The sequence below is a fragment of the Arthrobacter sp. TmtSoilC48 genome, assembly GCF_059739425.1.
The window spans coordinates 846,119-961,037 of sequence record NZ_AP046049.1 but is presented as its reverse complement, the minus strand read 5'-3'; the positions used below and the strand labels follow the sequence as shown (position 1 = coordinate 961,037).

The 114,919-nt window shown below is 62.2% G+C and carries 104 protein-coding genes and 3 pseudogenes (2 of these 107 cut by a window edge); 57 read left to right on the top strand and 50 right to left on the bottom strand.

The window, feature by feature from the left end:
- The 3 genes in view from AC6I97_RS04610 to AC6I97_RS04600 are tightly spaced (at most 5 nt apart) and all read right to left on the bottom strand, a layout consistent with a single transcriptional unit that may run on beyond the window.
- Positions 1–904 carry the 5' portion of a FecCD family ABC transporter permease gene (locus AC6I97_RS04610; protein WP_497944199.1) on the bottom strand. It extends 209 nt beyond the left edge of the window, so 904 of the gene's 1,113 nt are visible here — the first part of the coding sequence; it begins with the start codon at positions 902–904; the stop codon falls past the left edge of the window.
- Positions 901–2,016: a FecCD family ABC transporter permease gene (locus AC6I97_RS04605; RefSeq protein ID WP_497944198.1), complete on the bottom strand. Its 1,116-nt coding sequence runs from the start codon at positions 2,014–2,016 to the stop codon at positions 901–903. Before AC6I97_RS04605 ends, AC6I97_RS04610 begins: the two co-directional genes overlap by 4 nt.
- 5 nt (positions 2,017–2,021) lie before the next feature.
- The gene (locus tag AC6I97_RS04600; RefSeq protein WP_224093518.1) at positions 2,022–3,104 is read right to left on the bottom strand and encodes an iron-siderophore ABC transporter substrate-binding protein; all 1,083 of its coding nucleotides are present in this window, start codon (positions 3,102–3,104) and stop codon (positions 2,022–2,024) included.
- 370 nt (positions 3,105–3,474) lie between these two features.
- Between AC6I97_RS04600 and AC6I97_RS04595 the strand changes: the two genes are divergently transcribed.
- Positions 3,475–3,978, top strand: coding sequence for an FBP domain-containing protein (locus tag AC6I97_RS04595; protein ID WP_497946927.1), 504 nt, complete (start codon positions 3,475–3,477; stop codon positions 3,976–3,978).
- A gap of 65 nt (positions 3,979–4,043) precedes the next feature.
- Here AC6I97_RS04595 and AC6I97_RS04590 read toward each other — a convergent pair whose 3' ends face one another.
- The 3 genes and pseudogenes from AC6I97_RS04590 to AC6I97_RS04580 form a co-directional block, all read right to left on the bottom strand.
- The gene (locus tag AC6I97_RS04590; RefSeq protein WP_497944197.1) at positions 4,044–7,514 is read right to left on the bottom strand and encodes an ATP-binding protein; all 3,471 of its coding nucleotides are present in this window, start codon (positions 7,512–7,514) and stop codon (positions 4,044–4,046) included.
- Between the two features lie 320 nt (positions 7,515–7,834).
- Positions 7,835–8,674 (bottom strand): annotated as a pseudogene (locus AC6I97_RS04585) (DUF4194 domain-containing protein); the annotation flags it as partial.
- Positions 8,667–10,124, bottom strand: coding sequence for a DUF3375 family protein (locus tag AC6I97_RS04580; protein ID WP_497944196.1), 1,458 nt, complete (start codon positions 10,122–10,124; stop codon positions 8,667–8,669). The pseudogene AC6I97_RS04585 and the gene AC6I97_RS04580, both read right to left, overlap by 8 nt.
- 342 nt (positions 10,125–10,466) lie before the next feature.
- On the opposite strand from AC6I97_RS04580, the gene AC6I97_RS04575 reads away from it, so the two are divergent.
- Positions 10,467–10,769, top strand: a complete 303-nt coding sequence (locus AC6I97_RS04575) for a hypothetical protein (protein ID WP_224093514.1) — start codon at positions 10,467–10,469, stop codon at positions 10,767–10,769.
- 62 nt (positions 10,770–10,831) lie between these two features.
- On the top strand, positions 10,832–12,796 hold the full coding sequence (locus AC6I97_RS04570) for an acyl-CoA dehydrogenase family protein (RefSeq protein WP_497944195.1): 1,965 nt from the start codon (positions 10,832–10,834) through the stop codon (positions 12,794–12,796).
- A gap of 111 nt (positions 12,797–12,907) precedes the next feature.
- On the opposite strand, the gene AC6I97_RS04565 is transcribed toward AC6I97_RS04570, so the two are convergent.
- Positions 12,908–13,312, bottom strand: coding sequence for a YchJ family protein (locus tag AC6I97_RS04565; RefSeq protein WP_497944194.1), 405 nt, complete (start codon positions 13,310–13,312; stop codon positions 12,908–12,910).
- Positions 13,313–13,498: 186 nt separating this feature from the next.
- On the opposite strand from AC6I97_RS04565, the gene AC6I97_RS04560 reads away from it, so the two are divergent.
- Complete coding sequence (locus tag AC6I97_RS04560; RefSeq protein WP_497944193.1) at positions 13,499–14,368, top strand: hypothetical protein; 870 nt, start codon at positions 13,499–13,501, stop codon at positions 14,366–14,368.
- Here the strand turns inward: AC6I97_RS04560 and AC6I97_RS04555 are convergent.
- Positions 14,365–14,856 carry a flavin reductase family protein gene (locus tag AC6I97_RS04555; protein ID WP_431116957.1) on the bottom strand — a complete coding sequence of 164 codons (492 nt, stop codon included), beginning with the start codon at positions 14,854–14,856 and terminating at the stop codon, positions 14,365–14,367. The genes AC6I97_RS04560 and AC6I97_RS04555 overlap by 4 nt on opposite strands.
- 289 nt (positions 14,857–15,145) lie before the next feature.
- Between AC6I97_RS04555 and AC6I97_RS04550 the strand changes: the two genes are divergently transcribed.
- From AC6I97_RS04550 to AC6I97_RS04525, 6 genes are all read left to right on the top strand, one after another.
- Complete coding sequence (locus AC6I97_RS04550) at positions 15,146–16,180, top strand: aldo/keto reductase (RefSeq protein ID WP_309928059.1); 1,035 nt, start codon at positions 15,146–15,148, stop codon at positions 16,178–16,180.
- Between the two features lie 161 nt (positions 16,181–16,341).
- Positions 16,342–17,445, top strand: coding sequence for a sulfite oxidase (locus tag AC6I97_RS04545; protein WP_224093502.1), 1,104 nt, complete (start codon positions 16,342–16,344; stop codon positions 17,443–17,445).
- A 59-nt stretch (positions 17,446–17,504) separates the two neighbouring features.
- Positions 17,505–17,882, top strand: coding sequence for an RNA-binding S4 domain-containing protein (locus AC6I97_RS04540; RefSeq protein WP_055975330.1), 378 nt, complete (start codon positions 17,505–17,507; stop codon positions 17,880–17,882).
- 60 nt (positions 17,883–17,942) lie between these two features.
- The gene (locus AC6I97_RS04535; protein WP_309928064.1) at positions 17,943–18,356 is read left to right on the top strand and encodes a hypothetical protein; all 414 of its coding nucleotides are present in this window, start codon (positions 17,943–17,945) and stop codon (positions 18,354–18,356) included.
- A gap of 127 nt (positions 18,357–18,483) precedes the next feature.
- On the top strand, positions 18,484–19,167 hold the full coding sequence (locus tag AC6I97_RS04530) for a DUF6318 family protein (protein WP_309928065.1): 684 nt from the start codon (positions 18,484–18,486) through the stop codon (positions 19,165–19,167).
- 4 nt (positions 19,168–19,171) lie between these two features.
- Positions 19,172–20,119 (top strand): hypothetical protein, encoded by a 948-nt coding sequence (locus AC6I97_RS04525; RefSeq protein ID WP_309928066.1) that lies wholly within the window; start codon positions 19,172–19,174, stop codon positions 20,117–20,119.
- A gap of 125 nt (positions 20,120–20,244) precedes the next feature.
- Here AC6I97_RS04525 and AC6I97_RS04520 read toward each other — a convergent pair whose 3' ends face one another.
- The 3 genes from AC6I97_RS04520 to AC6I97_RS04510 all read right to left on the bottom strand — a co-directional run bounded on the left by AC6I97_RS04520 (position 20,245) and on the right by AC6I97_RS04510 (position 21,960).
- A complete protein-coding gene (locus AC6I97_RS04520; RefSeq protein WP_309928067.1) occupies positions 20,245–20,706 on the bottom strand; it encodes a DUF3817 domain-containing protein in 462 nt (153 codons plus the stop codon).
- Between the two features lie 60 nt (positions 20,707–20,766).
- Positions 20,767–21,375 carry a hypothetical protein gene (locus tag AC6I97_RS04515; RefSeq protein WP_309928068.1) on the bottom strand — a complete coding sequence of 203 codons (609 nt, stop codon included), beginning with the start codon at positions 21,373–21,375 and terminating at the stop codon, positions 20,767–20,769.
- Between the two features lie 78 nt (positions 21,376–21,453).
- On the bottom strand, positions 21,454–21,960 hold the full coding sequence (locus AC6I97_RS04510; protein ID WP_309928367.1) for a hypothetical protein: 507 nt from the start codon (positions 21,958–21,960) through the stop codon (positions 21,454–21,456).
- Between the two features lie 114 nt (positions 21,961–22,074).
- Here AC6I97_RS04510 and AC6I97_RS04505 point away from each other — a divergent pair, with 114 nt between their 5' ends.
- The 10 genes from AC6I97_RS04505 (at position 22,075) to AC6I97_RS04460 (ending at position 35,631) form a co-directional block, all read left to right on the top strand.
- Positions 22,075–23,571 (top strand): type I restriction-modification system subunit M, encoded by a 1,497-nt coding sequence (locus AC6I97_RS04505; RefSeq protein ID WP_497944192.1) that lies wholly within the window; start codon positions 22,075–22,077, stop codon positions 23,569–23,571.
- Complete coding sequence (locus AC6I97_RS04500; RefSeq protein WP_497944191.1) at positions 23,568–24,710, top strand: restriction endonuclease subunit S; 1,143 nt, start codon at positions 23,568–23,570, stop codon at positions 24,708–24,710. The genes AC6I97_RS04505 and AC6I97_RS04500 overlap by 4 nt, the downstream gene beginning before the upstream one ends.
- A 120-nt stretch (positions 24,711–24,830) precedes the next feature.
- Positions 24,831–25,055, top strand: a complete 225-nt coding sequence (locus AC6I97_RS04495) for a helix-turn-helix domain-containing protein (protein WP_309928072.1) — start codon at positions 24,831–24,833, stop codon at positions 25,053–25,055.
- Positions 25,049–26,344 (top strand): HipA domain-containing protein, encoded by a 1,296-nt coding sequence (locus tag AC6I97_RS04490; RefSeq protein WP_497944190.1) that lies wholly within the window; start codon positions 25,049–25,051, stop codon positions 26,342–26,344. The genes AC6I97_RS04495 and AC6I97_RS04490 overlap by 7 nt, the downstream gene beginning before the upstream one ends.
- A gap of 70 nt (positions 26,345–26,414) precedes the next feature.
- The gene (locus AC6I97_RS04485) at positions 26,415–29,813 is read left to right on the top strand and encodes a DEAD/DEAH box helicase family protein (protein WP_497944189.1); all 3,399 of its coding nucleotides are present in this window, start codon (positions 26,415–26,417) and stop codon (positions 29,811–29,813) included.
- A gap of 99 nt (positions 29,814–29,912) precedes the next feature.
- Positions 29,913–30,641, top strand: coding sequence for a FadR/GntR family transcriptional regulator (locus tag AC6I97_RS04480; RefSeq protein WP_497944188.1), 729 nt, complete (start codon positions 29,913–29,915; stop codon positions 30,639–30,641).
- Positions 30,642–30,658: 17 nt separating this feature from the next.
- Positions 30,659–31,663 (top strand): asparaginase, encoded by a 1,005-nt coding sequence (locus AC6I97_RS04475; protein WP_497944187.1) that lies wholly within the window; start codon positions 30,659–30,661, stop codon positions 31,661–31,663.
- A 13-nt stretch (positions 31,664–31,676) separates the two neighbouring features.
- Positions 31,677–33,092, top strand: coding sequence for an aspartate ammonia-lyase (locus AC6I97_RS04470; RefSeq protein WP_224165619.1), 1,416 nt, complete (start codon positions 31,677–31,679; stop codon positions 33,090–33,092).
- Positions 33,093–33,234: 142 nt separating this feature from the next.
- Positions 33,235–34,746, top strand: coding sequence for an amino acid permease (locus AC6I97_RS04465; RefSeq protein ID WP_224093486.1), 1,512 nt, complete (start codon positions 33,235–33,237; stop codon positions 34,744–34,746).
- Positions 34,747–34,959: 213 nt separating this feature from the next.
- Positions 34,960–35,631, top strand: coding sequence for a FadR/GntR family transcriptional regulator (locus AC6I97_RS04460; protein WP_224093485.1), 672 nt, complete (start codon positions 34,960–34,962; stop codon positions 35,629–35,631).
- Positions 35,632–35,657: 26 nt separating this feature from the next.
- On the opposite strand, the gene AC6I97_RS04455 is transcribed toward AC6I97_RS04460, so the two are convergent.
- The 8 genes from AC6I97_RS04455 to AC6I97_RS04420 form a co-directional block, all read right to left on the bottom strand.
- Positions 35,658–36,527, bottom strand: coding sequence for an amidohydrolase family protein (locus tag AC6I97_RS04455; RefSeq protein WP_224093484.1), 870 nt, complete (start codon positions 36,525–36,527; stop codon positions 35,658–35,660).
- Positions 36,520–37,500 carry an aldo/keto reductase gene (locus AC6I97_RS04450; protein ID WP_497944186.1) on the bottom strand — a complete coding sequence of 327 codons (981 nt, stop codon included), beginning with the start codon at positions 37,498–37,500 and terminating at the stop codon, positions 36,520–36,522. The genes AC6I97_RS04455 and AC6I97_RS04450 overlap by 8 nt, the downstream gene beginning before the upstream one ends.
- Positions 37,497–37,811, bottom strand: a complete 315-nt coding sequence (locus tag AC6I97_RS04445) for an L-rhamnose mutarotase (RefSeq protein ID WP_224093482.1) — start codon at positions 37,809–37,811, stop codon at positions 37,497–37,499. The genes AC6I97_RS04450 and AC6I97_RS04445 overlap by 4 nt, the downstream gene beginning before the upstream one ends.
- The gene (locus AC6I97_RS04440; protein ID WP_497944185.1) at positions 37,804–39,096 is read right to left on the bottom strand and encodes an alpha-L-fucosidase; all 1,293 of its coding nucleotides are present in this window, start codon (positions 39,094–39,096) and stop codon (positions 37,804–37,806) included. Before AC6I97_RS04440 ends, AC6I97_RS04445 begins: the two co-directional genes overlap by 8 nt.
- A gap of 94 nt (positions 39,097–39,190) precedes the next feature.
- On the bottom strand, positions 39,191–40,192 hold the full coding sequence (locus AC6I97_RS04435) for an ABC transporter substrate-binding protein (protein ID WP_497944184.1): 1,002 nt from the start codon (positions 40,190–40,192) through the stop codon (positions 39,191–39,193).
- Positions 40,193–40,317: 125 nt separating this feature from the next.
- Complete coding sequence (locus tag AC6I97_RS04430) at positions 40,318–41,355, bottom strand: ABC transporter permease (protein WP_224165624.1); 1,038 nt, start codon at positions 41,353–41,355, stop codon at positions 40,318–40,320.
- Complete coding sequence (locus tag AC6I97_RS04425) at positions 41,352–42,884, bottom strand: sugar ABC transporter ATP-binding protein (protein WP_224165625.1); 1,533 nt, start codon at positions 42,882–42,884, stop codon at positions 41,352–41,354. Before AC6I97_RS04425 ends, AC6I97_RS04430 begins: the two co-directional genes overlap by 4 nt.
- A 42-nt stretch (positions 42,885–42,926) precedes the next feature.
- A complete protein-coding gene (locus AC6I97_RS04420; RefSeq protein WP_497944183.1) occupies positions 42,927–44,225 on the bottom strand; it encodes an L-fuconate dehydratase in 1,299 nt (432 codons plus the stop codon).
- Between the two features lie 145 nt (positions 44,226–44,370).
- Here AC6I97_RS04420 and AC6I97_RS04415 point away from each other — a divergent pair, with 145 nt between their 5' ends.
- The 5 genes from AC6I97_RS04415 to AC6I97_RS04395 all read left to right on the top strand — a co-directional run bounded on the left by AC6I97_RS04415 (position 44,371) and on the right by AC6I97_RS04395 (position 49,796).
- Positions 44,371–45,279 carry a fumarylacetoacetate hydrolase family protein gene (locus AC6I97_RS04415; protein ID WP_224165627.1) on the top strand — a complete coding sequence of 303 codons (909 nt, stop codon included), beginning with the start codon at positions 44,371–44,373 and terminating at the stop codon, positions 45,277–45,279.
- A gap of 11 nt (positions 45,280–45,290) precedes the next feature.
- Positions 45,291–46,040, top strand: a complete 750-nt coding sequence (locus tag AC6I97_RS04410) for an SDR family NAD(P)-dependent oxidoreductase (protein WP_497944182.1) — start codon at positions 45,291–45,293, stop codon at positions 46,038–46,040.
- A 732-nt stretch (positions 46,041–46,772) separates the two neighbouring features.
- Positions 46,773–47,369 carry an RNA polymerase sigma factor gene (locus AC6I97_RS04405; protein ID WP_224093477.1) on the top strand — a complete coding sequence of 199 codons (597 nt, stop codon included), beginning with the start codon at positions 46,773–46,775 and terminating at the stop codon, positions 47,367–47,369.
- Positions 47,335–48,384 (top strand): CU044_5270 family protein, encoded by a 1,050-nt coding sequence (locus tag AC6I97_RS04400; protein WP_497944181.1) that lies wholly within the window; start codon positions 47,335–47,337, stop codon positions 48,382–48,384. The genes AC6I97_RS04405 and AC6I97_RS04400 overlap by 35 nt, the downstream gene beginning before the upstream one ends.
- Positions 48,385–48,989: 605 nt before the next feature.
- Positions 48,990–49,796, top strand: coding sequence for a trypsin-like serine protease (locus AC6I97_RS04395; RefSeq protein WP_224093473.1), 807 nt, complete (start codon positions 48,990–48,992; stop codon positions 49,794–49,796).
- Between the two features lie 127 nt (positions 49,797–49,923).
- On the opposite strand, the gene AC6I97_RS04390 is transcribed toward AC6I97_RS04395, so the two are convergent.
- Positions 49,924–50,106 carry a hypothetical protein gene (locus AC6I97_RS04390; protein WP_224093471.1) on the bottom strand — a complete coding sequence of 61 codons (183 nt, stop codon included), beginning with the start codon at positions 50,104–50,106 and terminating at the stop codon, positions 49,924–49,926.
- Between the two features lie 261 nt (positions 50,107–50,367).
- Between AC6I97_RS04390 and AC6I97_RS04385 the strand changes: the two are divergent.
- Positions 50,368–50,502 (top strand): annotated as a pseudogene (locus tag AC6I97_RS04385) (SDR family oxidoreductase); the annotation flags it as partial.
- 35 nt (positions 50,503–50,537) lie between these two features.
- Here the strand turns inward: AC6I97_RS04385 and AC6I97_RS04380 are convergent.
- Both AC6I97_RS04380 and AC6I97_RS04375 read right to left on the bottom strand, forming a co-directional pair.
- Positions 50,538–51,689 carry an FG-GAP repeat domain-containing protein gene (locus tag AC6I97_RS04380; RefSeq protein WP_224093470.1) on the bottom strand — a complete coding sequence of 384 codons (1,152 nt, stop codon included), beginning with the start codon at positions 51,687–51,689 and terminating at the stop codon, positions 50,538–50,540.
- Positions 51,690–51,718: 29 nt separating this feature from the next.
- Entirely contained in the window at positions 51,719–51,868 is a 150-nt protein-coding gene (locus tag AC6I97_RS04375) for a hypothetical protein (RefSeq protein ID WP_497944180.1), read from the bottom strand.
- Between the two features lie 212 nt (positions 51,869–52,080).
- Here AC6I97_RS04375 and AC6I97_RS04370 point away from each other — a divergent pair, with 212 nt between their 5' ends.
- The 4 genes from AC6I97_RS04370 (at position 52,081) to AC6I97_RS04355 (ending at position 56,248) form a co-directional block, all read left to right on the top strand.
- Positions 52,081–53,394: an ATP-binding protein gene (locus tag AC6I97_RS04370; RefSeq protein ID WP_224093469.1), complete on the top strand. Its 1,314-nt coding sequence runs from the start codon at positions 52,081–52,083 to the stop codon at positions 53,392–53,394.
- 26 nt (positions 53,395–53,420) lie between these two features.
- Positions 53,421–54,665 (top strand): low temperature requirement protein A, encoded by a 1,245-nt coding sequence (locus AC6I97_RS04365; RefSeq protein ID WP_497944179.1) that lies wholly within the window; start codon positions 53,421–53,423, stop codon positions 54,663–54,665.
- 126 nt (positions 54,666–54,791) lie between these two features.
- The gene (locus tag AC6I97_RS04360; protein WP_497944178.1) at positions 54,792–55,046 is read left to right on the top strand and encodes a helix-turn-helix transcriptional regulator; all 255 of its coding nucleotides are present in this window, start codon (positions 54,792–54,794) and stop codon (positions 55,044–55,046) included.
- Positions 55,043–56,248 (top strand): type II toxin-antitoxin system HipA family toxin, encoded by a 1,206-nt coding sequence (locus AC6I97_RS04355; protein WP_497944177.1) that lies wholly within the window; start codon positions 55,043–55,045, stop codon positions 56,246–56,248. The genes AC6I97_RS04360 and AC6I97_RS04355 overlap by 4 nt, the downstream gene beginning before the upstream one ends.
- A gap of 7 nt (positions 56,249–56,255) precedes the next feature.
- Here the strand turns inward: AC6I97_RS04355 and AC6I97_RS04350 are convergent, their stop codons facing one another.
- Positions 56,256–56,792 carry an HD domain-containing protein gene (locus AC6I97_RS04350; RefSeq protein ID WP_497944176.1) on the bottom strand — a complete coding sequence of 179 codons (537 nt, stop codon included), beginning with the start codon at positions 56,790–56,792 and terminating at the stop codon, positions 56,256–56,258.
- Between the two features lie 113 nt (positions 56,793–56,905).
- The gene (locus tag AC6I97_RS04345) at positions 56,906–57,694 is read right to left on the bottom strand and encodes an SDR family NAD(P)-dependent oxidoreductase (protein ID WP_497944175.1); all 789 of its coding nucleotides are present in this window, start codon (positions 57,692–57,694) and stop codon (positions 56,906–56,908) included.
- Between the two features lie 122 nt (positions 57,695–57,816).
- Between AC6I97_RS04345 and AC6I97_RS04340 the strand changes: the two genes are divergently transcribed.
- Positions 57,817–58,443 (top strand): TetR/AcrR family transcriptional regulator, encoded by a 627-nt coding sequence (locus AC6I97_RS04340; protein WP_497944174.1) that lies wholly within the window; start codon positions 57,817–57,819, stop codon positions 58,441–58,443.
- 59 nt (positions 58,444–58,502) lie between these two features.
- Here the strand turns inward: AC6I97_RS04340 and AC6I97_RS04335 are convergent, their stop codons facing one another.
- Both AC6I97_RS04335 and gluQRS read right to left on the bottom strand, forming a co-directional pair.
- Positions 58,503–59,624 carry a serine hydrolase domain-containing protein gene (locus AC6I97_RS04335; RefSeq protein ID WP_497944173.1) on the bottom strand — a complete coding sequence of 374 codons (1,122 nt, stop codon included), beginning with the start codon at positions 59,622–59,624 and terminating at the stop codon, positions 58,503–58,505.
- A gap of 24 nt (positions 59,625–59,648) precedes the next feature.
- Positions 59,649–60,536, bottom strand: coding sequence for a tRNA glutamyl-Q(34) synthetase GluQRS (gluQRS, locus tag AC6I97_RS04330; protein WP_497944172.1), 888 nt, complete (start codon positions 60,534–60,536; stop codon positions 59,649–59,651).
- 338 nt (positions 60,537–60,874) lie between these two features.
- Between gluQRS and AC6I97_RS04325 the strand changes: the two genes are divergently transcribed.
- Positions 60,875–61,333, top strand: a complete 459-nt coding sequence (locus tag AC6I97_RS04325; protein ID WP_497946921.1) for an Lrp/AsnC family transcriptional regulator — start codon at positions 60,875–60,877, stop codon at positions 61,331–61,333.
- A gap of 3 nt (positions 61,334–61,336) precedes the next feature.
- Here AC6I97_RS04325 and AC6I97_RS04320 read toward each other — a convergent pair whose 3' ends face one another.
- The gene (locus tag AC6I97_RS04320) at positions 61,337–61,792 is read right to left on the bottom strand and encodes an Lrp/AsnC family transcriptional regulator (protein WP_224165640.1); all 456 of its coding nucleotides are present in this window, start codon (positions 61,790–61,792) and stop codon (positions 61,337–61,339) included.
- A gap of 102 nt (positions 61,793–61,894) precedes the next feature.
- On the opposite strand from AC6I97_RS04320, the gene AC6I97_RS04315 reads away from it, so the two are divergent.
- Positions 61,895–62,539 carry a LysE family translocator gene (locus AC6I97_RS04315; protein WP_497944171.1) on the top strand — a complete coding sequence of 215 codons (645 nt, stop codon included), beginning with the start codon at positions 61,895–61,897 and terminating at the stop codon, positions 62,537–62,539.
- A gap of 29 nt (positions 62,540–62,568) precedes the next feature.
- On the opposite strand, the gene AC6I97_RS04310 is transcribed toward AC6I97_RS04315, so the two are convergent.
- From AC6I97_RS04310 to AC6I97_RS04300, 3 genes are all read right to left on the bottom strand, one after another.
- A complete protein-coding gene (locus AC6I97_RS04310) occupies positions 62,569–63,036 on the bottom strand; it encodes an SRPBCC family protein (protein WP_497944170.1) in 468 nt (155 codons plus the stop codon).
- Complete coding sequence (locus tag AC6I97_RS04305; protein ID WP_497944169.1) at positions 63,033–63,401, bottom strand: ArsR/SmtB family transcription factor; 369 nt, start codon at positions 63,399–63,401, stop codon at positions 63,033–63,035. Before AC6I97_RS04305 ends, AC6I97_RS04310 begins: the two co-directional genes overlap by 4 nt.
- Before the next feature lie 92 nt (positions 63,402–63,493).
- The gene (locus AC6I97_RS04300) at positions 63,494–64,465 is read right to left on the bottom strand and encodes a hypothetical protein (RefSeq protein WP_224093453.1); all 972 of its coding nucleotides are present in this window, start codon (positions 64,463–64,465) and stop codon (positions 63,494–63,496) included.
- 154 nt (positions 64,466–64,619) lie between these two features.
- On the opposite strand from AC6I97_RS04300, the gene AC6I97_RS04295 reads away from it, so the two are divergent.
- Positions 64,620–65,099 (top strand): DUF4383 domain-containing protein, encoded by a 480-nt coding sequence (locus AC6I97_RS04295; RefSeq protein WP_224093452.1) that lies wholly within the window; start codon positions 64,620–64,622, stop codon positions 65,097–65,099.
- 141 nt (positions 65,100–65,240) lie between these two features.
- Here the strand turns inward: AC6I97_RS04295 and AC6I97_RS04290 are convergent, their stop codons facing one another.
- From AC6I97_RS04290 to AC6I97_RS04280, 3 genes are all read right to left on the bottom strand, one after another.
- The gene (locus AC6I97_RS04290) at positions 65,241–66,044 is read right to left on the bottom strand and encodes an IclR family transcriptional regulator (protein WP_497944168.1); all 804 of its coding nucleotides are present in this window, start codon (positions 66,042–66,044) and stop codon (positions 65,241–65,243) included.
- A gap of 86 nt (positions 66,045–66,130) precedes the next feature.
- Positions 66,131–67,387 carry an aminopeptidase P family protein gene (locus AC6I97_RS04285; protein WP_309928104.1) on the bottom strand — a complete coding sequence of 419 codons (1,257 nt, stop codon included), beginning with the start codon at positions 67,385–67,387 and terminating at the stop codon, positions 66,131–66,133.
- A gap of 28 nt (positions 67,388–67,415) precedes the next feature.
- Entirely contained in the window at positions 67,416–68,783 is a 1,368-nt protein-coding gene (locus tag AC6I97_RS04280) for an MFS transporter (RefSeq protein ID WP_224165645.1), read from the bottom strand.
- A 445-nt stretch (positions 68,784–69,228) separates the two neighbouring features.
- Here AC6I97_RS04280 and AC6I97_RS04275 point away from each other — a divergent pair.
- A pseudogene (locus AC6I97_RS04275) lies at positions 69,229–69,764 on the top strand (transposase); the annotation flags it as partial.
- A gap of 453 nt (positions 69,765–70,217) precedes the next feature.
- Here the strand turns inward: AC6I97_RS04275 and AC6I97_RS04270 are convergent.
- Positions 70,218–70,889 carry a GntR family transcriptional regulator gene (locus AC6I97_RS04270; protein WP_497944167.1) on the bottom strand — a complete coding sequence of 224 codons (672 nt, stop codon included), beginning with the start codon at positions 70,887–70,889 and terminating at the stop codon, positions 70,218–70,220.
- A gap of 148 nt (positions 70,890–71,037) precedes the next feature.
- Between AC6I97_RS04270 and glyA the strand changes: the two genes are divergently transcribed.
- The 7 genes from glyA to purU are packed head-to-tail and all read left to right on the top strand — an operon-like array spanning position 71,038 to position 79,907.
- Positions 71,038–72,423 (top strand): serine hydroxymethyltransferase, encoded by a 1,386-nt coding sequence (glyA, locus tag AC6I97_RS04265; protein ID WP_497944166.1) that lies wholly within the window; start codon positions 71,038–71,040, stop codon positions 72,421–72,423.
- Positions 72,420–73,640: a sarcosine oxidase subunit beta family protein gene (locus AC6I97_RS04260; protein WP_224093436.1), complete on the top strand. Its 1,221-nt coding sequence runs from the start codon at positions 72,420–72,422 to the stop codon at positions 73,638–73,640. Before glyA ends, AC6I97_RS04260 begins: the two co-directional genes overlap by 4 nt.
- Positions 73,641–73,657: 17 nt before the next feature.
- Positions 73,658–74,029 carry a sarcosine oxidase subunit delta gene (locus AC6I97_RS04255; protein WP_497944165.1) on the top strand — a complete coding sequence of 124 codons (372 nt, stop codon included), beginning with the start codon at positions 73,658–73,660 and terminating at the stop codon, positions 74,027–74,029.
- Between the two features lie 2 nt (positions 74,030–74,031).
- Entirely contained in the window at positions 74,032–76,977 is a 2,946-nt protein-coding gene (locus tag AC6I97_RS04250; protein ID WP_497944164.1) for a 2Fe-2S iron-sulfur cluster-binding protein, read from the top strand.
- Positions 76,970–77,614: a sarcosine oxidase subunit gamma gene (locus tag AC6I97_RS04245; protein ID WP_497944163.1), complete on the top strand. Its 645-nt coding sequence runs from the start codon at positions 76,970–76,972 to the stop codon at positions 77,612–77,614. Before AC6I97_RS04250 ends, AC6I97_RS04245 begins: the two co-directional genes overlap by 8 nt.
- Complete coding sequence (locus tag AC6I97_RS04240; RefSeq protein ID WP_224093426.1) at positions 77,614–79,005, top strand: L-serine ammonia-lyase; 1,392 nt, start codon at positions 77,614–77,616, stop codon at positions 79,003–79,005. Before AC6I97_RS04245 ends, AC6I97_RS04240 begins: the two co-directional genes overlap by 1 nt.
- A gap of 2 nt (positions 79,006–79,007) precedes the next feature.
- Positions 79,008–79,907 carry a formyltetrahydrofolate deformylase gene (purU, locus tag AC6I97_RS04235; protein ID WP_224165651.1) on the top strand — a complete coding sequence of 300 codons (900 nt, stop codon included), beginning with the start codon at positions 79,008–79,010 and terminating at the stop codon, positions 79,905–79,907.
- Positions 79,908–79,991: 84 nt separating this feature from the next.
- Here purU and AC6I97_RS04230 read toward each other — a convergent pair whose 3' ends face one another.
- On the bottom strand, positions 79,992–81,506 hold the full coding sequence (locus AC6I97_RS04230) for a PucR family transcriptional regulator (protein WP_497944162.1): 1,515 nt from the start codon (positions 81,504–81,506) through the stop codon (positions 79,992–79,994).
- A 109-nt stretch (positions 81,507–81,615) separates the two neighbouring features.
- On the opposite strand from AC6I97_RS04230, the gene AC6I97_RS04225 reads away from it, so the two are divergent.
- Together AC6I97_RS04225 and AC6I97_RS04220 are read left to right on the top strand one after the other, a co-directional pair.
- Positions 81,616–83,160, top strand: coding sequence for a purine-cytosine permease family protein (locus tag AC6I97_RS04225; RefSeq protein WP_497944161.1), 1,545 nt, complete (start codon positions 81,616–81,618; stop codon positions 83,158–83,160).
- Positions 83,157–84,104: a polysaccharide deacetylase family protein gene (locus tag AC6I97_RS04220; RefSeq protein WP_497944160.1), complete on the top strand. Its 948-nt coding sequence runs from the start codon at positions 83,157–83,159 to the stop codon at positions 84,102–84,104. The genes AC6I97_RS04225 and AC6I97_RS04220 overlap by 4 nt, the downstream gene beginning before the upstream one ends.
- Before the next feature lie 69 nt (positions 84,105–84,173).
- Here the strand turns inward: AC6I97_RS04220 and AC6I97_RS04215 are convergent, their stop codons facing one another.
- The 3 genes from AC6I97_RS04215 to AC6I97_RS04205 form a co-directional block, all read right to left on the bottom strand.
- Positions 84,174–84,665, bottom strand: coding sequence for a DUF456 domain-containing protein (locus AC6I97_RS04215; RefSeq protein WP_224093416.1), 492 nt, complete (start codon positions 84,663–84,665; stop codon positions 84,174–84,176).
- Positions 84,666–84,840: 175 nt separating this feature from the next.
- Complete coding sequence (locus AC6I97_RS04210) at positions 84,841–86,031, bottom strand: NAD(P)-dependent malic enzyme (RefSeq protein ID WP_224165655.1); 1,191 nt, start codon at positions 86,029–86,031, stop codon at positions 84,841–84,843.
- A 279-nt stretch (positions 86,032–86,310) separates the two neighbouring features.
- Positions 86,311–86,919: a TetR/AcrR family transcriptional regulator gene (locus AC6I97_RS04205; protein WP_224165656.1), complete on the bottom strand. Its 609-nt coding sequence runs from the start codon at positions 86,917–86,919 to the stop codon at positions 86,311–86,313.
- A gap of 278 nt (positions 86,920–87,197) precedes the next feature.
- Here AC6I97_RS04205 and AC6I97_RS04200 point away from each other — a divergent pair, with 278 nt between their 5' ends.
- The 5 genes from AC6I97_RS04200 to AC6I97_RS04180 all read left to right on the top strand — a co-directional run bounded on the left by AC6I97_RS04200 (position 87,198) and on the right by AC6I97_RS04180 (position 94,187).
- Positions 87,198–88,322: an FG-GAP repeat domain-containing protein gene (locus tag AC6I97_RS04200; RefSeq protein WP_497944159.1), complete on the top strand. Its 1,125-nt coding sequence runs from the start codon at positions 87,198–87,200 to the stop codon at positions 88,320–88,322.
- A 50-nt stretch (positions 88,323–88,372) separates the two neighbouring features.
- Complete coding sequence (locus AC6I97_RS04195; RefSeq protein ID WP_497944158.1) at positions 88,373–89,521, top strand: FG-GAP repeat domain-containing protein; 1,149 nt, start codon at positions 88,373–88,375, stop codon at positions 89,519–89,521.
- A gap of 16 nt (positions 89,522–89,537) precedes the next feature.
- A complete protein-coding gene (locus AC6I97_RS04190; RefSeq protein WP_497944157.1) occupies positions 89,538–91,400 on the top strand; it encodes an FG-GAP-like repeat-containing protein in 1,863 nt (620 codons plus the stop codon).
- Positions 91,401–91,542: 142 nt separating this feature from the next.
- Entirely contained in the window at positions 91,543–92,826 is a 1,284-nt protein-coding gene (locus tag AC6I97_RS04185) for an FG-GAP repeat domain-containing protein (RefSeq protein WP_497944156.1), read from the top strand.
- Positions 92,827–92,948: 122 nt separating this feature from the next.
- Entirely contained in the window at positions 92,949–94,187 is a 1,239-nt protein-coding gene (locus AC6I97_RS04180; RefSeq protein ID WP_497944155.1) for an FG-GAP repeat domain-containing protein, read from the top strand.
- Between the two features lie 10 nt (positions 94,188–94,197).
- Here the strand turns inward: AC6I97_RS04180 and AC6I97_RS04175 are convergent, their stop codons facing one another.
- Positions 94,198–95,502 (bottom strand): MFS transporter, encoded by a 1,305-nt coding sequence (locus AC6I97_RS04175; protein WP_497944154.1) that lies wholly within the window; start codon positions 95,500–95,502, stop codon positions 94,198–94,200.
- A gap of 158 nt (positions 95,503–95,660) precedes the next feature.
- Between AC6I97_RS04175 and rraA the strand changes: the two genes are divergently transcribed.
- On the top strand, positions 95,661–96,134 hold the full coding sequence (gene rraA / locus AC6I97_RS04170; protein WP_497944153.1) for a ribonuclease E activity regulator RraA: 474 nt from the start codon (positions 95,661–95,663) through the stop codon (positions 96,132–96,134).
- 133 nt (positions 96,135–96,267) lie between these two features.
- Positions 96,268–97,920 (top strand): MDR family MFS transporter, encoded by a 1,653-nt coding sequence (locus tag AC6I97_RS04165; protein ID WP_224165667.1) that lies wholly within the window; start codon positions 96,268–96,270, stop codon positions 97,918–97,920.
- Positions 97,921–98,028: 108 nt separating this feature from the next.
- Here the strand turns inward: AC6I97_RS04165 and AC6I97_RS04160 are convergent, their stop codons facing one another.
- The 7 genes from AC6I97_RS04160 to AC6I97_RS04130 form a co-directional block, all read right to left on the bottom strand.
- Positions 98,029–99,483, bottom strand: a complete 1,455-nt coding sequence (locus AC6I97_RS04160) for an aromatic amino acid ammonia-lyase (RefSeq protein ID WP_497944152.1) — start codon at positions 99,481–99,483, stop codon at positions 98,029–98,031.
- 183 nt (positions 99,484–99,666) lie between these two features.
- Complete coding sequence (gene hutU / locus AC6I97_RS04155; RefSeq protein ID WP_497944151.1) at positions 99,667–101,391, bottom strand: urocanate hydratase; 1,725 nt, start codon at positions 101,389–101,391, stop codon at positions 99,667–99,669.
- Positions 101,392–101,440: 49 nt separating this feature from the next.
- A complete protein-coding gene (locus AC6I97_RS04150) occupies positions 101,441–102,355 on the bottom strand; it encodes an ABC transporter substrate-binding protein (protein ID WP_497944150.1) in 915 nt (304 codons plus the stop codon).
- A 100-nt stretch (positions 102,356–102,455) separates the two neighbouring features.
- Complete coding sequence (locus tag AC6I97_RS04145; protein WP_497944149.1) at positions 102,456–103,208, bottom strand: ABC transporter permease; 753 nt, start codon at positions 103,206–103,208, stop codon at positions 102,456–102,458.
- Complete coding sequence (locus AC6I97_RS04140) at positions 103,169–103,819, bottom strand: ABC transporter permease (protein WP_224093363.1); 651 nt, start codon at positions 103,817–103,819, stop codon at positions 103,169–103,171. The genes AC6I97_RS04145 and AC6I97_RS04140 overlap by 40 nt, the downstream gene beginning before the upstream one ends.
- A complete protein-coding gene (locus AC6I97_RS04135) occupies positions 103,816–104,919 on the bottom strand; it encodes an ATP-binding cassette domain-containing protein (protein WP_224093361.1) in 1,104 nt (367 codons plus the stop codon). The genes AC6I97_RS04140 and AC6I97_RS04135 overlap by 4 nt, the downstream gene beginning before the upstream one ends.
- A complete protein-coding gene (locus AC6I97_RS04130) occupies positions 104,916–105,647 on the bottom strand; it encodes an IclR family transcriptional regulator (protein ID WP_396133513.1) in 732 nt (243 codons plus the stop codon). The genes AC6I97_RS04135 and AC6I97_RS04130 overlap by 4 nt, the downstream gene beginning before the upstream one ends.
- Before the next feature lie 190 nt (positions 105,648–105,837).
- Between AC6I97_RS04130 and AC6I97_RS04125 the strand changes: the two genes are divergently transcribed.
- The 3 genes from AC6I97_RS04125 (at position 105,838) to AC6I97_RS04115 (ending at position 110,217) form a co-directional block, all read left to right on the top strand.
- Complete coding sequence (locus AC6I97_RS04125) at positions 105,838–107,037, top strand: allantoate amidohydrolase (protein ID WP_497944148.1); 1,200 nt, start codon at positions 105,838–105,840, stop codon at positions 107,035–107,037.
- Positions 107,034–108,416, top strand: coding sequence for a formimidoylglutamate deiminase (locus tag AC6I97_RS04120; protein WP_497944147.1), 1,383 nt, complete (start codon positions 107,034–107,036; stop codon positions 108,414–108,416). The genes AC6I97_RS04125 and AC6I97_RS04120 overlap by 4 nt, the downstream gene beginning before the upstream one ends.
- 334 nt (positions 108,417–108,750) lie before the next feature.
- Positions 108,751–110,217: a sugar porter family MFS transporter gene (locus tag AC6I97_RS04115; protein WP_497944146.1), complete on the top strand. Its 1,467-nt coding sequence runs from the start codon at positions 108,751–108,753 to the stop codon at positions 110,215–110,217.
- 9 nt (positions 110,218–110,226) lie between these two features.
- On the opposite strand, the gene AC6I97_RS04110 is transcribed toward AC6I97_RS04115, so the two are convergent.
- From AC6I97_RS04110 to AC6I97_RS04095, 4 genes are all read right to left on the bottom strand, one after another.
- A complete protein-coding gene (locus AC6I97_RS04110; RefSeq protein WP_497944145.1) occupies positions 110,227–111,465 on the bottom strand; it encodes an MFS transporter in 1,239 nt (412 codons plus the stop codon).
- A 33-nt stretch (positions 111,466–111,498) separates the two neighbouring features.
- Positions 111,499–111,948 carry a MarR family winged helix-turn-helix transcriptional regulator gene (locus tag AC6I97_RS04105; RefSeq protein WP_497944144.1) on the bottom strand — a complete coding sequence of 150 codons (450 nt, stop codon included), beginning with the start codon at positions 111,946–111,948 and terminating at the stop codon, positions 111,499–111,501.
- Between the two features lie 34 nt (positions 111,949–111,982).
- Positions 111,983–113,461, bottom strand: coding sequence for an HNH endonuclease (locus tag AC6I97_RS04100; RefSeq protein WP_497944143.1), 1,479 nt, complete (start codon positions 113,459–113,461; stop codon positions 111,983–111,985).
- 76 nt (positions 113,462–113,537) lie between these two features.
- On the bottom strand, positions 113,538–114,008 hold the full coding sequence (locus AC6I97_RS04095; RefSeq protein WP_497946916.1) for a GNAT family N-acetyltransferase: 471 nt from the start codon (positions 114,006–114,008) through the stop codon (positions 113,538–113,540).
- Positions 114,009–114,147: 139 nt separating this feature from the next.
- Here AC6I97_RS04095 and AC6I97_RS04090 point away from each other — a divergent pair, with 139 nt between their 5' ends.
- The 3 genes in view from AC6I97_RS04090 to AC6I97_RS04080 are tightly spaced (at most 1 nt apart) and all read left to right on the top strand, a layout consistent with a single transcriptional unit that may run on beyond the window.
- Positions 114,148–114,477 (top strand): PadR family transcriptional regulator, encoded by a 330-nt coding sequence (locus AC6I97_RS04090; RefSeq protein ID WP_224093327.1) that lies wholly within the window; start codon positions 114,148–114,150, stop codon positions 114,475–114,477.
- Between the two features lies 1 nt (position 114,478).
- The gene (locus AC6I97_RS04085) at positions 114,479–114,844 is read left to right on the top strand and encodes a DUF1048 domain-containing protein (protein ID WP_223934876.1); all 366 of its coding nucleotides are present in this window, start codon (positions 114,479–114,481) and stop codon (positions 114,842–114,844) included.
- On the top strand, positions 114,841–114,919 hold the 5' end (the start) of the coding sequence (locus AC6I97_RS04080) for an ABC transporter ATP-binding protein (RefSeq protein ID WP_224093325.1). 707 nt of this gene lie beyond the right edge of the window; only the first 79 of its 786 coding nucleotides appear in the window; the start codon lies at positions 114,841–114,843; the stop codon falls past the right edge of the window. Before AC6I97_RS04085 ends, AC6I97_RS04080 begins: the two co-directional genes overlap by 4 nt.

The following is a 114,919-nucleotide window of genomic DNA, read 5'->3' as shown; positions in this document are numbered from 1 at the left end:
GTCCGGCCAGGAAAGCGACGAAAGCAACGGGACCGGCAGCCGCCGTCGCGGAGGCGGCAAGCCCGACGGCGGTCAAGACCAGTCCCAGCCTGGTGGCGTTGACCCTGATGCCCAAGCCGGCGGCTGCATCGTCACCGAGTTCGAGGATGCGCAGCGGGCCGGCCAGGATGATGACCGCCGGAACCAGGACCAGCAAGGAGGCCATGAGGATCCCGGTGCGCTCCCAATTCGCAGAATTCAGCGAACCGTTAAGCCAGACGAGGACGTCAGCCGCGGTACGGATGTCAGCACGGGTCATGAGAAAGTTGACCACTGCGTGCAGTGCCGCGGCGATGCCCACACCTGCGAGTATGAGGCGGTTGCCGGCAGCATTGCCACGGCTGCCTCCGCCTGCCCCGGACCCGGTGCCACGCGAAATCGCGTAGATAATGGCAGCAACACCCAGCGCACCGCCAAGGGCTGCCCAGGAAACGACGGCTCCGGAAGCACCAAAGATGACAATCGCCGTCACGGCCGCTGCACTGGCTCCGTAGCTGATGCCGATAATGTCAGGGCTGGCCAGGGGGTTGCGCAGCATGGTTTGGAAAAGCGCGCCGGCCAGGCCAAAGGCCACGCCGATCAGTGTTCCGATGGCAGCGCGGGGCAGTTTGTGCTCCATGACAATGAAGCTGGCGCCGGGGATCTTCTCGCCGCCGGTCAAGTGTGCGATGACGATCTTGAAGAAATCAGGGATGGTCACCGTGTAGCTGCCCAGCAGCACGTACACGGCGAACATGACAACGAGGGCCAAGCCGAGGAAGAACGTTGGGCTGGGCACGCGCCGAAATGACAATTGATGCGAATGTTTCCGGGGAACATTGCCATTAAGTGCCAACTCGGCGGGGAGTTTGCGAAGAGTGGTCACAGTCCGGCCCCCTTTCCGCGGCGGATGAGCCACACGAACACCGGCGCACCCACGAGCGCGGTCATGATGCCGGCCGGAACTTCGCCGGGAAGCAGCACCACTCGGCCGATCACATCGGCGATGATCAGCAGGATGGGCGCCGAGATCATGGAGAACGGCAGGACCCAGCGGTAGTCCGGACCGGTGAGCGAACGGACAGCGTGCGGAATCACCAGGCCGAGGAACGCGATGGGTCCAGCCAACGCGGTGGCGGATCCGCACAGCAGGACGATCCCAAGGCCGATGATTCCACGGGAAAGGCCAACATTCTGACCGAGTCCACGTGCGATGTCGTCACCCAGGGCGAGGCTGTTCAAGATGCGGCCACTGCCAAGGACGATTACGGCGCCGACGGCCAGGAAGGGAAGAGCAGGTAGCAGAACGGACCAGTCGCGTCCGCCAATACTTCCCACCTGCCAGAACCGGAACCGGTCCAGGGTGTCCTGGCTTGAGACCAGGATGACATTCATCAGCGAGAACAGGCCGGCACTCAGCGCCGCGCCCGCGAGGGCGAGCTTGACCGGCGTCGCACCGTCACGTCCCCTGGAAGCGATGGCGTAAACGACGACGGCGGCAGCTGCGGCGCCGATGAAGGCGAACCAAATGTAGCCGGTGAGCGAACCGACGCCAAAAACATAGATGCCCACGACAACCGCAAGGGCCGCACCCGCATTGAGTCCCAGAATCCCGGGATCAGCCAGGGGGTTGCGGGCCACTCCTTGCATTGCGGCTCCAGCCAAGCCCAGGGCGGCGCCTGCCAGGAGACCCAATACTGTTCGGGGAATCCGTGCGATGACCACTGCGTGGTCGCCGCTTTCAGGATTGAAGTTGGTGATGGCTTCCCAAATGGTGGACAGGGGAAGCCCGCGCGCGCCGATCGCCAAGGATGCTGCGCACGCGGCGACGAGTACGACGACGGCGACCAGCAGCCAGGCACTCCGCCCGCTTGTTGCCCTGGAACCGGTTCCCCCTCCGACCACATTGCTCCGGGGTGCGCCATCGCGCTGGTTACCAGGCACAGATGTGCCGCCAACCTGCCCCACGGAAGCCGCCGTCGTCGTACTCAATTTCATTGCAGTTACTTGCCTGCCGCGTCCGTTGCCTTGTCCGCTGCACTGCCCAGCTGCGGCAGGAACGTGTCCAGGGCCCACGGCAGGCTCAGCGGCGAGGAGGCGGAAATGGACAGCGTCAGGGTCTGATCGGCGTCGGCGACGAGTGCGCCGGACTTGACCGCGGGTATCTGGCCCAGCAGGGGGTCGGCCTTGATGGCGTCGGCCGTGGCGGCTTCGGGCACCCACGTCACGAAGACATCCGACTCGAGCTCGTTGGCCTTTTCAGCGGACCACGCAATGAAGAAGTCCTTGTTGGTCTTCGTGTTCTGCTCCACTACCGGAGCGAGCTTCATGCCGATTTCGGAGAGGAAGCGCGGGCGGTTATCGATGGCCGTGTAGACGTTCACGCCGTCACCCTTGGCCGGTTCCAGGTTGCCGTAGATAAAGGTCTTGTCCTTGATCTGCGGGTACTTGGAAACCTTGTCCTTGACGGTGGCTTCAGTGTCTTCAATCAGTTTCTTGGCTTCGGCTTCCTTGCCGAGGGCCTTACCGATGATGGTGGTGCTTTCCTGCCAGGGCGTACCGTAGGCGAGCTCCGGGTAGGCAACCACGGGAGCGATTTCGGAAAGCTTCTTGTAATCGGCTTCCTCCAGGCCGGAGTAGGCGCCGAGGATGACGTCCGGGTTCAGCTTGGCGATCTCAGTGAAGTTGATCCCGTCCGCCTCGGAGAACTGCACGGGAGCCTTGTCCGAACCGAATCCGGCGCCAAGCTTCTCCAGCGCGGCATCCTTCCACGGGGTGGAGCCCTTGTCGTTGTTGCCCCACTCGTTCTTGGGAACGCCAACCGGGACAACGCCCAGGGCTATTGCGACGTCGTCATTCACCCAGGAGATGGTGACTACGCGCTTGGGCTGTTCCTTGATGGTGGTCTCACCGAAAGCGTGCTTGATGGTCACCGGGAAAGCAGCGGTTTCTGCCTGCTCCGTTGCCGGAGTGGAGGTGGCGGGCCCGGTGGAGCAGCCAGTGAGGGAAAGGGCGACGGCGGCCAAAGCGGCTGTCGCGGTGCCTGCGGTCTTCAGCAGGGCGCGGCGTGGAAGAAGGGAAGCCACGGGACTCCTTAGGTAAGGGATGCGAACCTAAGTAAGGCTAGCCTACCCTTTGGATAATTACGAAACGTTTGCGTCACGTAATGTCCACCGTGCACATTGCTAAGATATCGGCAGCGGACTACCGCTTCCAAGGAGAACGACGAGGAGATGAGCGTGCGCACGATTTCAGTTGCTGCAGCCATGGATGGCGAGGTGGCCATTTTGGCCTGCTTGGCACTCCCCCACCCGTCGGCATCACTCTAGGTACACGCACTCCGAACTCCTGATTCGGCCTCTTTGCTGTGCCTCGCTTTCACGGATGACCGACGCTCCTTTCCAGCTGGCGCTCCTGTTCAGCGCGCCGTCGATCAACTCCGAAAGAAGCTTTGCCATGCAGAAAATTACTGCCCAACAAATCCGTTCGTCATTCATCAATGCCAGCCGGTCCGAAGCCGCCAAGCTCAACCTTCCGCGCGACTTTGAAACCATCGACTGGGAAAACCTTGAATTCCTCGGCTGGCGCGACGAAAAAATGCCCCAGCGCGGCTACCTGGTGGTCCCGCACCAGGGCAAGCTCACCGGAATCATGCTCCGGGCGCCTGAAGGAGGCTCCGGAAAGAAGCGCGTGGTCCTCTGCGAATTGTGCCGCGACGTCTTCTCCAAAGACGACGTCTATCTGTGGGTCGCCAAGAAGGCCGGACAGTCAGGCAAGGACGGCAACACCGTGGGGACCCTGATCTGCGCCGAGTTCGGCTGCAGCGCCAATGTGCGCAAGGAACCGCCCGCCAACGAAATCAACCCGGACCCGGCCGTCGTCGTGGTTCGGCAAATCGCCGGGCTTGAGGAGCGCACAGCCCAGTTCCTGGACCGGGTCTGGGGCACCTCCACCCGCTAGCAACGCGAGGTCACTTACGGCCCATAAATGGCCTCAGCATGGGCCGTAGGTGACCCCGCGTTGCTTTAGCGGAGGACGATATCCACGGGATTCGCCTCGGACCGCCATGCGCCGGGCTCTCCCGTGCCCGCAATGACGGGAGACGTGAGCACGCCGGACCGGTTGGTCCGCTTGTCGCGGAGGATTTCCGTGACCGAGCCAAGGTGACGCGACAGGTCGATCACGTTTTCCGGCGCGGCCAGCAACAACTGGAAGCCGAACTCGTGAAGCGCCTTGATTCCGGCTCCTGCAAATTCCTCGGATGCCAGCACGAACGCTTCGTCCATCATCACGGTGCCGTAGGTAGTGAAGCCCTGCTCGGCAATACCCAGCTGGTAGCTCAGGGCCGCGGCCATGATGAACGCCGTGAAGCGCTGACGTTCACCGCCGGACATGGAGCCCGTATCGGCATGCATGAAGACCTCGGTCTTCTTCTTGCCGGCCTTGCCGGTTTTCGCCGACTTCCCGGCCACCTCCTTGTGCTCCTTGCACTGGATAAACAGGTGGCCGCGGACGTCCAGCACTTCGGCGCGCCACCGGCGGTCCTCAGGGGTTTGGGAACCGAGACGCTTCACCAGGGTCTCCAGCGACTTATAGCGGGCGGTGAGCTCGGCGTCGTCGTCGACCTCCGTTCCAGCTGCGACAGATGCGCTGCGGGAGGGCCGCGCGTGCTTGGCCTTCAGCGCGTTCTGGATCGCATCCTTGAACTGCTTGGCCGTAGCCGGAAGCGTCTGCTTGATGTCCAGCTCCAGATAGCTGCCCTCATGGAAATTGACCTCTGACAAGATGCCGTTGAGGGGCAGGATCCGGCTGGTGATACTCCGGCGCTCCTCATCCAGCAGGTGCAGCAGCGTACTGAACGATTCGTGCGTGCGCTGGTTGAAGAACAGCCGGAATTCGGCCTCCTGCGCGGGTAGGCCATCGCTCACGATCGCGTGATAGCGCGATTCGAAATCCCCGGCAGCCCCGATGGACGTGCCATGGTCAGCACTGATGGCGCTGCCCCAATCACGCACGAAGGCCTCGAAAATTCGCGTCAAACGCTCGGCCGTCGCCTGGCTGCGCGATTCGGCGGCGTGCAGCTCGTCGAGCAGTTTGTTGCGGACGCTGTTGGCCAGGTTGTCGAGTTCGTACAGCTCGGATACATCGCCGACGCCGGCAAAGTACGGTTCCAGCGCGGCCACGGTGGAGCTCGACGGCGGTGCTTGCTCAAGTTTCAACCTGGCGGCATCGAGCAGGCCGTCAGCCGTGATCATCTTTTGGTCGAGCGCTTTGTATTCGCTCTGCAGCACGGCCGCCGCACCTGTGGAGGACTGGTGCTTTTCCCGCACTGCCTCGATGTTGGCGCGTAACGGTTCAAGGTCGGCCTGGGCAGCCAACGCATCGGAAAGCCGCTGCTCAATCCGGGCAAGCTCGTCCGCGGCAACAGCTGCGGAGACCTGTTCCCATGGACGCTCATCCTCGGCCACCCTGCGAAGGGCTTCCAATTGCCGGGCCATCCCTTGGTGGGAATCCTCACGGCTTTGCGCCAATTCGGCAGCCTTGGCCAGCTCGTTTTCCAGCTCGCCCACGCGGGCCGCCACCAGTTCGAGCTTGGATGCGTTGTCGAAGCCGAGGACGTAATCCTGCCGGCTCGTGAAACGGTCGTCCTTTTCCACGGTGTGCCGGTTGCGTTTGACCACGCCACCCAGGCTGAGGCCCTTGTCCATCGCCGCAAGCTCGTCCGGGTCCTCCACGCACGGGTACGCGAAGTCCAAGGCGATCCGCTCGCGGATCCATGCCCCGGCGTCGGCGTTGGCGCCCGAGGTGAGGATGCTCAACTTAGTCAAGAGGTCGCCGTCGGACACGTCCTCCACAGCCAGCGCGCCACCGGCAACGGGCTTGGACACATCAACTGCGCGCAGTGCACCCCGGACCGTGTTGTCGTTCAAGTACCGCGTAACCGCAGCGAAGTGCTCTCCCGGGACCAACAGCGTGGTGGCGAGGTTGCGGAGCGCACGTTCCGCGGCCGGACGCCACTGATCCTGGCCCTCGGCGAGGTCGATCAGCTCACCGCCAAACGGCATCCGTTCCTCGGGGATGCCGGTCGCGACGGCGATCGCGGCCCGGTTTTCTATGCTCGACGGCGGCAAGAGGGACTTGCGCGACCGAAGCGATAGCAGCTCCTGCTCAGCCGCAGCCAGCTCGCGTTTCTTGGTCGCGTGGCCGTCGAAGGCCTCGAAACGGAGCTCCTTCAAAGCCTCCGAATCGTCCTTCAACTCCGCCGAACGGGCAGCCGCCTGCTCATGGGCCTGGTCCCAGCCCTCGGCTGACCACTCAAGGTTCAGCCCAGCATCGGCCAGCGCTTTCCGGGCAGATTCCTCCACCTGTTGGCGCAACTTCAGACTGACGCGGGCGTTCTCCAACGACTGCTCGATAGCCGAAATCGCGTTACCGCCGCGGTTGTTGTAGTCCAGCTCCAGCTCACGGAGCTCCTTGGCCAAAGCATCCCGGACCGTGCGCTCGGCAGCGAGTTCTTGTGCCTTGGACTGTGCCAGTTCCTTGAAACGCGCCAAGGTCTTGGCGTGGACGGTGACCGCAAGTTGCTGCTTGTACGCCTCAAATTCCTCGCCAGCCAACTCGCGAAGCCTGTTCGCGTCCAACAACGCCTGCGCATAATCCTTGTTCAGCCCAGGTACCGGCGCCAGCTGATCGCGCTGCTGCCGGACATCCTCCAACCGCTGCCGGATAGACATCAGGTTGCTGAATTCCTCCACCACATCATCAGCCGCAGCCAACGTAGCCGGAGCATCGAGTACCTGGTCGCGGAAAAACGTATTAACGCTGCCGCCAAGGCCTTTCCCGGCCTGGATGACGCGCAGCAGGGGAAGCGCCTGGTCAGAGTTGATGCCCAGGAGCCTGCGGAACCGCTCCGCGAACGCCTTATGGACGTCGAAGACCTGCCCGTCCGGGAAGATCGATTCCAGCGCACCCTTGGTGAACCTCTTCCGGGCGATCCCCTCGATCGCTTCCAGGTCCAGCGGCTTGTTGTCGATCACGTAAAAACGCCCGACGCTGGACTCCGTGCCATTTTTCGGCAAATCAAACAGCGCAGAGACCGTCACCTTCGTGCCTGCCGCATTATCAAACGTCAGAGCGACAGCAGACCAAGTGGCACCAGGGCGCTGGAAGGCACTGGCCGAACCATCCCCAACAGCCTTATCACCGACCTTGCCGCGCATATAAGTGAACGTGGTCCTCTTGTCCTCCACAGCGCCACCGGAACGCTGCGCAGCGGCCTCATTTGAGCGCGGTCGGGCATCAAAGACACGGAGCATGGCATCGAACAGCGTCGACTTGCCGACGCCGGAATTGCCCGTCAGGAGGGTCCCGTTGCGATCCACGTGCATCGTATGGGCCCCATGGAAGGTGCCCCAGTTGACCACCTGCACGAGTGCCAAACGCATCTGGCCCGGGTTGGTGAGCTCGCCGAGCGGGAGCATGGTTGCGATGGTCACTGGGCTGGCTCCTCTGTTGCTTCGTCCCCTATCGCGGCGGTACCGGACACATGCTCTGCATGCTCGCTCGTGCCTCCCCAACCGCCCCCTGACCTCGCAAGCTCGGTTAGGGAACCCTGCGGTTGTGGGCCCACCTTGGACGCATGCTGCCGCATGTCTCCGGGATCGCCGCTCCGTTCGGTGACGTGCCCACGCAAGGTAGACGACGCCGATGCCGCCTCGGGATTGGCATCGGGCCTTCCGGAGCCGGGCGGCTCGCTGCTTGCAGCAGAGTCGTCCGGCGAAGGGGCGGGGGCGGCATCGGCGTCGTCGTCGTCGTCCCCAGCCCCGGGCGCGGCGTCGTCGTCCAGGTCGTCATCTGAGGTTGTGGATTGATTTGAGTCTGGGTCGATGTCCAGGAGGGGCTCCGTGCCCGACTCGTCTGCTGCCACTGCCACGAGAGCTTCGATTTGGGCCGGGATGTCGCCGATGTTTTCGAACGGGAGTGCCAGGGGGAGGGCGTTGCTGATGGTGTAGGTGTCGTCCAAGGGGGTGGGGAGGAGGAGTTGGCGGGCCAGGAGTTTGGTGATGGTGCGGGTGACGACGTCGGAGTCGCGGAGTGCATCCTGCTGGCCGGGGGGAGTGTAATTGGCCACGAGGTCCGAGATCTCTTCGCGGGTGATGGTGGGGTCCGTCTGGGCTGTGACGTGGCGGTCCAGGAGCAGGCGCAGGCGCAGCAGGACGATGGTTTCCACACGGCTCAGTGCACGCTGCTGCCGCAGGATGCTTGATCGTGAACTGGCGCCGATGATCTCAGGGTCAACGGGGCGGAGGACTGCGATCTTACGGTCGTGATCGAGCTGGAGGGTGAGGAACAGTTCCGAAAGGCGGCTGCGGAGGATGAGTTGGTTGTCCAGGAGGGTGGTCCAGAGCTTCTCGTCCCGGCCGCCGTCGATGTAGGGGCCTTTCAGCAGTTTGACCAGCGCGTGACGGACCTTCATCGGCAGCACGCCTGTGTCACCGGGGAAAAGCGCAGCGCCGTCAACGAACGTGTCCCGCGGGGTAACGCGGAATGGGTCGCCTTGGCTGGCGTGGGGCGCCGTTTCAGCCGGGACTTCAGCATCCTCAAGGGTGACTTGTTCCTCCTCGGTGACGTCCGTCGTCGTGATTTCCTCAGTCATCAGAATCCTCATTCAGCGTGACGACAGGCAGGTACGCAGTGCGGATACTGCCGTCGATTTGTTCGAAGTCGATGTGTTCCCAGGCGGCCCGGTCGAACCCCGCGCCGCTGTGCAGCGCCATGGACAGCAGGGATCGGACGGTGTTGATGTGTCGTTCCTCGGCGGGCAGGTTTTCCCATGCCTCGCCCAGGGTGGCTGCGCCGGCCATCGCGGCCCGCACAACAGCCGGCTTGGCCTTGCCGGTGCGTGCCGAGCGCACCCGGTCCGAATCGCTGAAGGCGATGGGGTCCGCCAGCCGGGGCGGGGTCGCGAACTCGTCCGGGTCAAAGAGCTTGACCATGGCCAACGACTCGAATCCGGCGTTATACAGGACGGGGCCTCGTACCAGGCCGGGCCGGTCACGTTCGTAGGGCATGGACCGGATGGCTTGCTCTGCCTCAGCCAGAACCTTGCGCAGGCTGACCGACTGACGGACGTCGTCGCTCTGGATGTAGGTGTTCAGGCTTTCGGAGAGCTTGCCGTAGATTCTCTGGATCTGGCTGTGCTGGGTTCGCAGTTCAGCCACGAGGTTCTTCAGCGTTTCGCGGTCTTCGTGCGAAAGATCGTCTGCGAACTGCCGGCTGAGGACCTCGCCGATCGCGGATCGGAAACGCAATTGCTGCTGCGGGTCTTCCAGGAAGGCTGTGAAGGAGCGGAACGTCCTGCCCTCGGGACTTTGGCGCAGGCGCTTGTCGGCCTCCAGGACCTGGGCCATGGTTGCGCCCTTGCTCAGCGACTCCTCGATGATTTGGTTGCGGAGCTCGCCCACCAACTCCTCTATGCGGTCGCGCATTTTCTTGTAATCAGCAGGAAGGCTGGCGGCGAGGTCAAGGATGTTGCCTGCGGCCTCAACAGCTTCTTCGTCGTCCAGGAGGCCGTCGAATTCGCCGGAGCTAATGTCCTGGACGAGTTGCTGACGCTCCTGGATTTCTTCCTCCAGCGCCTCCAAACGTGCGCTTTGGTCCGGGTTGGTCTCATTGGCGAGCTTCTCCACATCGCCAAGCAGCGTGCCCAGGCGGGAACCGTTGAGCGTGGAGCGCTCGCTGGAAAGGCTGTCCAGGAATGCGAGCACACGCGCCGCTGCTTCGGTGACCTCGTAGACGATCTGGCCGGATTGGTTGCGGCGTGTCAGGAACTGCCTGCGCGTCCATTCGTCGCCGAAGGCTTTGCCGTTTTGCTGGCCGCCCAGCCCTGGTTCCTGGCGGCGGAGCTGCTCAAGGAAGGCGTCGACGTCGGCATGGAACTCTTCCAGCGGAAGCTGCGGCCGGGTGCGGGTGAAGGAAGCCTGCAGCACCGCGATCACCCAAGGTGCCGAACGCGTCAGGGCCCAGGCGGGACCTTTGGTCAGTTGCTCAAGGTCGCGAAGCCGGGCACTAATGGCGTCGGCGGAGGACATCGCTGAACGGGACAACTACTCTCCTTCAGCTGCTGCGAAACCTGGCTGGCAGCGGAAACTGCCCCGTACAAGGTTAACGCAGAGCGTCCCTACCCATCTAAGTAGCAGCAGAGCACGTTTACGGGCCCCTAAACGCGCTCTACTGCGACCTAGACTCACAGTTGGGCGGGGCAGGTGCCGAAGCCGCACGCCGCCGTCGTACTCATTCCGTTACATACCGCCCGGTTCGGTTTCGATCCCATATCGACACGGCCGCGGCGCGATTCTGTGCTGGCCGAAAACCACGCCCACCCCTAATGTCGGATCATCGACGCGGCCACGCCGCGTCTACCCACGCACTGTCGCATAGGGGGAACCATGGATTTCGACTTCACTGCTCTGGAAACAGCCACCTACGTATTCATTGGAACGCTGGTCTTCGCCGCCATTTTGGTGGCGTTTATCGCAGCAGCGGCCATAGCAACAATCGTTCTGATCGGTGCCATGGGAATGGCCTGGTACACCGTCAAGGCAGTCCTGGGCGGCTTGGTGCATGGCATCAATTTTGCGTGGGACAGCCTGGTCCATCACGCAGGACAAGTGGAAATCCCGGCCGAATTCCAGCCCCAGGTTTCCTCTGGCACGGGTAGCTACCCGCGGGTAGCATTGAGGGACAGCTGAAGGGTTCCCACCCGAGGCGGACCCTGGCTCCATCCGGCACAACCGGCTAGAGGAGTTATTCCATGACGTCCGCTACTGACAACAGTCTCACCGCCGCAAGCGTCAACGCCACAGCAGAAGAAGCCCGCGCCGTCGCCGAGGCCGCCCGCGAAACTGAATGGAACCGGCCCAGCTTTGCCAAGGGCCTGTACCTGGGCAGCTTCGACCTCAGCCTGATCCATCCGTGGCCGCAAGCCAAAACGGAGGACGTGGAGCGCGGCGAAGAGTTCATGGCCAAGCTCGAGGCGTTCTGCAGGTCCATGTCCGGACGGGTGATCGAACGCGACGCGAAGATCCCGGATGAGTACCTTGCAGGCCTCGCGGACCTTGGCGTTTTCGGCATGAAAATCCCCCGCGAATACGGTGGCCTGGGATTGTCCCTGGTCTACTATGGCCGCGCGCTGGCTTTGGTGGGCTCCGTCCATCCGAGCCTGGGCGCACTGATTTCGGCGCATCAGTCCATTGGCGTTCCGGAGCCCGTCAAAGAATTCGGCACGCCCGAGCAGAAGCAGGAATACCTTCCGCGCTGCGCCGCCGGCGCCATCACGGCTTTCCTCCTGACCGAGCCCGACGTCGGCAGCGACCCCGCCCGGATGGGCGCCACTGCCGTTCTGTCGGACGACGGCCGGTCTTACCTTTTGGACGGCGTGAAACTCTGGACCACCAACGGGGTGATCGCCGAACTCGTGGTGGTCATGGCAAGAGTTCCAGCCCACACCGACGCCGACGGCACCACGCACAAAGGCGGCATCTCGGCGTTCGTCGTGGAGATGGACTCCCCCGGCATTACGGTGGAAAACCGGAATAGCTTCATGGGCCTACGCGGTATCGAGAATGGCGTGACCCGTTTCCACCAAGTGCGCGTGCCGGTGGAGAACCGCCTGGGTCGTGAGGGCCAAGGCCTCAAAATCGCCCTCACCACGCTCAATACGGGACGTCTTTCCATCCCCGGGCTCTGCGTTGCCGCTGGGAAGTGGAGCCTGAAGATTGCCCGCGAATGGTCAAACGCCCGTACACAATGGGGCCGTCCGGTAGGCAAGCATGAGGCCGTGGGAAAGAAGATTGCGTTCATCGCCGCCACGACGTTCGCGTTGGAAGCCGTGTTTGAATTGTCGGCCGAGATGGCCGACGCCGGCCAAAAGGACGTGCGCATCGAAGCCGCGCTGGCCAAGCTCTGGTCCACCGAACTCAGCTGCCGGATCGCCGATGAACTGGTTCAGATCCGCGGCGGCCGTGGCTTTGAAACCGCCGAGTCCCTTGAAGCCAGGGGCGAGCGCGCCGTGGCGGCCGAGCAACTCCTCCGGGACCTCCGCATCAACCGGATCTTCGAGGGTTCCAGCGAGATCATGAAACTCCTCATCGCCCGTGAAGCCGTGGACGCGCACCTTGCCGCCGCGGGTGACCTCGCCTCAGCGGACGCGAGCTTGCAGGACAAGGCGAGGGCCGCCGTCGGCGCTTCAGGTTTCTACGCCCGCTGGCTGCCGAAACTCGTTGCCGGAGCAGGCATGGATCCGCGGTCCTATGGCGAGTTCGGGCGCCTGGGCAAGCACCTGCGGTTTGTTGAAAGGTCCTCGCGACGGCTCGCCAGGCAGACTTTCTATGGCATGGGGCGCTGGCAGGCGAAGCTGGAACACAAGCAAGCGTTCCTGGGCAGGATCGTGGACATCGGCGCCGAACTGTTCGCCATGGCAGCATGCTGCTCACGTGCCGAAATGCTGCTTCGTACCCATCCGGAACACGGCGCCACCGCCTTTGAACTCGCCGAGGCCTACTGTGAGCAGGCACGGGTGCGGGTGGACGAATACTTCGACCAGCTGTGGCGGAACACCGACGACGGCGACCACCACCTTTCGCGCAAAGTCCTCGCCGGGGATTACGCCTGGCTTGAGGCCGGAGTCCTGGACCAGTCCGAAGGAACCGGGCCGTGGATCGCCGATGCGTCCCCTGGCGCCTCAAGCAAGGAGAACCTGCACCGCAAGTATCGGTAATCCGGCGCGTTCCTTCCCATTTGGTCCCAGGCGCACCTCGCCGCGTCCGCAAGGCTACGCGGGCTGAAGCTCCGGTTCGGCCGTCTTTGCCGAGGCAACCGGGAAGGAGCGTTAGCGCACGTCGCCGTCCACGTAGTACCAGACCTTGTCCTCGCGTACGAAACGACTGAGTTCCCGCTGGACGCCCCGTTCCCCGTCGGACCGATAGTGCGCAGCGAACTCAACAGTCCCGGTGCTGTCCAGGGGCCCGCCCTTGGACGTGCCCAGGATGTCGAGCCTGCGCCATTGCATGTCAGCGTCCAGTTCCAAGGAAGCCGGGCGGGTTGAGGCGTGCCACGTTCGCAGGAGGTACTCCGGGTCCAGAATGACGAATGCCGAATACCGGGAGCGCATCAGCTGCTCGGCTGTGGGTGCGTCGGCCTCACCCCGGTGGAAGCGCCCACAACAATCGTCGTACTGCTCTCCGGAGAGGCAGAGGCATGCACCGTCGCGGAGCCGGCTGAAATCAGGGGTCACTGGGTCCCAATCTGAGGCTGAAAATGAGAGCTGGGCAACATATTTTCCCACGCCGTATAACAGCTTCGAAACAACCCTGCCCGAGGGTGGTGCGGGGCGTGATTCCGTCGGTGCTGGACCGTAGGCTAGATGTGCAAGCTGGGTGGGCAATGCGCGCATCGCAAAACGACAGCCAGGGGAGGCTACGTGGAGGATCCGACAACACTCGCCATCAACCTGACATATTTGGGCACAGTGGGGATGGCTATCCTCATGTTCCTGGGCCTGTGTGTGGTCGTCATCATCACTCTGGTAGTTGCCGGAGTGGGACGGCTTGTGTCGGTGATTCTTTTGGCGATGGTCGGCATCTTCCCCAAGAAGGAAACAGTCACCATCGTCCACTTGCCCCCGGCTCCGGAACGCGTACCCGCACCGGCGGGTGACGACGTCGATTTCTCCAGTCACGCTGTTGAATCGCCGCTTGAAGATCTTGCGTACGTTCCTGCCGGATCCGCTGCCGAGCCAGCCCACAATCCTGCCGCCGCGGAACCCAAGAAGGACCTCTTTGGCGATGTTCGACGCCGGGTCTCGGATGCCACTTCTGCCGTCAAGGACGGTGCGTGGAAGGTTCGCCCTAAAAAGGTGCCCAAGCCGGTCCACGTTAAGGAAGTGGTGGAAACGCAAACCGCCCACCACCCCTTGCTTGTGGCCGCCAGCAAGGAACCCCCTGTACTTGCAAAGGACTGGGCCGACGCCGTCGCGGAAGCTGACCGGAGGGCGGCCGAACGCGCAAAGGCAGAGGAACCGCCCGCCATCAAGGTGACGGTCCGGGAGCTGGACGAGCCAACACCGCCGTCCAGCAAAGACGAACCGTCCGCCCCGAAGACCCCGGACGCGCAGCAGTCTCCTGGCAGCGGTCCTGAAAAGTCCGGGCCTCAATCCAACAGGTCCGGCCAAGCGAACGGCCCCACCCAAGGGAACGGCCCCAAGAAATCGGGCCCGAACACTTCCAAGAATGGAAAGTCTTCGAGCCCCATCCGTAAAGGATCGCTCAGCGGGGCAAGCCGCAACTCCTAGGCTGCGAGCTGCCGGAACGCTGCTCCGTGGTAGATCAGTGGTTTGGATTCGTGGTTGATGGTGGTCGCCTTGACCTCAAGGACAACGATCGCGTGATCCCCCGCTGGCGTCTCGGAGACAACCTCGCATTCGAAGCCCAGCACCGCGCCGTCGATCAGAACGGCCCCCGAGTCGCTGACGCTGGTGGACAATCCGGCGAAGCGGTCCCGGGTCTTGGAGGACAGCTGAAGGCAGGCAGCTTCCTGGCCCTCGGCCAGCACGGACACACCCAACCTGCTGGCCTGCCGAAGCTTGGGCCACGTTGTGGAGGAGTTCTGCACCGCGAACATCACCAACGGCGGTTCCAATGACACGCCCACAGTGAAGGACGACGCCACCAGGGCCTCCGGCGTGAAATCCACCATGGCACTGAAGGCAGCCACTCCGGACGGGAACTGCGCAAATGCAGCCTTGATGGCCGCCGTTTCTTCCACGGTCGTCTGTGTCATTGTGCTGTCCCCTATCGTGCGTTGCTTGAGTTCCTTTCCCATAATTCACCCGCTTCCGGGAACGGCAATATTTGTTGATTCGAAAGACATTTGTGTTGCCGCGTGTCAAGAAATGTCGCGAAGTAAGGCCCCTTCCATTACCTCGCAAGACGAAAAACGAAGAAGTTCTACCGTTTGCATTTCGGGGTCCCACGGCCCTGTGTAGCCTCGATTGGACATCCCTTGATGACGGTTGAGCCATCCACTGGCCCGCAGCTGTCAAACCACTGACCCACCACAGGAAGCCGACATGAGCCTCAACGAGCTACGAACGCTTGGACGCACTGGCGCCCTGATCAGCCCTCTCACGCTGGGTACTTTGAACTTTGGCACCGGGACCGCTCCCACCGGCCCTGCGGAGAGCATCCGCATCATCCAGGCGGCATTGGACGGCGGCATCACAAGCATCGACACGGCCGATATCTACTCGCAGGGTGAGGCCGAAGTCGTGGTGGGCCAGGCAATCCACGGACGGCGCGACGACGTTTTTCTCGCCACCAAATTCCACGGCCAGATGGGGTCCAATCCAGCGCATGCCGGGAACTCACGCAGGTGGATCGTCCGGGCTGTGGAGGACAGCTTGAGGCGGCTGAACACGGACAGGATCGACCTCTACCAAGCGCACCGTCCCGACTACAACACTGATCTTCTTGAGACGATCACCACCCTGAACGATCTCATCCGGCAGGGCAAGATCCTCTACTACGGCACCTCAGTGTTCAGCCCGGCGCAGCTCGTCGAGGCACAGTGGATCGCGAACACCAACCACCTGACGCCCCCGGTGGTGGACCAGGTTCCCTACTCCCTTCTGGTTCGCGCCAACGAACGCGACGTCTTCCCCATCACCCAGCAATACGGCGTCGGGGTTTTGAGTTATGGACCACTCGACGGCGGTTGGCTGGCTGGCGGTTACCGCGTTGGCGCGGGCCAGCCCGAAAGCTCACGTGCGGCTGCGGTTCCCGGCCGCTTCGACGTGGCCGCTCCCTTCAACCAGGGCAAGCTGCACGCGGCGGACGCACTCGCACAGCTGGCGGCCAGGTACGGACTGACCCTCATCCAGCTTGCCGTCGCCTTTGCCCTGAACCACCCCGCCGTGACCAGTGTGATCATTGGACCGCGGACCGAGGACCATCTCACCGACTACCTGAAGGCCGCCGACGTGGTGCTCAGCGAAGCGGTGTTGGATGAAATCGATGACATCGTGGCCCCCGCCGTCAACTTCCTTGAGCGGGACGCCGGCACGGTCGCTCCCCATCTGGAGTACCCGGAACTTCGACGCCGGTAGGTTCCTTGCGCTGTGAGGCCCGCTCCGTGGCCTTCAGTCCTAGTGAAGCACGTCGGGCAGGGCGCACAATCACCTATTGACGGCATTGGACCATGGCGTGATCCTTGTCCTAAGTGCTGCGGCACGCCCGCAGCGTCAGGTCCAGTAGAACGCCGCCTCCCATGTCCAAACCCCATGTCAAGCAAGAAGCGGCGAAAGCCGTCATCCCGGGACAGCCGACCGAAGGTCCCCTGACCCACGAAGAGTTGCAGCTCTCCGGCCGCAACCATTCAATGCCGCTCGAAGCCCTCCACGACGACATCACGCCGGCGGGCCTGCACTATCTGCTCATACACTTCGATATCCCGCACGTTTCCGCCGAGGCATGGCGCCTGCGGCTCGGTGGCGCGGTTGATCACAGCTTGGAACTGAGCCTCGACGACATCAAGGCGCGGCCCTCCGTGACCATGCCAGTCACCATGGAATGCGCCGGAAATGGACGCTCGCTCCTGCAGCCACGTCCGCTCAGCCAGCCCTGGGTGCTGGGAGCAGTAGGCACTGCAGAGTGGACAGGAACCCCTTTGGCACCACTGCTGGAGGAGGCAGGTTTGGCGGATGACGCCGTCGAGCTTGTCTTTACGGGCGCCGACAGCGGTATCCAAGGCGGAGTTGAGGAACCATACGCCCGCAGTCTTTCGATCGCCGAGGCGATGCACCCCGAAGTCATGCTGGTCTACGCCATGAACGGCAACCCGCTCCCGATCCAGCACGGTTTCCCGCTGCGGCTGCTGGTGCCGGGCTGGTATGGCATGGCAAGCGTGAAGTGGTTGACGTCCATTGAGGCAGTGACTTCACGGTTCATGGGATTCCAACAGGCCGTGGCCTACCACTACCTCCAGGGACCCGATGGGCCAGGTTTGCCCGTGACGCACATTCGCGTCCGTTCCCTGATGGTGCCGCCCGGGATTCCTGACTTCTTCACCCGACGCCGGGTAGTGGATGCCGGCCCAGTCATGCTGCACGGCAGGGCGTGGTCCGGGCACGGTGAAGTGGAACGCGTGGAGGTAGGAATCGACGGCGAGTGGATGCCGGCCCACCTGGAACCTGCTGTCGGTGACTTTGCTTGGCGTTCGTGGACCATGGTGTGGGTCGCGAGCCCGGGAGAGCACGAGTTGCGGTGCCGTGCGATGGACTCCTCGGGTGCGCTGCAGCCCAGCGATCAAGTGTGGAACTACCAGGGCATAGGGAACAACATGGCCCAGCGGGTTGAGGTAACAGTTCGGTAGGGCTTGTCCGTCCGGCTTCTCGAGATCGCTGTCAACGCCGGACTAGACTCGTTCAAATCATGAGTATCCCGTCTTCATCTCCAGCGAATGTCCGGGTGGATGCCTGGTTGTGGGCGATCCGCGCTTACAAGACCCGATCCGCGGCTACCGCTGCCTGCCGCGCCGGCCACATCCGCATCAACGGAAACCCCGCGAAAGCCTCGCAAAGCGTGATTATTGGCGACACCATCAGGGTCCGCGAATCCGGCTGGGAACGGATCCTCGAAGTGAGGCGACTGATCGCCAAACGCGTCGGAGCCGAGGCTGCGTCGCACTGTTTCACCGACCACACTCCCCCACGGCCCGTCGCCCCCAAGCTCGGCCTTCCCCAGCGCGACCGCGGCGCCGGCCGACCCACCAAGAAGGACCGGCGGGACATGGAGAAATTGCGGGGTTAGTTGTCCACATACGGTCACCCGCTGACCCGCTGCTGGTTTGCGGCCGTTTAGCTTGGTTGAGTGATCCCTCTGCCCCCTGCTCCTATCGACGTGAACATCCATACTGGGCCGGTCGAGTGGTGGCAAACTGTTGCAGGGCTGGCGCCCTTGGCTGCGCTGGCCGCAGCCGTCATTGCTGCTTGGATAGCGTGGAAGTCGCTGCGGCAGAAAACGGCGTCCGATAACAGGGCAGAATGGTGGCAAGCGATACCAGATAAGAGGTCGACGATGACGGAGCCAATGAGAACACCGGCACACCACGGCGAACGCAACGGGGCAACCGACAGGATCGACCGCGGCGCTGCTGCGCGTGACCGCGGTGTGCAAATCGCAGCCGCCCAGCTACGTCTGGTCACAGACCGCCGGCTGGGAAAAGAAACTCCCGACTGGGTCAGGCAGCTCGCGGCCGAGAAGCCTCGGCGCGACGTCTCGTAGGCTGCGGGCAAACATCTCCACAAACAACAATAGTTATCCACAAGCGGCCCCCTTCGACGTGAAACCCTGCCTCTGCCCCGCCTAGACTGGCCGACACATCGCCAAACAGCTGCTGGGGGAGCCTGTCATGTCACGCCTTTCTGCCAATTCTTCACGTGCCCTTGTTCGAGGAGCGGTCTTCGGACTCGGACTAACAGCCGCGTTGCTGCTCACTGGCTGCCAGGGCGGCCAGCCCGGCGGTCCTCCTTCCGAAACAAGCTCGACGACGGCGTCACCCACCTCAGGGGTTTTGTCACCACGTCCTTCGGCTACTGAACCTTCGGGGAGTGCTACTCCCGCCGCTGTCTACAAGCCAGCCGACGCGAAGGGCAAGGCAGAGAATGTGCCGGTTCCTGTGATGCCCGAGTTGGCGAAGGAGAACTCGAAGGAGGGGCTGGAGGCGTTTATCAGGTATTGGTACGCGCAACTGAACTACAGCTATGAGTCTGGTGAGACAGGAACGCTTCGGTCCCTCAGTGCCGCGAACTGCTCTTGGTGCACCTCACTTCGCGAAAGTGTTGAGGCTGCATGGAAGGACGGTCGGTGGGTCGCTGGGGCGGGAATACTTACCGCTTCACTGGAAATGGATTTCGATCCTGCAAGATCCTCGCAAGTGGCCATTGTTCAAGTAATACAAGAAGCTGTTGAAATCAGAAACGGCGACGGATCCCTGTATCAAGACCCCACGCCAGCGACGAATTCAGCCAGTCGGGCTGAATTCGAGTTCAAAGATGAATGTTGGATCATGGTCGATCTCGGCCTGATTCGTTGAGCCAATGGTGATCAAACTTTGGCTCCCCGCATCAACTTTTGTCATTGCTGCGGGCGTTATCCTCCTACTGCAGGGCCCCGGGGCCACCGCCAAGGAGCCCAAGATCGACATCGGGTACGTAGACAATGGACTTAACCTGACAGCCACGCACTGGAGGAAGGACCCTGCCACCGGAAGCTTCGTGCCGAAGCTGGACGGCCCGTCCGCTGCGGAAGACCCCAACCAGTACATGCCGGATGTTCACTGCCGCTCGGGAGGGTCAGACACTCCGGACAGGGGGTGCCTAACGATGGAATGCCCCGCTAAAACACCTGGCGGTGAAGAAGGAACACCCGTGATCTGGAAACAAGCTCCAAAGTCAATCGCGAACCCGCAGTGGACTGACTACCCGGCGATCAGCGGACCCACCTGCCTGTACGACGCCCAGCCCGAAAACGTTCTCGCGAACATTGCAGCCCGGATCCTGAACGACTTCCGCCAACTCCCCGTCAACCCGGGAACCCTCCAAGCCCAACCCTTCCCCCACACCCTCAAAGGCGGACCAACAAACTTCTACACCACCGCCACCGAACAAGCCTTCAACATCACCATCCTCGGCCAAACCGTCCAACTGAGAGCAACCCCGGCAAGCTTCACCTACACCTTCGGCGACGGCACCAGCCTCGGCCCCACCCCGGCAGCTGGCTATTCGATCCCCGAAGCCGACTGGCTCCTCAACGACACCCGCACCAGCCACAGCTACACGGCAACAGGGAACTACCCCGCCACCATCACCACCAGCTTCACCGGCACCTACTCCGTAAACAACGGCCCGCCACTGCCCATCAACGGAATCCTGGACCTGACCACCCCACCAAAAACCATCCAGGTCTGGAGAACAGAAAAAGCACTCGTCGCCGACACCTGCCAGGAAAACCCCACATCCTGGGGCTGCCCCAACGCCAAAAAATGACGGGGCCCGTCGCTTCCCGACCCTCATTGAGAGAAAAAGGGAGCCAGATCGCCGGAAAACAGCAGCGTCGACCCGCAAAGAAGGTCAGGAAACCACAGCACCCAAAAGGACCACAGGCAAGGAGATCAGGAGAACCACGTGTCCGGCGGACCCATGAAGAGCAGGAAGCTGAACACGCCCGCGACGCCCACCAGAACAATCGCAACGGCCCGGATGGGGTATCTGAGAATCCAAGCTTGCAGCTTCTCCAGCCCGCCGTGAGGTTCCTCTCCTCCGGCAGCCAAGCGCCAATCGCCGGCAAGGAGGCCTCGACGGTCGAGCGACTTTTCCACGGGAATCGTGGCATACGGGACCACGGCAGAGACGATTGCAAGCAGTCCTGTGCGGGCATTCCATTTCTGGTTGATCCATGTGAAGGCTGCTGTGGCTCCATAGCAAAGGAAGACAAAGCCATGGATGCCTCCGGCTACACTGACGCCCACTTCCGTGGTGTGCGTGACGTACTTAAGGAACAGCCCAATCAGCAACAGCGTCCACGTCACAGCTTCGGCAAAAGCAACGGTACGAAACAGGGTGCGGGGCAGCATGGAAGTCCTCAGCTGGGAAACGGGAGTCACGTCCAATTTACCGTGACAGGACAAACACGTTCACCCCAGGAGAGGAAGCGAGCCGCGATTCCGGATCTGCGAGTCCCCGAATTCGACAGGCACGGGGGCAATTTCCATCGGCGGCTCACGGCGGGTCCGGGCCTTGCCAACAGCAATGTGGGGCAACCACCGGGGTGACCAGTAACCAAGGGCAGGTGAACTCAGGATGAAGTCGTCGATGTTGTTCAGGCCCAGGTCGTCCAGAAGCACATGGAGCCCCTGGACCAGAAGGGCCTGATAGTCGTGCACCTCTTGGGGAACGTCCACTTCCAGGCCCATGAGGCGGCCACCGCCCAGGGGGATCAGCTTGTCCGACTTTCCCAGAAATCCTTGCAATACAGGCAACCCTGTCAGCCAACCCGCAATCTCCGGAAGTACCTTCTCTGACCGCGACATTCCTTTGGTCCAGGCTTCAATGTCCTGGACCAAATCATCGAGGATACCCACGTGCAGCAACGTCATGTGCAGCCCTTGCGGCTTCCGAAGGAAGTCGACGTAATGGCTTAGTCCCTCGTAATCGGTTTGCCCGGCGCCTATGCGGAGGACAGGCACCTCGACAGTGATCCGAGGTCCATGCGGTTTGCCTCCAGCGGGGTTACTGGCCGTCATGCATGACATTATGCGCCGCCCGCCGCTCCCATGGCAGGCCCCGAACAGAAGCCCAGTGCCGCCGTCGTGCTTGACGCCCTACTTCCTGGAGCGGGCTTGAACCAGATTCGCAAACGGCAGGCGGCCATAGGTCGCAACGAAATCAGCGTGGTAGGCAGCCTCGGCTGCGTTCACTTCCGAAGGAGGTAGTTCTTTCCACGCGATGATCAGGTCCAAGGCGTCCCGAAGCTGCCAGATGAGGCGGGCATCCCAGACGACGGTGGGTCGCCCGCGGCCGTAATCCATGAACTCCTGGATCTGCTTCCGAAGCCCCCGGTTTCCCTGGCTTCCGGCGCTGGCTTTGCCCAGGTACAACAGGGAAGCATCGGGAACCCACTCCGCTTCCAAAGCGTCACGCTTGAGGGATGGGTCTTTCTTCTTGAAGGTTCCGGCGGTGCCCTTGTTGAGGAAAACGGGCTCGAAGCCGGCAGGGCAAAGCAGGGCAAAGACCCCGGGACCTTGGGGGACGCGCATGACGTCGAGGTCGTCCAAGGCTCGGAAGCCCGTGAAACCTTGGGCGGTGAGGGACTTTTTGGTGAAGAGCATGGTCCATTGTGTCAAGCCGCAACCAGCGTAGCGCTGCTGGGCCCAGCCGCCCGATGGCACAGTGAGTAGCCACCGAGTCCTCGAGCGTCTGCCCCTGCCACTAAACTCGCAGGGGTGATCACAGGTGAAATTAAGTCCCAAGTAGACAAAGTCTGGAATACGTTCTGGAGCGGCGGTATCTCCAACCCCTTGGAAGTCATCGAACAGATCACCTATCTGCTGTTCCTCAAACGCCTTGACGAGAAGCACACTCTCGAAGAGAAGAAGGCCAACATGCTGGGCCTACCACTTCAAAATGCCGTATTCCCCGAGGGCTTGGATCCCCAGGGTCGCCCTTACGGAGACCTTCGTTGGTCCAAGTTCAGAGACTTTGGCCAAACCGAGCTGTTCACGGTCTTTTCGCAGAGCATCTTCCCGTTCTTGCGTAACGAACTGCCTAAGCTGGCCAACGGCGAAGACTCCACACACAGCCACCACATGAAGGATGCTCAATTTAAGATACCCAACGCGGGCGTCCTGAAGCAGGTAGTTGATGTCATCGATTCCATCAATATGGAAGGCAAGGACACCAAGGGCGATCTGTACGAGTACATGCTGTCCAAGCTTGCTTCGGCGGGTACGAACGGTCAGTTCAGGACGCCCCGGCACATCATCGATCTCATGGTTGCGATGACCGCGCCGAAGCCGCTGGAGGCAATCTGCGATCCGGCGTCCGGCACGTGCGGATTCTTGGTCCAAGCAGGTGAATTCCTCAGGGACAAGAATCCCAACCTGCTCACCAATGATGAGAGCAGGAAGTTCTTCCACAATGACCAGTTCCATGGATTCGACTTCGACTCCACCATGCTTCGTATTGGCTCCATGAACATGCTGCTGCATGGTGTTGAGAATCCGGACGTCTCGTACCGCGATTCGTTGGCCGATCTCCATGCCGAGGAGGAGGAAAAGTACAACGTAATTCTGGCTAACCCTCCGTTTGCCGGCAGCCTGGACTACGACAACGTGGCCAAGGATCTCCTAAAAGTCGTGAAGACAAAGAAGACGGAGCTGCTTTTCCTGGCACTCTTCATCAAGCTGCTCAAGCCTGGTGGACGAGCTGCGGTCATTGTTCCCGACGGCGTGCTCTTCGGTTCCACAGGGGCCCATAAATCGCTCCGCAAAACACTCGTCGAAGGTCACAAGCTCGACGCCGTTGTGAAGCTTCCGTCGGGCGTATTCAAGCCGTACGCCGGTGTCTCCACGGCCATCCTCTTCTTCACGAAGACCAACTCCGGGGGCACGGACAACGTTTGGTTCTATGACGTAAAGTCCGACGGCTTCAGCCTCGACGACAAACGGACCCCGCTTGGCTCATCAGACCTCCCAGATGTGCTCTCGCGCTGGAATGAACGCACGACGGCGGAGCTTGAGCGGGTGCGCACGGACCAGTCGTTCTGTGTGCCGCTTTCAGAGATAGCAGCCAACGACTATGACTTGTCCCTGAACCGATACAAGGAGATTGAGTACGAAGAAGTCGAGCACGCTACACCCGAGGAGATCCTGGCCGCGTTGGACGAAATCGAGACGGAGATTGCTCAGGGGATGGATGAGCTGCGGGAGTTGCTGAAGTGAAGCTAGGCGACCTTGTTAAGCCCGCGAAGGTGGAGCGTGCCGGCAGCACCGAATACCCGTTGCTTTCCATGACGATGCGCAACGGGCTTGTTCCTCAGGGCGAGAAGTTCAAGAAGCGCGTCGCGGGAGCCGACCTGTCCCAGTACAAAGTGGTTCAAAACGGGCAGCTTGTGGTTGGATTTCCGATTGACGAAGCTGTCTTGGCCTTCCAACGGACCCTTCCAGCCGGAATAGTCAGCCCCGCATATGCTATATGGGATATCAAAGACAGCACCGTCACCGAGGCCTTATATCTTGAACGATTCCTCCGGTCACCCGTGGCAATCGCGTATTACTTAGCCAAACTTCAGGGTTCAACAGCAAGGCGTCGTTCGCTACCCAATCGAGTCTTCTTGGACATGGAAGTTCCGCATCCGCGCATTCAGGAGCAGCGGCGGATCGCCGCTATTTTGGATGAGGCCGACGAGCTTCGCACGAAGCGTCGCCAAGCCATCGCCCACCTCGACGCCCTCACACAGTCGATCTTCCATTCTATGTTTGGCAATATCCCCAGATCCAACGTACTTTCTGATGCCGTATCGGCGTTGGTAGGCGGCAAGAACCTTGTCGGGTCGGACGACAGCTCCAATCCCTGCAGGGTGCTCAAAATCAGCGCAATCACCTCTGGCCAGTACCGCGAATCTCAGTCCAAACCCCTTCCGCCGGGCTACGAACCCGCAGCGGAGCACATTGTCCGCAAAGGCGATGTCATCATCAGTCGGGCAAATACGACGGAACTCGTCGGCGCCAGCGCTCTTGTCGAATCGACTAATGGAACGACTGTCCTGCCGGACAAACTGTGGAGGGCAGTACCGTCGCATCGAGTGGAGGCCCGATACTTACTGGCGGCGCTCCAGTCAAAGGAGACTCGTGACGAAATCAGCCGACGCTCATCCGGCAGCGGCGGTTCCATGAAGAACATAGCTAAGCCAAAATTGCTCTCCATACCCATTCCGCTTCCTCCTCTCGAACTTCAGCAGACCTTCGCAACCCGCATCGCCGCCGTCGAGCGTCTGAAGGTGACCCAGCGCAAGCACCTGTCCGGACTGGATACCTTGTTCGCTTCGCTCCAGCACCGCGCGTTCCGAGGAGAGCTGTAACCGAACTTCCTAGGCACTGAGCGGCACTCGGTCAAGCCACTGTCGCCGTACGGCAACAAATGCTAAAGTCGGCGTACGGCGACATTTGTGAAAGTTGCCGTACGACGACAGGAGGCTGGAATGCGAACCGTCCGTGAGGCTGGTCCACTCATACGTGAGCTCCGTGAAGAGCGGGGCTGGGCCCAAGCAGAACTGGCCCGCAGGGCAAACGTTTCGCGAACCTTCGTCATCGACCTTGAGTCCGGCAAGGCCACAGTGGAGACGTCGAAATTCATGGACGTCTTTCAAGCCTTGGGGTTCGAAGTTGCCATACGCAACACTGAAACTGGCCAGGTCCGATGGTAAACGCCCGGGCACTCGACGTCTTTATGGATGGGACCCATTGCGGCCGAGTCGAGCAGACAAGCTCAGGCAATCTGACGTTCCGCTACTCATCCGAGTATCGAGCGATGACGAACGCAACTCCGTTGTCGCTGTCCATGCCGCTGGCCGCCGCTTCGCATAAGAAACGGGCAGTCCTGCCCTTTCTACAAGGCTTGCTGCCGGACAGTGAGGGTGCCCTGCGGACAATAGCCAGGCGCTTTGGGGTATCCTCCTCAAACCCTTTCGCCATACTGGAGCACATCGGAGCAGATGTGGCAGGCGCTCTCCAGTTCATGCCACCGGACACGGAATCTTCCGATAGAGCACTCACGCGCAATGTGGTCACCCCTGTCACCGAATCTGAGGTTGCCGACATGCTGGATCATGTCGTGGCCGAATACGAGGATGGCACGCCCTATGACGACGCTGCGGGACGCTTCAGTCTTGCAGGAGCGCAACCAAAAATTGCCCTACACCAGTTCGCCGACGGCACATGGGGAGTCCCCTCAGATGCAACGCCAACGACACACATTTTGAAGCCTTCCGCCGGCACCTTCAGCCGGCTCGACGTCGTCGAGCAGCTGACCATGAGGGCAGCGGCTTTTCTGGGACTTGATGTAGCAGCATCTGAACTCGCCCGCATCGGCTCTTGGGACGTGTTCGTTACGCGGCGATATGACCGTCAAGTCACAGACGGAACTTGGCGCCGCATTCACCAAGAAGACCTCTGCCAGTCTCTAAGCGTTTCACCTGCAAAGAAGTACCAGCATCGCGACGGCGGCCCAGGAGCCAGCGATATGGCATCCCTCGCGCGGTCGCTTCCTCTCGAGGCCGATCGCCGGACAGCAGGAGAGGTGCTTTATCGTGCCTTCGTCTTCAACACTGTGGCCGGCTGCACTGACGCACATGCCAAGAACTACTCCTTGCTGCTCAACGGCAGCGCAGTGAAAGTGGCCCCGCTCTATGACCTCGCCACCTATGCGCCGTATTGGGACGGAGAATCAAGCATCGACCTCGCAATGAGCGTGAAAGGCGAATATCGCCTTCAGCGAATCAGCAGGCAGATGCTGGTCTCCACGGGTACGCAGTTCGGCGTCGCGGTAGATGTAGCAGAAGACGTCGTCGATCACTACTGTCGGCACATGGTGGAAGCATTCGACTACGCCAGGGACGATTTGCAGAAGTGGATGGGCCCCCATCCGAAAGTTGCCGATGACGCAGCGGCCAACGTGCGTAAACTCCCGCTGGTTCAGTCTCCAGACACGAAATAAGACATGAACTGTCACTCCCCCATGGTTGACTGATCCCAGGACATCGGTGCGTGTGAACGGAGACGACTGCATGGGGGCAGTAAACAGCAATTTCGGATTCATGCTGGCCGAATGGCCGGACTTGGCACAGCAGGCCAGACGCGCCGAGCAGTTTGCCCGCATCGATCCCCGAGCATCCGTGTTCTACGCCCGCTACACAGTCGAACGCCTTGTTGAATGGCTTTACAAGGTGGAAGCGGCACTAGAGCTTCCTTACAAAGACGATCTCAATGCGCTTCTCAATGAGCCGGCCTTCAAGCGGCTCGTGGGCGGCGCCATCGGCAACAAGTTCACCATTATTCGCAAAGCCGGAAACAATGCGGTCCACAACCCTGTGGGACCCACGGTTCAAGGTGCAGAACTCGTCCTACGCGAGCTCCACCACGTTTGCTACTGGCTCGCCCGAAACTACGCCAAGAACGGAAGCCAGCTGCCGCCGTCGTTAGTATTCGACGCCGCGGTTCTCGCTCCGGTTCCCAAGTCGCCTGTCCCGCAGCAGTCACCCGAGCAACTCCAGAAGCTTCAAGAAGAACTCAAGGCCAAAGACGAAGCCCTTGCTGAGGCGACAGCGGAATCTGCAGATCTCAACGCACAGCTGATACAGCTTCAGGCGGAGATTGCACAGGTCAAGAAGCAGAACCAATCCGTTCCTGACCAGCACGACTATGACGAAGCCCTTACTCGCCGACACCTTATTGACCTTGATCTCAACGAAGCCGGGTGGCCACTCTCCAACCCGGAAGATCGTGAATTCAAGGTAGACACCATGCCCACTTCAAGCGGCACGCTGAGCGGCATCGGGTATGTCGACTACGTCCTGTGGGGTGCAGATGGGCTGCCTCTAGCGGTGGTCGAAGCGAAACGTACGACGAAGGACCCTCACGTCGGGAAGCAACAGGCAAAGCTCTACGCTGACTGTCTCGAACGACGTTTCGGCCGGCGACCTATCATCTACTACACGTCCGGCTATGAAACATGGATCTGGGACGACTCCATGTACCCCGAACGGACTGTCCAAGGGTTCCACACGCGGGATCAACTCCAGCTGTTCGTGAATCGGCGGGAAATCCGTAAACCCCTGGCCGAGCAGCAAATCGACAACTCGATTGTCGAACGGCCGTACCAGCACAATGCCATCCGAGCCGTAACAGAGGCTTATGAGAATGACTGTGAACGCAAGGCTCTTGTGGTCATGGCAACCGGCACCGGCAAGACGCGCACCGTCGTCGCACTCGCCAAGCTGCTGCAGGAAGCCAACTGGGCTAAGCGTGTTCTGTTCCTGGCCGACCGCGTCACTTTGGTAAGGCAGGCAGCAAACGCATTCAAGACCCACCTGCCCGGTTCCGGGCCAGTGATACTTGGCTCCGGTGACGAAGCTGACAGCCGCATCCACGTCGCCACGTATCCCACAATGATGAACCTCATCAATCAGACCGAGGGAAACCTGGGTCAACGCAGGTTTGGAGTGGGCCACTACGATCTCATCATCATTGACGAGGCTCACCGCTCCATCTATCAGAAGTACCGAGCGATCTTCCAGTACTTTGATTCCCTGCTCATTGGCCTTACAGCCACTCCCCAGTCAGAAGTGGACCGGAATACTTACAGTCTTTTCGGCATCGAAGACAACGTCCCTACTTTTGCTTACGAACTCAATGAAGCAATCGAGGCTGGCTACCTCGTGCCCCCTCGCGTAATTCCCGTGCCGCTTAAATTCCCCTATGAAGGCATCTCCTATGACGACCTTCCCGACGGCGAAAAGGAACAGTGGGACGAGCTCGAATGGAACGAAGACGGTGAGATCCCGGAGTTCGTCGATCCAGCCGTAGTCAATTCCTGGCTGTTCAACACCGACACCGTCGACAAGGCCCTGGAAGTGCTCATGACCCGCGGCCATAAGGTTGCCGGCGGGGACCGTCTTGGGAAGACCATTATCTTCGCGAAGAACAACCAACATGCAGACTTCATCGCAGCCCGCTTCGATAAGAATTACCCAAACTACAAGGGACACTTCGCCCGGGTAATTACCTACCAGGTGAACTATGCCCAGGCACTCATCGAAGAGTTTTCCACCCGAGACGGAAACCCGCACATCGCGATCTCTGTGGATATGCTGGACACCGGAGTGGACGTGCCGGAAGCCGTCAACCTTGTCTTCTTCAAAATGGTTAGATCCAAAACGAAGTTCTGGCAGATGGTGGGACGTGGAACACGGCTCTGCCCGGATCTATTCGGCCCTGGGGAAGACAAAAAAGACTTCTTCATCTTCGACATCTGCCGCAATGCGGAGTATTTCAACGCCGGAATGCCAGGCAACGAAGGGTCCCTGGGCAAGTCCCTAGCAGAGAGCACGTTCGCTACCCGCGTCCAACTCTTGCGTCTTGCCGCCGACCTTTCGTGGGATGCCGATGCTCCATACGTTGCGGACTTGAGGAAAACCCTGAAGCACACCGTCGACCGGCTGCCGCACGACAACTTCCTGGTGAAGCCTGTACGCAAGTGGGTCGAAAGGTTCACTCATGCATCCGCTTGGGATTCCCTCAAGGCGGAAGACTTCAGCGCTCTTGAGTCAGATATTGCGCGGCTGGCGTCCATAGGAGCCCTGCCGGATACGGAAGAGGCCAAGCGCTTCGACTACTTGGTGCTCCAGACAGAGCTTGCCGTACTGGAGGGCCGGGGCTTAGCTCCTTACTGCAAGAAGATCCAGGCGGTTGCGACGGCGTTGCAAGACCAGCCAAACATTCCCGCCATTGCAGCCCAATTGCCTCTGCTCGAAACAATCCTGGACGACGGTGAGTGGGACTCAATATCGGCCGAGTGGCTGGAAGATATCAGGCTCAGGCTTCGCGAACTTGTTCACCTCATCGAGAAGCGCAAACGCAACGTCGTTTACACAAATTTCGAGGACGAACTCGGCGAACTGGAAGAGATGGAACTCGCCGGAGCCAGCAATGGCACCGTGGACCTAGTCCGATACCGAGAGAAAACACGCCTCTACCTCGCGCAGCATCAGCAGCACACCACCATCCAACGTCTCCGCAGGAACAAACAGCTAACGGCTTTGGATATCGCCGAGCTCGAGCGCATCCTGCTCGAAAGTGGTTTGGGGTCCTCGCAAGACCTGGACCGTGCAGCAAGCGACGGCTTAGGTGTCTTCGTACGCTCCCTTGTCGGACTCGACCGCGATGCAGTGGAGGAAGCACTGTCGGAGTTCGTTGCCGACACCACTCTGACGGCACAGCAACTCGACTTCCTCCAAGTCCTGACCAACCATCTGGTGGAGAACGGGAGAGTGGATCCCGCTGCCCTCTTCGATTCCCCCTACAACGAGTTGGCACCGTCCGGTCCGGACGTGTTGTTCGGCGACGAAGGTGTGGTGAAGCTGTTCGGCATCCTCCGGTCTATCGAGGGTCATGCGCGCGTAAGCTAGGCCCCCTGCCGCAATCAGCGGCGCTCACCCCGAGAGCAAAGCGTGAAGCGAATCTTTCAGCGTTGACACAGCCTTGTGACCCGTGCCATATTCGATAACGTGAACCTGTCAGACAGCCGGACAGCCGGACAGCCAGCCCCTCAGGGCTCTTCCGCTGGGCATACGCCGATCTCGCGCATTTCCGCGGCTGAGGCTGTCTTCGCGGCACTCAGAAGGGCTATCGAGGGCGGCCAGTTCGATATCGGCACCAAGCTGAGTTCTGAAGCAACGCTGGCAGCCCAGTATGGCGTGAGCCGCTCGGTCATTCGCGAAGCCCTACGGTCCTGCAACACGCTGGGCTTGACTGTGACCAAGACCGGTAAGGGCACGTTCATTGTGGCCAACAAGGTCGCCAATGACCTTACCTTGGGCCAGTACAGTGCGCGTGATCTGAACGAGGCACGTCCGCACATTGAGATTCCCGCAGCCGGACTGGCAGCCCAGCGCCGCACCGAGGAAGAACTTGAGCACCTGAAGGACATCGTCCAGGAAATGCTCAACGAAAACGATCCCGAAGCGTGGGTAAACCTGGACGCCAGCTTCCATTCCGCCGTCGCCCGGGCCAGTGGCAACCGGGTGTTCGCCAGCGTCGTCTCCGATATCCGCGACGCCTTGGCCCACCAATCCGAAACCCTCAACCTCGTCGCTGACCGGCAACACCGCTCGGACGACGAACATGTTGCCGTGCTGAACGCAATCGAAGCAGGCGACGCCGAAGCAGCGAGCAAAGCGATGGCCGATCACCTTCAGGCCGTCAGCGTCGCACTGGACACGATCCTCAGCAAATGAACCACCCAAAGGACACCATGCCTCAAGCGACCGCGGCAGCAGCGGCCCAAACAGCACAGAGAACACCCAACCACGTCCCGCTCGTCGAACAGACCCGCGACGGCTTGGTGGAGAGCATCCACTATGGATCGCTGATCGCCCTGAACGCCGATGGCAGCAGTGCCATCGAAGCCGGCGAGCCGGACGCGCCGATGTATCCGCGTTCTTCCCTTAAGCCGCTGCAGGCCGTTGCCCTCCTCCGCGCAGGCTTGGACATCCCCCAGAACCTCCTCGCCCTGACGGCGGCCAGCCACTCGGGCAGCAAAGCGCATCGCGACGGCGCCGCCGAGATCCTGGCGCTTCACGGCCTGACCGAAGCGGCACTGGGCAACAGCACTGACCTGCCATACGGCGTCGTTGAGCGCGAAGAATGGCTCCGCGCTGGCAACGGCCCAACCCAACTTGCCCAGAACTGCTCCGGCAAGCACGCGTCCATGACCGCAGTGTGCGTCATTAACGGTTGGCCCGTGGAGGGCTACCTCAGCCCGGAGCACCCGCTTCAGGTCCTGGTTCGTGACACCATCACCGAACTGACCGGCGAGGATGCAGCCGCAGTGAGCACGGATGGCTGCGGTACGCCGCTTTTTGCCCACACGCTTCACGGCATGGCCCGCGCCTATGGCCGCCTCGCCGCCGCTGACCAAAGCACCGTCGAAGGCAAGGTTGCCCACGCCATGCGCCGTTTCCCGGAGATGGTTGCCGGGGAAGGCCGCGACGTCACTGCGCTGATGCGCGCAGTCCCGGGGTTGCTGGCCAAGGACGGTTTTGAAGGCCTCCAGTTGGTGGGCTTGCCGGACGGCCGCGGCGTGGCCGTGAAGATTTCCGACGGCGGTGACCGCGCGCGTATGCCCGTCACCGTTGAGGTTCTCCGCCAGTTGGGCGTCGACGGCGGCAGCCTGGACACGCTTCAAAGCCCACCGGTGTTGGGCGGCGGCCTTCCGGTCGGCGAGCTCCGCGCAGCGCAATTTTTCAGCAAGAACTAAACCAAGGACAGCTATGACCACCGTCGATCAGGCGATCCCCATCCGTTCCGAACACGACCTCCTGGGGGACCGCGATATTCCCGGGAACGCCTACTGGGGCGTCCACACCCTGCGGGCCATCGAGAATTTCCCCATCACAGGACAGCCTCTGTCCACGAACCGCCATCTGGTCCGCGGCCTCGCCGCGGTAAAGCAAGCGGCAGCCCGCACGAATCATGAGCTCGGCCTCCTGGATGCCGAACGCGCCGGAGCCATTGACCAGGCATGCCAGGACGTCATGGATGGCATGCTCCAGGAGCAGTTCATGGTGGACGTGATCCAGGGCGGCGCGGGCACCAGCTCCAACATGAACGCAAACGAGGTCATCGCCAACCGTGCACTGGAAATCCTTGGCCACCCCAAGGGCGATTACTCAAAGCTGCACCCCAATGACCACGTCAACCTGAGCCAGTCCACCAACGACGTCTACCCGACGGCGGTGAACCTCGCCACGATCTTCTCGGTGAAGGAACTCCTCCTCGCCCTGGAAGAACTCGAGTTGGCGTTTGCCGAGAAGGGCCGTGAATTCCGCACGGTTGTGAAGATGGGCCGCACCCAGCTTCAGGACGCCGTTCCCATGACCTTGGGCCAGGAATTCGGTGGGTACGCCGTGACCATTGGCGAGGACCGTGCCCGCCTGGACGAGTCCCACATGCTGATCCACGAGATCAACCTTGGGGCCACCGCCATTGGCACGGGCCTGAACGCTCCAGTCGGTTACGCAGATGCCGCCTGCCGTCACCTGGCCGAAATCACTGGCCTTCCGCTCCTGACGTCGGCGGACCTCATTGAGGCCACCCAGGATGTTGGCGCTTTCGTTCATCTGTCAGGCGTCCTCAAGCGTGTGGCAGTGAAGCTCTCCAAGATTTGCAACGACCTCCGCCTGCTGTCCTCTGGACCGCGTGCGGGTTTGGGCGAGATCAACCTGCCGGCTGTTCAATCCGGTTCGTCGATCATGCCCGGCAAGATCAATCCGGTGATCCCGGAAGTGGTCAGCCAGGTGGCGTACGAAGTCATCGGCAACGATGTCACAGTCACCATGGCCGCGGAGGCGGGCCAGCTTCAGCTGAACGCCTTCGAACCGATCATTGTGCACAGCCTGCACAAGAGCATCTCCCACCTGGAAGCAGCGTGCCGCACCCTTACGGCACGCTGCGTCCGGGGCATCACAGCAAACACCGAACGGCTACGGCTTACCGTGGAGCAGTCGATCGGTCTCGTCACGGCATTGAACCCCCACATCGGTTATGCCTCCGCCACGGCCATCGCCCAAGAAGCGCTGGCTACCGGCAAGGGTGTTGCAGAACTCGTCCTGGAGCACGGTCTGCTGACTGCTGCCCAGCTTGAGGAACTGCTCAGCCCGGAACGTCTGGCAAACCTGAGCAAGTAAGCCGAAACCGGCCAGTAAGCCCAGCGGCTCAAGAGAGCCGTCCCGCCCGATAAGGCACACCCCCACGAGGCCCTGTCCTGCGCTCCGGCCCCCGATCGGACGCGTCCAGGACACCCCCAACAGGACACCCCTAAGGATTCCAATGACCAACCCACCCATCACGGACCACACGGTCCCGGCCCAAGCGCATGCCAGCGAGAAAGCCCTCCACAAGGAGGACAAGGGCTACCACAAGGATCTGAAGCCCCGCCAGATCCAGATGATCGCGATCGGCGGTGCAATCGGCACCGGGCTGTTCCTCGGCGCTGGTGGCCGCCTCAACGCTGCGGGCCCTTCGCTCGTCATCGCGTATGCCGTATGTGGCTTCTTCGCATTCCTGATCCTCCGCGCTCTCGGTGAACTCGTTCTCCACCGCCCCTCGTCGGGATCCTTCGTTTCTTACGCCCGTGAGTTCTTCGGTGAGAAGGCAGCTTTCGTTTCCGGCTGGTTCTACTGGATCAACTGGGCCACCACCACCATCGTGGATATCACAGCAGCGGCGCTGTACATGAACTTCTTCGGCAAATACGTCCCGTGGATCGGCGTGGTTCCACAGTGGGCATGGGCGCTTATCGCACTTGTCGTGGTCCTGAGCCTGAACCTGGTTTCGGTCAAGGTCTTTGGCGAGCTTGAATTCTGGTTCGCCCTGGTCAAGGTCGCTGCTTTGGTGGCCTTCCTGGTGGTAGGCAGCTACTTCGTCATCTTCGGCACCCCGGTGGAGGGCCAGGAAGTGGGCTTCAGCCTCCTCTCCGACAACGGCGGCATCTTCCCCAATGGCATCCTTCCCATGATCATCCTCATGCAGGGTGTGCTGTTCGCTTACGCATCGATCGAGCTCATCGGCACCGCCGCCGGTGAAACTCCGAACCCTGAGAAGATCATGCCCAAGGCCATCAACTCCGTGGTCTTCCGTATCGCAGTGTTCTACGTTGGCTCGGTCATCCTGCTCGCTCTGCTGCTCCCCTACACGTCCTACGAGAAGGGCGTCAGCCCGTTCGTGACGTTCTTCGGTTCCATCGGCATCCAGGGCGTGGACGTGATCATGAACCTCGTGGTCCTCACCGCCGCGCTGTCTTCGCTGAACGCCGGCCTGTACTCCACCGGCCGTATCCTGCGCTCAATGTCCGTTGCAGGGTCCGCCCCGAAGTTTGCCCAGCGCATGAACAAGGCCGGTGTCCCCTACGGTGGCATTGCGATCACGGCAGGTGTCTCGCTCCTCGGCGTTCCGCTGAACTACCTCGTCCCGTCACAGGCGTTCGAAATCGTCCTGAACGTTGCTTCCGTGGGGATCATCGTCACGTGGGCCACCATCGTCCTGTGCCAGATGCAACTCAAACGCTGGGCGGACAAGGGCTGGCTCAAGCGCCCGTCCTTCCGGATGTTTGGTGCGCCGTACACCGGTTACCTTTCGCTCCTGTTCCTGGTGGGCGTGCTGGTGATGGTCTTCATCGACTCCCCGCTCACCATGCTGGTCACGGCGATCGCATGCGCACTGATGGTGGTTGGCTGGTACCTGTGCCGCAAGCAGATCCACGAGCTTGCTGCGACCCGCGATGGCTACACCGGCAGCGCCCCGGTTATTGCCAACCGCCCCATGCGCGGCGGCGACTCCTAACAGGTCCCCAATAGCGCCAGTTCCAAGTAACGCCCGACGGCGGCACCTGGGTTCCGTAACAACGGAACGCAAGTGCCGCCGTCGTTGGTTAACGAACCCAAGTAAGTAGCAGCAGATGCCGTTTTGAGCGCCCAAAAGGGCATCTGCTGCTACGTAGTTGGGTGAGAGCGCGCCTAAGCCAAACATCCGATGATTCGCGACTACTATGGATCCATGGCTGTCACAGATGAGGCGATTGGCAAGATCAAGGACATGCTGATCCGCGGGGAACTCAAGGCCGGGGATCGGCTTCCGCCCGAGAAGGAACTGAGCGAGCGGCTCGGCCTTTCGCGCAGTTCACTGCGTGAGGCGGTGAAGGCACTGGAGCTGATCCGCGTGCTCGACGTCCGCCGCGGCGACGGAACCTACGTCACCAGCCTCGATGCCAAGCTGCTTAACGAAGCCGTGGCATTTGTGGTTGACCTGCATCAGGACCGCTCCATCCTGGAACTCTTTGAGGTCCGACGAATCCTTGAACCGGCCACCGCCCACCTCGCTGCCGGCAAGATCGGGCCGGCAGAGCTCATGGCGCTCCGGGCCACCATGGACGGCATCGATGAAAACACGGACGTCGAGGAACTCGTAGCCCACGATCTCGAATTCCACCGAATCATCACCGAAGCTGCGGGGAACGACTACCTTGGCAGCCTCTTGGAAGCCCTGTCCAGCAGTACGGTCCGAGCCCGGATCTGGCGTGGCCTGACGCAGGAAAAAGCTGTGGCGCATACGCTGGCAGAACACCGCGCTATCGCCGACGCCCTGGAACGCGGCGATGCCGAACTGGTCCGGGCCCTGGTGACTGTCCACATCAGCGGCGTGGAGAACTGGCTGCGGCAGGCCCTCTAGTCCGAGGAAGTCCTAATCCTTGGGAGCTAATCCTGTGGAAGCGGCGTAACCGGCAGCCCGTAGGTGCGGATTGCTGTCGCCTCGAGCGCGGCATCCTGTTCAGGGACGCTCAGTGAAGAGATGAGTTCCAACAACACATCCAAGGTCCGGCCGTAAGGCGCACCCAGTGTGCTGACCGGCCAGTCGCTGCCGATCATCAAGCGATCGGGACCGAAGGCCTCCAGCGCTTCGTCGAACAAGGGCCGCAACGAATCTGCGGAATATTCCACGCCGGGCAAGTGCAAGCCGGACAACTTGGCCACGGTGTTGGGCAGACGCCCTAGTTCTCGAAAATCAGCGCGCCAAAGGTCCATCGCAGCGGCGTCGGCAAGGGGTGGCTTGCCGAGATGATCCAGGACCACGGTCAGCTCAGGAAGTTCGCGGGCAAGCCGTACAGTGCCTCCCAGATGACGTGGGAAGGCATCGGGGACGTCGAAGGCCAGGCCGCGTGCGGCAAGCAGGGCCAGGGATTCGCGTACCGGGGGCAGGTCAAGGAAGTCATCCCGGGGATCATCGTGCACCAAATGCCGCACGCCCCTGAAGACGGAATGAGTGGCGAAGCGGTCCAGTTGGGACGCGGCTTCCGCGGGAGAGTCGAGTTGGATCCACCCCACGACGCCGAGTACCCACGGATTGCGCGACGCCACCCCCAGCATGCTCTCGGTGTCAGCAACCGTGTCGTCGGCCTGGACCATCACCGCTCCGCTCACCCCCGCTGCGGCCAGGACCTCTGCGGCCTCATCCTCGCCGAAGCTGCGGAACAGCCCACCGTGCTGCGGGCCGAGCCATGAGTAGGGCCGGACACCTCCCGTTACGAAGGTATCGAGATTCCAGAGGTGCAGATGCGCGTCAATCACGCCGCAGGGCCTCCAACGCGTCCCACAATTCTTCGGGCACGGATTCCTGCATACGGCTGGCGTTCGAAGTGACCTGTTCAGGTCTGCTGGCCCCGACTGTCACATTCACCACGGCCGGATGCCGCAAGGGGAACTGGAGTGCCGCCGTCGGGAGTTCCACCCCGAAGTCGCTGCAGACGCCCGCGAGCGCACGCGCACGCTCAACCACTGCACGCGGTGCGCGGTCGTAGTTGTAATGCGCGTCGTCGGGGACTTCGGGACGGGCCAGCAGCCCGGAGTTGTAGACGCCAACATCCACGACGCCGGTGCGCTGCTCCACGCAGCGGTCAAGCAGCGGGACGCTGGGCTGCTCAAGCAACGTGTAGCGTCCTGCGAGCATGATGAGGTCCAGGTCCGCGGCCTCGACACATTCCAAGGCTGCTTCCGCGGAGTTGGTGCCGACGCCGATGGCTTTGACCAAGCCCTCGGCGCGCAGTTTCTCCAGCGCTGGAAGGGCGTGGGAGATGCCCTTCTGGAGATCGTGGACATCGGGATCGTGGAGGTATGCGATATCCACATGGTCCAGGCCCAGGCGTTCCAGGGAGTCCTCGATGCTGCGCCGGATGCCGGCTTCGGTGAAATCCCATACGCGTCTGCTGGTAGCGGGGACGTCGAAGCCCTCGTCGTCCTTTGCCGAGCCGGCCGCTGCCGGGCCGTCCTTTGCCGAGCCGGCATCGGGGTTGGCTTCCAGCAAGCGGCCCACTTTAGTGGAGATGACGAATTCTTCCCGGGGTTTGTCCCGGAGGACAGCGCCCAATCTCTGCTCGGACAAGCCCAGGCCGTAGTGGGGTGCGGTGTCGAAATAGCGGACACCTGAATCCCAGGCCGCCAGGACAGTAGCCAACGCTTCCCCATCCGGGATGGCTTTGTACAGGTTTCCGATGCCGGCCCCACCGAATCCGAGCCTGCCGAGAGTCAGTGGTTCAGAGTTCATGGCAGTTCCCATACTTTCTGGATACCCGAATCGTTTCCGGAGTAATCGTCCTGAACCTCAAGAAGTTCTGCCATCCGGGCCTGCCAGGGAACGTTCGCCGGATGATCCGCGAGCGCATGGCGCATGGCTTGGTAGTCCTCGACGTCCACCACGTGGAAAAGGTCCAGCCCGCTGCGCCAGATCCGCCAATTCCGTACGCCGGCTCCTTTGAGGGCTTCAACGAGTTCGGGCGGGATGTTCGCGTGGGCGTCTGCGTATGCCTCTTCGGTTCCGGGTTTGAGCCGGGTGTGGAGGGCGATGCTTTCAGTCATTGAGATTCCCCGGCTTCAGGAAAAGTTCAAGCACGGGCACAGCGACGTCGGGCCGCTGGACGGGGAGCTTGATGGTCAGGGTCCCGGTTGGTTGGCCTCCGGGGGTCATGTTCATGGCCTGCTGTGCGGGGTCCACCTGTTGGAGGAAGACCTCGGATGCGTCGTTGAGGAGTTGGGCATACTCCACTTTGCCGGCCAGGTCCGGGAGATGGACGTATTCAAAGGGCCAGGCGAAGAGATGCACGTACAGGCGGTCCCCGCGCTGGGTGTAGCGGGCATCCGCAGGTGCTGTGAACTGCGAAGTCCCCGCGCCGTAAATCGAGCGGGAATGCAGTTCCATCCACTCGCCGATGCCTTCAAGGGAGGCGAGCGCCCGGGGGTCGATGCTGCCCCGGCCTGTTGGGCCTACGTTAAGCAGCAGGTTGCCGCCTTTGGAGACGCAATCCACCAGCATTCGGATGAGCAGGTCCACGGATTTGTAGTTGAGGTTGTCGCGGTCGTAACCCCAGCTGCCGTTCAAGGTCTGGCAGGCCTCCCAAGTGACGGGGACGCCGTCGACCATCATGGGTCCGGCCGGCTGGTACTGCTCGGGGGTGACGAAGTCGCCGGGGATACCAAGGCGGTCGTTGACCACTATGCCGGGCTGCAGTTCCCGCACCATGGCGAGCAGGTTTTCGGAGTCCCAGTCCTTGGCACCCTTGCCGCCCCAGAACTCTGAGTGTCCGTCTCCTGCGTAGGAGAAATCGAAGAACAGGTAGTCGATGGTGCCGTAGTTGCCCAGGAGCTCGTGCACCTGTCCGTGCAGGTACTCGCGGTAGCGTGCCATGTCGCGTCCGGCGTTGAGGTTTTCGACGTCGGCTGCGTTGCGTTGGGGGTGCACGCCGTCGATGGTGAAGTCCGGATGGTGCCAGTCGATCAGCGAGTGGTAGAAACCGACTTTGAGTCCTTCAGCCCGCAGCGCGTCCACGTAGGGTGCAATCAGGTCACGGCCCGCTGGGGTGTTGGTGGCTTTGTAGTCCGTCAGAGCTGAGTCCCATAGGCAGAAGCCATCGTGATGCTTGGTGGTGAGGACCACGTACTTCATGCCGGCCCTGCGCGCGGCCCGTGCCCACCCGCGGGGATCGTAGAGATCGGGGTCAAAGCGCCGGAAGTATTTGGAGTACTCCTCCACAGTGGTTTCCTCGCGGTTCATCACCCACTCGTGCCGGGCGGGCAGGGCGTACAGGCCCCAGTGTACGAACATGCCAAAGCGTGCCTCTTCGAACCAAGGTGCGTGCTGGATCAACGGGATACCTTCCGTGTGCCGGGATTTGGCAGTGCTTTTTGGAGCGTCAGGCCCGGATTGGGAGCCGCGCAGTGCTTCCCAATCCGGGCTGATTCTATTGGTAGAGGTTGGGCTTAATGGTCTCGGAGTCGATGTTCTTGGCGTCGTACCAGTAGAAGCCGGTGTCGATCTTGCCCGGCAACTTCTCACCCTTGATCGCGGCAACGGCGGCCTTGATCGTCTCATAGCCGATGCCAACAGGGTTCTGGGTGACGGCGCCTGCCATGAGTCCGGACTTGATGGCGTCAATTTGCGCCTTGCCCGAGTCGAATCCGACGATCGTCAGTTTGCCCTTGAGGCCAAGCTCCTCCACGGCCTTGACGACGCCGATTGCCGAACCTTCGTTGGTTCCGTACATGCCTTTGAGGTTGGGGTTGGCGGTGATGATCGCCTTGGCAGCGTCTGCCGAGAGCAGCTGGTCACCACCGGCGTACTGGATGGCGACGATCTTGACCCCGGGGTTGTTCTTTTCGATGTATTCCTTGAAGCCGTCCCGACGGTCCGTGCCGGACTTGGACGTCTGGTCGTGGCCGATGATGGCGATTTCCCCTGATCCGCCAATCAGTTCAGCAAGGTGCTTGGCAGCCTCAGCTGCTGCAGCCTTGTTGTCGGTGGAAGCCGTGGTGGCCGGGATGGTGGAGTCAACGCCGGAGTCGAACGCAATGACCGGGATGTTCTTGCTCTTGGCCTGCTCCAGGAGGGGCGTGGCGGCCTGTGAGTCCAGCGCTGCGAAGCCGATGGCTGCAGGCGATTTGCCCAGGGCCGTGGTGAGCATCTGGATCTGCTGGTCGACGTCCTTCTCGGTGTTCGGGCCCTCAAAGCTGATCTCGACGTTGAATTCCTTGGCAGCCTTGTCCGCTCCTTGCTTGACGGCCTGCCAGAACTGGTGCTGGAAACCTTTGGACACGACGGCGATGTACGGCTTGGCGCCGTTGGCTGCTGCTCCGCTGGCGGAGGCGGATCCGGCCGGTGCCTCGCAGCCGGCGATGGCGACGGCACCGAGGGCGAGGCCAGTGAGGGTAAGGAAGGAACGGCGGTTGTGGATGGACTTGCTCACGATTGAAGACTCCCTTTTTCTGAGGATGCGTTCTGGAGAAGATGCGTTCTGGAGAGGATGCGATTGGGTGGAGCGGAAGCGGGTGGTTGGAGCGGAAGCGGGTGGTTGGAGCCGAAGCGCAGGGGCTATTTGGTGGTCTCCTTCCTGCGCAGCATGTCCAGATAGACCGCCACGAGGATCACGACGCCGATGGCCACGTTCTGCCATTCCTGCGGCACGGAGATAATGCGCAGGCCGTTGGTCAGGACGGACATGATGAGGGCGCCGATCACCGTTCCGACGATGGAGCCTTTGCCTCCGGCCAGGGATGTTCCACCGATCACGACGGCGGCAATAGCCTGCAGTTCGTAGCCCATGCCCTGCCCCGGCTGGGCGGAGTTCAGGCGGGCTGCGATGATGACGCCGGCCAGGCCTGTGAAGGCTCCGGCGGCCGTATAGATCCACAATTTCCAGTTCCGCACGTTGATGCCGGAAAGTGCTGTTGCTTCCTCGTTGGAACCGATGGAGAAGGTATAGCGGCCCAAGAGCGTCTTGCTCATGACGAGTCCGGCCAGTACGGCCACCGCGAAGAAGATGAATACTGCGTTGGGAACTACCAGGCCGGGGATGGGCTTGCCGAGGGCAAGGTTGGCGAAGCCTTCAGTGCTGGTGAAATAGATGGGTTTGGTTCCGGAAACCACCAGGGCCATGCCCTGTGCTACGAGCATCGTGGCCAAGGTGGCAATGAACGGTGGGATCTTCAGGAACGAAATGAGGAACCCATTGACGGCACCGATCACGGCTCCCATCAGGATGCCGCCAATGACGCCGGCCCACAGCGGCAGGCCGAGATAGGTCAGGACCACGCCCGTCATGACTGAGCACAGGCTCATCCCGGTGCCTACGGAGAGATCAATGCCTCCGGTAATGATCACGAACGTCGCGCCCAGGGCCAGCAACCCGATCACGACGGTGGAGAGAAGGATGTCCGAAAGATTGCTTGGCACCAGGAACCTTGAGTTCATCGCACCGAAAAAGATGACCAGGACAATGAGTGAACCGAAGGCCAGGAGCTGTTGAAGGGATGAACGGAACCGGGTTGCCAGGTCACGTACGGGCTTCTGTTCGGCGGGTCCGGGCTTTGTACCCTGGTTGCGGGACGCGGGGGTCTCTACAAGGCTCATGCTGTCATTGCTCCTGGTGTGGCGATGGCGCGGCGGGTGGCCAGCTCCATGATTTGTTCCTGGGTGGCTTCAGCGTTGCTGAGGAAGCCTGTGATCCGGCCTTCGGCCATAACGGCGATCCGGTGGGACATGCGCAGGATCTCGGGAAGCTCCGAGGAGATCATGATGATCGATTTCCCACCGGCGGCCAGTTCGTTAAGGAGCCTGTAAATTTCCTCCTTGGCACCAACGTCGATTCCACGCGTGGGTTCATCAAAAATGAGAATGTCGCAGTCCTTGACCAGCCACTTGGCGATCACGATCTTCTGCTGGTTGCCGCCGGAGAGATTGCGCGCCAGTTGGTTGATGGATGGCGTTTTGATCCTTAGCTTCCTGCTGTATTCCTCAGCGGTCCTGCGCAACGCCGAATCCTTGATGAAACCGCCCGGTGCGTTCGCCGCGAGCGAGGAGAGCATGATGTTCTCCTTCACGTCGCGCTCAAGCATGAGGCCAAGATGCTTGCGGTCCTCGGACAGGTAGCCGATGCCCAGCTTCGCGGCAGCGGCAGGGTTCGGGATGGCCGCATCAACGCCGCGTACCTGTAACCGGGTGAACGTGGCACGATCGGCGCCCACCAGGGCCCGTGCCACCTCCGTCCGACCTGCGCCCATGAGCCCGGCGAAGCCAAGGATTTCGCCGCGTCGCAGTTCGAATCCGACATCCCGCAGCAAGGCTCGCGTCGATAACCCCTCAACCGAAAGCACGACGTCGTTACGCACCTCGGCGGGGACCGCCGTAGGGCGCTGTTCTCCTGAAATCCGACGCCCCACCATCAGGGAGATGACTTCCTTCATGGTGGTTTCCGCTGTATTGACGGTGTCCACGTACTCGCCATCGCGGATGACGGTGATGCGCTGTGAGATCTGCTTGAGTTCGTCCATCCTGTGGGAGATGTAGATGACGCCTGTGGTGGGAGAGATGAATCCACGGATGATCTGGTGCAGGGCGGCCACCTCGGCGTCATTCAGTGCTGCCGTTGGTTCGTCCATGATGATCACTTTGGAATCGTGGCTCAGTGCTTTCGCGATCTCCACCATCTGCTGCTTGGCGACCGTCAGCTGCCCCACTTTCTGACGGGGATTCAGCTGCAGCCCGATCCTGTCCAGCAGTTCCCGGGCCTGATGGTTGAGGGCCCGTTCGTTCAGCACTCCGAAGCGCCGGGGTTCGCGGCCGATGAAGATGTTCTGGGCTACGGTGAGGTCCGGCATCAGGTTGAATTCCTGGTGGATGATGCTGATACCCAGTTCCTGCGCGTGCTTGGGACTGTTGGGCACAAAGGCCGTTCCGTTCAGCTCGAAGGCGCCGCTGTCCGGTGTGTAGATGCCGGATAGAAGCTTCATCAGCGTGGACTTTCCGGCGCCGTTCTCACCCACGAGCGCAAGGACTTCACCATGGCGAAGCTCCAGCCCCATGTTGTTCAGGGCCCGGACTCCGGGGAAACTCTTGCTGACTCCGTGGAGGGAGAGCAGCGGTGGTGCTTGCTGGGTCATGCGATCACTTCCTTGTGAGCGTGCACGTGCTGTCGCGGTACGTTATCGGGCCCAGACGGGGCCGTCGGGGAAGGCGTATTCCGTCAGTGTTTCACGCACCATTTCGTTGCCCGCACCAGGAGCCGACGGCGGCCAGTAGACGCCGCTTCGGACGTCCACAGGTGTGATGAAGTGCTGGTGCAGATGGTCCACGAACTCGATCATCCTGCCTTCCTTGGTACCTGAGACGGCAACGAAGTCGAACATGGACAGGTGCTGAACGGCCTCGCACAGCCCCACGCCGCCGGCATGCGGACACACGCGGATCCCGAACTTGGCCGCGAGCAGCAGGATGGCGATGTTTTCGTTGACCCCGGCTACACGGGCCGCATCTATCTGCAGGACCTGGAGGGAACCAGCCTGGAGCATCTGCTTGAACACCACCCGGTTCTGGACGTGCTCGCCTGTTGCCACAGGGATGGGGGCAACCCCGCGGGCAATGGCCGCATGCCCCAGGACGTCATCGGGGCTGGTAGGTTCCTCGATCCAGGCGATGTCATAGGGAGCCAGGTGGGCCATCCAATCGATGGCTTCCTGGACATCCCAGCGCTGGTTGGCGTCCACCGCGATCCTGGTGTCCGGACCCACCGCCGCCCGGGCAATCCCGACGCGCCGGATATCGTCCTCCAAGGAGGCACCCACCTTGAGCTTGATCTGCGCAAACCCATCGGCCACGGCTTCCTTGGCCAGGCGCGTCAGTTTCTCGTCGCTGTAACCCAGCCATCCCGGCGTCGTGGTGTAGGCGGGGTAGCCTTCAGCGCGGAGGGCTGCTTTGCGCAGCTCCTTTCCCGGCTCCGCCATCCGGAGGATCGCCAGCGCTTCATCCGGCGTGAGGGCGTCGGTGAGGTATCTGAAGTCCACCAATGCCACGAGCTCCTCGGGACTCATGTCTGCCAGCAGTTCCCAGAGCGGCAAGCCTGCCCGCTTGGCCTTCAGATCCCAGAGAGCGTTGACCACCGCGCCTATGGCCATATGTATGACGCCCTTCTCCGGGCCAAGCCAGCGGAGCTGGGAATCGTGGGCCATCAGCTTCCAGGTGGCACCCATGTCGCCCAGGAGGTCCTCCACGTTACGGCCCAGAATGTGCTCCCGGAGGGCGTCGAGGGCTGCCGTCTCAACCTCGTTTCCGCGCCCGATCGTGAACACGAAGCCGTGGCCTTCATGGCCGTCACCGGCATCAGTGCGAATGATCAGGTACGCGGCTGAATAGTCGGGGTCCGGGTTCATGGCATCGGAGCCATCGAGGTCCTGTGAGGTGGGAAAGCGGATATCGAAAGTGTCCACTGCGGTGACGACGCTCATTGCGCTCCTTGCTTGGCAGCTGGCGGTTGATCTAGGTAGAGCTAAACATCCGATGTCTACCTTGTCAATGGGTCACATTTCCGTATTATGTAGTGAAACAGCACACTAGAGCTCGGATGTTAGTCCCAAACGCACGGAGGAAGCCATGACCTTGAAATTCGCCAGGCTGGGTACGGCCGGAAACGAACAACCGGCCGTCATCGCCCAAGACGCCGACGGCACAGAGAAGTACTTCGATCTCTCGACGCTGACCAACGACATCGACGGCGTTTTCCTCGCCTCCGACGGTTTCACCCGGACCCGCGCAGCCCTCCAATCCGGGGAACTTGCGGAAATTTCCGTCGAGGGCATGCGCATTGGCGCTCCCATTGCCCGGCCCGGCTCGGTGATTGCCATTGGCCTGAACTACACCGCGCACGCCGCCGAATCAGGGGCCACGCCGCCCGAGGTCCCAGTGGTTTTCCTGAAGCCGTCCAACACCATCAGCGGACCTTTCGACGCAGCGCCCATCCCGCCGTCGTCGGAAAAGTACGACTGGGAAGTGGAATTGGCAATCGTGATCGGCAAGGAAGCGTCCTACCTTTCCTCCCTGGACGAGGCCGAAGCATGCATCGTCGGCTACGCAGTGGCCAACGACTTGTCCGAGCGCGACTACCAGATTCCCGGAGCCGCCGGACAGTGGACCAAGGGCAAGTCACTCCCCGCCTCCACTCCCCTGGGCCCATGGCTTGTACCCGCCGCTGACGTTGATGCCAACAACCTCCGGCTGAGGACCCTGGTCAACGGCGAAGCCCGCCAGGACTCGAACACCTCGGACATGATTTTCGATCCCGCCACGATTGTCCACCACCTCAGCCAGTACATGGTTCTGGAGCCAGGCGATGTCATCATCACAGGCACACCCGAAGGCGTGGCCCTCTCCGGTCGGTTCCCGTACATCCAGCCCGGCGACGTCGTGGAACTGGAGATCGACGGCTTGGGCCGGCAGCGCCAGGAATACTACCGCGCGCAGGCCGGCACTGTTTCCGCCGTCCCTGCCCACATCAGCGCCTGATGGCAACCCCTATGGGCCAGGAATTCGAAGGTCTGGCAGCACTCGTAACCGGCGGGGCCTCCGGGATTGGTGCTGCCATCGCCCACCGGCTCTCCGCCGGTGGCGCGCAGGTCGCCGTCCTGGACCTGGCACCTGAAACCAGCCCGCACTTCGGCGTGGAATGCAACGTGGCCGATGACGCCTCGGTGCGTTCCGCCGTCGAGACCGTTGCCAGGCAGTTCGGCCGCCTGGACATCGTGGTCAACAACGCCGGTATAGGCGCCCAAGGTGACATCGCGGCAAACGACGACGACGAGTGGCTCCGGGTCCTGAACATCAACGTCGTGGGAATTGCGCGCGTCAGCAGAGCGGCGCTGCCTTACCTGCGCGAGTCGCCGTCCGCGGCCATCGTGAACACGTGCTCGATTGCCGCGACCGCCGGGCTGCCCCAGCGGGCGCTGTACTCGGCGTCGAAGGGTGCGGTGCTGTCCTTGACGCTGGCCATGGCTGCCGACCACGTCCGCGAGGGCATCCGCGTGAACTGCGTCAACCCAGGCACCGTGGACACTCCTTGGGTGGGGCGCCTCCTGGATTCCGCCGCTGACCCTGCAGCTGAGCGCGCCGCCCTCAATGCCCGTCAACCTCATGGCCGGATGGTGGACCCTGCCGAGGTTGCAGGCGCGGTCGCCTACCTCGCAAGCCCGCTGTCCGGTTCGACGTCGGGAACCTCCCTGGCCGTCGACGGCGGCATGCAGGGTTTGCGGCTAAGGCCGGTTCAGTAGGGGGTGCGTTGGTTGGGGATGGCTCCTGAGTTGGCTCACGGGCTCAGGTCTCGCGGACCGGCAGGCCGCTGAGCTGCGGTGTTGTGTCAAAAGAGAGATGGACAGTGGGACTTCGAACCTTCCGAGGCAGGCGCCGGAACCCCTGGCCTCGAAGCTGGCTGTGCCGACTGCTAGCCGTCCAGCCGATCCGGCGTGGTTATCCTGTCGTGCCCCTCGTCCATACTTGACGTTGGATGCCGAGTGACAATGGGGCGCTGGTTATCGTACCGATGAGAGCAAAGCTTACTACCACTTGCGCGGCTTCCTGTGTCGCCTACGGGGTACCCATCGGTTGTCGCTTGTTGTGGCATTTCGGTTTGTGCCAGGCACGGGTGAGCGTAGCGAGCGACGCCCTGTCTGCTCGGTCTGCTGGCAGATGCCCGGCGACTGACGGGCTGGAACAGCTGGGCAGCGACCGAAGGGTCTGCGGCCGATTCCATCCCACTGCACTGCAACCACCAGTTCCGTTGCCCTTGCGAAACTCGTCCAAACCCTCCCCGGTCCGCCTGCGCTCCCACGCGGTTCCCACTAAGAACCCAAGTGGGACGGTTCTTCACTGCACCTTGTCAAAGTGCTTGAGTAAGGCCGCGTCCCAGATGAGATGACGAGGCACGGATAGTCTGTGGTCGAGGTCCAAGGGAGGAAGAAGGGCCGCTGCGTGAACTCTTTTGTGGCCAGCGGTCAATACATAGTGTGAGCACAGACAGCGAAATCATCAGGCGGTCCCGGGACAGCCCCGCAGTTTTCGGGGAGCTGTACGATCGGCATGCCTCAGCCATTTACAGGTATGCGGCCAGAAGGGCAGGGGAATTCGCCGCGGACGACGTTACCTCGGAAACCTTCCTGGTCGCTTGGGAGCATCTGGAAAGATACGACACGAGCCGGGACGATGCCCGGCCATGGTTGTTCGGCATCGCTACCAACTTGCTTCGACAGCATCACCGGGCCGAAGCCAGCGTCCTCAGAACAGCCGCGAAAACGGCTTCAAGTGAGGCCATAGCCGATGACTCCGACCGGATCGCTGCTGAGGTCGACGCCAAGGTAGCCACCGGGAGAATTGCTCAAGCCCTCCGGGATATGGCTGCGATCGACCGGGAAACGTTGTTGCTCTACGCATGGGCTGATCTGACTTACGAAGGCATTGCCCAGGCCATGGGCGTTCCGGTCGGGACGGTTCGCTCCCGCTTGAACCGTGCGCGGCAAACACTTCAAGCCCAGCTCAACCTTGAAAGACCTACCGAAACGGAGAACCACCATGGACGACCTTCAGCTGCTCCGCGAGATGCGTAGCGATGTCGGCTCAGCACCTGCTACGTTGGCCCGGGGCAGGGAAAAAGTCATGGCCAAAGTGCAAGCGTCCGTCACCTCAGCGTCTCAGCGGAAACCCACCGTTTCGCCTATTCGGTTCCGGCGACGTGCCCTTTTCGCTTCTGCCGCTGCCGCGCTGTTGGTCGGCGGTATCGTCATTGCCGATGTCGTCAGACCTGGAGGTCCGGGAACCACGGCAGAGGCGGCCGAGGTGCTGAACAACGCCGCTGCTGCAACCATTCAAACGTCCGACCCTGTGGTGGGACCCGGCCAGTATCTGAAGATCGCAACGAGGTCGGTCTTTGGAACGGGGGGGCAGGCTGCCAATGTAAGCGACGTGAGATGGGAAGAGACCACAAACAGTCAGATGTATGTGCCAGCCGACAGGGCAGATGTATGGGTCTGGAACCGGGAACCTCGCCTGATTTTGGACTCGCCGAGCGAGGAAGCCAAGGCTCTGCCAGACGAGGTCCGTGAGGCTCAGGAAGCCGAGTGGGATGGGCAGCCTGAGTTCGTCGGGATTCTGCGTTCCCCGGGAGGTGTCTTCTATGGGAGTGAGCCGACCGTCATCGTTGGTACGCCGTTAAGGGAGGCCGCGAGTCTGCCTAGGGATCCACGGGCTCTCCTGGATTTGATCTACGAACGCATCAAGGGCGCCGGGAAGTCTCCCGACGGTGAGGCTTTCACGGCAATCGCGGACGGCCTGCGGACAGGAGTCGTTCCGGCTGACCTGCGCGCTGCGCTGTACAAGGCAGCTGCTCTAATTCCCGGCGTTACGGTGACTGACAGGCACGCAATGATCGACGACCGCACAGGCATCGCCATCGGTATCGCATCATCTGACGGAGTGACGGGAGCGAACATCGTTATCGATCCTGCCTCGGGTCTGGTCATCGGGGTACAGTCCGTGTTGCTCAAGGACTATCCCGGATATCCCGCGGGGACCGTCACGACTTGGACCTCGCTGAGGACCTCAGTGGTGGACTTCGCTCCCTAAGCTGTCGCCCCAGAGAGATTTGCCCCACATCACGGCGGGGCGGTCGCCGTTGGGGGATGACCGCCCCAAGTGGACGGACTGAGCCCGAACGGTCCGTCCACCGGCCCTGCATGCCTACCTCGCGATGATGGTTCTCCTCACCGCTGGGATGAACCCCAGGGACGCTAAACCCCTTTAATCTGGCATAGATTTTGAGATTCGGAAATCTTTGACCGAAGGAGTGCTGGAGAGTATCCGGAAAGTGATTCTCGTTTGTCACGCCCTATGAACTTGTTGTGCGATTCGACAGCAACAGGACGCCGAACGTCGCGAGGCACGTTCAGCAGAACATCATTTCGTTAGAGGAAGAATCGTCGGCTTCACTTAGCCAGCCAATTCCCGCCCACGCGAAGCAGTATTGAGCAGTTTCCCATTGCTGCGGCGTCCTAGGCGAGTTCACCGGCAGAAACAGCGAGCCCGTTACTCCCGCTTTCCGCCCTTGTATTTTCCTTACGACGGCGGCTCCAGATCGCAAAAGGCGTGGCGAAGCCAGATTGTCTGAGGAACAGGTTAGAGTCTGCTCCAGTCGGCGTGGTCGACAACCAAATCTCAATTATGGGGGCAATATGCGGAAGTTAATCAAGGGCGGGATCTCTGGGATCTCGGCCCTGATTGCGGCACTTTTTGTCGTTGTGATCGGCGTGCAGCCGGCTCACGCAGGGTGGTACAACTATTTGGCTGGTCACCCGATGTACAAAGGCACTTCGCCTTGGTGTACCGGCAGTTATGTCATTAACGGCACGAGCGGGACTTTTATCCTGACGGCTGGCCATTGCTTTTCTGTGGGCGAACGGGTGTCCGGCACGGGCGCCCAGTTCGGCACGCTGGAGTACCGAAAGTACAACGGCACTGACGGTGACTCCGGGCTCGTTCGACCCGACGCCGGCGTCGACGTATACCAGACCATTGTTGATCCGAAGACAGGGAATGCTCCTGGCAGCGGACATGTAACGGGAAAGATGCCCAGTGCTGATCAGACTCTCGGCACTGCGGTCGGCAAGATGGGCAATACAACAGGCTGGACTGAAGGAACGATCCAATACCGCTTTTTGGATTGGAACGGAGTTTACGTCTACTGCGCCAACTATGCCCGAGCCGGAGGTGATTCCGGCGGTCCCGTTTGGCGACAGGACAGCCAAGGTCTGCGAGCTGTTGGCATGCACGTCGGGGCCCTTAACTACAACGGTTCCGTTCTCGGTTGCTACATCCCCATAGACACTCTTTTGAGTCAGTGGGGAGCGAGCATGAACTTCTGGCCAGCGTACGCAGCTCGTGGGACAGTTTCAGAGGAAGAATTGATGCCTCCAAGCCCGAGCAACGAGCTCCCGCCCGTACTCACAGCCGCCGATGGTGTGCAGCTGATCCTGGACTAGTGGGAGTCTCCGGAAGCGGTAGCTGGGCAAACGTGTTTGCTCGCTAATACAAACTAAATATGGGATGTCCTCCTGGTTGCTCAGAAAACCAATGCAGCAGCTAGGAGGATATCCATTTAATGTGCTGTCAATTCGTCACGGCAACCTGCCCAGCTTGGCGGCTGATGCCAGCTGCCCGGCCAATATCCGTCCAGGAAGCGCCTGCCGCTTTCGCAGCCGCAACGGTCTTATCCAGACGATGCCCGGCCTGCCGGTGCTCCCTCGCCGCCGCCTCCACCCCAGGAATCGCTTCGGGCCTGAGTTGGCTCACGGGCAGTGGTCTCGCGGAGCGGCAGGCCGCTGACCTGTGGTGATGTTTGCGGATGTACAGTTTTTCACGCACTGATGGAACTTGATCTAGTGTCACGGTGTGGCATTGATCAGGAGGGTGCGGACGGCATCTGGCGCTCAGCGACCATCACCATCAACGGCACACGCAGACCTTCGCACCCGACATCGCCAACGAGCAACAAGCCATTCTCGATGCCATCCGGAGTCCAAAACTCACGCACTGAGCAAATGAGCCACGTCAGGCCGGATGGTGGACCCTGCCGAGGTTGCCGGTGCCGTCGCCTACCTCGCGAGCCCGCTGTCCGGTTCGACGTCGGGAACCTCGCTGGCCGTCGACGGCGGCATGCAGGGGCCGCGGTTGCGGCCGGTTCAGTAGGGGTGCGCTGGTTGGGGCTGGGTTGGCGTGGCGTTTCAGTAAAGCCCGTTGAAGATGTTCCAGCCCCAACCGACAGTCTCCATGCCCTTCCAACCACCGCGACCATCGCCGTAGTACATCACCAGATCGCCAGCGGCATTCACGCCATGGACATCATTGAAGCCATCCCGGTTGAAGTCGCCAGCACTGCCAGCCATGGTCAGGACGTTCCAGCCATGGCCGATCTGGCGCACCGTGGTCCATCCGCCGTGGCCGTCACCGCCATACAGATACAGGCGTCCGGCTTTGTCTTTCGCCAGGACGTCCACGTTGCCGTCTCCATCCCAGTCACCAGGCCCGATGAGCAGGTCCATGACGTCCCAGCCTTGGCCGACTTTCACGCGCGGATTCCAGGTGCCGAAGGGCTTGGACGGGTAGATGTAAAGGTCGCCGTTCGTCTCTGCGCTGAGGAGATCGTTCATTCCGTCCCCGTCGAAGTCCCCTGGTCCAATCGCAAGAACCGTCGGCTGCCACTCCCAGGTGGCTTGCGGGTACAGCGTATGGAACCCTCCGTCGCCCGTTCCCGGGAACCGGTAGAGCGTCCCCGAGGTGTTCTCGACCATGAGGTCAGCGATACCGTCGTGGGTCACGTCGCCCGGGGCGATGATCGTGGTGAAGAAGCCCCACCCCGGACCTACATAGCGGGATTCCTTCCACCCTTTGACGTTGTCCTTACCGAGGTAGAGCATGAGTGCGCCGCCATGGGTACGGCCAACCAGCTCAAAAACCCCACGGCCGGTGAAGCCAGCCGCGCGCACCGGTCCCTGCGCTACGGCCGGTGTTGCTTCCGTGACCAGTTCCTGGCCGGGGCACTTGCCGGGCGAAGCCTTGACTATGGCCGAGATTCGCCCGCCGATGTCGTCCTTCTCCAGGACGTAGAGATTCCGGTTGTAGAGCGGGTTCCCGTCTACGGGTTGGCCGTCCCGGAGCCATTGGACGGAGTAGCCAGGATCCCCGTCCCCTCCGCAGCCCGAAAAGTAGTCCTGGGCACCCTGAACGAACAGCGCCGAGCCGACAATAGGTGCACCGGAGATCTTCACGCCAGACGAATCCGCAGCGTGGGCAGGGGAAACGAAGCCCGAAACAACGAGCGCCGGACCGAACAACAGCGCCGCAATGCTTTTGATGATCGAGTTCTTTGGTGACACGTTCGCCCTCCCCCTCAGTGGGCTTTGAATCAGTAGAGCCCGTTGAAAATGTTCCAGCCCCAGCCGATGGTCTCGACGCCCTTCCAACCGCCGCGGCCATCGCCGTAGTACATCACGAGGTCATCGGCGTCGACAGCTTCCGCGGCCGGAGCAAACGTTGTGCCAATCAGCAAACCCACGGATCCCCCTCTTTGCGGCGTGGCCCAGCCAGGTGTTGCGCTTATCTTAGGTGCGGGAAACGACGCCGGGACGAAACGCGGTGGCGACAGGCCGCCGTCGGGTGTTGGCTGCGTAACGCAACGGGCCTGCAACGTCCCAGGGCGGATGCTTCCCCTATGCTCAACTCCAAGGAATCAACGGCGATCCACCAAGCACACCCAGGAGAAACCCCATGACCAACTGGCGTATCAGGGACTTCCATTCGTCCGATCTTGACGGCATCCTGCACCTCTGGGAGTCACTCAAGGCTGATGGTGTTGAGCCCGTTTACGCACTCTCTGAGGTCCTTGCCTCGTGTGAGAAGGACCATGCAGTGGTGGCTGTCCAGGGCGATCAGGTGGTTGGCGCCGCGGTTGGACGTGCGGCGCATGACCAAGGCTGGGTCGTTTTCCTCGCCACGCTGACGGAGTTCCGTGGCAGGGGCATCGGCACTTCGCTGCTGTCCGCCGTCGAGAACCGCATGGCTCCGCACGGCCTCAACAAACTGTCCGCGCTCATGCCGGAAACCGAAACCCGCGTGGAAGCGTTCCTGGGGCGCGGCTTCGTGGTGAAGAAGAACCTGCGGTACTTCGAGCGGACCATTCCCGTGCAGCGCCAGGAGCTGGAACCGCTGAGCCTGCTGGGTGGCCGGATCCTGGCCCGCGACCTGTGGGAAAACGTGGCGGGCATGAAGCGCGAGAAGGAACTGTTGGAACGCCGTTTGGTCCTTCCGCTGGCCGAGGCGGACCTCGCCGACGAATACGGTGTAGTGCCGCCGCGCGCCGTCGTGCTTTTTGGTCCTCCGGGCACCGGCAAGACGACCTTTGCCAAGGCGATCGCTTCACGTTTGGAGTGGCCGTTCGTGGAGGTGTTCCCGTCGCGCCTGGCTTCTGATCCCAAGGGTCTCGCAGGCGCGCTGCGCGAGACGTTCCTGGAAATCGCCGAGCTGGAACACGCAGTGGTGTTCATTGACGAAGTGGAGGAGATCGCCTCGCAGCGCGCGGGCGATCCCCCGTCGCCGCTGCAGGGCGTCACCAACGAGCTCCTCAAGATCATCCCGGCTTTCCGCGAACAGCCAGGCCGCCTCCTGGTCTGCGCCACCAACTTCATTCGCGCCCTGGACACCGCGTTCCTGCGCCACGGCCGGTTCGACTACGTCATCCCCATCGGCCTGCCGGACGTCCACGCCCGCGAGGCAATGTGGCAGCGGTTCATCCCCGCCACCGTTGTGGACGACGTCGATATTGCCCAGTTGGTGGAACGCACCCAGGGTTTCTCGCCGGCAGACATCGAGTTTGCCGCGCGCAGCGCGTCCCAGCGCGCCCTGGAAAAGGCCGTGTACGACGACGGTGCTGCTTCAGGTGCGTCGTCCGCAGTCTCGTCGAACGGACGGAAGGGGCCGGTCACACAGGACTACCTCGACGCAATCGCCGATACCCGCACGACGGTGAGCGACGAGGTGTACCAGGAGTTCCTCGAAGACATCGATGTGCTGGGGCGCGTGTAAAGTTTGGCAACGGTAATCTTTGACCCATGTCCACAAACCCACTTCGCCATGCCCTGGCCCGCATGGGCGGCCGAGATCCCCACGAGAAGCACCGCACGGCCACTCCGCTGGAGCTGTTTTTCGACCTGACGTTTGTCATTGCCTTCGGAGTTGCCGGCAGCCAGTTCGCCCATGCTGTGGCGGAGGCGCATTTCTGGCCAGGGCTCCTGGCGTTCGCGTTCGCCATGTTTGCCGTGATCTGGGCCTGGATAAACTTCACGTGGTTCGCGAGCGCCTATGACACCGACGACTGGGTGTTCCGCGTGGTCACCATGGTCCAAATGGTGGGTGTGCTGATCCTGGCCATGGGCATAGAGCCGGTGTTCCACTCCATCATCGAAGGCAAGCACGTGGACAACGTGACCATGGTGTTGGGCTACATCATCATGCGCGTGGCTTTGATCTTCCAGTGGCTGCGCGCTGCCCGCCAGGATCCTGCCCGCCGTGAAACGTGTTTGCGGTATGCAAAGTACGTCGCACTGGTACAAGTGGGGTGGGTCGCAGTCCTCTTGATCGATGCGAGCATCGCAACTACCTTCCTCATGGCAGCCCCGTTGTTCATCCTGGAGATGGCGGCCCCATACTTCGCAGAACGGAAGATCCGCACGCCTTGGCATGCCCACCACATCGCCGAACGGTACGGTCTACTGGCCATTATTGCCCTGGGCGAGTGCCTGATCGGCGCCATTGAAACGCTTCGCGCAATCGTTGCCCTCCACGGCTGGACCTTGGATGCTGCGCTGGTTGGTTTGAGCGGGACGGGCCTGGCGTTCGCCCTGTGGTGGATTTACTTCATCCTGCCCTCAGGTCCTGCCCTCCACGTACAGCGGCACCGCTCGTGGATCTTCGGCTACGGGCACCTCCCCCTTTTCGCAGCTATCGCAGCAACCGGCGCCGGACTTCACGTTGCCGCCTACTTCATCGATCATGAGGCACACATCCCGGCGGCTGGCGCGGTCGCCTCGATCGCCATCCCTGTCATCCTGTTCAAGGTCTCGCTGACTACGCTCTACAGCATTATGCTCGGCCCGGACCGGGAGCTTCTCTGGAGCTCAGCGCTGGTGGTGATCGCTTTGGCGGGAAGTATCGCCATGGCCACCGCGGGCGCGTCAGTACCCCTCTGCATGTTGGAAATGATGGTGGTGCTTGGGCTGTCGATCATTTTCGATGAACGCCGTGGACACAAGGGACGGGCAGCAGCCCTGCGTCGGCTGGAGGCGGCGGCGGGCTGAGGGTGCACGGATGGAGTCGGTACGTTCGTGCCGGTTTTTCACAGGAATGCCTTGATTTGCCGCTGTTCCGGGTGCAAACTTGGGGAATCGGCACGTTCGTACCGATTCACGAAGTGGGAGGACCTCATGCCAGCCAACAGCCTCATGGCAACTCTCGGTTCTGAAGTCCGCGGCCGCCGCGCCTCATTGAGCCTGAGCCAGCAGGACGTCGCCGATCTTGCGGGCGTCTCCGAACGGTTCGTCAGGTTCGTGGAAACAGGCAAGAGCACAGTCCAGCTTGAGCCCCTTGTGGCAGTGCTGGACACCCTCGGCCTGGAACTTTCCCTCCGCCAAGCCGGTAGGCCTGGCGCTTCCTGGGCAGCTTCCGAGCCAGCACAATGACTTTCCACCGCATCGCCGACGTCTACAAACAAGGCATCCTCGCGGCGCGCCTCGAACGGCATGAGGGCGGAACTAAGTTCAGCTACCTTCCGAAGTACCTCGACGCCGGCCTACCCGCCGTGGCAACGACGCTCCCCGTGAGTGCCGAGCCTGTTTTCACGCCGAGCGGCGCAGTACCGCCCTACTTCACCGGCCTGCTGCCTGAGGGCCGGCGGCTCAACTCCCTGCGGCGCAGTGTCAAGGCGAGCGCCGACGACGAACTCGCCCTCCTCATGGCAGCGGGCGGCGACGCAGTGGGCGACGTCCAGACGGTCCCCCACGGCGAGGCAGTGACGGAAGGGGGCGCCGCCGTCGTGCTTGATTCAAAACTGCCGCTGGACTTTGATGCGTTGCTGGGCGATTCCGGATTGATCGATCCCGTCGCGCTGGCGGGTGTGCAGGACAAGTTGTCTGCCGGGATGATTTCACTGCCCGTGGCGCAGGCGGGCAAGCGGTACATCCTTAAGCTCAACGCCCCGGAGTTTCCCTCTGTGGTGGAAAACGAGTTCCTGATGTTCCGTTATGCGCGCAGGCTGCGGATTCCTGTGAGCAACGTGCAGTTGGTGCACGACGTCGGTGGCAGGGCGGGCCTCTTGGTGGAGCGTTTTGATCGGGTTACCGCAGCCGATGGCTCGCCTCTGCGTCTGGCGGTGGAGGATGGCGCGCAGATCCTGGGGCTGTACCCCGCGGACAAGTACAGTGTTCCGTTCAGCGAGGTCTGCGCGGCGCTGGCCGGGCATTGCCCTGCCCGCCTTCCAGCACTGCGGAATCTGGTCATCCAACTCGCCTTTGCCTGGCTGACGGGGAACGGGGATCTGCATGCCAAGAACGTTTCCATGGTGGAGGCGCCCGGGGTTCTTGGCGCGCGCGAATTCACCATCGCCCCGGTCTACGACATTCCCTCCACAGTGGTATACGGCGACAAGACGCTCGCGTTGGCCGTCGGCGGGAAGAAGACCGGTATCTCCCGCAGGCACTTCCTCGCCTGGGCCGCGAAGCTTGGGCTGACTGAACGGGCCGCCCAACATTGCGTGGACATCGCCCTCAAAGCAACTGGCTCGTTGGTCAGCGACCTCGACGGCGGCGCGTCTCCCTTCGCGGCGCGGCAAACCAAGGAATGGACCAAGGAGCTCAAGCATCGCCGGCGCCTGATGGAGGGCTGACCCCGGGTTACCCAGGAACGATCTCGTCGAGCTCCGGAAGCAGATACGGGTTGACCCGCTGCAGGATCAGCGCCACTTCTTCACGCGGCACGGCCCGGTAGAGCACCGGTCGGGCGTCGGCGTAGCGGGTCATGGGCGGCTTGTCGGGCCATTTCTCCGCCAGTGCCTGGACGCGTTCCGGCAGGGAATTATGGGCATTGTCGGCGATTTTGACCAAGGTGGTGTCGTGGTCCTCGGCCACAAACCGGATTCCTGCTTCGTAATCGTCGGGGTCATCGTGGAATCGGCGGGTGACACGTTCGATGATGGCGAGGGCGCGATCGGACACTCCCATGTCCAACAGGGCTTGCCGCGTGATGGGAGTATCCTCGGCGATGTCGTGAAGGTAGCCCGCAATCCGAATGTCGTCGTCAAAGTCGGCGAGCGCATCCCCCACCGCCAGGACATGCTCCCGATAAGGGCGCTTGAGCTTGTCCTTTTGGCGGTTGTGGGCCACCTCGGCGAGTACCTTCGCCGTCTCAACGGTGAAGCGTGGTTCGGTCATGCGGGCCTCCGGATTGATGTAGGCACCGAACAGGAATCGGACCTTTCATCAGGCTATCCGTAAAGTCCCGCGCAGCGCCTACCCAGGCACTGGCACTACTCCTGAACAGGTCCCTACTCCTGAACGGCGCGAGCGGCGATGCCTACTGCGAGCGCCCTCGGCACGCGCTGCGCCAGACCGGCTGCGATCCGGTTGGCCCAGCCGGATACGACGCTTGCCGGCGTTCCGGGGCGGTCCAGCGCTTTGAGGGCTGTTTGCACAACCTGCGCTGAGGTTTGCATGCGTCCAACTGCAGCCGATTCACTGCCGAGGACATCGAAGAACTCGGTGCGGGTGGCGCCCGGGCAGAGGGCCAGTACACGAAGTCCTGAGCTCTTGACCTCGTGGGCGACGGCCTCGGTGAAGCTGAGGACGAATGCCTTCGTGGCCCCATAGACGGCCATGCCGGGGATGGGCTGGAAAGCGGCTGTGCTGGAGACATTCACCAGGGCGCCCTTGCCCGAAGAGAGCATGGCTGGCAGGAAGGCCCTGGTGATATCCACCAATGCAGCCACATTGAGTGCGATCTCGGAAGCGATGACTTCCGGATCTTCCTCTACCAAGGGAGAGCGTGTTCCGAACCCGGCATTGTTGATGAGGGTGTCCACGGTGATTCCGCGCTTGGCCATTTCGTCCACGAGTTCGGCGCCAACACCGGCCCGGCCCAGGTCCATGGGAAGCACTGTGACGGCTACGCCATGCTCGGAGCGCAATTTCCCGGCCAGTTCTTCGAGACGGTCTGCCCGGCGGGCTACGAGGACCAGGTTGGAACCTCGAGCGGCAAAGCGGCTCGCGAATTCAGCGCCAAGCCCGGAGCTGGCGCCTGTGATCAATGCGGTAGTACCCGAATAGGTCATGGTCATGGCAAGTCCAATCTGTAAGCGCCGGCTCCGGATGAAGCCCGCTGACTCGATGTAGTCAATGCCAACATCGTAGGCACTGTCTACATTGTTGTCAATGACTACTTCTCCGCTAGACTATCTGTATGACGGACCAGCCCTACCACCACGGCAAGCTGCGCGAGGCCTTACTGGAGCGCGCCATGGAAGCCATTGAGCAAGCCGGCGTCGACGGACTCTCCCTCAGGCAATTGGCCAGGGACCTCAATGTCAGCCATGGGGCCCCGGCCAAACATTTCCGCGACAAGCAATCCCTCATCGACGCCTTGGCGTTGGCTGGGTTCGAATCAATGAACCATCGGATCCTCGCTGCCTCCCAGGCCGGAGATGACCTTCGTCAGCGCTTCGCAAGCGTGGCCACTGCCTACGTTGACTTCGCAGTCACCCACCCGGCGCTCTTGACCGTCATGTACTCCACCAAGCATCACCCCGGGTCCAGCACTGAGTTGCGGAACATCGGCGAGCAAGGAATCCACGTAGCCCGCGCCCTCATTGCGGAGGCACAGGATAGTGGGGCCCTGGCCCCGGGCGACACCGAAACCCTGGCAATGGTGTGCTTCGTGAGCTTGCACGGCGCCGCACTCCTGGCAGCAGGCAAGCAACTGGACGGCAACAGTGTTGAGGACGTTGTTGCTGCCACTACTGACACCCTGTGGGCCGGCATGGCGGCGGGAGTTCCAGCCGCGCAGCTCTCACACACAGCGGGCGCCTGACCAGCCTGATGAGGGCAGGCCAGCGTGAGGGCGCAGGCAGCGTGAGGGCGCAGGCAGGACTACGAAAGCCCTGCAATTGCCTCCCGGACGGCTGAACTGAGCAGGAGGTTGCGGCATCCAACTCCTCCCGGCTCGGCCTGTTGCGGGACGTATCCAAAGCCAAGTTCATACACCGGGTCCGCGAACCCCAAAGCCGCGCTGGCGCCGTCGTGCCCGAACGCGCGGTAGCTGCCGAAGGGCATGCGGCTGTGGGGCTTCATGAAGACAGTGGCAAAGCAACCGGCCTCGCCGAAGACGCGATCAATTCCGAACACCTGCTCAGCGGAAACCCTGCGGATGGTCTCCTCCGTCAGGAAGGCTGCGACGGCGGCCTGACCGCCGGCGGCCAACCCCGTTACCGCCGCAGCGTAGATCCTGGCCATCCCCTCAGCGCTGGAGACGCCTGCAACCGAACTCATACCGGCGGCGCGGACCTCGAGGATGTTCGGAAGGTCCAGGATGTCGCCCTCTGCAGCATTGGCTGACAATCCGAAGTGACTGGCGGGGTCTACCCAGGGCCACGTGGGGTCGGCCGCCCAGCGGAAAGGCGCGAAGCGTTCTTCCTCAGCATCCGGTAGGCCAAGGTAGAAGTGGGCACCGGTCACGGAGCGGATGCGCTGTTCGAAGACCTCCTGGAGCGTGGAACCCGTGATTCGACGGCACAGCTCCTCCATGAAAATGCCGATTGTCAGGGCGTGGTAGCCGAACGCCGCACCGGGCTTCCACAGGGGCGGAAGTTTGGCGAGCTTCGCAGCCGCGAGTTCGGAATTGTTGACTTCCTCAAGGCTCATGCCGCCCTCGACGCCCAACAGACCGGCCTGGTGCGAAAGCAGTTGGGAAACAGTGACGGAGGCCTTCCCTTCAACACCGAACTCCGGCCAATATTTGGCCACTTCCGCGTCGGGATCCAGCTCGCCGTCTTGAACGAGCAGAGCCACAACAAGGCCTGCCATGCCCTTGGAGCACGAGAAAACACCTGTCACTGAATCTGCACGAGTGTGGGGCCCGCCGCTGATATCCAGCACCTTGACACCCCGATGGTACGCCGCCAGCTGGGCGGAATATTCAGGGTCTTGTTCGAGGAAACTTTCGAAGAGCCCGGCTACGGATTCGAAACCTGGGGCGATCACCTGTGAATGCATCCAGACAGCCTACTTGGCCTGCCTTCAGCCCTTGGGCGTTTTCCACACCCAGGGCTCCCTCGGCAGCCTTTCGGGGTCGAATTCCGGCACCGCATCCTGCAAGGAACCGGCCGGCAATCCCAACGACTCAAGGAGGAGGTCGCGCACGCGCACCGCTGAAACCCCGACGGCGGCGAGGTCGCCAAGCGTCACCGCACCGTCGCGCTTTGCCAGCCTCACGCCGTCGTGGTTTACAACCAGCGGAACGTGGGCATATTCCAGCACTGGCAAGCCCAACAGGGTGGCCAAGTAAGCCTGCCGCGGAGTGGACGGAAGGAGGTCATCGCCCCTGACCACCTGGTCGACTCCCTGGGCGGCATCGTCTACTACAACGGCCAGGTTGTAGGCCGTAACGCCATCGTTGCGACGCAGTACAAAGTCATCCACCACACCCATGTAGTGTCCGTGCAACTGGTCCTCAACAGCCCACTCAGCGACGTCCGACCGGAGGCGGATCGAGGCCGGACGCGACGCCCGGCGGATCTCGCGCTCGGCCTCGGACAGCCTGCGGCACGTCCCCGGATACGCGCCTTGTGGAGAGTGCGGCGCAGACGGCGCCTCCTGGATTTCGCGGCGCGTGCAGAAGCATTCGTAGGTGCGGCCCTGGGCAGTCAGGCGCCCAATTGCGTCCTCGTACAGCGGCCCGCGCTCAGTCTGACGCACGACGGCGGCGTCCCAACTGACGCCGACGGCCTTCAGGTCGCGGAGCTGCTCAGCTTCCGCGCCGGACCGGGCACGATCCAGGTCCTCAACACGGAGCAGGAAGTCGCGGCCAGTCGATTTGGCGAAGAGCCAGGCGAGGATCGCCGTCCGGAGATTGCCTACATGCAGTTCCCCGGAAGGACTCGGGGCGAAGCGGCCGGCAGACGTCATGATCCAAGCCTATGCGTCCGGGCACAACACAAGAGCCCCTCAGCTACCGCAACGATCCGGTGGCTCAGGGGCTCTTGCTGTGCTGCCCGTCAGGACGGGCGGGTGCAGAATGACAATGCTGTGAACAAGAGTCAATCAGCGGCTGCTTCCTTGCGGGAAACCTGTACAGGGGTCCGGGTGGTGTTCCAGGTGCCTGCTGCCTGCGGGATCCGGCGGTAGCCTCGCCCTGCTTCGTTGTCACCATTTCAACAGTACGCATACAGTAGGTGCAATAGACATGGCATTGAGTGGTCGATCTGACTAATCACAGTTGAATTTGTAGACAGGAAGTGGTCATTTTGCAGGAACTCGATGCGACAGACCGTAGGATCATCGCCGCACTCGATGAGGATCCCCGCGTCCCCATCATGGTCCTTGCCCAGAAACTTCACCTGGCGCGCGGCACGGTCCAGTCGCGGCTGGAGCGGATGATGGCATCGGGCGCATTGCGCGCCAACAGCAGCCGCGTGCTGCCCTCGGCACTTGGCCGGGGTGTGGCCGCCGCTGTCAGCGCCGAACTCGATCAAAGCCACCTCAACGAAGCCATCGCGGCGCTACGGGAGATCCCTGAGGTACTCGAATGCCATGCACCCGCGGGCGATACCGACCTCATCATCAGGGTGGTTGCCAAGAGCCCGGATGACCTCTACCGCGTCTCGGAGGAAATCAGGCTCTGCCCGGGAATCGTGCGTACGTCCACCAGCATGTTCCTACGCGAAGTGATTCCCTACCGGACAACCGGGCTGCTGAAGGAGTAGCGCTCAGACCGGCGGTCCGATGTTGGTCTTCAGGTTCTTCATCACCAACGTTGAAGTGAGTCGCTCAACCGCCGGGAGGGCTGCGAGTTCGTCGTCATAGAAGCGTTGATAGGCAGGGAGGTCTGCCGCAATGACCTTCAACAAGTAGTCCGGCGAGCCGAACAGCCGCTGCGCCTCCACAATGTTGGGGCTTGCCGTCACGCGCTCCTCAAACTCCGCCATGATGGTGCGCTCCACCTGCCGGAGCGTGACGAACACAATTGCCTCGAATCCGAGCCCCACCGCTGCTGGATCGACGTCCGCGCGATACCCGCGGATAACTCCCGAAGCCTCCAGATCCCGGAGCCGGCGATGGCACGGAGCAACCGTCAATCCCACCTTCGATGCCAAGGCAGTGGCGGTCATTCGGCCATCCTCTTGAAGGTGGCGCAAAATACTTCTGTCAATGTGGTCAATCACGCAATGATCTTACCCGGATTGAAGGTTTTGGGGATAAATCAGGGAACACTTATCGGGCGATTTTCCCTAGAGTTTTCCTACCACTAACCCTCTGGAGAGATCGTGAACCCACAGCTGTTCCTCGCCTTCATGCTCGTCGCAGTCTCATTGGCCTGCACCCCCGGCGTCGACTGGGCTTACTCGATCTCGGCTGGACTTCGCCAGCGCAGCTTCGTGCCCGCTGTCGCCGGGTTATGCAGCGGATACGTGATTCACACCGTGCTCATGACGGCAGGTCTGGCAGCCCTGCTGGCGGGAGTGCCAGGCCTGCTGGGGTGGCTCACGGTTGCCGGCGCCGCGTACCTGTTGTGGCTTGGCTTCGGGACCATCCGTTCCTGGCGAGGGGCCAGCTTTAGTGCGGAAGGCGCCGTCGTGCAGTCCGGAAACCAGCTCCGCACGTTCTTCCAAGGCATGGGCACCAGCGGCATCAACCCCAAAGGCCTGCTGTTCTTTGTGGCGCTGGTGCCGCAATTCGTCAGCCCGGAAGCCGCACTGCCTGTTCCTGTTCAGTCCGGGTTGCTGGGATTAACATTCGTGATCCTCGCGGGCCTGGTGTACACCGGGGTCGCACTGACCTCGCGGAAGCTGCTCGCTTCACGTCCAGGCGCAGCACGCGTGGTGACGCTGGCAAGCGGGATCATCATGATCGGGCTGGGAGCAGTGCTGTTGACGGAGCAACTCCTTCCCATCGTGGTGCGGGGCGCGTAGCAGGGGCCGGCCCCGGAACCCGCTGGAACCTAGGCGGCCAGTACCTCATCGAGTCGCTCGTACCCTTCGATTACGCCGTAATTCATACCTGTGGCGAGGGCCATGTCACGCGCTTCCACCGATGGGTAGACCTCGTGGACGACGATCCTGGTGCGACCGTCAATTTCCTCGAACCTGGTGGTGCTGATGCCCACTTGGCCAGGAGCACCGTCGAATTCGAAGGTCATGATGATCAGCTCGTCGGTGTCCACGGTGTGGAAGACCCCGCGGAATCCGTACATCGCGTTTTCGTGGCCACTTTCATAGTGCCAGCTGCCGCCCGTGGTGGCGTTGTATTCGGTGACGTTCAGTATCGCGTCCCGCGGACCAAGCCACTTGGCCAGGAGATCCGGGTCCACGTGGGCCTTGAATACCGCGCTGACTGGCGCATCGAATTCTCGGACAGTATCGACGAACGGAACGCCGTCATCAGCAGTGATTGCTGTTGGATTGCTCATTTCAATTCCTCTTCATCTTGTTGTTGTGACCTCTGGAGGACCCCGGGGCCGGACTCGACCAGGAGTTCGTCGAGCAGCCGGAAGCGACGCTCGGCGGTCAGTCGATATTGGTCTATCCACGCCGTCAGCTCTTCGAGGGCAGCTGCATCCAGGTGCACGGGCCTGCGTTGGGCATCACGGGACCGGGTCACCAGCCCTGCGTGCTCCAGGACCTGGATGTGTTTTGAGACGGCCTGCTTGGTGATCGCGAAGGGCTCCGCCAATTCGTTGACCGTTGCGTCTCCCCGGGACAGACGGGCAACGATTCCCCGCCTGACGGGATCAGCAAGGGCCATGAAGGCCTTGTCCAGAGCGTCTGGATCCATAACCCTGCGCGACCTTTCTTTGTCAACCAAATGCTTTATCAATCACTTGGTTGATTACAAGACTACGCTTGCATCAGGGCGTGCACAATGCCTTATTCCCCGCTTAGCTGCCTAAAGTCGTTCTCCCACAAACGGCGCATCTCGGCGTCCTTGCGGATCACTTCCAAGGCCTCCAGCTCTGCCGGAGGGGCGGGGCGCTTGGACCGGGGAGTCAAGGTCCGGCGGCCCTGGTCCAACGCCAGAAGGGCGCGGTCCGTGAGGGCGTCATTGCGCAAGGCCAGGCTGGTCTTCCTGCGCCGAAGGACCTCCTTCAGCGCCGCCTGGGCCGATTCAAAGTCGCCACGCGCCCGTTGCGATCGAGCCCGGATCAGGAGCAATGCCGCCGAGAGATCATCCGTATTCAACAGCCCCTCCGTACACATCACCACATCCCGGTGCCGGCCCAGAGCAAACGCTGCGGTGCAGCGCGCCAGGGCTGAAGGCAACGACGGCGGCAAACCCACCACAGCTTCCAACGCCGACTCGATCATTCCCATCTCCCGAAGGCAATGGGCCAACGCTAGGAACACAGACTCCTCGCTGAACAAAACCGGGACTTCAATGCGTTCGGCCACCTCAACCCGGGTGACCACCTGCCCAAGGTAGAGAGCCGAGAACTGGCTCGCGTCGTCGTCGATCCTTGTTGTTAAGCCGCGCCGCAGCAACTCCGACGCCCGCAGATAGCCGCCGTGTTTGTACGCCAACAGGCCCGCCATCACGTAACACAAGCCCGCCCACCCCGGGTAGACGCGACCCAGGGAGATCAGCCGGTCAGGCTCAGTAGAGGTGAAAACGGCCTCGTGCATTGCTTTGGCCTGCTTGGTGGACAGGCGCTTCAAACGGGGAACATCGCCCAGCACGGAAAGGCGGGCAGGATCCCGGCCAGTCAGGACTCCGGACAACACTTCACCCACGCCGTCAGCCAATCCACGGACGGTCGTGCGCACATATCCTTCGCGGAAGGGAGTGAGATCCCGGGTGTCATGGAAGATTGATTGGAAATCGCCGTTGGGAGCCTGGCTCATGAACCCATGCTAACTGCCACCTGACTGGCCATTCCCCTGCAATTGGAGGCATTTCAGGAGTATTATGGCGGCGTCGGCAAGGTTTTCCGACACCCTTGCCGCGGGACGGCTCTCCATGAGAAGAGCCGTGTAACTGCGTGAAAGGGAGGACTTCATGACCACCGCTTCGCACCCCACCGAACACCATCATGCGATGGGGTTGACTCTTCACAACACCGCCATGGGCGTTGGCATTGTATTTCTGCTCGTGGGTGTCCTGGGCTTCATCCCGGGTATCACCACCAACTACGGCGCCATGACCTTCGCGGGACATGAATCCGGCGCCATGCTGCTTGGTGTGTTCCAAGTATCCATTCTCCACAACATCGTCCATCTGCTGTTTGGCGTAGCCGGTTTGGCCATGGCCAGGACAGCACGCATGGCTCGCCTCTTCCTCATTGGCGGCGGCGCCGTATATCTCGTTCTGTGGATCTACGGCCTGATCATCAACCAGGAAACGGGCGCCAACTTTGTTCCGTTCAACACCGCTGACAACTGGCTGCACTTTGTTCTTGGCGTAGCCATGATCGGTCTGGGTGCTTGGCTGGGCAGGGATGTCATGGACGAGACAACGGCGGCACGGCGGAGGATGTAACGTCGCGGACGTCGGTTCAACGAACGACGGCGGTCGGACCCTTCGTGGGGACGGTCGCCGTTCTTTTTTGTCTCCGCCGAGATGGCATTTAATGCCAATCCTTGGCTCTGGGATTGGCATTAAATGCCATCTCGGCGGGGCTCAGCGCGGGGCGCGGCCACCAAGCCGCGTGGTGACCTTGGCGGCGGCATCGGCACAAGCTTCGCCGAGGCTCGTAAGCGTGTCCTGGGAGACGCGGAACTTTGGCGCGGGGATGAGCACGGACGCCACAATGTTTCCCCTGTGGTCATAGACGGGCGAGGCCACGCCCACTTCCTCGATGGACGTTTCGCCAAAGTTCACCGTCCAGCCGCGCTTCGTGGAGTCCTCCAACCGCTGCAGATACGCCTCCACTGCTTCCTCATCGAAGCCCGGAAGGCTGACCGCACCGCTCCGGAGTAGATTACGGACGCGATCTTTGTCCTCCGCGGCCAGGAAGACCTGAACAGAGGAGCTGAGTGCCTCGTTGTAACGTACTCCCAACGGGGCTAGATGCTTGACCTGGTGTCGGCTGGGGATCTGCTCAACGCTCATGGATTCGGTGCCGTTCCAGACCATGAGCGCGCTGGTCTCCCCGGTGCGCTCGGTCAGTTCGCGTAGTACCGGATACGCCACGCGCCGCTCTTCGAGTTCCGCCAGGAGTGGGCCCGCCATGGCGATCATTCCCAGCCCCAAGCGGAACCTGCGCGAATCGACGTCGCGCTCCACCAAGTGCTCCTGCTCCAGCGTAGCCAGGATGCGGGAAACTGTGCTCTTGTGCAGGCCAATGCGCCCTGCGATTTCAGTGACCCCCAACAGCGGCTCTTCGGCACTGAAACTCCGCAGGACCGCGATGGCATTGACAATGACCGAGGTACCTTTGGCTTCGCCGTTGCCTGAAACGTCGCTGGATTCCGTGGGAGTCATGGGTTCACTATATTTGGCTGAAGCTCGCGGACAGGGACAGGGTTCGGCCGGTGGACGCCGTGCACTGCGTCCACCGGCCGGATCACCTAGGCTCCGATGATGTTGTACTCGGGGCCGAACGGGAACTTGGTGATGTTCTCCGCTCCGTCTTCACCCACCACCAGGATGTCGTGCTCGCGGTAACCGCCGGCACCCGGCTGGCCGTCCAACACCGTAATCATCGGCTCCATGGAAACCACCATGCCCGGTTCCAGCACCGTATCGATGTCTTCACGAAGTTCAAGGCCTGCTTCGCGTCCGTAGTAGTGGCTCAAGACGCCGAACGAGTGGCCGTAGCCGAACGTGCGGTTGGCCAGGAGCCCGTGACCGATGTAGATCTCGTTGAGCTCGGCGGCGATGTCCTTGCAGACCGCGCCGGGCTTGATGAGTTCCAGGCCCCTCTTGTGGACCTCCACGTTGATGTTCCACAGTTCCAGTGAGCGGGCGTCCGGTTCGCCATAGAACAGGGTGCGTTCCAGTGCCGTGTAGTAGCCGCTTGTCATAGGGAAGCAGTTCAGGGACAGGATGTCGTGTTCCTGGATCTTCCGTGTAGTTGCCCAGTTGTGCGCGCCGTCGGTGTTGATACCGGACTGGAACCAGACCCACGTGTCACGGATTTCGGAGTCCGGGAACGTGCGGGCGATCTCGTGGACCATGGCTTCGGTGCCGATCAGGGCAACCTCGTACTCGGTGATTCCCGCCGTGATGGCGCTGCGGATGGCCTCTCCACCGAGGTCGCCGATGCGGGCGCCATGCTTGATGACTGCGATTTCTTCGTCCGACTTGATCATGCGCTGGCGCATCGCAGCCTGGGCAACATCCACCAGCGTTGCTCCGGAGAATGCGGCCTGGATCTTGTTGCGGTTATCCAGCGGCAGGGAGTCATCCTCGACGCCGATGCGGCGCGGGTTGATGCCGCGGGTGCGCAGGACTTCCTGGATGGCGTGGATGTAGTTGTCCCGGCGCCAGTCCGTGTACACGAGGTTGTCGCCGTAGCTGCGGCGCCAAGGCATACCGGCGTCGATATTTGCCGTAATGGTGACGGTGTCATCCTTGGTGACCACCATGCCGTAGGAACGGCCGAAATAGGTGAAGAGGAAATCGGAGTAGTACTTGATGGAGTGGTAGCTGGTAAGGATGACGGCGTCGAGGTCTTTCTCGGCCATGATGTTGCGAAGTCCGGCGAGGCGACGCTCGAACTCTGCATCGGAGAAGGTCAGGGAAACCTTCTCGCCGTTGTTGAGGACCTTGAGTCGATCGAGCTTGGCCACATCGTTGATGGCCTCGTTCTCGGTGATGGTCATGGTGTTCCTTTCAATGGGTTGGTTGGTTTCAGTCCTGCTGCAGTGGCTTCTTGGAAGTTTCGGCGGCGAACAGGACTGCGATGAGGGAAACAAGGGCGGCAGCCACGAGGTACCAGCCGGGGGCCAGTTGATTGTGGGTCATGCCGATGAGGAGCGTTGCCATGAACGGCGCAGTGCCGCCGAACAAGGCGTTGGAGAGGTTGAAGCTGACAGCGAACCCTGTGTAGCGGACCTTCGTCGGGAAGAGTTCGGCCAGGAAGCTCGGCAGGGTGCCGTCGTTGAGGGTGAGCATTCCGCCCAGCAGGATCTGGACCAGCACGATCACCAGGAAGTTGCGAGTATCCAGGAGCATGAACGCCGGGACCGTCAGCACCACGAACAGTACAGACGCCGTGATGAGCATGCGCTTGCGGCCGAACTTGTCCGACGCGATGCCGGTCAGGAAGATGAAGCCGATGTAACTTGCCAGGGCGATGGTGGTGGCAAGGAACGATTCCGCCGCTCCGAAGCCCAGTTCCACAGACAGGTATGTCGGCATGTAGCTGAGGATCACGTAGAAGCCGACCGCGTTCAGCAGCACTGCGCCCGTGGCGATGATGAGCTGCTTGCGGTAGGTCTTGAACATCGCCAGGGCCGGAGCCTTGACAGGGGTCTCCTTCTCGGACAGTTCACGGAACGCAGGGGTGTCCTCGAGCTTGGTGCGGATGTACCTGCCGATCAAGCCCATGGGCGCCGCCAACAGGAACGGCAGCCGCCAGCCCCATTCGTTCAGCTGTTCCGGCGTCAGGACTGAACTCAGCAAGGCGGCCAGCAAGGAGCCCAGCAGGAGACCCGCTGCGGTACTGGCAGGCACGACGGCGGCATAGAGTCCGCGACGATTCGACGGCGCATACTCCACCAGGAAGGCGGACGCGCCGGCGTACTCCCCTGCAGCGGAGAAACCTTGGACCACCCTTACGAGCAACAGCAGGATCGGCGCCATCACGCCGATAGTGGCGTACCCGGGGATCAGGGCGATGCAGAACGTGGCCACCGACATCAGGACGATCGAGAGCGACAACGCCTGCTTCCGGCCCAGCCTGTCTCCGATGTGGCCCCAGATGAATCCACCAAGCGGCCTTACGAAGAAGCTGACGGCAAAGACACCGAAGGTCGCGAGAAGGGCTGTCTGCCGGTCCGACTCGGGGAAGAAGACGGTCGAGATGATGCCGGCCAGGTATCCGTAGACGGCGTAGTCGAACCACTCTACGAAGTTGCCGATGAAGCTTGCAGTGACTACGCGTCGGCGCGTGTCCTTGCTGACTGTGTGATTGGGGCCGGCTTCGGGAGAAGTGCCGAGTCCACCATTGGACTGATCTCCCGGAACGGCTGCCACAGAGGAAAGTTCATTACTCATGTGTCCACCAAGAATATTTGGGGTTGCATTAGAAGCAACGCTGTTGCACCAGACTACGTGTGGGCCGCGTCACGGTCAAGAGTGTTTTCAAAAGTCGTATTGGGGTTTGTTGAGCGTTCCGGGTATGTTCCACGCTCGCGAGCCTGAATGAGCGGTTGTTGCAGCTGAAGCGACTGAGTTGCACCAGTAGCCCCACCCCCCGGATGTTCTCTCACATCCAGCGGCCCTATTCGGGACGCTCTCTCACATCCAACGGCCCTTTTCCGGACGTTCTCTCACATCCAACGGCCCTTTTCCGGACGTTCTCTCACATCCAACGGCCCACTTCGCGACGCTCTCTCACATCCAACGGCCCTTTTCGGGACGCTCTCTCACATCCAACGGCCCATTGCGGGACGTTCTCTCACTTTCATAAAGAAAGCCCGACGTCAGACACCCACGGTGAGGAGCGGAGTTCTGGCTCGCGGTACTGACTGTGATCAAGAACCGGGGCGTGGAGGACGTGTGCATCACTGTCTGCGACGGCCTCAAAGGCCTGCCGGAAGCGATCAACACCGTTTGGCCCTTGGCTGTGGTCCATACCTGCATCGTGCATCTGGTGCGGAACACTTTCCGATACGCCTCAAGGAGGACTGGACCGAAATGGCCCGGACCTCCGCCCGGTTTACACGGCGCCGTCCGAGCCCGCGGCCAAGGAACGCCCTGGAGAGTTCACCGGTAAATGGGGCAAGCAGTATCCGGCGATCATCCGGTTGTGGGAGAACGCGTGGAGCGAGTTCGCCCCCTTCCTGGACTACGACGTGGAGATCTGTCGCGTCATCTGCAGCACGAACGCATCGAATCCTCAACGCCTGCTATCGTCGCGCAGTCAGGGCCCGCGGACACTTCCCGACCATCCCGGCGGCCGTTAAATGCCTCTACCCGGCCACCCGCGCACTGGATCCCACCGGGAGGAGCAGAGCACGACGGATTGCACGATGAAAACCGGCCCTGAACGCCTTTGCCATCGGACACTCCCACGGTGAGTGCCGACGTCGGGCTTTAGCGCGTGACAGCGAGTCAGATGCCGCCGAAGGATTTGAGGGAACCTCGGCCAAAAGGCCGTTGGATGTGAGGGAACCTCGGCCAAAAGACCGTCGGACGTGAGGGAACCTCGGCCAAAAGACCGTCGGACGTGAGAGAGCATCGGCCAAAAGACCGTTGGATGTGAGAGAACATCCGCGAAAAGACCGTTGGATGTGAGAGAGCATCGGCCAAAAGACCGTCGGACGTGAGAGAACATCCGCCAAAAGACCGTGGGACGTGAGAGAACATCCGCCAAAAGACCGTCGGACGTGAGAGAACGTCCGCGGAAAGACGGCAGGATGTGAGAGAACATCCGCCAAAAGACCGTTGGACGTGAGAGAACGTGCCGGCGGCGGAGCCGGTGGGGCTCTAGAGGACCTTGCGGATCGTCTCTTCGAAGCTGACCACGTGGTGCAGGGCCAGTTCGGCGGCGCGGTCTTCGTCGCCATCGGCGATGGCTGTCAGCAATTCCGCATGCTCGGAGATGTGGCCCGAGACGGAGGGCATCCGTTCCAGCATGTAGCACCAGATGCGGGTAGCCAGGTTGTCATACCGGATCAGGACGTCTTCCAGGTGTGAGTTCGCGGAGGCCTTGTAGATCAGGCGGTGAACCTGGATGTCGTAGCGCATGAGTTCCTGGGAGGAATTGTCCTGGCCTTCAAGATCGCGAATTGCACCAGCGACAGCGCGGAGTTCTGAACGCATTGAAGGGCTGGCCATGCGGGCGGCTTTCCTGGAGGCGAGTGGCTCCAGCAGCTCGCGGATCTCGGAGACTTCAGCGAGCTGGGTGATGTCCACGCCCGTGGCAAACGTCCCACGCCGCGGGTAGGAGACCACCAGGTGGTCGCTTTCGAGACGCTTGATGGCTTCGCGGACGGGTGTGCGCCCAATGCCGAGCTCGGCAGCAATCTGGCCGTCGTTGATGGGGTCGCCGGGCTTGATGTCCAGCATGATGAGCCTGTCGCGCAGGAGCAGGTAGGCGTTCTCCGCCAGGGACGAACCCTGTGGAGCTGATTCCAGTGCTTCCAATGCTGCGCTCATTGCTCTCTCCCGTTGTCGCCAATCCAGTTTGGGTGGATTGCCGCAGACCTGTTGACGACCTTGTGATCTTCAACATACTATGGCAATAGTTCTAATATATCAGTTGCCTAACAGTCGGCCACTAGACAAGCTTTTGAAGGAGAACACCATGGTTGAACCGCTGATCCGCCCGCTCGCACAGGCGGACCCGGAGGTCGATCAGGCGATCGCCCTGGAACTCATCCGCCAGCAGTCCACGCTGGAAATGATCGCCTCTGAGAACTTCGCCCCCACGGCCGTCATGGAAGCACAGGGCTCGGTCCTTACCAACAAGTACGCCGAGGGTTACCCGGGCAAGCGCTACTACGGCGGCTGCGAACACGTTGATGTGATCGAACAGCTGGCCATCGACCGCCTGAAGTCCCTGTTCGGCGCAGAATTCGCCAACGTCCAGCCCCACTCCGGCGCCCAGGCAAACGCCTCCGCAATGCACGCACTGATCACCCCTGGCGACACCATCATGGGCCTGAACCTCGCCCACGGCGGCCACCTGACGCACGGCATGCGCATCAACTTCTCCGGCAAGCTGTACAAGGTTGTCCCGTATGGCGTCCAGGAGGACACACACACCATCGACATGGCCGAGGTGGAGCGCCTCGCCCTGGAAAACAAGCCGCAACTGATCGTGGCCGGCTGGTCGGCATACTCCCGCCACCTGGACTTCGCAGAGTTCCGCCGCATCGCGGACCTCGTGGGCGCCTACCTGATGGTGGACATGGCCCACTTCGCGGGTCTCGTCGCAGCTGGACTGCACCCGAGCCCGGTCCCGCACGCCCACATTGTCACCAGCACCACCCACAAGACCCTGGGCGGTCCCCGCGGTGGCGTCATCCTGACGAACGACGCCGACATCGCCAAGAAGGTTAACTCCGCAGTCTTCCCCGGACAGCAGGGTGGCCCGCTGGAGCACGTCATCGCAGCCAAGGCCGTAGCGTTCAAGATGGCTGCCGAGCCGGAGTTCAAGGAACGCCAGGTCCGTGTGCTTGAGGGTTCCAAGATCCTTGCCGAGCGCCTCCTCCAGGACGACGTGGCCGCAGCCGGCATTTCCGTGGTCAGCGGTGGGACCGACGTCCACCTGGTACTCGCCGATCTCCGCCACTCCGTCCTTAATGGCCAGCAGGCCGAGGACACGCTGCACCGCATCGGCATCACGGTCAACCGCAACGCCGTCCCCTTCGACCCCCGCCCGCCGATGGTTTCCTCGGGCCTGCGCATCGGCACCCCCGCCCTCGCAGCCCGCGGCTTCGGCGCCGAGGACTTCACCGAAGTCTCGGACATCATTGCGACGGCGTTGATCGCCGCAGCGAACAGCGGCACCAACGGCGAGGGAACCGAAGCAGGCACCGATGGTGACGTCACCCTTGACGATGCGACCGCCGTCGAACTCCGCCGCCGCGTGAGCGCGCTGGCCGCCAAGTTCCCGCTTTACCCACACCTCAGCAACGGCAAGGACGCCGCAGCTGAACTCGAAGAAATGATTGGAGCAGCCCAGTGAGCGCGGACCACCTCCCCGAACACCCCGACTTCCTCTGGCGCAACCCGGAACCGAAATCCTCGTACGACGCCGTTATTGTCGGCGGCGGCGGGCACGGCCTGGCAACGGCCTACTTCCTGGCCAAGAACCACGGCATGACCAACATCGCCATCCTTGAAAAGGGCTGGCTGGCCGGTGGCAACATGGCCCGCAACACCACCATCATCCGGTCCAACTACCTCTGGGACGAGAGCGCTGCGATTTACGAGCACGCCCTCAAGCTGTGGGAAATCCTGCCGGAAGAGCTGGAGTATGACTTCCTGTTCAGCCAGCGCGGCGTGATGAACCTGGCCCACACCCTGGGCGATGTCCGCGAAAGCATGCGCCGCGTGGGCGCCAACCGCCTCAATGGTGTGGACGCCGAGTGGCTGGAGCCTGACCAGGTCAAGGAACTCTGCCCCATCCTGAACACCAGCGACAACATCCGTTACCCCGTCATGGGCGCTACCTACCAGCCGCGTGCCGGCATCGCCAAGCACGACCACGTGGCCTGGGCCTTCGCCCGCAAGTGCGATGAACTCGGCGTGGACATCATCCAGAACTGCGAAGTCACCGGCTTCATCAAGGACGGAAACCGGGTTACGGGCGTCAAGACAACCCGTGGCACCATCAACACCGAAAAGGTAGGCCTCTGCGCCGCAGGCCACAGCTCGGTCCTTGCCGAGATGGCCGGGTTCCGCCTCCCGATCCAGTCCCACCCGCTTCAGGCGCTCGTGTCTGAACTGCACGAGCCGGTCCACCCCACGGTGGTCATGTCCAACCACGTCCACGTGTATGTGTCCCAGGCACACAAGGGTGAACTGGTGATGGGCGCTGGCGTGGACTCCTACAACGGCTACGGCCAGCGCGGATCGTTCCACGTGATCGAGGAGCAGATGGCAGCCGCCGTGGAGCTCTTCCCGATCTTCGCCCGGGCCCACGTGCTCCGGACCTGGGGCGGCATCGTGGACACCACACTGGACGCCTCGCCCATTGTTGGGCTCACCCCGGTGGAGAACATGTTCGTCAACTGTGGTTGGGGAACGGGTGGCTTCAAGGGCACTCCTGCGGCTGGCCTGACCTTCGCGCACACCATCGCAACCGGCGCCCCGCACAAGCTCAACAAGCCCTTCGCCCTGGAACGCTTCGAAACCGGAGCGCTCATCGACGAACACGGCGCCGCAGCCGTGGCCCACTAGTAAGGACGGGAAAAGACATGCTTCTCATTTCATGCCCCAACTGCGGGCCACGCGACGAAACCGAATTCCACTACGGCGGCCAGGCACACGTTGCCTACCCGGAGAACCCGAACGAACTCACCGACCGCGAGTGGGCTGAGTACCTGTTCTACCGCGAGAACACCAAGGGTGCATTCGCCGAACGCTGGGTCCACAGCACAGGCTGCCGCCAGTGGTTCAACATGCTGCGGGACACCGTGACTTACGACATCCACTCCATCTACGCGATGGGCCAGCCCCGCCCGGATACAACCGGCGAGTACGGCCAGGCCGGCGGAGCAGGCCTCGCCCCCGGCGCCCCCACCACCCCGACGGCCGCTGCCGCCCCCACCTCCTCGGAAGGAGTCTAGAAGTGACCAGCAAGAACGCACGCCTCGCCACTGGCGGACGCATTGACCGCAGCATCGCTTGGCGCTTCACTGTGGACGGCCAGGAATTCACCGGCCACCCCGGCGACACCATCGCCTCGGCGCTGCTGGCCAACGGCCACATCAACGCAGGCAACTCCCTTTACGAGGACCGCCCCCGCGGCATCATGGCCGCCGGCGTGGAGGAATCCAACGCCCTGGTCAAGATCGCTCCCCGCTTCCCGGGCCACGTTGCCGAATCCATGCTCCCCGCCACCGCTGTTTCACTCGTCGACGGCATGAACGTTGAGCTGCTCTCCGGTTTGGGCAAGCTTGACCCTGCCGAGGACAAGGCTGAGTACGACAAGAAGTACGTCCACACGGACGTCCTGGTGGTCGGCGGTGGTGTTGCCGGCCTGGCAGCCGCCCGTGAAGCAGTCCGCACCGGCGCCCGCGTCATCCTGATCGACGACCAGCCCGAACTGGGCGGTGCACTGCTCTCCGGTTCCACGGCCGAAGGCCTGCAGGAAACCATCGAGGGCAAGCCTGCCCTGGAATGGGTTGCCGACGTGGAAGCCGAGTTGGTCTCCGCCGAAGAATGCACCGTGCTGAACCGCACCACTGCCTTCGGTTCCTACGATTCCAACTACTTCATCGCAGCGCAGAACCGCACGGATCACCTGACCGTTCCGGCCGCGCCGGGCGTTTCGCGTCAGCGTATCTGGCACATCCGCGCACAGCAGGTTGTCCTGGCACCGGGTGCCCACGAGCGTCCGCTGGTCTTTGAGAACAACGACCGCCCGGGCATCATGCTCGCCTCGGCTGTCCGCACGTACCTCAACCGCTACGCGGTCGCGGCCGGTTCACGCGTCGTCATCAGCACCACCAACGACTCCGCTTACCTGCTCGCCGCAGACCTGAAGGCAGCAGGCGTGGCGATTGCCGCCGTCGTCGATGCCCGTCCGCAGATCAGCGCGAAGGCCGCAGCCGCCGTCGAGTCCGGAATCCGGGTCCTCATTGGCAGCGCGGTTGCTGACACGAGCGCCGATGACAAGGGCCGCCTCAGCGGCGTCACCGTCCGCAGCATTAACGACGACGGCGAACTCACCTCGGGCGTCGAGCAGATCGCCGCAGATCTCCTTGCTGTTTCCGGCGGCTGGAGCCCGGTGGTGCACCTCCACAGCCAGCGCCAGGGCAAGCTGCGCTGGGACGACGAGCTCGCAGCGTTTGTTCCGTCCACGGTGGTTCGGGACCAGCAGGTAGTTGGCGCAGGCGGCGGCAGCTACGAACTCCAGGACTGCCTCGCAGAGGGCATCTCGGCTGGAGCGGCAGCATCCATCGCTGCTGGTTTTGAGTCCGCAACCACCCCGGTGGACCTGCAGGCGCCCGTGGCTAGTGCGCCGACACGCCAGCTGTGGCTGGTTCCCGGCCAGGAAGGCGAACCTGGCGAGTGGCACCACCACTTCGTTGACTTCCAGCGTGACCAGTCCGTGGCTGACGTCCTTCGCTCCACGGGCGCCGGCATGCGCTCGGTGGAACACGTGAAGCGGTACACCTCCATCAGCACCGCCAACGATCAAGGCAAGACCTCCGGCGTCAACGCAATCGGCGTCATCGCCGCTGCGTTGAAGTTCGGAGGCGCGGAAAGCGTTCCCGGCGTCGGCGAGATCGGCACCACCGCCTACCGCGCACCGTTCACCCCGGTCGCATTCGCCGCATTGGCAGGCCGCCAGCGCGGGGAGCTTTTCGATCCCGCCCGAGTGACCTCCATCCACCCGTGGCACGTTGCCCAGGGTGCGCTGTTCGAAGACGTCGGACAGTGGAAGCGCCCTTGGTACTACCCGCAGTCCGGCGAGGACATGGACACGGCAGTCCTGCGTGAATGCGCAGCAGTCCGCGATTCCGTGGGCTTCATGGACGCAACCACGCTGGGCAAGATCGAGATCCGCGGCACGGACGCCGGCGAATTCCTGAACCGTGTGTACACCAACGCCTTCAAGAAACTCGCACCGGGTTCCGCCCGCTACGGTGTCATGTGCACCCTGGACGGCATGATCTTCGACGACGGCGTGACCCTGCGCCTGGACGAGGACCGCTACTTCATGACCACCACCACCAGCGGCGCTGCCAAGGTGCTGGACTGGCTGGAAGAGTGGCACCAGACGGAGTGGCCCGAACTGGACGTCGTCTTCACCTCCGTCACGGAGCAGTGGAGCACCATCGCCGTCGTTGGTCCCAAGTCCCGTGCAGTGATCGCGAAGGTTGCCCCGCAGCTCGCCGAAAACGGCGGCCTCGATGCTGAAGCCTTCCCGTTCATGACCTTCCGCGAAACCACGCTGGCATCCGGAGTGCAGGCACGCGTTTGCCGTATCTCCTTCTCCGGTGAACTGGCCTACGAAATCAACGTTCCGTCCTGGTACGGGCTGAACACCTGGGAAGCCGTTGCCGCCGCGGGTGCTGAGTTCAACATCACCCCGTACGGCACGGAAACCATGCACGTGCTCCGCGCCGAGAAGGGTTACCCGATCGTCGGGCAGGACACCGACGGCACGGTCACCCCACAGGACGCAGGCATGGACTGGATTGTTTCCAAGGCCAAGGACTTCATCGGCAAGCGCTCCTACCTCCGTGAGGATGCCAAGCGCGAGGACCGCAAGCACTTGGTGAGCGTCCTTCCCGTGGACCACTCGCTGAGGCTGCCCGAAGGCACGCAGCTTGTGGAGAAGGGCATCCCCGTCAACCCGGCATACGGACCCGTCCCCATGGAGGGCTTCGTAACTTCGAGCTACCACAGTGCCGCTTTGGGCCGATCCTTCGGCCTGGCCCTGATCCAAAACGGCCGCAACCGCATCGGCGAGACCCTCGTGGCCTCGGTGGGAGACCAACTGGTGGACGTGGTTGTTGGCGAAACCGTACTTTTCGATGCTGAAGGGACCCGCAAAGATGGCTGAAACAGCAACACCAGCAGAAACCGCACACGTCGACCGCGTACGGGGAGCCCGCCGCAGCCCGGCCGAGCACCTCGCTGACGCCTTCACCTCCGGCTCAGTGCCGGGCACGGTGACCCTCAAGGAAATCCCGTACCAGGCCATGGTGGGTATCCGGGTTGAGCGAACGTCCGACGCCGGTGCCCGCGTCGCCTCCATCACCGGCGGCTTGCCTGCCACTTGTGGTGAAGTGACGGAGGCCGGTTCCGTGAACACACTCTGGCTTGGCCCCACCGAGTTCCTGGTAGTCGCTCCGGAGGAGTCCCACGACTCACTCGGCGGCTCCTTGGTCAGCGACCTGACCACGGCACTGGGCAACGATGAAGGTCAGGTGGTGGACCTGTCCGCCAACCGCACCACGTTCGAGCTCTCCGGCAGCCACGCCCGCGCTGTGCTCGAAAAGACGTGCTCGTTGGACCTTCACCCCCGCGTCTTCAAGGCCGGCACCGCCGTCTCAACGGAGCTCGCACACATCCCCGTGATGCTTTGGAAGACCTCGGACGAGAACTACCGGATCTTTCCCCGGGCCTCGTTTGCCGATTTCCTGGGACGCTGGCTTCTTGATGCCATGCGGGAGTATGCCTCCCCCGAGGTCCCCTAATGGCACTGAGTGTGCTTGACCTGTTTTCTGTTGGCATCGGGCCGTCGTCGTCACACACGGTCGGCCCGATGCGGGCGGCAAAGCAGTTCACGGACGGTCTTGAATCGTCCGGCCAGCTTCCGGCCACGGTGCGCGTCCAGGCTGAGCTCTTCGGCTCCCTGGGCGCCACCGGCCGGGGCCACGGCTCCGACAAAGCCGTGGTGCTGGGGCTGCAGGGCCAATCACCCGAAACCGTCGACACCAAAACGGCTGATGACCAGGTGGCCGCGGCTGCCCTCGACGCCGAACTGCGCCTGGGTGGCGACCATCGGGTGGACTTCAACTGGGACGAGGACGTGGTCCTCCACCGCCGCAAGTCCCTTCCGGCGCACCCCAACGGCATGACGTTCCGGGCACTGGACCACACCGGGGCAGTACTGCGTGAGCGCAGCTACTACTCGATCGGTGGCGGCTTCGTGGTGGATGGGGACGCCACGGGCACGGACAAAGTAGTAGCCGATGACACCGTGCTCCCCTACCCGTTCTCCACTGCTGACGAGTTGCTCGCTATTTGTTCACGCGAGGGCATGTCGATTTCCGATGTCATGCTGGCCAACGAACTGGTGTGGCGATCCGAGGACGAGCTCCGCGAGCGGCTCCTCAGCATCTGGGCCGTCATGCGCGAATGCGTGGACAACGGCTGCTCTGCCGAGGGGATCCTTCCTGGAGGTCTGAAGGTCAGGCGACGGGCGCCGTCGTTGTTTAAGAAGCTTTCCGAAACCGACGCCGAGCTGAACGGCAAATCCTCAGCTGACCCCTTGCTCGCCATGGAATGGGTGAACCTGTTCGCGTTGGCCGTCAACGAGGAAAACGCGGCCGGCGGCAGGATCGTCACCGCGCCAACCAACGGTGCCGCCGGAATTGTGCCGGCCGTGCTGCACTATTACACCAAGTTTGTTCCGGGGGCCAACGACGACGGTGTCGTGCGGTTCCTGCTCGCGGCAGCCGCCGTCGGAATTCTGTTCAAGATCAACGCGTCCATTTCCGGCGCCGAAGTTGGCTGCCAAGGCGAGGTGGGTTCCGCCTGCTCCATGGCCGCCGCTGGTCTTTGCGAGGTTCTGGGCGGGACGCCGGAGCAAGTGGAGAATGCGGCCGAGGTGGGCATCGAGCACAACCTGGGCCTCACGTGCGATCCCGTAGGCGGGCTGGTGCAGATCCCGTGCATCGAACGCAATGCCATCGCCAGCGTCAAGGCGATCAACGCTGCCCGCCTGGCCCTGCACGGCGATGGCAGCCACAAGGTGTCCCTGGACAAAGCCATCAAGACCATGCGCGAGACAGGCGCCGACATGAAATCCAAGTACAAGGAGACCTCCCGTGGAGGCCTCGCCGTCAACGTAGTGGAGTGCTAGCCATGACTGCCATCCAAACTGAAACCTCTGTTACCCCTGCCGAAGAAACCACCGTGGAACACGTCCTTACCCTGGACTGCCCTGAAGGTCCCGGAATTGTCCACGCTGTGTCCGGCTTCCTGCTGGAGCATGGCTGCGACATCATCGACAACAAACAGTTCGGTGACCGCGCCGAGGGCCACTTCTTCATGCGGGTGCACTTCGCTTCCTCCGGTGACGAATCAACCGTGGACACGCTGCGGGCTGCGTTTTCCCCTGTGGGCGAGAAGTACAACATGAACTGGCAGCTGGAACGCCAGGGGTCCAAGCGTCGCGTGTTGATCATGGTCTCGAAGTTCGGGCACTGCCTCAATGACCTGCTGTTCCGTGCGCGGATCGGTGAGCTGCCGATCGATGTGGTGGGCGTCGTGTCCAACCACACGGACCACCAGGGCTTGGCTGAGTGGCACGGGATTCCCTTCTTCCACGTCCCTGTCACCGCCGCTACCAAACCTGCGGCGGAAGCGCGTTTGCTGGACATCATCGACGAGCTGGACGTGGAACTCGTTGTGCTGGCCCGGTACATGCAGGTGCTCAGCGACGATCTCGCCCGCAAGCTCGACGGGCGGGCCATCAACATCCACCACTCGTTCCTGCCGAGCTTCAAGGGAGCCAAGCCGTACCACCAGGCCTACGCCCGCGGAGTGAAGACCGTGGGCGCCACCGCCCACTACGTAAACGGCGAGCTGGACGAGGGCCCGATCATCTCCCAGCAGGTGGTTGAGGTGGATCACACGTTCGGACCGGACGATCTCGTAGCCGCCGGTCGGGACACGGAGTGCAAGGCCCTCAGCAACGCCGTTCGTTGGCACTGCGAAGGGCGGATCATCCTGAATGGGAACAGGACGATTGTGCTGAAGTAAGGCCTTGCGCGCCCCATTTCGATGGTCCGCTACGCATTGGACGTATTAAATCGTCGTGTGCGCAGCGGGCCGTCGTTTTGGCGTTTAAGGGTTCTGCAGCCGAGCCAGCCGCGCCGCCAGATGCAGGGCCGCGAGCCGTCCCGTTCCCCGCGGATCTCCCCCGCACAGCTCGAAGATCCGCTGCAGCCTATGGTGCATGGACTGCCGTTCCAGGTGCAGTTCGCGTGCGGCCTGGGCTGTGTTGCAGCCGGTGTCCAGCCAGACGGTCAGCGTCCGGAGGAGCTCGGATCGCCGCAGTTGGTCATGCTCGACGACGGCCCCCAGATGCCGCTGAACGAACCCTTCGCGGGTGGCCGGGTCAAGATGTTCCTCGGCGAGACGTTCCACGGCGAAAGCTTCAGCATCCACCACGCCACCTTCCGCCAAATCCAGGTCCAAGGTCCGGCGCGCCTCGGCCAGCGACCACGGGGCCTCATCGATCCCCTTGCCCACCGGGCCAAGCGCTATCGCTGAACCGGCCGGCGTCTCCAATACCCTGAGCGCGTCCATCAAGGCAGCCCGGGTCGCAGCGCCATCGCCAACGGACGCGAGTGCGATCAGCTCCGCGTTATCTGCATAGCTGGCGCTGTGCGGCACGTTCGCACGCAGCAATGCATCCAAGGCCGAGCGGAGATGCCCGGCACCCGTGGAGCGGATCACCAGCGCAGCAACAGGGCCATTGGCGGGAAAACCCGACGCCGGCCCGAGCTGCTGGAGCTGCCACGATTGGCTCCCGGAATTGATGGCCCGCATCAGTTCGATGCCCGCCAATTCCTTCAATCCCGGCGGCATCCGCTGCAACAGGGCCAGGCCAAGAATGTCCACGGACCGCTCTCCCGCCACGCGCGCGAGGCCGCTGTCGCCGTCGTCGGGCACTCGCAGCTCCAAGCGGGCGGCGAGGACGCCACGCACAGGCACATCAACTGTGATGAGCCCGCGGTCCTCCACCGGCGGCGCTGAGCCTGGTGCGGAACCTGCCGCGGAACCTGCTGCCGAACCTGCTGCCGAACCCAGGGTAAGGCCCGACGGCGATACCAACCGCGCGCTGGCACCCGTCCTTTCCGCCAGGACAGCCAGAAGTTGGTCAAGTCCGCCGCCATGGGCGAGTTCGGCGGCCATCGCGTGGCTGGTTTGGTCGCCGCGTTGAAGCTGTTCGACGGACTCGCTGACCAGGAGTGAGTTGATCTCCTGCATGACGGCGACGAACGGTACAACGTGACGCAATTCAATAATGGGAAGGCCTGCGGCTTCGGCGGCTTCCAACATAGGACCCGGAACCTCTGGCAGTGTCGGTCCGGTTTCCAGGGCCAGTGCGGCTATTCCGCGGGCTGCCAGCTCGCGGACGTATTCGGCTTGCCGCCCGGCGCTCTCAAGGGCAAGCGCCTGGCCGCCGCTGAGGAGCAGCTCGCCGCCGCTGAGGAGCGGAGCGATGTCCAAAACCTCGCTGGAGTGCACCCATCGGACGGGGCGGGTCAGGGCGTCTGCCACTGAATTAAGCAGGCGTGGCGCAGCGGCTTTGAGGCTTTCACGTTCCAAAGCCTGACCCAGAAGGATAGGCATGACACTCCGTATGGTCGAATGCAGTTTCTTTAGACACATCGTATCTTGTTGCTGTGATCTGTGGCACATACGCTGAAAGAGTCCCTTTCACACACGGAGGCTCCCCCTCATGCAAGACAACCTCTCCCCTGCCTCACCCCAGCCAGGCTCATCGCAGTCAGTTCCGGCAACGGCGCCGGCCCATGACAGCGAAGCCTGGCTGCAGCCCATCCCCGAGTCAGACCGCACGCGCAAGGTCTCGGGCCAGTTCTGGATCTGGGCCGGCGCCAACCTTGCCCCTATCAACTGGGTGCTGGGCGCACTCGGAATCCACCTCGGCCTCGGCTTCGCCGACACTGTGTTTGTGCTCGTCCTGGGCAACCTCATCGGCATGCTGCTGTTCGGCTGCTTCGTCCTCCTCGGCCAAAAGACCGGTGCCACCGGCATGGTCCTTGCCCGGGCCGCGTTCGGCCGTCGCGGCAACTATCTCCCCGCCGCCATCCAGGCTCTCCTGGTCATCGGCTGGTGCGCGGTCAATACATGGATCATCCTGGACCTGGTCATGGCGCTCTTCGGAACGCTGGGCTGGGTGGACCCCACTGAAAAGAACTACGCCTGGAAGATCGGCGTGGCCACCGTCATTATGGCCGCCCAGGTTGCCATCGCCTGGTTCGGTTACAAGGCGATCGCCGCCTTTGAAAAGTGGACTGTTCCGCCCACCATCATCATCCTGGCCGTCATGTCCGCCGTGGCATGGTTCGGCATGAAGATCGACTGGGGTTACGCAGGTCCGGCCGGCAACATTCTTGAAGGATCCGAGCGGATCGCGGCGATGAGTGCGGTCATGACTGCCATCGGCATCGGCTGGGGCATCACCTGGTTCACCTACGCCGCGGACTACTCACGCTTTGTCAGCACCTCGGTTCCCAAGCGCAAGGTGTACCTGGCCTCGGTCCTTGGCCAGTTCATTCCCGTGGTCTGGCTCGGTGTCCTCGGCGCGAGCCTTGCCACAAACAGCGGCGAGATCGACCCCGGCAAGCTGATCGTCCAGAACTTCGGAGTCCTTGCCCTTCCCGTCCTCCTCATGGTGTTGCATGGCCCCATCGCCACTAACATCTTGAACATCTATACCTTCTCCGTGGCCACGCAGGCCCTGGACATCAACATCAATCGTCGCAAGCTCAACCTGTTCGTGGGCGTCTTCTCGCTCCTCGCCGTGGTGTTCTTCATCTTCCAGGAGGACTTCGCCTCTGTACTGGACGCCTGGCTGATCGGCCTCGTGGCGTGGGTAGCAGCCTGGGGCGGCGTCATGTTGGTGCACTATTTCTGGCTGGAGAAGCGTTGGCCGGGCAAGGTGGAACGGCTCTTCGACGGCGTCGGCACACGCCGCCTCCCCGTGATCAACTGGGCCGGCATCGTCTCCCTGATGGTTGGCATCTTCTGCACCTGGCTGTTCATGTACGGGCTGATACCCGTAATGCAAGGCCCCATCGCCGTGGCACTTGGTGGCTGGGATCTCTCGTGGCTGGCCGGCGGACTTACCAGCGCAGCAGCCTACGCAATCCTCGGCCCGCGGGCGCACCGGAAATACGTCCTCGCGGACGAAAACCACGTCTCCGCCAGTGCGTCGGCCGCATCAGCTACTCCCGTCGTTCCCGAAAGGACCACAGCATGAGCCAGCCCGCCTTCGCGGACTCCCTGCACCCGATCACCTGGCCAGAGGGCTTCAAGGCCGCCGCGTCCTTCACCTTCGACGTCGATGCCGAGTCCTGCACCATCGCCCACGATCCGTCCAGCACCCGGCGCATGTCACTCATGAGCCACCAGTCCTATGGCCCAAAAATCGCAGTCCCGCGGCTCCTTCAGATCCTGGATCGCCAGGGCATCAAGGGAACGTTCTTCATCCCCGGCTTCACGGCGGAGAGCTACCCGGACGTGGTGCGCAGGATCGCTGATGGCGGGCACGAAATCGCCCACCACGGTTACCTGCACGAGCCCATGCAGGGAATCGACGCCGCAACCGAAGCCAGTTACCTGGACCGCGGTTTGGAAGCTCTCGCCAACGTCGCCGGTGTTCGGCCCGTGGGCTACCGGGCTCCGTGGTGGGAGTTGAACTGGCAGTCTCCCGCGCTGCTCGCCGACCGCGGCTTCCTGTACGACTCAAGCCTTCTCGACGGCGATGCCCCCTACCGCATGTCAATGGCCGAGGATGATCCCCGGGACATCGTGGAGATCCCCGTCGACTGGGCACTGGACGATTGGGAGCAGTACGCGTTCTACCCCGGCATCACGGGCAGCGGGGTCATCGAAAGCCCGGCCAAAGCCTTGGAGATGTGGACTCTTGAGGCCCAGGCGCACCACGCCCAGGGCAGCTGCTTCGTCCTGACCAACCACCCGTTCATCTCCGGCAGGCCGTCCAGGGCTGTCGCGTTGGAGCAGCTGATCGAACGGGTCAAGGGCCTCGAAGGTATGTGGGTCACCACGCTTGCTGAGATCGCACAGCACACGAAGGATACGGTTCAGGAAATCCACACCCACGCCCGGATCGACGTCCCTTTGTTCCCAGGAGCCGGTGCTTCATTCCGTCCGGCCCAGGTGCGGGTACCCAGCCTCCGCTAGTTCCCGCCCAGATGGCAAAAGATGACAATCCCACGGCCTGGGATTGTCATCTTTTGCCATCTCGGTGAACTAGGACAGCCACACCCCGATGACCCATGTGCTCGCGGCGGCACATGCGAGGCCGAACTCCACGAGAATCCCGATGCCGGTGGCCTTGAGCGCGGCGCCGCTTGAGCGGACGGCCGTACGGAAGTCACGGGTCCGCTGGACCTCGCTCAGCAAAAGCCCGACGGCGAACCCCACCAGGAGCCCGATCACTGGAATCACGAACATCCCCACGACGCCAAGGACTATCCCAATCAACACAGACCTGTTGGGAATCCCATGCTGTTTCAGCTTTCGCCCTGTGAGCACGGCACTGGCGGCCATCCCTGCCACCACGAACACCATGCCGATGGCGAAGATCACCCAGCCGAGCGTTCCTGCGCCACCCCAAATGGCCCACGCGAGCAGGCTCGCCCCAATGAGGATGCTTCCCGGGAGGACAGGGATGATGGTTCCGGCCACACCCACGGCAATGGCCAGGCCGCAGAGGATGGTCACAACGAGTTCGGCGTTCATGGCCCCAGTCTAGGTGTGGCCCCTCCCCCACAACGTGCAACGCGAGGTCACTTACGGCCCATCCGACGGGGCAACATGGGCCGTATGTGACCCCGCGTTGCTCCTTAACAAACCGACGACGGCGACGCTCCCGGTCTGGGAGGCGTCGCCGTCGTCGGTTTTTAGTTGGTTACCGCTACTCGGTCACGGCTGCGGCAACTGCCGCGGTGACAGCGGGTGCTACACGGGCGTCCAGAGGGCTCGGCACGATGTAGTCAGCGGAGAGGTCTTCCTCGGCCAGCTCTGCGATGGCGCGTGCAGCGGCGATCTTCATTGCCGGCGTGATGCGGCGGGCCTTGGCGTCGAGCGCGCCGCGGAAGATGCCGGGGAAGGCCAGCACATTGTTGATCTGGTTCGGGAAGTCGCTGCGGCCGGTGGCGACAACTGCCGCGTACTTCTGGGCAACCTCGGGGAGTACTTCGGGGTCCGGGTTGGACAGCGCGAACACGATCGACTGATCGTTCATCAACTTCAGGTGCTCTTCGTCCAGCTTGGAAGAGGAGACGCCTACAAAAACGTCGGCGCCGGTCAGCCCCTCGCCGGGACCACCTGTGACGCCGCGGGGGTTGGTCCGCTGAGCCATACGGGCCTTGACGCTGCCGGGATCAGCCACGAGGTCGGCACGGTCAGCGTTGACCACACCCTTGGAGTCGAGCAGGATGACGTCCTCGATGCCAACAGCAAGAAGAATCTCGGCGATGGCAATGCCGGCGGCACCTGCGCCCGAGACAACTACTTTGAGGCCGGAGAGTTCGCGCTTGGTCACCTTGGCAGCGTTGGTCAGGGCCGCGAGAACCACGACGGCGGTGCCGTGCTGGTCATCGTGCATGACGGGGCAGTCGAGTGCTTCGATGAGGCGCTCTTCGAGTTCGAAGCAACGCGGCGCGGAGATGTCCTCGAGGTTCACTGCACCGAAGCTCGGGCGGAGGCGGACCAGGGTCTCGATGATCTCGTCCACGTTGGTGGTGTTGAGAACCAGCGGGATGGAGTCGAGGTCGCCGAAGGACTTGAAGAGGGCAGACTTTCCTTCCATGACCGGGAGGGAAGCGCTGGGGCCGATGTTGCCCAGGCCCAGTACGGCGGTGCCGTCGCTGACGACAACAACCAGGCGCTCAGCCCAGGTGTGGGTGCGGGCAAGCTCGGGGTTGGCATGGATTGCGCGGCTAACCTGGGCGACGCCCGGGGTGTACGCGATGGAAAGGTCACGCTTGTTGTTCAGGGGAACGGTGCTGGAAATCGTCAGCTTGCCGCCCTCGTGTGCTGCGAAGATCTCTTCTTCGCTCAATACCAGGGCGTCGTTGTCAGTAGCGATTGTCTCAATGGACACGTCTTTGTCTCCTCAGGCTAGCCGTGGACCCACGGCATGGTTCGGGCAGGAACAGAACTGCTGGTTCGGACCAAGGGTGGCTGGCCCGGAAGGTGCATCTGCAGGTTGGGCTGCTAGCCGCTTCGGTCTTTCCAGCGTAGGGAAGCCCGGAGGGTACAAGATTCAATACCAAGAGAGACGATTCGAGAGTAAAACGTTTATGCAGATCTAAAAGTGACTCAGCTCACGCGAAAAAACGCATTCTCAGGGGCTAGTGGTCTAGACCGGAAGAGCTATGTGTCATTCCCCCGTCATGAGGCTGCACGCCTTCTTGAGGTCCTTTTCGGCTTCAAAGAGCGACAAGCGACGACACCGGACGGCTTGGACCAGACCACTGACCAGATGCAACAGAATCCTGGCCTTCGGTGCGTCATTTCCGGGCTCTTTGCTCAACGAACCCACAACTTCTTCGGACAAGAGGTCAATCTCGCGCAGCAGCTGGGCGGTGTCGCTGTCTTTGCCGGCAGGCCGGATGAGGCAGTGCTCCACGCCGGGCTGCATAACCCTCAGGTGGAAGATCTCCATCATCAAACCTGACAGTGCATGGCCCTTGCCTTTCCTCTGGCGCACGCCGTCGCGAAGCTCGCGCAACTGCTGCCGGTAGACGGCCAACATTAGGTGCGCCGTAGAGGGAAAGTAACGGTAGAGGGTGCCCAGCGGAACGTCCGCTTTCGCGGCAACGTCCGACAAACTCAAGGTGTCGAATTGACGTTGCGCAAAGCCGGAGGCTGTCTTCAGGATGCGGGCATAGCGCAAAAGCTGCCGCGGAGTGGTAGGTGCGGCAGCCATACGGGGCAACCCCGTCGTCAGGTCAAGGGAGTACGGTTCCAGGGAAAACGGTTCGGGCATTTCCGGCGATCTCTTGGCAGGCTGGCAAGGAAACGGCCGGCTCAGGTCACAGGACCCGCGGCAGGCCGATCGCACCAATGATACGTGAGCAAAATGACCGTTTCCTGAGAGCGCCTGCTTGCAACGCGTCCATGCCGTTCCCCGGATTCCCCCCGCTGCGCCCCTAAACTGCAGGAAGCTCAGGTAAACCCAACTAGGTAGCAGTAGAGCGCGTTTTGGACGCTCAAAACGCGCTTAAATGCGACCCAGTTGGGTCCACGCACGGGAGGAAGACCACTATGGGGAATTTTCGACGCCGGATGGCAGCAGCGCTGCTGGCCGCCGCTTTGGCGGCCGTGGCACTTGGCCCCCTGCCGGCGTCGGCGGCCAGCAACGGGCCGGACCCCATAGTCAATGGTGAAGCGTTTGTCGGCAAGACGCTAACAGCCGAAATCGGCCCGTACACCTTCTATGGCTGCGGCGGCGGCAAGGGCCCCGACTTCACTGTCTATTGGACAAGGGACGGCTTCCTGGTGGCGGGCGAAACCGGGCGCAGCTACCTCCTGCAGCAGGATGACACGGGCGCACGCATGGCTGTGCACCTGACCGCCAGCAAGACTGCCTGCGGGGGCGAAACCCTTCACAGCGACGAGACCGGACCCGTCGCTGCGCCCAACCGGGCCAATGGTTTCACGGGCCGCAGCTTCGAACTCCTGGCGCGCGGAAGTGACGGCTCTTTGATGTTGTACGGGCGGACAGGCGCCGCTTGGGACGCCGCCCGCACCGTGGGCTGGGGGTGGAACGTCTTCAACCTTGTCCTTTCCCCCGGCGACTTCAACGGTGATGGCAAGGGTGACGTGATCGCACGCGATTCGGCGGGGACTCTGTATCTCTACGCCGGCGACGGAACCGGTGGATGGAAGCCGGCCCAGACCATCGGCAAAGGCTGGAACATTTTCGACTCAATCGTCAGCCCTGGCGACTTCAACGGGGACGGCAACAACGACATCCTGGCCAGGGAACCCGGCGGCGCCCTCTATTTGTACCCCGGCAATGGTTCCGGAGGCTGGCTGGCGAGGACCGCCGTCGGGCAGGGCTGGCAGGTGATGGACGCCTTGCTGACGCCTGGCGATTTCAACGGCGACGGCAAGGTGGACGTGCTTGCCCGTGACCGCAGCGGCTACCTGTATTTCTACGGCGGCAACGGGGCGGGCGGTTGGACGCGGTCGTGGCTCATCGGTGTCGGCTGGAATGCCCTCAAAGCTGCGGGTGCCGCGGGTGACTTCGACAAGGATGGCTTCCAGGACGTTTACGGCGTGGACCAACAGGGCCGGCTGGTGATCTATTACAGCGATGGCCGGACCGGGTGGCGTACATCCCAGTCCGTGGGCAACGGATGGGGCGGTTTCACAGCAATCTTCTAGCTGAGTCCCAGCCGCGGTAAGATTAGCCGCATAAGTCTGGGGAGGACACAATGAACGCTCTATCATGCCGTGTATCAGGCGTGCGCCGAGCGGTAGCCGGAATTGCGGCTGCGCTTATTGCCGCCGTCGCTTTCGCCCCGGCACCTGCCATGGCAACCATGGACCCCGCAGATCCCGTGGTTCACGGTGCGCCGTTTGTTGGCTCAACGCTCACACTGGAGATCGATCCCGACTCTTACCGTGGCTGCGGCGCCGCGGCAGGCCCTGACTACCAGATTTACTGGACCCGCGACGGTGTTCGAGCGGGGGACCACTGGGAGTGGTGGAACTACAAGCTCGGCGAAGAAGACCGCGGCAAGACCATCGCCGCCCATGTCGCAGCCAGCCAAAACGGGTGTGAACCGCAGGAAGTCTCCAGCCAGGAAACAGCGCCCATCTCAGCATCCAACAGGGCCAACGGCTTCACCGGTCGGGGCGCCTATGAGATGCTGGCCCGCCGCACGGATGGCACCCTCATGCTGTATCCCCGGATTGGCGGCGCCTGGGAAGCCCCCCGGACCGTTGGTTCCGGCTGGAACGGGTTCAGCACGGTCCTCTCCCCCGGCGACTTCAACGGTGACGGCACCAACGACATCCTTGCGAAGGACTCCTCCGGAAGGCTCTTCCTCTACGCAGGTACTGGGGACGGCGGCTTCCTTGCCGGACGCCAAGTGGGCAGCGGATGGAACAGCTTTACGTCGATCGTCTCCCCCGGCGACTTCAACGGCGACGGCAACAACGACATCCTCGCCCGTGATTCCGGCGGACTGCTTTATCTCTACCCCGGCAACGGCAGCGGCGGCTGGCTGAACCGTTCATTGGCCGGCAGTGGTTGGAACGTGGTCAACCAGATCATCACGCCGGGCGACTTCGACGGCGACTACAACGTGGACATCCTGGCGAGGGACTCCGCCGGCAGCCTGCGCCTGTACAAGGGCAACGGCAGCGGCGGCTGGGCAGGCATGGCCGTGATCGGTCAAGGTTGGAACGGCATGGCAGCCATTGGCGCCGCCGGCGACATCGACGGCAACGGCAATGTGGACGTCTATGCAGTGGACGGATCCGGCCAGCTGCTGGCGTACTACGGCGACGGCGACGGCGGCTGGAACGGCGCCCAAACCATCGGCTGGGGCTGGGGCGGTTTTAACGCCTTGTTCTAGGGGGTTGGGGGAGACCATGACGACTTTTTCTTCCGTGCGCCCAGCGCCTTTTGTGCACTCGGTACGGTCGGGTTTTCACATCCTTCTAGCCATCCTCCTCTGCTCTGCGCTGGCAATTGCAGTCCCGCCGCCCCGCGCTACAGCTGCGGGAACAATCGTCCCGCTTCCCACCGTGGTTACCCGGACGTCGGCGGCAACGGCGGGTCCCGGAAGCATTGTCTCCTTGTCCTTCACACTGAGCGGTCCCGCGAAGGAAGTAGGTTTCACCTACGTCAATGAGGACACCCTGGAGCAGGCCACCCTCTACGGACCTGCCAGCCAGCTGTCCGGGCCCTACAGCGCGCAAGCCAAACTGCCGGTGGACGGGAGCGCCTTCCAGCGAACCGGGCGCTACAAACTCCTCAGCGTCAACATCATGCTCCCCTTGGGCCAGGGCATAGTCCGCTACGGGCGCGATGGCAACATCATCTTCCTTTCGCAAGGACTGGAAGCACCAACGCAGCGGCCAGGGGCCTTGGACGGCGTCGACTTCGCCGTCAACAATCCCGGCTTCCCACTGGTGGACAATCCAAATATCAAGCCACCAACCATCACAGGCGTGGCACGCTACGACCAAGTGCTGACCACGGACAACGGCTCCTGGGCCCAACCGCCCACCGGCTTCGCCTACCAATGGCTGCGCAACGGCCAGCCGATCCCTGGAGCCACGCTCAGCAATTACCGCATCGCAGAAGCAGACCTGGACCAGACCCTGTCAGTGCGGGTCACGGCCACAAGGGCAGGCTTCCGGGCTGTGTCGGCATCCTCGCTCCCACTGACACCCACGTCACCCATCACAGCTACCGCTCCCACACTCCAAGGCAAGCTGATCATCGGAGAGAAGCTCACCGGCGTCTTCAACGAGGGCAGCGTCTCCGGCGGGACACTCGGCGGCCCCGTCATCGTCAGGTACGAATGGGTGCGCAACGGTACCGCGATCAGCGGTGCCACGTCGAAGACTTACACCCTTCAGGCAGCGGACCGTGGCGCCGTCGTCGGCTTCCGGGCAGTAGTCCAAGCGGGCAATCCAGTGACGGCCACGCGTCCGTTTACGGTTTTCGGCCGCTCCGTAGTTCGAAACAAACCGCACACAACAGGTTTCGACGCCGGGGCCTCCATTGACCTGTTCGCGCGCGATGCTGCGGCGAACCTGCTCCTGTACCCCACCGACGGCGCGGCCCGCTGGCAAGCTCCGCGGACCATCGGCTTTGGTTGGGACGTGTTCGACACCGCCTTCAACGCGGGCGACTTTAACGGAGACGGCTTCAATGACGTCATCGCAAAGGACCACGATGGATCGCTGTTCCTATACCCGGGCAACGGGACCGGCGGCTGGCTTCCGCGCAAGCAGATCGGCTGGGGATGGGACGTCTTCGATTCGATCATCGCCGCAGGCGACTTCTCGGGCGATGGCAACAACGATGTCCTTGCCCGCACGCCTTTGGGCGCCCTGGTGCTCTACCCCGGCAACGGGACAGGCGGCTTCAAATCCCCTGGCGCCGTAGGCCAAGGGTGGGACGCCCTCAGCGAGGTCTTCTCGCCCGGCGACTTCGACGGTGACGGCAACCCTGATGTCCTGGGCCGTGACAGCGCAGGAAACCTACGGCTCTACGGTGGCAACGGCAACGGCGGATGGACCACTGCCCGGTCCATCGGCACAGGCTGGAACGTCATGTCACGCATTGGTGGGGCCGGAGATTTCAACGGAGACGGCTTCAACGACGTTTGGGCCATCGACGCCGGCGGCCAACTGAACATGTACTACGGCAGCGGCATCGGTGGATGGAAAGGCGCGGGAGTCGTTGGCTGGGGCTGGGGCGGGTTCACGGCGGTTTTCTAAGCCGATTTTGGTTGCGTTTTGAGTTTGACTTGTCTTTCGCGTGAATTTTTGCCAGCAAATTCCCAGACTTTCTGTGTCGCCATGTACTCTCAAGTCACTTACACCCGCCGGCCATCTGCGACCGGCCTAATTTGGGGGAACCATGGGGAGCACTCCTCTGCGCCGCGTGCGCAGCTTGCTGGCCGCATTTATGGGCAGCGTTATTTTGGTCGGCGGGCTGGGTCTGGCACCCGCAGCACATGCTGATGACACCTTCGCGCCGGTACCTGTGGCGGTATCCACGACGCCAGACGCGATCGGCGCTGGAGGGCAGGCAACATCGCGCGTTACCTTCCAGGCATCCGGTCCGATTACCGACGTCTACGTCCTGTTCCGGAATACAGCAACGGGTAAACTCCACACGACGATGACGCAGGGCTCGTACAGTTCCGCTGATTCGACGTACTCGTTCGACGTCTTCTTTGCACAGGGGACCCCGCCGGGAACCTACCTTGCCCAGTACATGCAGATTCAAACCGCAGCCGGCCAGGAAGTAGGTTACTGGCGCGACGGTTCCTTGATCCACAATCCCGGCAACCTCCCCGCCTCCGGAACCGCGGCTGTGGCCTTGGACGCCTTGGACTTCAACTACGTGACTCCCGTAGACATCGATCGTCCCCACACGTCCGGCTTCTACCGTGCCGAATATTGGGATTCGTACACGATGAGCCTGTTCGTCCGGGACTCCTGGGGGCGACTCGGCCTGTTCCCGACCGGCGGAAACGGCACCTGGCAGCAGGCATATGAAGTCGGCTCGGGGTGGAACATCTTCAACACGATGTTCGCTGCCGGCGACTTCAACAACGACGGCGAGAATGACGTCATTGCCCGCGACAGTTCCGGTTCGCTCTTCCTCTACCCAGCTGGCTGGCATGGTGGTTGGTACCCGCGACAGCAGATCGGTTGGGGCTGGGGGATCTTCAGCACCATCTTCGCGGCAGGCGACTTTAGTGGAGACGGCAACAACGACCTCCTTGCCCGCAAGTCTTCCGGTGAGCTCGTGCTGTACCCGGGCAACGGCCACGGCGGCTTCCTGGCTGCCTCGACAGTCGGCTGGGGATGGGGCGGCATGACTTCGGTGTTCTCCCCTGGTGATTTCGACGGCGACCACCAGCCTGATGTCCTGGCCCGTGACGGCGCGGGAAACCTCGTGTTCTACGGTGGCAATGGCCACAGCGGCTGGACTGGCAGCCGCGTGATCGGCCAGGGCTGGAACGCTATCACCAAGCTCGGCGGTGCCGGCGATTTCGACGGCGACGGCGCCAACGATGTCTGGGGCATCGACACCTCCGGCCAGATGCGCATGTACTACGGCAACGGCTCAGGCGGGTGGAAGGGCTCCGCTGTAGTTGGGTGGGGCTGGGGCGGCTTCAACGCTGTTTTCTAGAGTCCGGCGTCAGGCCGTTAGGCGGGGGCCTCGTCCGAATCGATTAGGACGAGGCCCCCGCCAAGTTCATTGTTAATGATCCGGGTTGGCCAGCAGGCCAGCCTTCTTTTTGGAGGAATCCCTTGCATACCAGCACTCCTTTGCCCCCCACCGCGCGCAGGCGCCAGCGTTGGCTTTCGGTCCTGGCCGCATCCGTTGTGACAGGTCTGCTCGTAGCTCCGGCACTCCCGGCGCAGGCCGTCGCACCTGCAATTGCCGCACCAACCCGCTACGTCTACATCAACGGAACACCCCAACTGGGCGGCGATCCAACAGTCGGCGGCTTGCTGAAGTTGGACATCTCGCGGACCTTTGCCCACGTGTCACCTGACGGCGGTTCTCCTTCCGTTTCATTCTCTTGGACGAGAGACGGAGCTGTAATCCCCGGTGCAACGAGTACCACCTACCGCGCAACCGCCGCTGACCTTGGACGGGTGATAGCCGCATACGTCACCATCATCTACGACGCCGACTCCCAGCTCACGGTGCAGGCACGCAATCCGCTGAGGGTAGCAGCCGCCGCCCGTGCCCGCGGATTCAATGGCGACGGAACACTGGATATCTTTGCCCGCGACGCCTCCGGAAGGCTCCTGCTGTACCCCACGGACGGGCGGGGCAACTGGCAAGCGCCACAGGTAATCGGCTGGGGTTGGAACAACTTCAACCTTCTGGTGTCTCCCGGTGACTTTGATGGCGATGGCACGGTAGACGTTCTGGCTCGCGATAATTCCGGCCGCTTGTTCCTTTACCAGGGCAACGGCTCCGGCGGGTGGAAGCAAGCCTTACAGGTCGGCCAGGGGTGGCAGGGCTTTGCTGATCTGATCGCCCCCGGAGACTTCAACGGTGATGGCACTAATGACATACTCGCCAAGGACACAGCAGGCAACATCTTCCTGTATCCCGGCAATGGGCGCGGGGGTTGGCTACAACCACGCAAAATCGGCCAGGGGTGGGAGGGCTACTACGCCGTTGGTGCTGGACACTTTCTCGGAACATCAGATCTCGTGGTTCTGACCCGTCCCTTCTGGGGAAATCTTGAAGTGCGCACGACAAACCGAAACGGATGGTTTGAGGAATACGGCCTGCCTGGTGGATTCGCCGGTTCCATCGGCTGGGGCTGGGAGACCGTTGCTCGTTTTGGGGTCGCAGGCGACTTCAACGGAGACGGTGATTCCGACGTTTACGGAATTGATAACAGTGGCCGGCTCACGATGTATCTCGGAGACACAACCGGACTCGCGGGTTCCGGCATCTCCGGCTACCGATGGAAAGGCTCGCCGGTCGTCGGCTGGGGCTGGGGCGGCTTCACGGCCGTCTTCTAGGCCTCTAGGCTTACGCCACGCTCTTGATCTTGATCACGAACACAGCACCCAGCAGACCGATGACCGCGGCGGCTACATACAGCGAGACGTAGCCGCCCAAATACGTGACGAACGGGAATGCGATAAGCGGGGCGATGACTTGCGGGAGCGAGTTTGCCACGTTGATCACGCCCAGGTCCCTGCCACGGTCCAGTGCCGTCGGCAGGACCTGGGTGATCAGTGCGAAGTCCACGGCAAGATAGGCTCCAAAGCCGAGGCCCAGGACCAGTGCCCCCGTGATGGCACCGGCCCACGTCGGCGCAAAACCGAGAATCAAGGACGCCACGGCGATGATCACGGACGACGCGATCACCAAAGGCTTCCGTTTGCCCATCCGGTCGCTCAAAGCTCCGCCGATCACGCTGGTGATAATCACCATGACCGCATACAGGCCTGTCAGGATTAGCACTCCGATCGCGGGTTCGATGCCCTCGGTTTCTTTCACATGCACGGCATCGCTGAGGAAGAACAGGAGATAGAGGGTGACCATGTGGTTGCCAATGTTTACCAACAGTCGCGTCAGCCAAGCCCAGGCGAAATCGGGATAGCGTGCTGGCGAAACCCAAAAGCCCTGGAAAAACCGCGCAAGGCTGAACGGTGGGCGGGCCTGGGCTGGAAGCGGCTGGTCGTCATTCTTGAAAAGATAAAGCACGACGCCGGCAAGCAGCGCCGCTGCACACACCAGGTACCCGGCAGCAAAGTTTCCCGCTACGACGGCGGCAATCACCGCGCCGGCCAGGATGCCAACTGTCTGTCCCATCGCTGCCAAACCACCGACCGTGCCACGTTGCGGCACTGGAACGCGGTCTGGAATCGCAGCTGTAATGGCAGCGTAAGCACCGTTGCATCCGGCCTGCACCAAGCACCACAGCACCGTCATGACCGCGACGTTCGGCGCTCCCGCCAGTCCTACGAGTGCTACAGCGCCCAGGATTGCTCCTACGAGGACCCACGGAACGCGACGTCCGAAGCGGGAGACAGTCCGGTCGCTGAACGCCCCGAACAAGGGGTTGGCAACCAACGAGACGGCGGCGCCGCAACCCGTTACCAGCGCCAGGATCGCTTCCTTTTGTTCCTCATCGAAGTGAGCCGCCTGCTGGCCCAACAGCACCTGGATGGGGCCGAAGAACGCCGCATTGATGCCCACGTTGATGAGCACGACGCCAGTAATCCACAGTGCGCGGACACGGTCCACTGGTTCGGCGAGGGCAGTGGCCGTGCCGCCCCGGACTATGGCAGGATCCGGCACAGGACCGGGCAGGTCGGACAGGCTCATGGCAGGTTCCCCCTAGTTTCAACGTCTGGATTCAGATTAGCGCGGGTGGAGGGCATGGAACCTAAGTTCATGTCAGTTATCCACATAGCCCTCGACGGTCCGTGCCGCTTACCTGGCGCACGCGTTAGTGTGGCCTCAAACGTAGTGAGGAGAAGGACATGAACGAGCAGATTAATACAGCTGATCTCTATGACGATCGGGGCGAGGAATTGGAATCGGTTGCTGTCCAGTTCCAGAACCTCGGCGGTCACACGCACTTCAGTGGACAGGTACGTACTATCAGGTGCTTCGAGGACAACGCCCTGGTGAAGACAGTCCTTGGGACGCCCGGCGAAGGAGCCGTTCTGGTGGTTGATGGTCAGGGATCATTGAGGACTGCCCTCATGGGGGACATGATCGCTGAAAGCGCGGTGGCCAATGGTTGGGCCGGCGTCATTATTAACGGAGCCATCAGGGATCGGGAAGCACTCGCCCGCCTCCCGCTGGGCATCAAGGCGCTGGGCAGCAACCCGAAGAAGAGCGCAAAGACGGGTGTCGGTGAGGTTGATATCCAGCTGGTGATCGACCGCGTGAGAATCCAACCCGGAGTAATGATCTACAGCGACCCGGATGGCATTCTCGTGGAACGCTAACCCCTGGGACTGGCCGACTTACGAAGGTTGTTCAAGAAACATTCTTCTTCCGGGAATCAAACAGGCATTAGGATAGTTACTGAAAGCAACTATCCTGCTTAAAATCCACTTTTCTGCCACCTCTGGAGAAGATATGTCCAAATCTGCGCCCGTCCGGGCCGCCGGCGAGGTCCTGACGCATCGTCAGACGCTCACCGTCATGGTGGGACTCATGCTCGGCATGTTCCTGTCCTCACTGGACCAGACCATTGTGTCCACGTCCATCTACACCATCGCCAATGACCTCGACGGCTTGTCACTCCAGGCATGGGCAACTACCGCCTACCTCATCACTTCTACTGTGAGTACGCCGCTCTACGGCAAGCTCAGTGACATCTTCGGGCGCCGTCCGCTGTACCTGGCAGCCATCCTGATCTTCCTGGCCGGATCCCTCTATGCCGGGTCCGTCCATTCCATGACGGAGCTTGCCATCGCCCGTGGCGTGCAGGGCCTGGGCGCAGGTGGCCTTTTGGCGCTGGCACTGACAATCATCGGCGACATCGTTGCTCTGAAGGACCGGGCCAAATACCAGGGCTACTTCATGTCCGTATTCGGTATCTCCTCCGTCCTCGGTCCTGTCATCGGCGGCGCTTTCGCGGGAACATCGACCATCCTGGGCTTCGACGGCTGGCGCTGGGTATTCTTCATCAACCTTCCCATTGGCCTTGCGGCACTCACTGTGGTGTTCATGTTCCTTCACCTGCCTGCACGGCACGTGAAGCAGAAGATCGACTATTGGGGCGCGGCAGCCATCACCCTGGCAATCGTTCCGCTCCTTCTTGTAGCCGAGCAGGGGCGGTCCTGGGGTTGGGCATCGGGCGCATCCTGGCTGTGTTATGGCCTTGGCGTCGTCGGCATCGTGGCGTTCCTGTTCGCAGAGATGCGGGCCGGGGACTACGCTTTGATCCCCTTGCGTCTCTTTAAGAACGCAACCTTCGGTTTGTCATCCCTGCTGAACTTCATCATCGGTATCGGCATGTTCGGTGCTATCGCCATGCTGCCCATGTACCTGCAGCTGGTGAAGGGCCTGACCCCCACCGAAGCGGGCCTCATGATGATCACGTTCACCGTGGGCATCCTGTTCGGTTCCATCAGCGCCGGCCGCACCATCTCGTCGTCGGGCGTTTACAGAATCTTCCCCATCCTCGGTACGGCAATCCTGACTGGCGCAGCCGCTGTGATGGGTCTGGTGCTCGGCGTGGACACTGGCCTTTGGGTTCCCGGACTCATCGCCGTGTTCTTCGGCGTCGGCTTGGGCTTCTGCATGCAGCCGCTGACACTTGCCATGCAGGTATCGGTGCCGCCCAAGGACATGGGCGTCGGAACCTCTACTGCGGCGTTCTTCCGTTCCATGGGTGGGGCTGTGGGCACGGCCGTGTTCATCTCCATGCTGTTCAGCCTGGCAGCGGACAAGATCGCCGATGGCATGAAGACCGCAGCTTCCAGCCCGGACTACCAAGCGGTCATGAAGGATCCGGCCGTGGCCGCAGATCCCGCAAATGCCAAACTCTTCGATTTCTTCAAGAATGGCGCCACCAACGATTCCCTGAACGACACAAGTTGGCTGCACGCGGCCAACAGCACCCTCACCCGGCCAATAACCGAGGGCTTCGCACAGGCAATTGACACTGTGATGCTCACAGCAGCTGGCCTGATGCTGATCGCGTTCCTCATCAGCTTCGCGTTGCCCAACAAGAAGCTCATGGACCCGAAGGCAGCAGCCAAGGAATCCGTCCCGGCGCACTAAGCGGTATGTGCTCCTTCACGACAAGAACGGCAGGCAGTCCGAGGATTGCCTGCCGTTCTTGTTTTGAAGCCATTGTCGTTCGGTGTCAGTGCATTTCAGGGCTTGAGATCAGTACGAGTCCTGGACAAGGCGTTGCGCCTGCTCAAGGTCATCGCGCAAGTCGCGGTCCTGAACGTCGGATGGCAAGGTGAAGCCTGCCTCCATCATGGCTCGCAGCCTGGGGCTGCTGAATGCGCCCGGACGCCTGCCTTGCGCGCGGAGCGCACGTGACGCACAAAGAAGCTCGACGCCGGCGACGGTCGCCAATGCGTGCGCAGTGGACTCCAACTGCGCCGCACCAAGAGTTGCGAAGCTCGCGTCTTCCTCAGCGCCCAAGGACAAGTTGACGGTTTGCAGGCTTACGGGCTGGGCGTTGGCGCGAATACGGCCTACCGCTGCAGCGGCGACGTACTCCAGCATCATGACTCCGGACTGGCCTGCATCGTTGCCTGCCAGGAATCGGTGGAGGCCGGTGAAAGTGGGATCGCAGAGACGGGTGATCCTGCCCAACGTCGTAGTACACGCCGCCCCAAGGGCCACCTGCAGGGCATCGATGCGCCGGGCCAGTGTGGACATATGGAACAGGCCGTGATGCGACACGCCGTTGGTGCCATCTTCCACTGAGCCAAAGACCATAGGGTTCTCGTGGCCCGCTACGGACAAGCGCTCCAAAGTGATCCTCATCGATTCGAGTTCTTCCATGACCGCCCCCAGAGAGTGCGGCAACATGCGCAAGCAGTACGGATCCTGAATCCTTGCAGGCTTGCCGGATCCAGCCACCAATTCCTGCAGGGTCGCAGCGACATCAGCCATGGCGTCCGATTCAGTGGCCTTTGCGACTTCGGTGCCGAACGCTTCCGGGTTGCCGGACATGGCCGTGAACGACAGAGCACTGATGGTGGTCAGGTTCTCCATCATCGTGACCAGCTTCTGGTGAGCCAGGATCGCCTGCCCGATGGTGAGGGCGCTGGAACTGATGAACGGAAGCGCGTCTTCAGTAGGCCAGGAATCCAACGCCTTCGGCACCGGCGTGCCATCCATCGTGGGACGCTCACCCAGGAGTGTTAACGCGGTTCCTGCCAGAGCCGGCAGGTCTGCTGTGCCAATACCGCCAAATTCCCGCACTTCGGGCAGGGTATCCGCGTTCAGCATCTGCACAACGGCCTCGACCAGGTCCGGGTTGATTCCAGATGCCCCAGCCGCCAGCTGGGACGCTCTGACCACCAGCATGGCCCTCACCGTTTCGCGGTCAAGGGCTCGTCCGGCATCCACCGCATGGCTCCGAAGCAAGTTGAGTCCGTGTTGGTCGGCGGACGCATCCGATGTATCCAGGGTTACGGAACGGTTAGCCCCCACACCAGTGGAGCGCCCATAAACCGGACGTGTCTGTGCCGTTGCCCGGGCTGAGCGCTGCGAGGCGGCCATGCGTTGGATCGCCGACTGCGCAAGAACCACCTTCTCGCCGCCAGCGGCAATTGCCACGATCTCGGCAAGCCCAAGGCGTCGTCCGTCGATCTCGACCATGGAATGATCCCTTCGTGAATTCGGTCCACCAACCAGGTAGCAGCTGATGCCGTTTTCAGCCCTCAAAACGACATCTGCTGCTACCTAGTTGGGGATGGTGGGCTTACTTGCTTTCTGGGGTCACGCCACTGGAACCGAGGGTAACGGTCAGGGGTTCGTGGGTAGTCAGAGTCACTTTGTTGCCTACTTTTCGTTCATGGGGATGCGGACGCCGCGTTCGTTGGCGACTTCGACGGCGCGGTCGTAGCCGGCGTCGACGTGGCGGATCACGCCCATGCCGGGGTCGTTGGTCAGGAGCCGCTCGAGCTTCTCCGCGGCCAGGTCCGTGCCGTCAGCGACGGAAACCTGCCCGGCGTGCAGGGACCGGCCGATACCCACCCCGCCACCGTGGTGAATCGAAACCCAGGTAGCACCCGAAGAGGTATTGATCAGCGCGTTCAGCAACGGCCAGTCAGCAATCGCGTCGGACCCGTCGGCCATGGACTCGGTCTCCCGGTACGGGGACGCCACCGAACCGGAGTCCAGGTGGTCACGACCGATCACAATCGGGGCCTTGACCTTGCCCTCGGCCACCAACTGGTTGAACAGCAGACCGGCCTTGGCCCGTTCGCCGTACCCGAGCCAGCAAATACGCGCCGGCAAGCCCTCGAACTCCACCCGCTCCTGGGCCGCATCGATCCACTTGTGCAGGTGCTTGTTCTCCGGGAACAACTCCTTGATCGCCTCGTCCGTGACCCTAATGTCTTCCGGGTCCCCGGACAGCGCGACCCAGCGGAACGGGCCCAGGCCCTCGCAGAACAACGGACGGATGTACGCCGGGACGAAACCCGGGAACTCAAACGCCCGCTCGTAGCCGCCCTTGCGTGCCTCATCACGGATCGAGTTGCCGTAATCAAACACCTCCGCCCCGGCGTCCTGGAACTCCACCATCGCCTGCACCTGCCGGGCCATCGAGGCCTGGGCCTTCTTCGTGAACCCTTCCGGATCAGCCTCAGCCTCGGTGTGCCACTCCGCCACGGTGATACCCTCCGGCAGGTACGACAACGGGTCATGCGCGGATGTCTGGTCGGTGACCACATCGAAGGTCACGTCCCCGGCCTTGTGGCGGCGGAGCAGTTCCGGGAACACCTCAGCGGCGTTGCCCACATACCCCACCGACCAGCCACGGCGCTCGGCCTTCGCGGCCTGGACCTTCGCGATCGCCGCGTCCAGATCCGTTTCAACCTCGTCCAGGTACCGCTTGCCCGCCCGGCGACGCAAACGGGTCTCGTCCACATCCACGATCAGGCACGCACCATCATTCAACGTCACCGCCAGCGGCTGCGCACCACCCATCCCGCCACACCCACCAGTCAGGGTCAGCGTCCCGGCCAGGGGACCCTCGGACGAGCCCTCCGCGGCGGGTGCCGGGTGGCGTCCCTCCGCCTTGAGTTTGTTGCCCACCGCGGCGAACGTCTCATACGTGCCCTGCAGGATGCCCTGCGTGCCGATGTAAATCCAGGACCCGGCAGTCATCTGCCCGTACATCATCAAACCCTCAGCCTCCAGGCGGCGGAACTCCGGCCACGTCGCCCAGTCCCCCACCAGGTTCGAGTTCGCCAGCAACACCCGCGGAGCCCACTCATGGGTACGGAACACACCCACCGGCTTGCCCGACTGCACCAGCAGGGTCTCGTCCTTCTCCATCGTTTCCAGGGTGCGGGTGATCGCATCAAACGCAGCCCAGGAACGCACCGCACGGCCCGTACCCCCGTACACCACCAAATCATCCGGACGCTCAGCAACCTCCGGATCCAGGTTATTCATCAACATGCGCAACGGCGCCTCGGTCTGCCACGACTTGGCAGTAAGCTCAGTACCCCGCGCGGCCTTAACCGGACGGGCACCAGAAGTGAAATCGGCAGTCATTCTTTACTCCTATAAATCCTGCAAACCAGCGGAAGCACGAGGGCCGGCTTTAGCCCAGGTTCTTGCTCTTGAGCCATTCCTTGGCGATCTCGCCGATGTCCTCAAACTTCGCTACGCGGCCGTTCATCTTGATGAGGTCCTCAGTGGTGAGCGCAGCAGAGACCTTGTCCAGTGTTTCCTTCACGGTATCCGTGGACTTCTTCTGGTTGATGACCGGCAGGATGTTCTCGGACAGGAAGAGGTTCTTGTTGTCCTCAAGCGCCACCAGGTTGTTCTCGGCCAGCGCGGGATCGGTGCTGAAGAGGTCAGCTACCTGTACCTGGCCGGAAAGCAGGGCATTCAGCGTCAGCGGCCCTCCGGCGTCGAGCGCTGAGAATTCCTTGAACTCAAGGTTGTAGACGGACTTCAGGCCGGCAACGCCGTTGAGGCGGGTCTTCCACTCCGGCGGCCCGCCCAGGACGAGTTCCTTGGCGACCGGCTGGAGGTCCTCGATGGTCTTCAGCTTGTACTGGTCGGCGATGTCCTTCTTCACAGTGAGGACGTCCTTATCCTCCGCTTCCGAAGCCGTCAGAACCGTCAGGCCAGAGGGGATTTTGGTGGCCAGTTCTTTGGTGACTTCCTCGGACGATACTGCCTTGGTGGCGGAATCGAGGTATTGGAGGAGCGCACCGCCGTACTCCGGCATGAGGTCGATGGAGCCGTCCTTGAGTGCAGGGATCGTGACCTCGCGGCTGCCAATGCTGGGCTTTTCCGTGACATTGACACCCTTGGCTTTGAGGGCCTCGGCGTAGATCTTGGCGATCAGCTGGCTCTCGGGGAAGTCAGCCGAACCGACAATGATGCTGTCGCCGGAGCCTCCTGCCGCCGCGGTGTTGGACGTGCTCATAGGGTCCCCGCCGCCACAGGCGCTCAGGGTGATGGCGGCGACGGCCGCCAGGGTGAAACCGGTCAAGTACTTCTTCATGTCAACTCTCCTGAAATGGCGCTTACAGGGCATGCAGTGGCCAGGTGGGGGGTGGGTGGAGGTGATTCTTGCGTGCTGGAAGTCCAGCGCAGTGTGTTGCTTAGACCGTGACGGGGGTCTTCACGGGTTCGGCTACTGGAACCGACTTGATGGTTCGCCGTGTCAGTCCGGGTGAGACAACGCGGCGGGTGATGAAAGCGAGGAGCTGGTCGAAGAACAGGGCCAGCAAAGCAACGAGGACAGCGCCGGCGACCATTTGGCTGTAGTCATTTTGGGCCTTCCCGTCGATCAGGAGCCGGCCCAGGCCGCCAAGCGAAATGTATGCTGCGATGGTCGCGGTCGAGATAATCTGCAGCAGTGCGCTGCGGACACCAGACAAAACCAGCGGAAGCGAACACGGCAACTGGACATCCGTAAGGATCTTCATGGTGCGGAAGCCCATGCCCCGGGCGGCGTCGACGGCGGCAGCATCCACTGCGCGCACGCCGGCATAGGTGTTGGTCAGGATCGGAGGCACCGCAAGGAGTACCAGGACGATGAGGCTTGGCAGGATGTAGCCCATCCTCGATGGGAACGCGGGCGAAATGAGCAGAACCAAAAGGATCAGCAGGCCGACGCTCGGCAGGGCGCGCAAGGCATTGGCCAGGCCGGCGATCATGAACACGCCCTTGCCGGTTACGCCAATGTAGATTCCCAGGGGAACGGCGATAACGGCAGCGATAGCCAGAGCGATCAGGGAGTAGAGGAGGTGCTCACCGATCAGGGTCGGGATGCCGTCTGCGCCGTTCCAGTGCGCGGGGTCGAACAAGTAGTTCACGATGCCACCACCTTGGGGGTCCACGGTGTCAGCCACCGGTTGAGAAGGATGATCAGCCCGTCCAGGATCATGGCCAGAATCACGCAGAGCACGATGCCGGCGATGATCGGCGTAAAGAAGCGGAGCTGGAAGCCCTGCGTAAACAGGGAGCCGAGCTGCGGGATACCCAACAGTGCGGCAACGGAGACCAGGCTGACGTTGGATACAGCGGCCACGCGAAGGCCCGCGCAGATAACGGGTACGCCCACGGGCAGCTCTACCTTCAGGAGGCTCTGGTACCCGCGGTAGCCCATCGCCTTGGCAGCCTGGACGGTGTCTTCAGGGACGGAGTCCAGGGCATCTGCCACGACCCGCACCAGCAGCGCAACCGTGTAGATGGTCAACGCCGCCACGATGTTCAGCGGGTCCAGGATTTTCGTGCCAAGGACCAGCGGCAGCAACACGAACAGCGCAAGGGACGGAACGGTGTACAGGAGTCCTGCGACGCCCACCAGCAGCGGATAGATCCTGCGGCTCCGGTGTGCCCACCAGCCCAGGGGCAAGGCGATCAGTAGACCAAGGACCAAGGGGATGACGGCCAGCAGGACGTGCCAGCCGAGAAGGAAAACAATGTTGTCGAACTGGCGGCCCAGCCACTCAAAGTTCATCGGGCCGTCTCCAGGTGTGGTTCAGCCTCGATGGCCTTGACGACGTCGGTGGCTGTCACGGTTCCGATCAGCTCACCATGCTCGTTGACAACGACACCGCGGCGGCTGGGCGAGGAGAGTGCAGCGTCCAGCAGTTGGCGCATCGTTCCCGAGGCAGCTGCCGGGATGCCGCTAAGGTTCAGGTTTTCACGCTTGAGCTCACCGTTGAGAAGTTCGGGCTGGGCCCACCCAAGAGGCTTCCGGCCGCCGTCGACTACCAACACCCACGCACCCGAAGCCTTGGCGCGGGCCTCTTCTCCGGAAGCGCCGAGCTGAACCACAGCTTCCTCACCGATGGCCACACTGCCGGCCTTCGTGAAACCGAGGGAGCGATAGCCCCGGTCACGGCCCACGAAGTCTGCCACGAACTCATCCGCCGGCGAGGTGAGAAGCTCCGACGGCGTTGCCATCTGGGCAAGCTTGCCACCGACACGCATCACGGCAACCTGGTCGCCGAGCTTGAGGGCTTCATCGATGTCGTGGGTGACCATGATGATGGTCTTGCCGATCTCACGCTGGAGGCGGAGGAACTCCTCCTGCAACTGCCCGCGCACCACAGGATCCACGGCACTGAATGGCTCGTCCATGAGCATGAATGCCGGGTCAGATGCCAGTGCCCGGGCCACGCCCACGCGCTGCTGCTGGCCACCGGAGAGCTGCCATGGGTAACGTTTGGCGAAGCTCGCGGGCAACCCCACCCGCTCCATGAGTTCCAGGGCCTTGGTGCGGGCCTTCTGGCGGCTCTCGCCCAGAAGGACCGGCATGGTGGATACGTTGTCCACGATGGTCTTGTGCGGGAAGAGTCCTGCATGCTGGATGACATATCCGATCCTCCGGCGGAGCAACGCTGCATCCATGCCGGAGGTGGGCTCATCATCAAGATAGATGGTGCCGCTGGTGGGTTCGATGAGGCGGTTGATCATCCTCAGCGAGGTGGTCTTGCCACAGCCGGACGGGCCCACCAGAATGGTCAGCTTGCCGGTCGGGGCCTCCAGGTTGAGGCCATCGACGGCGACAGTACCGTCGGGGTACGCCTTGGTGACATTTTCAAATTTGATCATTTTTCTTCCATGCTTTCCTGGGGCACTTCATGGTTTCCGTCGGGTTCCACGAGGATGTTGTTCGCTACCTTCACGAGTTCCTCGCCAAATGTCCGGGCCTTCGCCTCGTCCAAGCGGTAACTGGGAACGACAATGCTGAGGGCAGCCACAGTGCGGCCGCCGATCACGATGGGCGCGGCAACAGCAGTGATGTCGTCTTCAACGCCGCTGCGCACAATGGCGTAACCGCGGCCGTTCTGCCCGCCGGTCAGGACTTTGCCAGCGGCGGACCCTTCCAGTGGGATGCTCCTGCCGACCCAACTGGTGTGCCGGACAGAGCGTGTACCTTCGACGATGGCGATGTAGATCCCGGTTTCCCCAGGACCGGGAATACTCAAATAACAGGACTCGCCGGTTTCCGCGACGAGCCGCTTCATGTGCGGCGTGCAGAGCGACACCAGGGATTCCTGACCCAAGGCGAGGGCTCCCAGCTGGATGACGCTGGCTCCCGGCCGGAAATTACCGCCCGGATCCCGCGTCACGAAACCGCTGCCTTCCAGAGTGCGAAGTAGGCGGAGCGCGGTGCTGGCAGAAAGGTCAACCACCCGCGCGGCGTCACTGAGGCTGATGGAGCCGTCAGTGCAGACTGCGCTAAGGAGAGCCAACGCCCTTTCGACTGTGCGGGTGGAGGAATCTGCTGCCACTGCCTGACCTGCTTTCAAGTGGTCTAAGTCACCATGTCTTGCCACTAAGTAAAAATCAATTTTCATCAAATGGCAAGGCTTGGCTGCAGATTACTTGACATTCCGGGATTTGAGACGTCGCTTGTTCCTTTAAGGCGCGCACAGGTTTCGAGCCTGTTAATAGTTGCTCGAACTCTTGCCATGTGGTGGCATCTGGTTTTTACTTGGTGGCAGTCTTCATCAATCGGAGGAACACGTGGAAACCGTCAATCAGCTCCTTGCCTCAATACAGGATGTGGGCCGCGATGCGGTGCGCGGAGGCTACTCCAGGGCCGTCTACTCGACACCCGAACTTGATCTCAGGCACTGGTTCATTGACCAGGCAAAAAGCCGCGGCCTGGACGTTGAAACAGATCGCAACGGCATCATCTGGGCCTGGTGGGGAGACCCACAGGATGGCGCCCTCGTCACCGGCAGCCACCTCGATTCCGTCCCTGGTGGCGGCGCCTTCGATGGACCCCTCGGCGTCGCTTCCGCGCTCGCCGCCGTCGATCTCCTCAAAGCCCGCGGAGTTCAGCCGCCGCGTTCATTGGCCGTCACGGTCTTCCCGGAAGAAGAAGGGTCCCGCTTTGGAGTGGCCTGTTTGGGTTCCCGGCTCCTCACCGGCGCCATCGACGTCGACAAGGCACTGAACCTGCGCGACGCGGACGGAAACACCTTCGCCGACGTCGCGCGGGACAACGGCCTCGATCCCCAGCATGTCGGCCCTGATCCTGAGGCCTTGGCGCGGATCGGCGATTTCGTTGAATTGCACGTGGAACAAGGCAAGGGCCTGGGGCAGGACGGGCCGGCCATCGCGGTGGGAAGTTCGATCCTGGGTCACGGGCGCTGGAAGATCAGCGTCAGCGGCCAAGGAAACCATGCCGGCACCACCCTCATGGCAGACCGGGCCGATCCTATGGTTGCTGCCGCGCAGATCATCGTCGCCGTTCGCGATACGGCCGCCAAACAGCCCGATGCCCGGGCCACGGTCGGCCGTTTGACCCCCGTTCCCGGCGGCACCAACGTGATCGCCTCGCGCGTCGATCTATGGTTGGATGCCCGTCATCCCGACGACGCCGTGACGGCTCACCTTATCGAGGCCATCTACAGCACGGCGCAGGAAGTCGCCGCAGCCGAAGGGTGCACGGCAACCCTCACGGAAGAGTCCTACAGCGACACCGTGCACTTTGACCCGGGGCTGAGTCGACGCATCAGCGGCCTGCTGCCCGGAGCCCCGGTCCTGGCAACCGGCGCGGGGCACGACGCCGGCGTGTTGGCCGGATATGTTCCCTCGGCCATGCTCTTTGTCCGTAATCCCAGCGGAATCTCGCATTCACCGGAAGAATATGTGGCCGACGAGGACGCTTCGGCAGGCACCGTTGCCCTCGCGGATGTTCTGGAAGGACTCCTGTGAACGCGTTTTGGTGCGAAACGGCCATCATCACGTCAGACGATTCCGCCGGTTCGAAGGACCGCACCGCCGGACCCACCACGCTGACGGCTGCCGCCGGAGTACGCATCGAAACGCAAAACGGCCGGATTTCCAGCATTACCACCGGAGCTGAACCGCAGCCCGGCGACAAGAGGCTGACCGGAATTACCTTCCCTGCCGCTGCCAACGCCCACTCCCATGCCTTCCATCGGGTGCTGCGCGGACGCACCCACGACGGCCGCGGAGATTTCTGGGTGTGGCGGGAGCAGATGTACCGAAGCGCATCCGAGCTGACTCCGGAGAAATACGAGAAGCTCGCAACTGCGGTCTTTGCTGAAATGGTGGTTAGCGGCTTCAGCAGCGTGGCCGAATTCCACTATGTCCACCATCAACCCGACGGTGCGCCCTACCCGGAACCCCATGCCATGGAACTGGCGCTGGCGCGGGCGGCAATGTCCGCCGGGATCCGGCTCACTCTTCTGGACACCTTGTATCTGGCCGGAGGAATCGGTACGCCCCTCAATCCCGAACAGGCAAGGTTCGGGGATGCGGATGTGCACGCCTGGCTCGATCGCCTAAGCTCACTCCGGGCAGCTGTTGCCCAGCAATTTCCGCGGGAACTTGTCAGCGTCGGAGCTGCTCTTCACTCCGTCCGGGCCGTCCCGGAGGAAGACCTCAAAGTTGTAGCCAGGCAGCTGCCCGAAGACATCCCCCTTCACATCCACCTCAGCGAGCAACCCGCCGAGAACCAAGCCTGCCTCGAGGCCTACGGCACCACGCCAGCGGGTCTTTTGGAACGCCACGGACTCCTCTCCAGCAGGCTGTCCGCCGTCCATTCAACCCACCTGACGCAGGATGACATCGCCCTGCTCGGAAACGCAGGCGCCACTGTGGTCATGTGCCCCAGCACTGAAGCCGACCTCGCAGACGGGATAGGTCCCGCGCGGGAGCTTGCCGACGCCGGGGCAGCCATTGCGCTCGGCACGGACCAGCATGCGGTGATCGACCCATGGACTGAAATGCGCACGTTGGAACACGGCGAGCGGTTGGGCACAGGACAGCGGGGAAGGTTCTCACCTCAGGAACTCCTGCGGGCCGCAACGGAAGGGGCTGCCCGGTCCATGGCTACGCCCATTGCCGCGTCGGGGCTTGAGGTCGGCGCAGTCTGCGATCTCATGGTTATTGATCCGGCATCCACCCGCACTGCCGGGTCCCGACCTTTGCAGATGGCATTCAGCGCAACTTCCAGCGACGTCACCGAGGTCATCATCGCCGGAGAACTGGTAGCCTCGCACGGCGTCCACACACAGCTCGGCAGCCCGGGCAGTCTTCTGTCGGAGGCGCTGCAAGAGCTGTCCTAGCGTCACGCATTAGCTCCTCCAAGGGGCCGACGGCGGCATGGTGCGTTCCACTCGCGACGCACCTGCCGCCGTCGTGCTTTGCGTTCAAGTAGTGGCGCCAAAGGCAACCCTTCCGGCCTTGAGAGGGCGTGCTTGGACCTTCCAGCCCACTCCCAGCTGCCAATCAGGAGAGGTGCGTTAATTTAGTGAATGCACGTCATCTGAACCGCCTTGACTGGAACTTGGCGGATATGGCGTGCCACACTGTGTAGCGCGTGTGCACCGGCGTCCCCGTCGGAACAGCCGACGACGTCCCGCACCGTGAATCCCACACCACCATTCCCAAGGGAGACCCATGTCCAATCCCAGCACCGAAGGCGTGCCACCAGTGTCCAGGAAAGTGATCGGCCTGGCCGTCGCTGGGGCGGTGGGTGGCTTCCTGTTCGGCTTCGATTCTTCGGTGGTCAACGGTGCCGTGGATGCCATGAAGGACGAATTCCTGATGAGCGAGGCCGTCACTGGCTTTGCTGTCGCCGTCGCCCTGCTGGGGTGCGCACTGGGAGCCTATCTTGCGGGCAAGGTGGCCGACCGCTACGGCCGCATCCCGGCCATGAAGATCGGTGCCCTCCTGTTCCTGGTGAGTTCCGTAGGTACAGGACTGGCTTTTGGTGTGTGGGACCTGATCTTCTGGCGCTTGGTGGGGGGCTTGGGCATCGGCCTTGCTTCGGTGATCGCCCCTGCCTACATTTCCGAGATTTCTCCCCGACACGTGCGTGGTCGTTTGGCATCGCTTCAGCAGCTCGCCATCACCACCGGCATCTTTGCGGCACTGCTGTGCGACGCCGTCCTGGCTAATTCCGCTGGCAGCGCCGGCAGCACCTTCTGGCTCGGCATGGAAGCGTGGCGCTGGATGTTCATCGCTTGTGCCGTCCCCGCTGCCGTGTATGGCTGGATCGCATTCCGCTTGCCCGAGTCGCCACACTTCCTGGTGCTCAACGGCAAGGAAGATGCTGCACGCAAGATCTTTGACACCCTCATCCCGGGCGACGACACCGAACGGCACATCCGCGATATCCGCGAATCCATCCAGCAGGACCTGCTGTCCACCAAGAAGGGCTCGCTGCGGGGCAACACATTCGGCCTGCAGGCGGTGGTGTGGATCGGCATCATCCTGTCCGTGCTGCAGCAATTTGTTGGCATCAACGTGATCTTCTACTACTCAACCACGCTGTGGAAGGCGGTTGGATTCCAGGAGAAGGACTCCCTGACCATCTCCGTCGCCACGTCCGTGACCAACATTCTGGTGACACTCGTAGCCATCGCGCTGGTGGACCGCATTGGTCGCCGACCGATCCTTCTGACCGGTTCCATCGGCATGGCCGCCTCGCTCGGCGTCATGGCATTGGCGTTCTCCGCGGCTGTTGGCACGGGCTCCGAGATCAGCCTCCCGGGCGCTTGGGGGCCAGTTGCCCTGGTTGCGGCCAACGTCTTCGTGATCAGCTTCGGTGCTTCCTGGGGTCCACTCGTCTGGGTGCTGCTTGGCGAGATCTTCCCGTCCCGCATTCGGGCCCGCGCGCTCGGACTGGCGGCGGCCGCGCAATGGATCGCCAACTTTGCCATCACGCTCAGCTTCCCCATCATGGCGGCGGGTTCGCTGCCGCTGACGTACGCCTTGTACGCGGCGTTCGCTGCGGCGTCGTTCTTCTTTGTGATGTTCAAGGTTCCCGAGACCAACGGCATGTCGCTGGAGCAGGCCGAGACGCTTTTCGTCCCCAAGGGCGCGCCGGTGGCACCGCTTCCTGTTACCTCCCACGAGCAGTAGTCGCGGCAATTACACCAGGTGCGGCTCGTGCGACTTCAGGTACCCGCGGCCTCCGAAGGCAATGAGAATCGCGATCACCATTGCGACGGCACCGGCAAAGAAGGGCACCTGCGGCCCAAAGTGCTCGCCTAGCTGGGCGGCGGCAAAGGGGGCCAGCGCACCACCCATCCAACGCACAAAGTTGTAGCCGGCGGACGCGACGGGTCGCGGAGAATCGGAGACGCCCATGGCCAGTTCGGTGTAAATCGTATTGTTGATGCCCAGCAGGGCACCCGCCACGATCACAAGCACGACGACGGCAGTCACCGAGTGGCCGGCAGCAAGTCCCAGTCCGAGGAGATCGAGCATGAGCGCTGCCAAAGTGCCGGTCAGGACCTTAACAGCACCGAAACGCTTCTGGAGCACGGGCGCGACGAACACCGAGAACACGGCAACGGCAACGCCCCAGCCGAAGAACACTCCCCCGATGCCGTATGCATCCATGCCGAGGATGAACGGCGTGAAAGCGAGGATAGTGAAGAAGCCGTAGTTGTAGAACAGGGCACTTGCCGCGGTGGTGCTGAGGCCCTTGTGTCCCAGCGCGAGAAGCGGATCCCGCAGGCGTGACTTCCTGGCGGGAGCGGGCGTCTTGGGAAGCAAGGCCAGTAGCGCGATAAAGGCGGCAGCCATGAGGACCGCGGTTCCAAAGAACGGTGCCCGCCACTGCCAGCCGCCCAACAAGGCCCCGAGAAGCGGGCCCAGCGAGATACCCAGGCCGAGCGCCGCTTCGTAGAGAATGATGGCCGTTCCGGTCCCACCACTGGCCACGCCAACGATCACCGCCAGGGCGGTGGCGACAAAGAGGGCGTTACCCAAGCCCCAACCAGCACGGAAACCCACCAACTGCTCAACACTGCCGGACAATCCGGACAACGATGCGAACACCACGATCACTGCCAGCCCGATCAGTAGCGTCTTCTTTCCGCCGATGCGCGAGGACACGAAGCCGCTGATCAGCATGGCGATCGCCGTCACCAGGAAGTAGCTCGTGAAGAGCAGGGAAACTTCGCTGGTGGAGGCCTCAAGGTTCTTGGCGATTGCCGGAAGAATCGGGTCCACGAGCCCGATGCCCATGAACGCGAACACGGCAGCCAGCGCAGTGGCCCACACGGCCTTCGGCTGCCTCAGGAATGAAGCCTTTTCAGCCTCAAGGGTGGTTTCAGTAGTTGTCTCGGCGCTTTCTGAAGCGTCAGCCAATTGGCGTGACATTCAAGGGCTCCTTGTCGATGCGTTTAGTTGTGGTTAGTTCTGGAATGAGCTGTTGAGCTTGCTGATGATGGGGAGCGCCGCGGCGAGCTGCTCGACTTCGTCGCTGCTCAGCTCCTGCAGCAGCCCGGCCACCATCGCGTTTCGCCGCTGGTTGGCGGACTCGACGGCGGCCCTCCCGGCTTTGGTGATGACCACCTGCACGGCGCGAGAATCGTTGACGTCAGGCTGCCTGCTGACGAGCCCTGAGCGTTCGAGCTTGATGATCTGCTCTGTGGCGCTGGGGACCTTGATCCCCAGGTTCTTGGCGATGTCACCCACGCGGAGTCCGCCGTCGGAAATCATGGACAGCAGGCTGAGCTGCGCTGCGGTGAGTTCACCCTCCGGATCCAGGCGGCGGAACATGTACACGCCAAGGCGCAGTGACTCGCGGAATTCCTGGGCGATGTGAAGAAGCCGTGGGTCTGAAGGCGAAGTACTCGTCATACTTAGGTAGCCTAATAGTTAGGATACCTAAGAGTCAAGGAGTGGCTTCGATGTAACGTCTGAGCGGGGGCTTGGCGCGGGAGCGGGGGGCTGCGCGAATGTGCCCAGGCAGGGGCGGGGCCGTGGACTTATAGGTATGCCCGGTGGGTGTCCGGAATTCGAGGGTGTGGACGGCTTCGGGGAACGGTTTCGCCGACCACCCCGGGTTTTCCTTGGTGTGGTTGCACGCTTCGCAGAGCCCCGCGCCGTTTTCCAGGCTGGTTGGTCCGCCTTCGTGCCAAGGAACCACATGGTCGAAGTGGCGGATGGGCGCGTCGCAGTACGGGGTACGGCAGGTGTGGTCACGGGCTTCGATGAAACGTCTGAGCCGTGGCGGGAAGAGCCTTGCTTTGGCGTCCATGGCCAGGAGCTCGCCGGTCGCGGGTGCCGTAAACAGGCGCCGCAGAAACACCTTGCAGTCACGCCCGGCGCCCGCGTCGGTGAGGCCAGCCCTCGCAGGTTCGGGTTCCGCGGGGCTCCACCCGGTGTGCGCGGGTTCCGTAGGGCCGTGCTCATTACACTCAACTTCAGCGGGTCCGCCAGCGAGCAACGTTCTGGCCAATTGTGCGGGGATGATTCCGTAGCCTTCGAGCCTGGCCGGTTCGCTGTCGCCCTGGAAAAGCGTGCGGTCCGTCATCACCAGCTGGACATCGATGCCCGAGATGCCGCCCGGAGTGCCGGTGACCTGTTCAACGAGGGTGTCGGCCATGACCTGGCCGCGGGTCCGGGTGTCCCCGCCGGAGCGGGCCGAGTCGGCATGGCGGGTGAGCGCCGCATATGCGGCAACGCCTTGGGCGACGGGGAGCAGTGCTGTGAGGACGGTCATCGTGTCCGGAGCTGGGCGCAGGCTGACGTGCCGTTCGGTCGCGGCGCGGGCGGCGCGTTGGGTCACGGAGCGGGGATCCCGGCGGTAGGCGGCGGCTTTGGCTGCAGCGATGATCGCCCGATCTCCGGCGCCGTTGAAGGTCCCGGTATCGGGGGCGAGTTCCTCGTCCACGGCGCATCGGTCTTCGGCGGATAGGCACGCGGTTTCTTTGACGAGCAGGGTTGCGCGCCACTCGTTCAACTGGCCCGATTCCAGGGCGGCCATGGTGCGTGGCATCTCCGTAACGAGAGCTTTCGCCAACCCGAGGAGACGCGACCCACGGTTGGGCGATTCCCGCCGGGCGAGCGCGATCTGAGCCGCAACACCCTGGCACAGTTCGGGCGCCGGGACAGCGGCTACCGCTTGCTCGCGACGTTGCGCAAAGTCGAAGGCTACGGCGGCCCGGGCCTGCAGGCCAGCTATAGCGGATTTCAGGTCTTCCAACCCTCGGATCTGGTCAATCAATTCGCCGCTCTCCGTGCCGAGAAGGACGACGCTCAAGATCGTGCTGAGATCGGAAATGCGGGGTGTTGAGTCGCCGGACGCCGGCCCCGGGCCAGGTGCAAGCGCGGCCGCATCGCTCTCTTGCCTACCGCGAATCTGCTCCATGCCTCAACTCTTCCAGCCCGCACGGAGCGCCATAAGGCCGGAAGCCCGCTATGTGGAAAACTCGGACAAGAGCGGGTCAGAGCTTCAGCTTCATGCCCTCATGGCTCGCGACGAAGCCCAGCCGTTCGTAGAAACGGTGCGCAGCAACGCGCGACTTGTCCGTGGTGAGCTGCACCAGGGAGCAGCCACGGTCCCGGGCTTGGTCGATGGCCCACTGGATCATGAGCGCGCCTACGCCTTGGCCACGGAGCACCTCGGAAACCCGCACGGCTTCGATCTGCGCCCGCCAAGAGCCCTTGCGGGACAGGCCCGGGAGATAGCTGAGCTGGAAAGTGGCCACCAGGTCGCCGTTCAGTTCGCCCACCACCAGGAGGTGGGCCGGGTCGCCGTCGATCGCGTCAAAAGCCAGCTCGTACTGCACGAGGTCGTCCGGATTTTCACGCGCGGCACCTAATTGGTCATCAATCAGCAGCGCAAGGATGCGCGGCAAGTCGGCTTTAGTGGCGCGCCGAAGACTAAAGGTTCCGGAGCCGACGTCGGCAGTCATCAGGGCGGGCATGGCGGCAGAGTCTGGGGTCACCACCCCAGCATGCCATTTTGATCAGAACTCACTATTGCTAAGTACCGGTACCTAGTTCTACTATGTAGTGGTAGCTAGTAATACTGAGTAGTGAAGGAGGTGTCCGATGGGCAAGCAAATGACAGAGATGCTCAAAGGCACGTTGGAGGGCATTGTTCTGGCCCTCCTCACCGGAAAGGCGGCGTACGGATACGAAATCACAACGCTGCTCCGGGCGCAGGGCTTCACCGAGATCGCTGAGGGCACCGTGTACGCACTGCTGGTCAGGATCGAACAAAAGGGGCTGGTGGACGTCGAAAAGCGACCATCCGAAAAGGGGCCACCCCGCAAGGTGTACACCCTCAACGCGCAGGGCGAAAAAGAACTGAACGAATTTTGGAACACATGGAGCTTCTTGTCCGAACGGCTTGAACAGCTCCGCAAGGGAGGAAATTAACATGGCAGCAAAGTGGATCGAGCTGGTAACCGGATCGCTCGAGCAGAAGAAGCAGTACAAGCAGGCCAAGGCGCGGCTGGATGCGCTGCCTGAGCCCTACTCCTCCGTGGCGAACGCCTTCAACCGGTACTTCATGTACTACGGCGGGGTCACCGAGGGGGACACGATCGTGCAGATGTTCACCGACCTCGCCGACCTATGGGAACGCGCCGCAATCGACGGCACGCCTGTGAGCGAGATCGTCGGCGAGGACCCCATCGAGTTCGCCGAGGCCTTTGCCCAGGCATACGGCGGAAAGCGCTGGATTGATAAGGAACGCGAGCGTCTCACGAAGGCCGTTGATAAAGCGAAGGAGGCTGAATCATGACTGCTACCGCAATCCGGGTAGAGGGCATCGAGAAGTCGTACAAGGATCTGCATGTTCTGCGCGGCGTGGACTTCG

Coding starts and splice junctions, on each gene's coding strand:
- AC6I97_RS04245 (WP_497944163.1), top strand. CDS start 76,970: ATGGCTGAAACAGCAACACCAGCAGAAACCGCACACGTCGACCGCGTA.
- AC6I97_RS04525 (WP_309928066.1), top strand. CDS start 19,172: ATGGTGATCAAACTTTGGCTCCCCGCATCAACTTTTGTCATTGCTGCG.
- gluQRS (WP_497944172.1), bottom strand. CDS start 60,536: ATGACGTCTGCCGGCCGCTTCGCCCCGAGTCCTTCCGGGGAACTGCAT.
- AC6I97_RS04370 (WP_224093469.1), top strand. CDS start 52,081: ATGACCAACTGGCGTATCAGGGACTTCCATTCGTCCGATCTTGACGGC.
- AC6I97_RS04475 (WP_497944187.1), top strand. CDS start 30,659: ATGCCTCAAGCGACCGCGGCAGCAGCGGCCCAAACAGCACAGAGAACA.
- AC6I97_RS04225 (WP_497944161.1), top strand. CDS start 81,616: ATGCAAGACAACCTCTCCCCTGCCTCACCCCAGCCAGGCTCATCGCAG.
- AC6I97_RS04310 (WP_497944170.1), bottom strand. CDS start 63,036: ATGAGCAATCCAACAGCAATCACTGCTGATGACGGCGTTCCGTTCGTC.
- AC6I97_RS04100 (WP_497944143.1), bottom strand. CDS start 113,461: ATGGAGCAGATTCGCGGTAGGCAAGAGAGCGATGCGGCCGCGCTTGCA.
- AC6I97_RS04195 (WP_497944158.1), top strand. CDS start 88,373: ATGAACGCTCTATCATGCCGTGTATCAGGCGTGCGCCGAGCGGTAGCC.
- AC6I97_RS04450 (WP_497944186.1), bottom strand. CDS start 37,500: ATGAACTCTGAACCACTGACTCTCGGCAGGCTCGGATTCGGTGGGGCC.
- AC6I97_RS04490 (WP_497944190.1), top strand. CDS start 25,049: ATGGTAAACGCCCGGGCACTCGACGTCTTTATGGATGGGACCCATTGC.
- AC6I97_RS04570 (WP_497944195.1), top strand. CDS start 10,832: ATGACGTCCGCTACTGACAACAGTCTCACCGCCGCAAGCGTCAACGCC.
- rraA (WP_497944153.1), top strand. CDS start 95,661: ATGAACGAGCAGATTAATACAGCTGATCTCTATGACGATCGGGGCGAG.
- AC6I97_RS04445 (WP_224093482.1), bottom strand. CDS start 37,811: ATGACTGAAAGCATCGCCCTCCACACCCGGCTCAAACCCGGAACCGAA.
- AC6I97_RS04335 (WP_497944173.1), bottom strand. CDS start 59,624: ATGCATTCACAGGTGATCGCCCCAGGTTTCGAATCCGTAGCCGGGCTC.
- AC6I97_RS04360 (WP_497944178.1), top strand. CDS start 54,792: ATGCCAGCCAACAGCCTCATGGCAACTCTCGGTTCTGAAGTCCGCGGC.
- AC6I97_RS04395 (WP_224093473.1), top strand. CDS start 48,990: ATGCGGAAGTTAATCAAGGGCGGGATCTCTGGGATCTCGGCCCTGATT.
- AC6I97_RS04345 (WP_497944175.1), bottom strand. CDS start 57,694: ATGACCATGACCTATTCGGGTACTACCGCATTGATCACAGGCGCCAGC.
- AC6I97_RS04175 (WP_497944154.1), bottom strand. CDS start 95,502: ATGAGCCTGTCCGACCTGCCCGGTCCTGTGCCGGATCCTGCCATAGTC.
- AC6I97_RS04460 (WP_224093485.1), top strand. CDS start 34,960: ATGGCTGTCACAGATGAGGCGATTGGCAAGATCAAGGACATGCTGATC.
- AC6I97_RS04240 (WP_224093426.1), top strand. CDS start 77,614: ATGGCACTGAGTGTGCTTGACCTGTTTTCTGTTGGCATCGGGCCGTCG.
- AC6I97_RS04285 (WP_309928104.1), bottom strand. CDS start 67,387: ATGACCATCACCGAGAACGAGGCCATCAACGATGTGGCCAAGCTCGAT.
- AC6I97_RS04545 (WP_224093502.1), top strand. CDS start 16,342: ATGTCCAAACCCCATGTCAAGCAAGAAGCGGCGAAAGCCGTCATCCCG.
- AC6I97_RS04135 (WP_224093361.1), bottom strand. CDS start 104,919: ATGATCAAATTTGAAAATGTCACCAAGGCGTACCCCGACGGTACTGTC.
- AC6I97_RS04295 (WP_224093452.1), top strand. CDS start 64,620: ATGACCACCGCTTCGCACCCCACCGAACACCATCATGCGATGGGGTTG.
- AC6I97_RS04115 (WP_497944146.1), top strand. CDS start 108,751: ATGTCCAATCCCAGCACCGAAGGCGTGCCACCAGTGTCCAGGAAAGTG.
- AC6I97_RS04410 (WP_497944182.1), top strand. CDS start 45,291: ATGGGCCAGGAATTCGAAGGTCTGGCAGCACTCGTAACCGGCGGGGCC.
- AC6I97_RS04530 (WP_309928065.1), top strand. CDS start 18,484: ATGTCACGCCTTTCTGCCAATTCTTCACGTGCCCTTGTTCGAGGAGCG.
- AC6I97_RS04300 (WP_224093453.1), bottom strand. CDS start 64,465: ATGAGCCAGGCTCCCAACGGCGATTTCCAATCAATCTTCCATGACACC.
- AC6I97_RS04350 (WP_497944176.1), bottom strand. CDS start 56,792: ATGACCGAACCACGCTTCACCGTTGAGACGGCGAAGGTACTCGCCGAG.
- AC6I97_RS04215 (WP_224093416.1), bottom strand. CDS start 84,665: ATGAACGCCGAACTCGTTGTGACCATCCTCTGCGGCCTGGCCATTGCC.
- AC6I97_RS04105 (WP_497944144.1), bottom strand. CDS start 111,948: ATGACGAGTACTTCGCCTTCAGACCCACGGCTTCTTCACATCGCCCAG.
- AC6I97_RS04110 (WP_497944145.1), bottom strand. CDS start 111,465: ATGTCACGCCAATTGGCTGACGCTTCAGAAAGCGCCGAGACAACTACT.
- AC6I97_RS04085 (WP_223934876.1), top strand. CDS start 114,479: ATGGCAGCAAAGTGGATCGAGCTGGTAACCGGATCGCTCGAGCAGAAG.
- AC6I97_RS04255 (WP_497944165.1), top strand. CDS start 73,658: ATGCTTCTCATTTCATGCCCCAACTGCGGGCCACGCGACGAAACCGAA.
- AC6I97_RS04520 (WP_309928067.1), bottom strand. CDS start 20,706: ATGCTGCCCCGCACCCTGTTTCGTACCGTTGCTTTTGCCGAAGCTGTG.
- AC6I97_RS04165 (WP_224165667.1), top strand. CDS start 96,268: ATGTCCAAATCTGCGCCCGTCCGGGCCGCCGGCGAGGTCCTGACGCAT.
- AC6I97_RS04200 (WP_497944159.1), top strand. CDS start 87,198: ATGGGGAATTTTCGACGCCGGATGGCAGCAGCGCTGCTGGCCGCCGCT.
- AC6I97_RS04485 (WP_497944189.1), top strand. CDS start 26,415: ATGGGGGCAGTAAACAGCAATTTCGGATTCATGCTGGCCGAATGGCCG.
- hutU (WP_497944151.1), bottom strand. CDS start 101,391: ATGACTGCCGATTTCACTTCTGGTGCCCGTCCGGTTAAGGCCGCGCGG.
- AC6I97_RS04365 (WP_497944179.1), top strand. CDS start 53,421: ATGTCCACAAACCCACTTCGCCATGCCCTGGCCCGCATGGGCGGCCGA.
- AC6I97_RS04400 (WP_497944181.1), top strand. CDS start 47,335: ATGGACGACCTTCAGCTGCTCCGCGAGATGCGTAGCGATGTCGGCTCA.
- AC6I97_RS04555 (WP_431116957.1), bottom strand. CDS start 14,856: ATGACACAGACGACCGTGGAAGAAACGGCGGCCATCAAGGCTGCATTT.
- AC6I97_RS04150 (WP_497944150.1), bottom strand. CDS start 102,355: ATGAAGAAGTACTTGACCGGTTTCACCCTGGCGGCCGTCGCCGCCATC.
- AC6I97_RS04355 (WP_497944177.1), top strand. CDS start 55,043: ATGACTTTCCACCGCATCGCCGACGTCTACAAACAAGGCATCCTCGCG.
- AC6I97_RS04270 (WP_497944167.1), bottom strand. CDS start 70,889: ATGAGCGCAGCATTGGAAGCACTGGAATCAGCTCCACAGGGTTCGTCC.
- AC6I97_RS04140 (WP_224093363.1), bottom strand. CDS start 103,819: ATGAACTTTGAGTGGCTGGGCCGCCAGTTCGACAACATTGTTTTCCTT.
- AC6I97_RS04415 (WP_224165627.1), top strand. CDS start 44,371: ATGACCTTGAAATTCGCCAGGCTGGGTACGGCCGGAAACGAACAACCG.
- AC6I97_RS04550 (WP_309928059.1), top strand. CDS start 15,146: ATGAGCCTCAACGAGCTACGAACGCTTGGACGCACTGGCGCCCTGATC.
- AC6I97_RS04090 (WP_224093327.1), top strand. CDS start 114,148: ATGGGCAAGCAAATGACAGAGATGCTCAAAGGCACGTTGGAGGGCATT.
- AC6I97_RS04420 (WP_497944183.1), bottom strand. CDS start 44,225: ATGAGCGTCGTCACCGCAGTGGACACTTTCGATATCCGCTTTCCCACC.
- AC6I97_RS04515 (WP_309928068.1), bottom strand. CDS start 21,375: ATGACGGCCAGTAACCCCGCTGGAGGCAAACCGCATGGACCTCGGATC.
- AC6I97_RS04190 (WP_497944157.1), top strand. CDS start 89,538: ATGACGACTTTTTCTTCCGTGCGCCCAGCGCCTTTTGTGCACTCGGTA.
- AC6I97_RS04465 (WP_224093486.1), top strand. CDS start 33,235: ATGACCAACCCACCCATCACGGACCACACGGTCCCGGCCCAAGCGCAT.
- AC6I97_RS04230 (WP_497944162.1), bottom strand. CDS start 81,506: ATGCCTATCCTTCTGGGTCAGGCTTTGGAACGTGAAAGCCTCAAAGCC.
- AC6I97_RS04095 (WP_497946916.1), bottom strand. CDS start 114,008: ATGACTGCCGACGTCGGCTCCGGAACCTTTAGTCTTCGGCGCGCCACT.
- AC6I97_RS04510 (WP_309928367.1), bottom strand. CDS start 21,960: ATGCTCTTCACCAAAAAGTCCCTCACCGCCCAAGGTTTCACGGGCTTC.
- AC6I97_RS04290 (WP_497944168.1), bottom strand. CDS start 66,044: ATGACTCCCACGGAATCCAGCGACGTTTCAGGCAACGGCGAAGCCAAA.
- AC6I97_RS04305 (WP_497944169.1), bottom strand. CDS start 63,401: ATGGATCCAGACGCTCTGGACAAGGCCTTCATGGCCCTTGCTGATCCC.
- AC6I97_RS04575 (WP_224093514.1), top strand. CDS start 10,467: ATGGATTTCGACTTCACTGCTCTGGAAACAGCCACCTACGTATTCATT.
- AC6I97_RS04495 (WP_309928072.1), top strand. CDS start 24,831: ATGCGAACCGTCCGTGAGGCTGGTCCACTCATACGTGAGCTCCGTGAA.
- AC6I97_RS04160 (WP_497944152.1), bottom strand. CDS start 99,483: ATGGTCGAGATCGACGGACGACGCCTTGGGCTTGCCGAGATCGTGGCA.
- AC6I97_RS04430 (WP_224165624.1), bottom strand. CDS start 41,355: ATGAGCCTTGTAGAGACCCCCGCGTCCCGCAACCAGGGTACAAAGCCC.
- AC6I97_RS04425 (WP_224165625.1), bottom strand. CDS start 42,884: ATGACCCAGCAAGCACCACCGCTGCTCTCCCTCCACGGAGTCAGCAAG.
- AC6I97_RS04470 (WP_224165619.1), top strand. CDS start 31,677: ATGACCACCGTCGATCAGGCGATCCCCATCCGTTCCGAACACGACCTC.
- AC6I97_RS04340 (WP_497944174.1), top strand. CDS start 57,817: ATGACGGACCAGCCCTACCACCACGGCAAGCTGCGCGAGGCCTTACTG.
- purU (WP_224165651.1), top strand. CDS start 79,008: ATGACTGCCATCCAAACTGAAACCTCTGTTACCCCTGCCGAAGAAACC.
- AC6I97_RS04595 (WP_497946927.1), top strand. CDS start 3,475: ATGCAGAAAATTACTGCCCAACAAATCCGTTCGTCATTCATCAATGCC.
- AC6I97_RS04540 (WP_055975330.1), top strand. CDS start 17,505: ATGAGTATCCCGTCTTCATCTCCAGCGAATGTCCGGGTGGATGCCTGG.
- AC6I97_RS04280 (WP_224165645.1), bottom strand. CDS start 68,783: ATGAGTAATGAACTTTCCTCTGTGGCAGCCGTTCCGGGAGATCAGTCC.
- AC6I97_RS04220 (WP_497944160.1), top strand. CDS start 83,157: ATGAGCCAGCCCGCCTTCGCGGACTCCCTGCACCCGATCACCTGGCCA.
- glyA (WP_497944166.1), top strand. CDS start 71,038: ATGGTTGAACCGCTGATCCGCCCGCTCGCACAGGCGGACCCGGAGGTC.
- AC6I97_RS04185 (WP_497944156.1), top strand. CDS start 91,543: ATGGGGAGCACTCCTCTGCGCCGCGTGCGCAGCTTGCTGGCCGCATTT.
- AC6I97_RS04205 (WP_224165656.1), bottom strand. CDS start 86,919: ATGCCCGAACCGTTTTCCCTGGAACCGTACTCCCTTGACCTGACGACG.
- AC6I97_RS04605 (WP_497944198.1), bottom strand. CDS start 2,016: ATGAAATTGAGTACGACGACGGCGGCTTCCGTGGGGCAGGTTGGCGGC.